Source organism: Sphingobacterium sp. UT-1RO-CII-1, assembly GCF_026711005.1.
Lineage (GTDB): Bacteria > Bacteroidota > Bacteroidia > Sphingobacteriales > Sphingobacteriaceae > Sphingobacterium.
The window spans coordinates 807,400-922,742 of record NZ_JAPPVJ010000001.1 but is presented as its reverse complement, the minus strand read 5'-3'; the positions used below and the strand labels follow the sequence as shown (position 1 = coordinate 922,742).

The 115,343-nt window shown below is 34.1% G+C and carries 99 protein-coding genes and 1 tRNA gene (1 of these 100 running past the window's edge); 54 read left to right on the top strand and 46 right to left on the bottom strand.

What is annotated here, in order from left to right; translation table 11 throughout:
• The first annotated feature begins 48 nt into the window (after positions 1-48).
• Entirely contained in the window at positions 49-2,478 is a 2,430-nt protein-coding gene (locus ORI89_RS03750) for a PIG-L family deacetylase (RefSeq protein WP_268229086.1), read from the top strand.
• A gap of 321 nt (positions 2,479-2,799) precedes the next feature.
• Positions 2,800-4,497, top strand: a complete 1,698-nt coding sequence (locus ORI89_RS03745) for a sodium:solute symporter (RefSeq protein WP_268229085.1) — start codon at positions 2,800-2,802, stop codon at positions 4,495-4,497.
• On the opposite strand, the gene ORI89_RS03740 is transcribed toward ORI89_RS03745, so the two are convergent.
• The 8 genes from ORI89_RS03740 to ORI89_RS03705 all read right to left on the bottom strand — a co-directional run bounded on the left by ORI89_RS03740 (position 4,477) and on the right by ORI89_RS03705 (position 10,743).
• Positions 4,477-5,373: an N-acetylmuramoyl-L-alanine amidase gene (locus ORI89_RS03740; protein WP_268229084.1), complete on the bottom strand. Its 897-nt coding sequence runs from the start codon at positions 5,371-5,373 to the stop codon at positions 4,477-4,479. The genes ORI89_RS03745 and ORI89_RS03740 overlap by 21 nt on opposite strands.
• 7 nt (positions 5,374-5,380) lie before the next feature.
• Positions 5,381-6,415 (bottom strand): DUF3078 domain-containing protein, encoded by a 1,035-nt coding sequence (locus ORI89_RS03735; protein ID WP_268229083.1) that lies wholly within the window; start codon positions 6,413-6,415, stop codon positions 5,381-5,383.
• A gap of 7 nt (positions 6,416-6,422) precedes the next feature.
• Positions 6,423-7,184, bottom strand: a complete 762-nt coding sequence (locus ORI89_RS03730; protein ID WP_268229082.1) for a hypothetical protein — start codon at positions 7,182-7,184, stop codon at positions 6,423-6,425.
• 62 nt (positions 7,185-7,246) lie between these two features.
• A complete protein-coding gene (locus ORI89_RS03725; RefSeq protein WP_268229081.1) occupies positions 7,247-8,095 on the bottom strand; it encodes a glucosaminidase domain-containing protein in 849 nt (282 codons plus the stop codon).
• Positions 8,096-8,836: a glucosaminidase domain and LysM peptidoglycan-binding domain-containing protein gene (locus tag ORI89_RS03720; RefSeq protein WP_268229080.1), complete on the bottom strand. Its 741-nt coding sequence runs from the start codon at positions 8,834-8,836 to the stop codon at positions 8,096-8,098.
• Positions 8,837-8,858: 22 nt separating this feature from the next.
• Entirely contained in the window at positions 8,859-9,494 is a 636-nt protein-coding gene (locus tag ORI89_RS03715) for an O-methyltransferase (RefSeq protein WP_268229079.1), read from the bottom strand.
• 131 nt (positions 9,495-9,625) lie between these two features.
• Entirely contained in the window at positions 9,626-10,258 is a 633-nt protein-coding gene (gene folE / locus ORI89_RS03710; protein ID WP_268229078.1) for a GTP cyclohydrolase I FolE, read from the bottom strand.
• A 71-nt stretch (positions 10,259-10,329) separates the two neighbouring features.
• Entirely contained in the window at positions 10,330-10,743 is a 414-nt protein-coding gene (locus tag ORI89_RS03705; RefSeq protein ID WP_268229077.1) for a 6-pyruvoyl trahydropterin synthase family protein, read from the bottom strand.
• Between the two features lie 302 nt (positions 10,744-11,045).
• Between ORI89_RS03705 and mqnB the strand changes: the two genes are divergently transcribed.
• From mqnB to ORI89_RS03690, 3 genes are all read left to right on the top strand, one after another.
• The gene (gene mqnB, locus ORI89_RS03700) at positions 11,046-11,663 is read left to right on the top strand and encodes a futalosine hydrolase (RefSeq protein ID WP_268229076.1); all 618 of its coding nucleotides are present in this window, start codon (positions 11,046-11,048) and stop codon (positions 11,661-11,663) included.
• 130 nt (positions 11,664-11,793) lie between these two features.
• Complete coding sequence (locus ORI89_RS03695; protein ID WP_268229075.1) at positions 11,794-12,780, top strand: pyruvate dehydrogenase complex E1 component subunit beta; 987 nt, start codon at positions 11,794-11,796, stop codon at positions 12,778-12,780.
• An 83-nt stretch (positions 12,781-12,863) separates the two neighbouring features.
• On the top strand, positions 12,864-13,625 hold the full coding sequence (locus ORI89_RS03690; protein WP_268229074.1) for a DUF6263 family protein: 762 nt from the start codon (positions 12,864-12,866) through the stop codon (positions 13,623-13,625).
• 82 nt (positions 13,626-13,707) lie between these two features.
• Here the strand turns inward: ORI89_RS03690 and gcvH are convergent, their stop codons facing one another.
• Positions 13,708-14,088: a glycine cleavage system protein GcvH gene (gcvH, locus tag ORI89_RS03685; RefSeq protein WP_268229073.1), complete on the bottom strand. Its 381-nt coding sequence runs from the start codon at positions 14,086-14,088 to the stop codon at positions 13,708-13,710.
• 124 nt (positions 14,089-14,212) lie between these two features.
• Here gcvH and ORI89_RS03680 point away from each other — a divergent pair, with 124 nt between their 5' ends.
• A complete protein-coding gene (locus ORI89_RS03680; RefSeq protein WP_268229072.1) occupies positions 14,213-15,409 on the top strand; it encodes an anhydro-N-acetylmuramic acid kinase in 1,197 nt (398 codons plus the stop codon).
• On the opposite strand, the gene ORI89_RS03675 is transcribed toward ORI89_RS03680, so the two are convergent.
• From ORI89_RS03675 to ORI89_RS03635, 9 genes are all read right to left on the bottom strand, one after another.
• Positions 15,406-16,065, bottom strand: coding sequence for a DUF2461 domain-containing protein (locus tag ORI89_RS03675; protein WP_268229071.1), 660 nt, complete (start codon positions 16,063-16,065; stop codon positions 15,406-15,408). The genes ORI89_RS03680 and ORI89_RS03675 overlap by 4 nt on opposite strands.
• A 33-nt stretch (positions 16,066-16,098) precedes the next feature.
• A complete protein-coding gene (locus tag ORI89_RS03670; protein ID WP_268229128.1) occupies positions 16,099-16,896 on the bottom strand; it encodes a phosphatidate cytidylyltransferase in 798 nt (265 codons plus the stop codon).
• Positions 16,886-17,104 (bottom strand): putative signal transducing protein, encoded by a 219-nt coding sequence (locus ORI89_RS03665; protein WP_268229070.1) that lies wholly within the window; start codon positions 17,102-17,104, stop codon positions 16,886-16,888. The genes ORI89_RS03670 and ORI89_RS03665 overlap by 11 nt, the downstream gene beginning before the upstream one ends.
• Positions 17,085-17,891: a CPBP family intramembrane glutamic endopeptidase gene (locus tag ORI89_RS03660; protein ID WP_268229069.1), complete on the bottom strand. Its 807-nt coding sequence runs from the start codon at positions 17,889-17,891 to the stop codon at positions 17,085-17,087. Before ORI89_RS03660 ends, ORI89_RS03665 begins: the two co-directional genes overlap by 20 nt.
• 254 nt (positions 17,892-18,145) lie before the next feature.
• Entirely contained in the window at positions 18,146-21,397 is a 3,252-nt protein-coding gene (locus ORI89_RS03655; RefSeq protein WP_268229068.1) for a S41 family peptidase, read from the bottom strand.
• Between the two features lie 127 nt (positions 21,398-21,524).
• Entirely contained in the window at positions 21,525-22,268 is a 744-nt protein-coding gene (locus ORI89_RS03650) for a zinc ribbon domain-containing protein (RefSeq protein ID WP_268229067.1), read from the bottom strand.
• On the bottom strand, positions 22,268-23,365 hold the full coding sequence (locus ORI89_RS03645) for a Nif3-like dinuclear metal center hexameric protein (RefSeq protein ID WP_268229066.1): 1,098 nt from the start codon (positions 23,363-23,365) through the stop codon (positions 22,268-22,270). Before ORI89_RS03645 ends, ORI89_RS03650 begins: the two co-directional genes overlap by 1 nt.
• On the bottom strand, positions 23,355-23,831 hold the full coding sequence (locus ORI89_RS03640; RefSeq protein WP_268229065.1) for a hypothetical protein: 477 nt from the start codon (positions 23,829-23,831) through the stop codon (positions 23,355-23,357). The genes ORI89_RS03645 and ORI89_RS03640 overlap by 11 nt, the downstream gene beginning before the upstream one ends.
• A gap of 13 nt (positions 23,832-23,844) precedes the next feature.
• Positions 23,845-24,558, bottom strand: coding sequence for an SAM-dependent methyltransferase (locus tag ORI89_RS03635; RefSeq protein WP_268229064.1), 714 nt, complete (start codon positions 24,556-24,558; stop codon positions 23,845-23,847).
• A gap of 163 nt (positions 24,559-24,721) precedes the next feature.
• Here ORI89_RS03635 and apaG point away from each other — a divergent pair, with 163 nt between their 5' ends.
• The 4 genes from apaG (at position 24,722) to ORI89_RS03615 (ending at position 30,846) form a co-directional block, all read left to right on the top strand.
• Positions 24,722-25,108: a Co2+/Mg2+ efflux protein ApaG gene (apaG, locus tag ORI89_RS03630; protein ID WP_268229063.1), complete on the top strand. Its 387-nt coding sequence runs from the start codon at positions 24,722-24,724 to the stop codon at positions 25,106-25,108.
• Positions 25,109-25,317: 209 nt separating this feature from the next.
• Positions 25,318-27,177 carry an ABC-F family ATP-binding cassette domain-containing protein gene (locus ORI89_RS03625; protein ID WP_268229062.1) on the top strand — a complete coding sequence of 620 codons (1,860 nt, stop codon included), beginning with the start codon at positions 25,318-25,320 and terminating at the stop codon, positions 27,175-27,177.
• A 66-nt stretch (positions 27,178-27,243) separates the two neighbouring features.
• Positions 27,244-29,103: a tRNA uridine-5-carboxymethylaminomethyl(34) synthesis enzyme MnmG gene (gene mnmG, locus ORI89_RS03620; RefSeq protein WP_268229061.1), complete on the top strand. Its 1,860-nt coding sequence runs from the start codon at positions 27,244-27,246 to the stop codon at positions 29,101-29,103.
• Between the two features lie 69 nt (positions 29,104-29,172).
• The gene (locus ORI89_RS03615; protein WP_268229060.1) at positions 29,173-30,846 is read left to right on the top strand and encodes an Ig-like domain-containing protein; all 1,674 of its coding nucleotides are present in this window, start codon (positions 29,173-29,175) and stop codon (positions 30,844-30,846) included.
• 22 nt (positions 30,847-30,868) lie between these two features.
• Here ORI89_RS03615 and ORI89_RS03610 read toward each other — a convergent pair whose 3' ends face one another.
• The gene (locus ORI89_RS03610; protein WP_268229059.1) at positions 30,869-31,384 is read right to left on the bottom strand and encodes a gamma carbonic anhydrase family protein; all 516 of its coding nucleotides are present in this window, start codon (positions 31,382-31,384) and stop codon (positions 30,869-30,871) included.
• Position 31,385: 1 nt separating this feature from the next.
• Positions 31,386-32,978 carry an L-aspartate oxidase gene (gene nadB, locus ORI89_RS03605; protein WP_268229058.1) on the bottom strand — a complete coding sequence of 531 codons (1,593 nt, stop codon included), beginning with the start codon at positions 32,976-32,978 and terminating at the stop codon, positions 31,386-31,388.
• Between the two features lie 493 nt (positions 32,979-33,471).
• On the opposite strand from nadB, the gene nadA reads away from it, so the two are divergent.
• From nadA to ORI89_RS03585, 4 genes are all read left to right on the top strand, one after another.
• Positions 33,472-34,470, top strand: coding sequence for a quinolinate synthase NadA (gene nadA, locus ORI89_RS03600; RefSeq protein ID WP_268229057.1), 999 nt, complete (start codon positions 33,472-33,474; stop codon positions 34,468-34,470).
• A gap of 51 nt (positions 34,471-34,521) precedes the next feature.
• Positions 34,522-35,568, top strand: coding sequence for a thiamine-phosphate kinase (thiL, locus tag ORI89_RS03595; protein WP_268229056.1), 1,047 nt, complete (start codon positions 34,522-34,524; stop codon positions 35,566-35,568).
• A 252-nt stretch (positions 35,569-35,820) separates the two neighbouring features.
• A complete protein-coding gene (locus tag ORI89_RS03590; RefSeq protein ID WP_268229055.1) occupies positions 35,821-37,740 on the top strand; it encodes an acetoacetate--CoA ligase in 1,920 nt (639 codons plus the stop codon).
• A gap of 71 nt (positions 37,741-37,811) precedes the next feature.
• Positions 37,812-38,582 carry a hypothetical protein gene (locus tag ORI89_RS03585; protein WP_268229054.1) on the top strand — a complete coding sequence of 257 codons (771 nt, stop codon included), beginning with the start codon at positions 37,812-37,814 and terminating at the stop codon, positions 38,580-38,582.
• 40 nt (positions 38,583-38,622) lie between these two features.
• Here ORI89_RS03585 and ORI89_RS03580 read toward each other — a convergent pair whose 3' ends face one another.
• A complete protein-coding gene (locus ORI89_RS03580) occupies positions 38,623-40,230 on the bottom strand; it encodes an acyl-CoA carboxylase subunit beta (RefSeq protein WP_268229053.1) in 1,608 nt (535 codons plus the stop codon).
• A gap of 122 nt (positions 40,231-40,352) precedes the next feature.
• Here ORI89_RS03580 and ORI89_RS03575 point away from each other — a divergent pair, with 122 nt between their 5' ends.
• From ORI89_RS03575 to ORI89_RS03560, 4 genes are all read left to right on the top strand, one after another.
• The gene (locus tag ORI89_RS03575) at positions 40,353-41,501 is read left to right on the top strand and encodes an acyl-CoA dehydrogenase family protein (RefSeq protein WP_268229052.1); all 1,149 of its coding nucleotides are present in this window, start codon (positions 40,353-40,355) and stop codon (positions 41,499-41,501) included.
• Positions 41,494-42,354, top strand: coding sequence for a hydroxymethylglutaryl-CoA lyase (locus ORI89_RS03570; protein WP_268229051.1), 861 nt, complete (start codon positions 41,494-41,496; stop codon positions 42,352-42,354). Before ORI89_RS03575 ends, ORI89_RS03570 begins: the two co-directional genes overlap by 8 nt.
• Positions 42,347-43,060 carry an enoyl-CoA hydratase/isomerase family protein gene (locus ORI89_RS03565; RefSeq protein WP_268229050.1) on the top strand — a complete coding sequence of 238 codons (714 nt, stop codon included), beginning with the start codon at positions 42,347-42,349 and terminating at the stop codon, positions 43,058-43,060. Before ORI89_RS03570 ends, ORI89_RS03565 begins: the two co-directional genes overlap by 8 nt.
• A gap of 155 nt (positions 43,061-43,215) precedes the next feature.
• A complete protein-coding gene (locus ORI89_RS03560) occupies positions 43,216-43,905 on the top strand; it encodes an outer membrane beta-barrel protein (protein ID WP_268229049.1) in 690 nt (229 codons plus the stop codon).
• Here the strand turns inward: ORI89_RS03560 and ORI89_RS03555 are convergent.
• Complete coding sequence (locus ORI89_RS03555) at positions 43,902-44,654, bottom strand: segregation and condensation protein A (RefSeq protein WP_268229048.1); 753 nt, start codon at positions 44,652-44,654, stop codon at positions 43,902-43,904. The two genes, ORI89_RS03560 and ORI89_RS03555, sit on opposite strands and share 4 nt — an antisense overlap.
• 198 nt (positions 44,655-44,852) lie before the next feature.
• Between ORI89_RS03555 and dxs the strand changes: the two genes are divergently transcribed.
• The gene (dxs, locus tag ORI89_RS03550) at positions 44,853-46,781 is read left to right on the top strand and encodes a 1-deoxy-D-xylulose-5-phosphate synthase (RefSeq protein ID WP_268229127.1); all 1,929 of its coding nucleotides are present in this window, start codon (positions 44,853-44,855) and stop codon (positions 46,779-46,781) included.
• Between the two features lie 373 nt (positions 46,782-47,154).
• A complete protein-coding gene (gene dnaA, locus ORI89_RS03545) occupies positions 47,155-48,582 on the top strand; it encodes a chromosomal replication initiator protein DnaA (RefSeq protein ID WP_268229047.1) in 1,428 nt (475 codons plus the stop codon).
• Between the two features lie 93 nt (positions 48,583-48,675).
• Here dnaA and lpxK read toward each other — a convergent pair whose 3' ends face one another.
• From lpxK to ORI89_RS03525, 4 genes are all read right to left on the bottom strand, one after another.
• Positions 48,676-49,707: a tetraacyldisaccharide 4'-kinase gene (gene lpxK, locus ORI89_RS03540; RefSeq protein ID WP_268229046.1), complete on the bottom strand. Its 1,032-nt coding sequence runs from the start codon at positions 49,705-49,707 to the stop codon at positions 48,676-48,678.
• Positions 49,707-50,171 (bottom strand): gliding motility lipoprotein GldH, encoded by a 465-nt coding sequence (locus ORI89_RS03535; RefSeq protein WP_268229045.1) that lies wholly within the window; start codon positions 50,169-50,171, stop codon positions 49,707-49,709. Before ORI89_RS03535 ends, lpxK begins: the two co-directional genes overlap by 1 nt.
• Before the next feature lie 24 nt (positions 50,172-50,195).
• Entirely contained in the window at positions 50,196-51,482 is a 1,287-nt protein-coding gene (locus ORI89_RS03530) for a PSP1 domain-containing protein (protein ID WP_442800863.1), read from the bottom strand.
• 100 nt (positions 51,483-51,582) lie between these two features.
• Positions 51,583-52,725 carry a DNA polymerase III subunit gene (locus ORI89_RS03525; RefSeq protein WP_268229043.1) on the bottom strand — a complete coding sequence of 381 codons (1,143 nt, stop codon included), beginning with the start codon at positions 52,723-52,725 and terminating at the stop codon, positions 51,583-51,585.
• Between the two features lie 121 nt (positions 52,726-52,846).
• Here ORI89_RS03525 and dnaN point away from each other — a divergent pair, with 121 nt between their 5' ends.
• The 17 genes from dnaN to ORI89_RS19230 all read left to right on the top strand — a co-directional run bounded on the left by dnaN (position 52,847) and on the right by ORI89_RS19230 (position 68,980).
• The gene (gene dnaN, locus ORI89_RS03520; protein WP_268229042.1) at positions 52,847-53,968 is read left to right on the top strand and encodes a DNA polymerase III subunit beta; all 1,122 of its coding nucleotides are present in this window, start codon (positions 52,847-52,849) and stop codon (positions 53,966-53,968) included.
• A 10-nt stretch (positions 53,969-53,978) separates the two neighbouring features.
• Positions 53,979-54,632: a DedA family protein gene (locus tag ORI89_RS03515; protein WP_268229041.1), complete on the top strand. Its 654-nt coding sequence runs from the start codon at positions 53,979-53,981 to the stop codon at positions 54,630-54,632.
• Positions 54,633-54,703: 71 nt separating this feature from the next.
• Positions 54,704-55,294, top strand: coding sequence for a CAP domain-containing protein (locus ORI89_RS03510; protein WP_268229040.1), 591 nt, complete (start codon positions 54,704-54,706; stop codon positions 55,292-55,294).
• Between the two features lie 38 nt (positions 55,295-55,332).
• Positions 55,333-56,208, top strand: coding sequence for a YicC/YloC family endoribonuclease (locus tag ORI89_RS03505; RefSeq protein ID WP_268229039.1), 876 nt, complete (start codon positions 55,333-55,335; stop codon positions 56,206-56,208).
• Between the two features lie 3 nt (positions 56,209-56,211).
• Positions 56,212-56,790, top strand: a complete 579-nt coding sequence (gmk, locus tag ORI89_RS03500) for a guanylate kinase (RefSeq protein ID WP_268229038.1) — start codon at positions 56,212-56,214, stop codon at positions 56,788-56,790.
• Complete coding sequence (nadD, locus tag ORI89_RS03495; RefSeq protein ID WP_268229037.1) at positions 56,778-57,356, top strand: nicotinate (nicotinamide) nucleotide adenylyltransferase; 579 nt, start codon at positions 56,778-56,780, stop codon at positions 57,354-57,356. The genes gmk and nadD overlap by 13 nt, the downstream gene beginning before the upstream one ends.
• A gap of 391 nt (positions 57,357-57,747) precedes the next feature.
• Positions 57,748-58,524, top strand: coding sequence for a 5'/3'-nucleotidase SurE (gene surE / locus ORI89_RS03490; protein WP_268229036.1), 777 nt, complete (start codon positions 57,748-57,750; stop codon positions 58,522-58,524).
• A 1-nt stretch (position 58,525) separates the two neighbouring features.
• Complete coding sequence (locus ORI89_RS03485) at positions 58,526-58,777, top strand: hypothetical protein (RefSeq protein ID WP_268229035.1); 252 nt, start codon at positions 58,526-58,528, stop codon at positions 58,775-58,777.
• Between the two features lie 88 nt (positions 58,778-58,865).
• Positions 58,866-59,747 (top strand): 1,4-dihydroxy-6-naphthoate synthase, encoded by an 882-nt coding sequence (locus ORI89_RS03480; protein WP_268229034.1) that lies wholly within the window; start codon positions 58,866-58,868, stop codon positions 59,745-59,747.
• 163 nt (positions 59,748-59,910) lie between these two features.
• A complete protein-coding gene (gene secA / locus ORI89_RS03475; protein WP_268229033.1) occupies positions 59,911-63,210 on the top strand; it encodes a preprotein translocase subunit SecA in 3,300 nt (1,099 codons plus the stop codon).
• Positions 63,211-63,335: 125 nt separating this feature from the next.
• Positions 63,336-63,788 (top strand): SPOR domain-containing protein, encoded by a 453-nt coding sequence (locus ORI89_RS03470; protein ID WP_268229032.1) that lies wholly within the window; start codon positions 63,336-63,338, stop codon positions 63,786-63,788.
• A gap of 12 nt (positions 63,789-63,800) precedes the next feature.
• Positions 63,801-64,988 (top strand): M20 metallopeptidase family protein, encoded by a 1,188-nt coding sequence (locus ORI89_RS03465; protein WP_268229031.1) that lies wholly within the window; start codon positions 63,801-63,803, stop codon positions 64,986-64,988.
• 82 nt (positions 64,989-65,070) lie between these two features.
• Positions 65,071-65,634, top strand: a complete 564-nt coding sequence (locus ORI89_RS03460) for a thiamine diphosphokinase (RefSeq protein WP_268229030.1) — start codon at positions 65,071-65,073, stop codon at positions 65,632-65,634.
• 8 nt (positions 65,635-65,642) lie between these two features.
• Entirely contained in the window at positions 65,643-66,125 is a 483-nt protein-coding gene (locus tag ORI89_RS03455) for a GNAT family N-acetyltransferase (protein ID WP_268229029.1), read from the top strand.
• A 332-nt stretch (positions 66,126-66,457) separates the two neighbouring features.
• The gene (locus ORI89_RS03450) at positions 66,458-66,772 is read left to right on the top strand and encodes a rhodanese-like domain-containing protein (RefSeq protein ID WP_268229028.1); all 315 of its coding nucleotides are present in this window, start codon (positions 66,458-66,460) and stop codon (positions 66,770-66,772) included.
• Positions 66,773-66,921: 149 nt separating this feature from the next.
• On the top strand, positions 66,922-68,346 hold the full coding sequence (locus tag ORI89_RS03445; RefSeq protein WP_268229027.1) for a Glu/Leu/Phe/Val family dehydrogenase: 1,425 nt from the start codon (positions 66,922-66,924) through the stop codon (positions 68,344-68,346).
• Positions 68,347-68,761: 415 nt separating this feature from the next.
• Positions 68,762-68,980, top strand: coding sequence for a DUF6358 family protein (locus ORI89_RS19230; protein WP_442800862.1), 219 nt, complete (start codon positions 68,762-68,764; stop codon positions 68,978-68,980).
• Positions 68,981-69,099: 119 nt separating this feature from the next.
• Here ORI89_RS19230 and gcvT read toward each other — a convergent pair whose 3' ends face one another.
• From gcvT to ORI89_RS03415, 6 genes are all read right to left on the bottom strand, one after another.
• Entirely contained in the window at positions 69,100-70,182 is a 1,083-nt protein-coding gene (gene gcvT / locus ORI89_RS03440; protein WP_442800867.1) for a glycine cleavage system aminomethyltransferase GcvT, read from the bottom strand.
• A gap of 79 nt (positions 70,183-70,261) precedes the next feature.
• Positions 70,262-71,086 (bottom strand): DUF6929 family protein, encoded by an 825-nt coding sequence (locus tag ORI89_RS03435; protein ID WP_268229026.1) that lies wholly within the window; start codon positions 71,084-71,086, stop codon positions 70,262-70,264.
• A complete protein-coding gene (locus ORI89_RS03430; protein WP_268229025.1) occupies positions 71,083-71,769 on the bottom strand; it encodes a pseudouridine synthase in 687 nt (228 codons plus the stop codon). Before ORI89_RS03430 ends, ORI89_RS03435 begins: the two co-directional genes overlap by 4 nt.
• Positions 71,766-72,134, bottom strand: coding sequence for a hypothetical protein (locus ORI89_RS03425; RefSeq protein ID WP_268229024.1), 369 nt, complete (start codon positions 72,132-72,134; stop codon positions 71,766-71,768). Before ORI89_RS03425 ends, ORI89_RS03430 begins: the two co-directional genes overlap by 4 nt.
• A gap of 33 nt (positions 72,135-72,167) precedes the next feature.
• Positions 72,168-72,644: a DUF4112 domain-containing protein gene (locus ORI89_RS03420; protein WP_268229023.1), complete on the bottom strand. Its 477-nt coding sequence runs from the start codon at positions 72,642-72,644 to the stop codon at positions 72,168-72,170.
• Between the two features lie 9 nt (positions 72,645-72,653).
• On the bottom strand, positions 72,654-73,388 hold the full coding sequence (locus tag ORI89_RS03415) for an SIMPL domain-containing protein (RefSeq protein WP_268229022.1): 735 nt from the start codon (positions 73,386-73,388) through the stop codon (positions 72,654-72,656).
• Positions 73,389-73,542: 154 nt separating this feature from the next.
• Here ORI89_RS03415 and ORI89_RS03410 point away from each other — a divergent pair, with 154 nt between their 5' ends.
• Positions 73,543-73,734 (top strand): cold-shock protein, encoded by a 192-nt coding sequence (locus tag ORI89_RS03410; RefSeq protein ID WP_268229021.1) that lies wholly within the window; start codon positions 73,543-73,545, stop codon positions 73,732-73,734.
• Between the two features lie 72 nt (positions 73,735-73,806).
• Here ORI89_RS03410 and recO read toward each other — a convergent pair whose 3' ends face one another.
• Positions 73,807-74,532, bottom strand: a complete 726-nt coding sequence (gene recO / locus ORI89_RS03405) for a DNA repair protein RecO (RefSeq protein ID WP_268229020.1) — start codon at positions 74,530-74,532, stop codon at positions 73,807-73,809.
• Between the two features lie 318 nt (positions 74,533-74,850).
• Here recO and rpmB point away from each other — a divergent pair, with 318 nt between their 5' ends.
• The 10 genes from rpmB to ORI89_RS03355 all read left to right on the top strand — a co-directional run bounded on the left by rpmB (position 74,851) and on the right by ORI89_RS03355 (position 85,589).
• Positions 74,851-75,084: a 50S ribosomal protein L28 gene (gene rpmB / locus ORI89_RS03400; protein ID WP_268229019.1), complete on the top strand. Its 234-nt coding sequence runs from the start codon at positions 74,851-74,853 to the stop codon at positions 75,082-75,084.
• 69 nt (positions 75,085-75,153) lie between these two features.
• Positions 75,154-75,336, top strand: a complete 183-nt coding sequence (gene rpmG / locus ORI89_RS03395; protein ID WP_085474106.1) for a 50S ribosomal protein L33 — start codon at positions 75,154-75,156, stop codon at positions 75,334-75,336.
• 39 nt (positions 75,337-75,375) lie between these two features.
• Positions 75,376-75,537 (top strand): DUF4295 domain-containing protein, encoded by a 162-nt coding sequence (locus tag ORI89_RS03390; RefSeq protein ID WP_268229018.1) that lies wholly within the window; start codon positions 75,376-75,378, stop codon positions 75,535-75,537.
• Positions 75,538-75,686: 149 nt separating this feature from the next.
• On the top strand, positions 75,687-76,649 hold the full coding sequence (gene ftsY, locus ORI89_RS03385; protein WP_268229017.1) for a signal recognition particle-docking protein FtsY: 963 nt from the start codon (positions 75,687-75,689) through the stop codon (positions 76,647-76,649).
• 234 nt (positions 76,650-76,883) lie between these two features.
• On the top strand, positions 76,884-78,218 hold the full coding sequence (gene rimO / locus ORI89_RS03380) for a 30S ribosomal protein S12 methylthiotransferase RimO (protein WP_268229016.1): 1,335 nt from the start codon (positions 76,884-76,886) through the stop codon (positions 78,216-78,218).
• A gap of 123 nt (positions 78,219-78,341) precedes the next feature.
• Positions 78,342-79,931, top strand: coding sequence for a bacillithiol biosynthesis cysteine-adding enzyme BshC (bshC, locus tag ORI89_RS03375; protein WP_268229015.1), 1,590 nt, complete (start codon positions 78,342-78,344; stop codon positions 79,929-79,931).
• A gap of 12 nt (positions 79,932-79,943) precedes the next feature.
• Positions 79,944-80,537 carry a Crp/Fnr family transcriptional regulator gene (locus ORI89_RS03370; RefSeq protein WP_268229014.1) on the top strand — a complete coding sequence of 198 codons (594 nt, stop codon included), beginning with the start codon at positions 79,944-79,946 and terminating at the stop codon, positions 80,535-80,537.
• Between the two features lie 293 nt (positions 80,538-80,830).
• Positions 80,831-83,704, top strand: coding sequence for an aminomethyl-transferring glycine dehydrogenase (gcvP, locus tag ORI89_RS03365; protein WP_268229013.1), 2,874 nt, complete (start codon positions 80,831-80,833; stop codon positions 83,702-83,704).
• A 133-nt stretch (positions 83,705-83,837) separates the two neighbouring features.
• On the top strand, positions 83,838-84,581 hold the full coding sequence (locus ORI89_RS03360) for a 3-keto-disaccharide hydrolase (RefSeq protein WP_268229012.1): 744 nt from the start codon (positions 83,838-83,840) through the stop codon (positions 84,579-84,581).
• A gap of 183 nt (positions 84,582-84,764) precedes the next feature.
• The gene (locus tag ORI89_RS03355; protein WP_268229011.1) at positions 84,765-85,589 is read left to right on the top strand and encodes an N-acetylmuramoyl-L-alanine amidase; all 825 of its coding nucleotides are present in this window, start codon (positions 84,765-84,767) and stop codon (positions 85,587-85,589) included.
• A gap of 19 nt (positions 85,590-85,608) precedes the next feature.
• Here ORI89_RS03355 and ORI89_RS03350 read toward each other — a convergent pair whose 3' ends face one another.
• The 7 genes from ORI89_RS03350 to ORI89_RS03320 form a co-directional block, all read right to left on the bottom strand.
• A complete protein-coding gene (locus tag ORI89_RS03350; RefSeq protein ID WP_268229010.1) occupies positions 85,609-86,922 on the bottom strand; it encodes a nicotinamide mononucleotide adenylyltransferase in 1,314 nt (437 codons plus the stop codon).
• Positions 86,923-86,982: 60 nt separating this feature from the next.
• Positions 86,983-87,525, bottom strand: coding sequence for an NUDIX hydrolase (locus ORI89_RS03345; protein ID WP_268229009.1), 543 nt, complete (start codon positions 87,523-87,525; stop codon positions 86,983-86,985).
• 54 nt (positions 87,526-87,579) lie between these two features.
• Positions 87,580-89,319, bottom strand: a complete 1,740-nt coding sequence (locus ORI89_RS03340; protein WP_268229008.1) for a phospho-sugar mutase — start codon at positions 89,317-89,319, stop codon at positions 87,580-87,582.
• 187 nt (positions 89,320-89,506) lie between these two features.
• On the bottom strand, positions 89,507-90,136 hold the full coding sequence (locus tag ORI89_RS03335) for a hypothetical protein (RefSeq protein WP_268229007.1): 630 nt from the start codon (positions 90,134-90,136) through the stop codon (positions 89,507-89,509).
• The gene (locus tag ORI89_RS03330; protein WP_268229006.1) at positions 90,133-91,002 is read right to left on the bottom strand and encodes an SDR family oxidoreductase; all 870 of its coding nucleotides are present in this window, start codon (positions 91,000-91,002) and stop codon (positions 90,133-90,135) included. The genes ORI89_RS03335 and ORI89_RS03330 overlap by 4 nt, the downstream gene beginning before the upstream one ends.
• A gap of 1 nt (position 91,003) precedes the next feature.
• Complete coding sequence (locus tag ORI89_RS03325; RefSeq protein WP_268229005.1) at positions 91,004-91,774, bottom strand: enoyl-CoA hydratase/isomerase family protein; 771 nt, start codon at positions 91,772-91,774, stop codon at positions 91,004-91,006.
• A gap of 60 nt (positions 91,775-91,834) precedes the next feature.
• Positions 91,835-94,462 (bottom strand): TonB-dependent receptor plug domain-containing protein, encoded by a 2,628-nt coding sequence (locus tag ORI89_RS03320; RefSeq protein ID WP_268229004.1) that lies wholly within the window; start codon positions 94,460-94,462, stop codon positions 91,835-91,837.
• Between the two features lie 103 nt (positions 94,463-94,565).
• Between ORI89_RS03320 and purD the strand changes: the two genes are divergently transcribed.
• Positions 94,566-95,840 carry a phosphoribosylamine--glycine ligase gene (gene purD, locus ORI89_RS03315; RefSeq protein ID WP_268229003.1) on the top strand — a complete coding sequence of 425 codons (1,275 nt, stop codon included), beginning with the start codon at positions 94,566-94,568 and terminating at the stop codon, positions 95,838-95,840.
• A 301-nt stretch (positions 95,841-96,141) separates the two neighbouring features.
• A tRNA-Glu gene (locus ORI89_RS03310) sits at positions 96,142-96,213 on the top strand.
• 246 nt (positions 96,214-96,459) lie between these two features.
• Here ORI89_RS03310 and ORI89_RS03305 read toward each other — a convergent pair.
• Positions 96,460-98,175 carry a M64 family metallopeptidase gene (locus ORI89_RS03305; RefSeq protein ID WP_268229002.1) on the bottom strand — a complete coding sequence of 572 codons (1,716 nt, stop codon included), beginning with the start codon at positions 98,173-98,175 and terminating at the stop codon, positions 96,460-96,462.
• A 620-nt stretch (positions 98,176-98,795) separates the two neighbouring features.
• Between ORI89_RS03305 and ORI89_RS03300 the strand changes: the two genes are divergently transcribed.
• On the top strand, positions 98,796-101,924 hold the full coding sequence (locus tag ORI89_RS03300; protein ID WP_268229001.1) for a SusC/RagA family TonB-linked outer membrane protein: 3,129 nt from the start codon (positions 98,796-98,798) through the stop codon (positions 101,922-101,924).
• A 10-nt stretch (positions 101,925-101,934) separates the two neighbouring features.
• Positions 101,935-103,440 carry a RagB/SusD family nutrient uptake outer membrane protein gene (locus tag ORI89_RS03295; protein ID WP_268229000.1) on the top strand — a complete coding sequence of 502 codons (1,506 nt, stop codon included), beginning with the start codon at positions 101,935-101,937 and terminating at the stop codon, positions 103,438-103,440.
• A gap of 67 nt (positions 103,441-103,507) precedes the next feature.
• Here ORI89_RS03295 and ORI89_RS03290 read toward each other — a convergent pair whose 3' ends face one another.
• The 5 genes from ORI89_RS03290 to ORI89_RS03270 all read right to left on the bottom strand — a co-directional run bounded on the left by ORI89_RS03290 (position 103,508) and on the right by ORI89_RS03270 (position 112,206).
• Positions 103,508-105,349 (bottom strand): RagB/SusD family nutrient uptake outer membrane protein, encoded by a 1,842-nt coding sequence (locus tag ORI89_RS03290; protein ID WP_268228999.1) that lies wholly within the window; start codon positions 105,347-105,349, stop codon positions 103,508-103,510.
• A gap of 16 nt (positions 105,350-105,365) precedes the next feature.
• Positions 105,366-108,809, bottom strand: coding sequence for a TonB-dependent receptor (locus ORI89_RS03285; protein WP_268228998.1), 3,444 nt, complete (start codon positions 108,807-108,809; stop codon positions 105,366-105,368).
• Between the two features lie 231 nt (positions 108,810-109,040).
• Entirely contained in the window at positions 109,041-110,573 is a 1,533-nt protein-coding gene (locus tag ORI89_RS03280; protein WP_268228997.1) for a sulfatase family protein, read from the bottom strand.
• Positions 110,570-111,577 carry a FecR family protein gene (locus tag ORI89_RS03275; protein WP_268228996.1) on the bottom strand — a complete coding sequence of 336 codons (1,008 nt, stop codon included), beginning with the start codon at positions 111,575-111,577 and terminating at the stop codon, positions 110,570-110,572. Before ORI89_RS03275 ends, ORI89_RS03280 begins: the two co-directional genes overlap by 4 nt.
• Positions 111,578-111,642: 65 nt before the next feature.
• Positions 111,643-112,206, bottom strand: a complete 564-nt coding sequence (locus ORI89_RS03270; protein WP_268228995.1) for an RNA polymerase sigma factor — start codon at positions 112,204-112,206, stop codon at positions 111,643-111,645.
• Positions 112,207-112,507: 301 nt separating this feature from the next.
• Between ORI89_RS03270 and ORI89_RS03265 the strand changes: the two genes are divergently transcribed.
• Positions 112,508-113,308 carry a DUF3575 domain-containing protein gene (locus tag ORI89_RS03265; protein ID WP_268228994.1) on the top strand — a complete coding sequence of 267 codons (801 nt, stop codon included), beginning with the start codon at positions 112,508-112,510 and terminating at the stop codon, positions 113,306-113,308.
• A 544-nt stretch (positions 113,309-113,852) separates the two neighbouring features.
• Positions 113,853-115,343: the 5' portion of an ABC transporter permease gene (locus ORI89_RS03260; RefSeq protein ID WP_268228993.1), read on the top strand. Its footprint extends 876 nt past the window's final position; the window shows 1,491 of its 2,367 coding nt (coding positions 1-1,491); it begins with the start codon at positions 113,853-113,855; the stop codon falls past the right edge of the window.

Genomic DNA, 115,343 nt, shown 5'->3' with positions numbered 1-115,343 from the left:
CGTTATTATCAAAAACGTCTCGTAAAATTATCTTAATACCTATTCATCATGAAAAAAAACTTGATACTGATTTTTTTTCTGCCTTGGTTTTTTCAGCATTCTCTTGCACAATCCATAAATTCTGCAGAAATCTTACTACGTATGCAACGTCTAAATGTGTTAGGAAGTGTTTTATACTTTGCCGCACATCCCGATGACGAAAACACCAAACTGATAGCTTATTTAGCTTCAGAAAAAAAAGTCCAAACATCTTACCTATCACTTACCCGAGGCGATGGGGGTCAAAATTTAATTGGCAATGAGCTAGGTGTAGACTTGGGTCTCATTCGTACGCATGAATTATTACAAGCTAGAAAAATAGATCGTGGGGAACAATATTTCACCTCTGCTATAGATTTTGGTTTTTCTAAAACACATGAAGAAACCTTTCAATTCTGGAACAAAAATAAAGTTTTACGCGAGTCTGTATACCTCATTAGAAAATTACGTCCTGACATAATTATCACTCGCTTTCCCCCTGATCAACGTGGTGGACATGGACATCACCAAGCCTCTGCAATATTAGCGCAAGAAGCTTATTTAGCCGCAGCAGACCCTCATATGTTTCCCGAACAATTAAATGAGCTAAAGCCCTGGAAAGCAAAACGATTGATCTGGAATACGTCTACTTTTTTTAATATGGAGGGGGAAGATAAAGATCAGCTAAAAATAAATATTGGTCAGTACAATCCCCTATTAGGAAAATCATATGGAGAGATATCAGCTTTAAGCCGATCGCAGCATAAAAGTCAAGGCTTTGGCGCTGCAGCTAGCAATGGTGATTTTATAGAAAATTTTCAGCATGTTTTAGGAGATAAAGCTAATACAACACTATTTGATGATATAGATATTTCTTGGTCACGGATAGATAAAAGTGAAAGTGTACAAGACGCAATCACCAAACTATTGAACGATTATAATGCAAACCAGCCTGAACAATCCATAAAACAGCTTTCAAAAATATGGCATGAAATACAAAATATAGAAGATAATTATTGGCGAGAAAGAAAATTAAAAGAGGTAGAAGAACTTATAATTGCATGTTCAGGTATCAAAATAGAATCCATTAGCCCGCAATTGAAATATGTGCAAGGCGACAGTATCCACCTAGAAACAGAAATAATTGTTCGCAACACATCTATTACAGCTGATTTAATTAAAATAAACAACGATCCTATCAATCAAATTCTTCCAAAAAACAACCTTTACAAACACAAACACACGCTCTTTCACAAATCAACGACACAACCATATTGGCTAAAACTTCCAAACGACACAGGAAACTACCAAGTTTCTCCAGAGTTTTTTGGACAAGCTTTAAACCCTGATTTACCGACGACCACAATTAATTTTCAAATAGAAAACGTTCCGCTACAGGTCATACAAAACATATATTACAGACACGTAGATCCTGTTCAAGGAGAAATCCACACACCCATTGAAATTGTTCCAGCACTTACTGCTACAGTTGATAAAAACAATCTTCTCTTAGAATCTAATCAAACAAATAATTTCGAGCTAAATTTTCAAAACCATAGAAATGAAACCCAAGAAATACATATTGATATAGCCTCTACAACTGAAGATTGGACAATTTCTCCAAAAAAAATCACTTTAAATTTTCAAAAAGGTCAACCTTATCAGAGCAAAATAATATCAATAACTAACAATGCCGCAAAAGAACCCACTCAATTAACTTTTTCATATAAGAACAAGCTTATTACTTCATTTCGTGAAATTGCATACGAACACATTAACAAACAAACCTGGTTTCCTCCTTTACAGATAAAAGCAGAGCCGATCGTTTTAAATAACCCTGTAAAACGTGTCGGATATATAATGGGAGCAGGCGATCTCGTCCCTGAGGCATTACGCCTACTTGGCATACAAGTTGACATCCTAGATGTAGGTAAAATAACATTAGAAACCTTAAATCAATATGATGCTATTGTATTTGGAATAAGAGTGATGAATACCAATAAACAAATACCACAAAAACTCCCCCTTATATACGATTATGTAAAAAAAGGTGGTGTTGTAGTCATGCAATACAACGTAAACTCAGGCTTAGTCGTGGAGCAATTTGCACCGATTCCTTTCGAAATAACTCGCAACCGAGTAACAGAAGAAGATGCTAAAGTTCAATTCTTAAATGCTGATGACCCTGTATTAAATTATCCCAATAAAATAACAGAAAAAGACTTTGAAAACTGGATTCAGGAACGGGGTCTATACTTTATTGAAACCCAAAATAAAAATTATCGAACCCCTATAGCAATGAATGATAAAAATGAAGCTCCACATAAAGGTGCTTTACTGGTCTGTAGAATGGGAGAGGGCAAGTTTGTTTATACCTCACTATCATTTTTCAGACAATTGCCGGCAGGAATTGCAGGAGCTAATAGATTATTTGTAAATTTGTTAACAAAGGAAAATTAAGTATTATAATATAAAATGGAAAATCAAGTAGAAAACACGGAAGAAACATTGAATGTTAAAGGTATTATCTTGTTACTAGGTGTCATATTTGGGGGGGTAATATCCATAGTTACTCATGGCGGTATTTTACCATTCATAATTGGAGGTTGTATTGGGCTAATAGTTGCTATTGTTTTCATTAGCGCTTGCCTTCCTCATAAAAGTCATGACAGATAACAGTCTTCCACCATTTGTTAAAAACTGGCGACATTTCTATATATTAGTTTGTATATGGCTTGTCGCCTGTATTTTGCTTATGTATGGATTCACTGAATACTACTCATGAGCATTATTGACTGGGTAGTACTATTTTTTACAATTTTGCTTATTATTGCTTTCGGGCTCTATAAAAGCAAAGGTATTAAAAACATTGACGATTATATTGTTGGTAATCGAGAGATGCCATGGTATAATGTTGGTTTTTCTGTCATGGCCACCCAAGCAAGTGCTATAACATTCCTTTCAGCCCCCGGACTGGCCTATTCCTCAGGTTTGAGTTTTGTTCAATTTTATTTTGGACTTCCTCTCGCCATGATTGTCCTCTGTATAACTTTTGTACCAATATTTCATCGACTTAAAGTATATACTGCTTATGAGTTTTTAGAAAAAAGATTCGACACCAATACAAGAGTATTAACAGCCATTCTTTTTCTTATTCAACGCGGCGTATCAACAGGTATAACTATTTTCGCACCCTCCATTATTTTATCCAGTATACTCCATCTTGACGTTACTTATACCACACTAATAATCGGGAGCCTGGTTATTTTATATACAACTTGGGGAGGCACAAAAGCTGTTTCTTATACTCAGCTTTTACAAATGAGTATTATAATTGGAGCACTCCTAATTGCAGGCATAATGGTAATAAAACTACTGCCTAATCAAATTGGTCTAAATGAAGCATTACATATTGCAGGCAAATCGGGAAAAACAAACGCTATAGACTGGAGTTTCGACCTCAACAACCAATACACTGTCTGGACAGGTTTAATCGGTGGTTTTTTCTTACAATTATCTTATTTTGGAACAGACCAAAGCCAAGTAGGTCGTTATTTGACAGGCTCATCAATAAGAGACTCGCGGATGGGATTATTAATGAACGGTCTCCTAAAGATCCCCATGCAATTTTCAATATTACTGATAGGTATTCTCGTTTTTGCCTATTATCAGTTTCACACTCCTCCTTTATTCTTCAATAATGTAGAGATCGATAAAATAGAGAATAGCATCTACAAAGAAGAATATAGCCAAATCATGGTTAAACATGAACTTATTAGCCAACAAAAAGCAGTATTAGCTCAGCAACTTACAAATGCATTAAAAGCAAATAATGAAAAACTAATTGAAAGCTCAACAATTGAATTACAACACAAAAATAAAGAAGATTCCCACCTAAGAAAAGAGCTAGAACTACTTTTAAAAAAGAACAATCCCAATGCTGAATTAAACGACAACAATTATGTTTTTCTATCATTCGTCACCAGCACTTTTCCCAAAGGGCTTATTGGTCTTTTGATAGCCGTTATATTTTTGGCTTCTATGGGGGCAACCGCAAGTGCCATAAACTCGTTATCATCTACCACAGTTATAGACATCTACAAACGTTTCGTAAACAAAGATGGATCCGATAAGGGCTATCTTAATGCTTCACGATTATTCACGTTTTTTTGGGGTATTATTAGTCTATTAGTGGCTATCTATGCAAGTCAATTAGGCAATTTACTGGAGGCTGTTAATATATTAGGTTCACTATTCTATGGAACAATTTTAGGAATATTCTTAGTTGCTTTTTACTTTAAAAGCATAGGGGGGAAGGCCGCGTTTTGGGCAGCTGTTATTTCAGAGATAATCGTATTCTCTATATGGAAGGCTGATATAATGGCATACTTGTGGTTAAACTTATTGGGCTGTATTTCCGTAATAACTATAGGCTTCTTATTACAACTATTTTCAAAATCAAAAATATCGGCGGTATAAGTTATAAAGAACACGCTTATCAAAATCACTCATAGTCTCACCAACATCCGTTACAATAAACTTTCGTTTGAAAGCAATTATTGCAGCTCGTAAATTACTAACATCATACCCTACAATCCGCAATGCATCGACATAATTAAAGCCCTCAGGAACTGGAACTAAATTATGCTCATCATACCATACTCCGAAACCATTTTCTGCCAATCTCTTCCAAGGGAAGTAAACACTGGGATCATTTTTTCGTGTGGGTGCAACATCAGCATGGCCGATAAAGTTAGTAAATGGAATCCTATACTTAGTTTTCAAGTCTCCTAATAACTTTAATAAAGACTCAATCTGCTCATTAGAAAATGGCTCCTGTCCGTTATTATCAAGCTCTATACCTAATGATACCGAGTTCATATCTGTAATGTTACCCCATTTTGATTTTCCCGCATGCCAGGATCGCAAATAATCATTCAGCATTTGTACTACGCGCCCGTCGCGACCTATAATATAATGCGCTGAAACCTTTGTGTGATCAAGCTGAAAAGTTCGAATAGTTTGCGCTATTCCATTTTGTGCCGTATGATGAATTATTACATAATGGGGTCTCCGTACGTCATAATGAACTGTTTCTGTCCAATCAGCTTCTTTATTAAATCCTTCGCGCATCATGGCTTCAACCCGTACCTTAGTATTCATTACAGTGGGAAGCTCTTTCGACTCCATAACGGGAATCGACTCCGACACTTTAGGAATCTTTACTACATCATTATTTATCTTTGTATGAGAATCACCTATAACAGGAGTGTTTGGAGCTTTTAAAACCGTTTTTTTAGACGATCCGCACCCAACAAACAATAAAACGAAAAATATTAGAATATATTTCTTCAACTTCAAATTATCTCGGCAAAGCAAAAGTCAAGCCCATAGCTAATGCTTGATTATACTGTACTTTTTTAGACTGATCAGACTTATATACAATAGTTCCTGAAAGAGACACATTTACCAAATTCGTAACCTTCGCTGTCAATGTTGCATCCAATCTTTGATCAGGATCTGTAACATCCTTATAGTCAGCAAAAAGAACATAATCTGCTTTCAAGTGCAAGCGTTCGGATAGATTTCTATTTAATTGAGCTTGAATCTGAAAAGCTAGGTCATTACGGAATTTTTCACCAGGTTTTAAACCGAACTTCTCAAGGTCGTCTTTTCTTTGCTGATTATCCGGATAACGCTCATTATATTCCTCCGCAGTTAAGGGTTTAACCCGATTATCTAAAACAAACGTTTGCTTTGCGGCCCCAGTACCGAAGCGTAGCGAAAAAGTATTATCTGGTTTATATTCCAAACCAAAAGATTCTGTCAAATAACCAGGTCCCATAAAGCTAGAAAAGTATTCATAAATCCGCTCTTTACCGTCCTCAGTTCTATAGGTATAACCTATGTCAAACTGTGATTCGAAACTTACAGCAAAGAACAGTCCCCAATGCTTTGTTATTTTATAGGCTATTTTATTATCCCAATAGATACGGTCATTATTCTTCTTCGCTAGCTGATCTTTATTCTTAACCTTTCCATATTTAAGATCTAATTCGGAAATAAACTGGAAATCGCCTCTATTTAATTCTGATTTATGCCAAATTAAGCCACCTAAAGCCAAAGAGTTTACCCCTCCAGTACTCCAGTTGTCACTAAAGGAAGCTTGATTTGCATTAATCCCAAATTTCGTCCAATGTTTCCAATAGTTAACCGACAGGTCTAGTTTAGGAATAGGAACATTAATTTCATTAAGGTTTGCTATCGGAGATTTCGTTGATTCAACCACATTCGTATCGGGCAATGCTCTCAATTCCTTCAGATTCACCTGTGCAAAACTATATGAAGAACCAATAAGTTGAGCAATAAAAAAGAATAAGCCTATTTTTTTAAACATTTTGTTTCTAATTATTAACTTCTAATTCGATTTGAGGCAATTTCGGTAAAAAGCGCAAGTTAGGATTTAATTTAAATATTTCATACTTGGTCTTTATATAAGAAGAAAGCTCATAGGGCGATGCTAATGACACAAAGTAATATGTCGGTCTATAATTGACCATAAAAACTCGTAACTCCTCTCCAGATAACCCAGTAAGCCCACTAACCAAGTCTGGCGTAAACCTATAGTCGATCATATTTTCTTCATACTCTCTCTGTATAGTTTTAGTCAACCTTTTAGCATTTTTAACTTCTTTACTAAACAATCCATATATCGAATTTATACTAAGACCAGCCCCCGTAGGTCCTACACTAAAAACGCTACCAGGATCAGCAAGCTTATATGCTTTATTAAAATCTTCCTGCCTTCGCTTCAAAATCTCTTCTGGCGAACGCCTTGCAACCACGTTTACTTCAGGAATATAAATAGCCTCACGTTCCAAATAAAAAAGCATTATTTTTTGTTCCGTATAATTTAAAGTATCAACAAAAAAGCCTTCTTTTTCTGCAATTACTAAATCGCCAGGCTCCACATTAAGAACAAATTCACCTCTAGAGTTATTATAAGTATTCTCCATCGTACGTTCATTCTTTAAAAAAACCTTTCCTACACGTTGACCAGTATGCTTATCAAAAACAATCCCTTGAATAGGTTTTATTTGAGCATTGCACAAAAAGCAATATAGCAAACCTATGAAAGTAAGAAAGTATCCCTTTGTCGTTTTCACTAATGTAAAACTAAGTTAAAGAAAATTATCTTGCTAATTTTTAACAACTTTAATACAATACGTTACTTCGTTATCAATAACAGTTGCCCTATAGAGATAATATCAGATGTTATCCCATTCATTTGCTTAAGTTCATCTACTGTTATATTAAACTCCCTACTTATACTATAAAGCGTATCAGATGACCTAACTTCATAAATAACCATAGCAACAGGACTTTTAACGTCTTCAATCTTGACTTCCTCCTTTTGGATGACTGTCTCTTTCAGAACTATAGCTTCTTCAACCTTATCTGTTCGTATTTCTTTTGCTAAATAAGAAGTCTCTGGCTTATCATAACGGTAAAGCTCATAACGTTCTATCAAGTCTATTAATAACTGGGGGTATCTTGGGTTTGTAGCATATCCTGCATCTTTAAGCCCGCGCGCCCAACCTCTGTAATCATTCTTGGAAAGCCGAAACAGTTTTTCATATCGTTTCCTTAATAAAAACTCACTATGATCTCTAAAAGATTGTTCAGGACTACTATACACACGAAAACAATCATTCGGATTATCGTCCGAACGCACCACAGATCTGCCCTTCCAGACACCACCACATTTAATGCCAAAATGATTGTTTGCCTCTCTTGCTAAATAGCTGTTCCCATTTCCAGACTCCAACAAAGCTTGAGCAAGCTTTATACTTGCAGGAATACCATAAGTATTCATTTCTGCAATTGCGATGTCACGGTATCGCTCAATATAATCATGACCAGAAAGGGTAGTACCTTGACTTCCAACAGAGGACGTTCTATTTCCAGTTTTACTGTTACTTGTTATATTTCCTGGGGGTTTTAAAACCGTACGCCTTGAAGCACAAGACCCTAAAATTAGTGTAACAAGAAAAAAAAACAAGAAATACTTTTTCATTTATAATAACAAACGTTGACCAATTGAAAGCTTAGACGAAGATAATTTATTTTTTCTTTTCAATTCCTCAACACTCATTTTATTACGTTGAGCTATTGCCGAAAGCGTATCGCCACGCTTCACAGTATGTGATTTTGATACATCTACCACAACATTAGACACACTAGAACGATTTTCCAAACTACTCAATAAAACATCTTCGCCTTTGTGCTCTAAACGGGCCAGCTCCATTCCTTCTTCTTGAGAATTATGATCATACAGATCTAGATTATATCGGTTTATAGTAGCTAAAACTTTCCTTGACCAGTCTCCTGTAGTAGAATAACCAGATTTAGCAACACCTAATACCCAACTTTTATAATCATTATTCGATAGCTTATCAAATAAAACGTTCGTCGCTTTTCTACGTTGTAATAAACCTACAAAATCCATGTACGAATCTTTAACAGAACCATACCCTTTATAAGCCGAACGTATTTTAGTACTATTATTCTTACCTTTAATACCAAAGTGGTTATTTAAATGAGTCGCTACCCGACTATTACCATACGCACTTTCATGTATCGCTATTCCTAATATAACAGAAGCTGGCACTCCTGTTTCTTTACTTAATTGCTGTGCTATAATCTTATGCTCAGCGATATAACTGCTAGGTGAGAATTTTTGTGCACTACCTTTATGAGTAATGAACAAAAAAAGTGTTAATACATAAATGTATTTTCCGATGCTTATCTTTTGCATTCGTTTTTTTCTAGTTCAACCATCACTTTTTGCGTAATACAAAAAGCCCATCTCTAATTGGCAGAATGAGTTTTTCAACCCTTTTATCTTCTGCCAGCGTTTTATTAAGATCTATAACCTGCTGCGTCTGCTTATCAACACTGCCAGATACAACTTTTCCCTTCCACAAAACATTGTCTATCAATATCAACCCTCCGCTAGGAACACGATTAATCAATGTTTCAAAATAATATAAGTTTCTCTTCTTATCCGCATCAATAAATACCATATCAAAATCGCCTTCGATCATTTCAATTACATCTATGGCATCACCAATTAGGTATTTTATTTTATTTGAAAAAACAGAATCATTAAAATATCCTCTTACTCTTTCTTCCTGCTCTTCATTAATGTCTATGGTATAAATAATTCCATCACTAACTAAACCTTCTGCCAAACACAACGTTGCATAGCCAGTAAACGTACCTATTTCTAAAATACGTTTTGGTGATATTAGCTTGGACAACATAGCTAATACCCGTCCTTGAAAATGACCAGACAACATATGGGGCATAGTCTCCCTCAAGTATGTTTCTCTATTAATGCGCTTAAGCAACTCATTTTCAGGGCCACAAACTTGCTCTAAATAAGCTTCCATTGCTTTTTCATTTTCAAGCATAACAACAAATGTAATAAGTTGAACGGTACTAAGAAAAAGTTTAACATAAATTAAACGATCTAATTTTCCTTGTTATAAATAAAAAATGCTCTGTTTGCTGTAAACAGAGCATTTAAACGATAAAAATAAGCTTAAGCTAACGAAGCTGTAATCAGCCTCAAAAACTCTGATCGTGTAACATCATTTTCAAAAGCACCGGTAAATGCAGATGTTGTTGTAACCGAGTTTTGTTTCTGAACCCCTCTCATTGCCATACACATATGCTTACATTCCATCACAATAGCTACGCCAGCGGGGTTCAATGTCTCTTGAATACAATCTCTAATTTGATTAGTTAACCGTTCTTGTACCTGTAATCGTCTTGCAAACGCATCCACTACACGCGGAATCTTACTAAGCCCGACAATACGCCCATCAGGGATATAAGCAATATGAGCTTTTCCAAAAAAAGGTAACATATGGTGTTCACATAAAGAATATACTTCTATATCCTTTACTACAACCATCTGACTATATTCTTCTTCAAACATAGCACTTCGTAATACATTTGCAGCATCAATATCGTAGCCATGTGTTAAAAAATGCAAAGCTTTTGCAACACGTTCTGGTGTTTTTATTAATCCTTCACGCTCTGGATCTTCACCCAAAGACTTAAGTATTGCAGGGTAATAACTAGCGACCTGCTTTACACTTTGTTCGTTATATTGATCAATTTTAATATAACCATCCTGTTCTTCGTTATCGAAAGATGTAAGATTACTCATATTTAAAAGGGGAAATTAATAGTATAAAAAAATGTATGTAATTCTCTGTATTTAAGCTAATGTCAAGACCGCTATTCTCCAAAATATTCCACAAAATTATTTTCTGTTTCATAGAGTTTAACGGAATGCAATAAAACATTTTCTTTTATAAATAAAGGTCTTAGCACATTAAAAATCTCAACAGCAATAACTTCTGTAGAAGCTTTCTTATTTTGCATAAAGTCCACATCAAGGTTTACATTCTTATGGTCAAGTTTATCTATTACTGCTGCTCGAATAATTTGCTTCATTTTTTTTAGATCAATCACAAATCCTGTCTCAGGGTTAATATCTCCTTTAACAGTAACAAACAACTCATAATTATGGCCGTGCCAATTCGGATTGGAGCAATTTCCAAAAACAGCTTCATTCTGCTCTTGTGACCAATCTTCTCGATATAGTCGATGAGCTGCGCTGAATCTCTCTCTTCTAGTAATATAAAGCATACAACAAATATAATGCATAATAATTACAATATGCTCGAAACTTATTTCAAACAACTGCACATACCCCCGCTATCTGTACACTCTGTTTCATCTTACATGTTAATCAAATAGACTAAAAACAACGAATCTACGAGACCAAAATAAATTCATTGCAAGCTCTTTACTTAATAGATTCCAATGAATTTATTTAAGTTTGTCACAACCAATACAAGAAATTATTATATCTAAGTAAACTATGATAGTTTAGTACTATATAAAAGAAGAACAGTAATACACAAATTGGAAAAATAAATTAAATACATATGAAGCTATTGGTTGTCGCTGCTACAATAGAAGAAATAGAACAATCCATTGATTTTTTAAATAATAAAAAAATTGATTTTTTAGTTACAGGTGTAGGCATGTTAGCAACAGCGCATAAACTGACAAAGTATTTAACAAATAAAAAGATTGATTTAATTATTAATGTCGGGGTTGGTGGAATATTAAATACCACGGATAATCTAGGTGAGGTTTATCAGGTAGCAGAGGATTATATTTATGATTTTGGGGCAGAAGACAATGATTCTTTTATTCCGATTGAGAGTTTAGGGTTTGGAAATTCTTTGTTTAAGGAAAAAATACCGAATACGTTTTTAAATAATCAAACAGTTAAAAAAGTAACAGGGATAACAAGCAATAAGGTACACGGTAATAAAAAAACAATTATTGAACTACAAAAAAGACATACAGGTACAATTATAGAATCTATGGAAGGAGCAGCTGTTTTTTATATTGCAGAACAAGAACAAACAAACTGCTTACAGTTTCGCTCTTCCTCCAATTATATTGAACCCAGGAACAGAAATACCTGGAAAATAAAAGAGGCTATAACTAACTTAAACCTATTTTTACAAGCAGAAATAGATCGCATTATTTAAGGTTTTACATTTTAACAATTTTCTTACAAAGCCTCCTCTTTTTAGCGGTTTTTGAGAAGAATTCCATTACGTAATATCAATTAATAATAGTATTTTTGGCATATTCTTTTAAGACACAATTTTACTACTGATGAGAGAAATACAATTCAGAGAAGCGCTTCGCGAAGCAATGAGCGAAGAAATGCGTAAAGATGAAAACATATTTTTAATGGGCGAGGAAGTCGCTGAGTATAACGGCGCTTACAAAGTAAGCCAAGGCATGTTAGATGAATTTGGAGAAAAACGTGTTATTGACACGCCTATTTCCGAATTAGGCTTTTCAGGTATTGCTATCGGTGCAGCAATGAATGGCTTGAAACCCGTAGTTGAATTTATGACATTCAACTTTTCATTAGTTGCAATAGATCAAATTATTAACTCTGCCGCTAAGATTAGACAAATGAGTGGTGGTCAATTTGCTTGTCCTATAGTTTTTCGTGGAGCAACCGGTAATGCTGGTCAACTAGGAGCACAACACTCACAAAACTTCGAAAGCTGGTATGCGAATACTCCAGGACTAAAAGTTGTTGTTCCTTCTAATCCTTATGATGCAAAAGGTCTATTAAAATCAGCAATAATTGATCCTGACCCTGTTATTTTTATGGAATCTGAGGTGATGTATGGTGATAAAGGTCATGTTCCTGAAGAAGAATATTATCTACCGATTGGTAAAGCAAATGTTATAGAAAAAGGAACAGACGTTACAATTGTCTCTTTTGGAAAAATGATCCCGCGAGTTGTAATTCCTGCTGTAGAAGAGTTGAAAAAAGAAGGAATTAGTGTTGAACTAATTGATCTTCGTTCAGTTCGCCCAATTGACTATGCTACAGTAATTGAATCTGTTAAGAAAACTAACAGGTTAGTGCTTGTAGAAGAAGCATGGCCATTGGCATCTATTGCATCCGAAATCACTTTCAAAGTACAAAAAGATGCTTTTGACTACCTAGATGCTCCTATTATTCGTGTTACTTCTGCTGATGTACCTTTAGGATATGCTCCGACTTTAGTTGAGGCTTCATTGCCTAGTATAGCAAAAGTTGTAAAAGCTGTAAAAGAAGTTTCCTATTTAAGAAAGTAAAATTAAGGGCGATAAAAAAAAGTCTCCACCTAAAATGGAGACTTTTTTATTTATTTTATACCTTCATTGCCAAATTAAACCACATGAAAAATTTTCTTTTGATTCTTATTTCACTTACATCATATTTTGTAAGTAATGCTCAAGATGCTATCAGTTTAAAACTAAACCCCGTAATAGGAGTGCCACTAAACTATAATCTTGCTATAAAAACCGATATAGACGGACCAGCTCCGGCAATCATCAATCTTAATATGAAATTAGAAATCACTCCCACAAAAAAAGAAGATCATATTTTCACTATTAATAATTTAACAAAATCGATTCAAGCAGATGTTGACGCAGGTCTAATAACAATGTTCTACGATTCAGAGGAAGGCACAGAAGATGAATTGTCCAGAACATTAGGTGATCAATTTTCAAAAATAATCAATAAAAATGTTACCCTACAAGTAAACGAACTTGGCCAGTTTATTAATATAACTATGCCTGATGAGTTCAACGAAGAGGAGTTTGATCAATCTTCTTTTTCAAATATAACGACTGTTCTTCCAGATCATCCTATCAATATAGGAAGTTCTTGGAACAGTAGCTACGAAATGGATGATAACCCTATTATAGGAAAAGTAACATCTACATCAACTCTACAAGAAGCTAATGACAACAGTTATACAATTGACCTTATAGGTACTGTTGCAAACAAAGAACTGGATGAAATAGGAGACGTTAACGGTTTCTATGTGATAGATAAAGAAACTGGTCTAAACAAAAATAGTAAAATTACAACCACGATTAAAACAAAGGGCATAGTATTAACAAGTGAAATAACGATGGCTTTAGAAGAATAAATCAACTTCTATCATTAAAAAAACAAAAGCGGATGTATGAAAATCATACATCCGCTTTCTACTTTATAAGACAATATTTCTATTAAATATTCACTTCTGACTTATAACCATCTGCAGACAGTAAAGCATCAACATCAGCTGGGTTATTCAACTTTACACGTATAATCCAACCTTCTCCATATGGATCCGTATTAACCAATTCTGGAGCAGAATCTATAGCTTCGTTAACCGATAAAACGGTACATGTAACTGGCATAAACAAATCAGAAACTGTTTTTACAGCTTCTACTGTTCCAAACACCTCATTTGCTGCAACTTCTTCGCCTACAGTATTTACATCGACGAAAACAATATCTCCCAATTCGCGCTGTGCGAAGTCTGTGATACCAATAACGGCTTCATCACCCTCTACACGAACCCACTCGTGATCTTTTGTGTACTTTAATTCTGCTGGAAAATTCATATTTTTTAAATTTACTCAAAAATAGAATTATCCTTTGATATAACCAACATTAAGCAATATTTATACTATTTTTAATCAAAACACATACAAAGATATCTCGAAACACTAAACTAATTACAAATAAATGAATCCACAAATTCAAAAGTTGCACGCCATCGCTAACAAAGAAACTCGTTACATTATAGGCCTGATGTCCGGAACCTCATTGGATGGTCTTGACATTGCTTTATGTAAAATTAAAAATAGTGGTTCACAAACAAATTTAAGTTTAGAAGAGTTTACAACAAAACCCTATGACAAATCTTTTCAAGAAGAAATAAAAAAAGTTTTTTCAAAAGATATTATACATCAGAAATCACTTGTTTCCCTCAACAGTAAAATAGGTTTACTTCATGCCGATCTTATAAATAAAACACTACATGATTGGGGAATACCTAATTCTTCGATTGACCTAATCGCAAGCCATGGTCAGACAATTTATCACTACCCAAAAGCTTATAGCTATAACAACTCCATACACCACAGCACTTTTCAAATTGGAGATGGCGATCATATCGCAGTCAATACGAGTATAATAACTATCTCTGATTTTAGACAAAAACACACAGCAAAGGGTGGAGAAGGAGCTCCACTAGCCGCATATGGAGACTTTCTTTTATTTACAAACAAAACTGAAGAAAGAATATTATTGAACATAGGCGGTATTGCTAACTATACTTACCTACCTCATTTACAATCTATAAAAAAAGCATATGCTACGGATGTCGGTCCAGGAAATACTATAATGAACCAATATATGCACAAACACTACCAAATAGAAATGGATTTAAATGCGGAGGTTGCTAAACAGGGGAGACTACATCAAGGTCTGTTAGATGAATTATTAAAAACTCCTTTCCTATTTCAAAACATACCGAAAACAACTGGTCCTGAAATTTTCAATCTAGATTTACTATTTCGTGCACAAAAACAATCAAAAACACAGAATTTATCACATCAAGACATCATGGCTACTTTAAATATGTTTTCAGCATCTTGCATAAGTAATACAATAAAATCCGAATTTTCTAATTACAAAAATATAGCTATTTACATGAGTGGGGGAGGGCTACATAACCCCTTATTAGTAGAAAATATCAAGAATATTCTTCAACATAATAAAATCTACTCATTTGAAAAAATAGGTATAAATCCTGATGCTAAAGAAGCATGTTTATTTGCCCTCTTAGCAAATGAAACTATCGCTGGAAACCCTAATAATGTAAATAAAATACACAATTCGCCAAGTGTATGTATGGGTAAAATAAGTCTACCCCATTAAACTAGAGCTTGATGAATAAATTGTTTAAACGGATTCATACGAGTTGCTATATCAGTTAGTTTTGAAATTAGATCTACTCCTGTAACTTCTTCATCAGATAATTTGCCATAAATAATAAAGCTCTTTAATTTTAATAATTCTATATCAGAGTGATCTAGATTGTATCCAACTGGGGGTCTTTTCAGTTTATCTTCTGTTGATAAATCTGCCGGTGACCAGCCCCCTTTTTCTAAGGCTAAATGAAGCTCATGACTACTATAATCTATCTCTTGTCTTATCGCTTCTAAATGGTCTTTACCCGGTCGCCAATAACCTGCTGCTAAAAAACTTTTATTTGGTTCTAAATGTATATAATACTCTGGTCCATCTAATTTACGACCATCTATTGAAATTCCTGCTGAAAACCATGTTTTATAAGGGGTTTTATCTTTTGAAAACCTAATATCTCGATAAATTCTAAATAAACACTTGGACGCTTGTATATCTCGATTGATATGGGGATCAAAATCAGAAACTTTGTCAATAAATTCTTCAACAATATTCTTAAAGTTACCGATAGCTAATTCATATCGTTCTTTATTATCTTGAAACCACTCTCTGGAATTGTTTTCTTGTAACTCTCGTAAAAAAAATAATGTACTTTTATCTATATGCATATTTTTCTGTTTTACAATTCTCCTTGAGGTATACTAAAGACAACTTAAAAAGATATAAACAAGAGGAGCGGAAATTAATAAACCATCAAATCGATCTAAAACGCCACCATGTCCAGGCAAAATATTACCGGAATCTTTAATATTATAGTTTCTTTTCAACATAGACTCCACTAGATCTCCTAAAGTGCCGAAAAGGCTAATAATAATGCCAACAACTACCCACTCCCAGGTATTCAAAGATTCAAAATAACGAGCTAAATTTAAAGAAACTATAACGGCAAGTACTACTCCTCCAATAAAACCTTCCCATGTTTTATTGGGAGAAATACGTTCAAATAATTTTCTTTTACCAAAACTTTTACCTGACAAATAAGCCCCTGTATCATTTGTCCAGAGTAAAATTAAAAAACCTAAAGGTATTTCGAAATTATAGTTTCCTTGAATAAAACCTAAATAAATAAAACAGGTAAAAGGAAAAATAGTATATATGAATCCCGTAAGCGTAAAAGCTATGTTTTGTATCGGGTTTTTAGATTTTTCATATAGAGAAATTATATAAACACAAAAAACACCTAGTAAAGGAATCAATAAAAACTTCTCTGATAGAAAGCCTAACAAATAAAGCCCAGTAAAAGCAAACTGTAAAATACCTGTTCCTAAACCAATAATGGTTAAAGGATAAACATCCCGCTTTCTAACAATCTTATAAAACTCAGATAAAGCTAATAACCCTATTAAGGAAAAGAAAGGAATAAAGGCATATCTACCCAATAGCACTGTTCCCACAAGGACTATTATAAAGAAGAACCCTGTAATCGCTCTAGTTTTCATCAACTATATCAAAATTATTTGCTAACAACAATACTGCTTCATTAAAGTTAACATCACTTACGTAAAGCTCTATTTTTCCAAATTTAAATGCTGAGTCTTGTTTATTCAATACCACGGCAGGTATACCATTTTCTTCTAAAAACTGCTTATACAATTCCGTACGAATAGCATCCGTAAGTGTATAAACTTTAACCCAATTTGTTTCCATCTGTTTCTTTAAATTTGGAATAATTATGAAATAGTATCACAATAAGACCACTAAAAATTAAGCTACCAATATACACAATTATTGGATAAGAACTCACAGCCATAAAGTCTTCATATGTTTTACCCTGTCTTGCATAGTAAAAAGCATACATAGTTACAGTCGCATTATTTATAAAATGAGCCAAAATAGGAACCCAAATATTTCTGGTCCAAAAAAACAAATAGCCAAAAGCAACACCTAAAAATAGACGCGGTAAAAAACCATAAAATTGAAAATGTATAGCACTAAATATTACACCTACAATCCATATTGCTATAATTTCATTTTTAACAATGCGTGAAAAAATATGCTGCAATGCCCCTCTAAAAAAAAGTTCTTCTCCAATTGCCGGAAGAATCGCAGTAACAAGAATATTTAAGAATAACAAATCGAAACGATTTACCATAATTGTTTTAGCTGTTATTTCAGCCATTAAATCTTCCTGTACACGCATCCATTCTTCCAATCCACCTAAAAAATCTGGCAATACGAGCTGTTGATTATAACTACTTAACAAATTCATTATAGGCCCTAAGACAAATAATAAAATTGTCCCTAAAAGATAATACTTCCATTCCCGCACATTTTTCACTAAAAAGACATCATTATATTTACGGAAGTAATTATATAACAACGCCGGAATAATGAAGGTTCCAATAGTTCCTGTTATAAACAGAATGTAAGTATTATAATTAGATGTAGTAGTTATCATTGTAGACATTAATCCAACGCCTTGTACAACAATCATACTAACAAACGTTAATAATAAAAGAAATATAAGGTCTGACCATGGATTCCTAATTACCATTCCATTTTCATGCATATCGATGTAGTAAACTAATTTATTGACAGCAGTTTTATGCTACTTAAAAGTAAGATAAAATTTTAATAGTCTTTATTATTATAAATAATATCATCCATTTAACATAGAACAACTCTATTACTAAAAAAGCAGAGAACTGTTATAGAGCTCTCTGCTTTTTTTAAAATATTTCATAAAAACTATCGTACACGAATAGGATCTTTAGGATCTTTCAATTCCTTATATGGATAAGTTTTCATTTCTTCTAATAATAGATTAATTGTCCTTTCTAATTGTGGATCTCTACCTTCCAATAGATCTTTCGGAAGTTGTTCTATAAATATATCCGGAGCAACTCCCTCATTTTCTATAATATAATTACTGTTTAAATCAAAAATACCGAAATTAGGCGAAGTGATGCGGCCACCATCTAATAAGGGTGGATAACCAGAGATACCAACCAATATTCCCATCGTTGTCCTCCCTACAAGTTTCCCAAGACCTTTAAACCTAAACATATAAGGCATCATATCTCCTCCTGAACCTGCATTTTCATTAATAATCATAGCTTTAGGCCCATAAATACCATTCCCCGGAGTTGTGAAACTTTTCCCATCTCTTATTTTCCACCCGGCAATTAACTCTCTTGACAATAAATCAATAACATAATCAGCAACTGAGCCTCCGCCATTATTACGCTCGTCAAGTAATAAGGCTTTCTTATCCATCTGGGAAAAATAGTATCTATTAAAAGAAATGTACCCCTCCTGTCCTGTATTTGGCATATATACATACGCAATCTTACCACCACTCAGCTCATCAGTTCTTTTTCGATTGCTTTCTACCCAATCCATTTGGCGTAGTTCTATTTCTTTACCAAAGCTTACTGGACGAACAATAATTTCTCTCGAACCATCCTTACTTTCCGTACTATTAACAGTTAATCTTACCTGCTTATCCACCTTATTTTCCAACAGTGCATAAATATTATCAGCTCCTGTAAGCTTTACACCATCTACGGCTAATATATAATCTCCTTCATTTATATTTAAACCTGGTTCAGCTAATGGAGCTTTAAAAGAAGGGTTCCAATCCAATCGACTATATATTTTTACTATTCGGTATGATCCGTTCTCTATCTTAAAATCAGCACCTAATGTTCCGGTACTTACCGAAGGACTTGTTGGTTGATCGCCTGGATAAATATAATTATGACCAACAACCATTTCTCCCATCATTTCGTTTAAAAGATAACCTAAATCTGAGCGGTGATTAACATAAGGTAAAAATTTCTCATATTTTGTTTTCATAGACTCCCAATTCACACCATGCATATTTTCTACATAAAAAAATTCTTTTTGCATTGCCCACACTTCATTAAAAACCTGTTTCCATTCAGCTGCTGGATCTACTAGTAACTTCACATCTTTTGGTTCTAATTTTCCATTTCCTTGAGCAGGTTTTTGTCCTGCATTCACGATAAAGAAATCACGACCTACTGAATAGATCATCTTCTTACCATCGGCACTAATTTCAAACCCATTAGCATTATCAACCAGAATCTTATCTTCCAATTTCACTAAATCATATACACCAATAGACCGTCCTCTCTGGTAGGTTAACATATTCTCTGTAGCACCATTTAAGCGATAATAACCTGAAGGCAGTGGTAAGGCTATAATCCTGTTATTAATATAATCTAGATTTGCCACTAGTTTATCATCTTTCTTAGTTTCATTCTTCTTAATATCTTCTTCCTTCTTCGAATCTGTTTTTTCTTCGACTATCTTTTCTTCGTCGCTTTCATTTTTAAACAAAGTTGGTGTTTCTTTAGAAAGAATAAACGCATAGACATTATAGCTTACATTTTTTTCATAAGCAGTCATATGTAAACCAGAGTTTGTCAAACCAGTATTTGTACTTGCAGTAAAAAACAAATATTTATTATCTCTACTAAACGTTGGTTGGCTAACTGCACTCATCCCATCAGTAATTTGTGTACTTTTATGGGTTTCCAAATTATACATAAAAAGCGTACGAACACCATTATTTAGACTTTTAACATAGGCTATCCAATTCGAATCATAAGACCAAGAGGGTTGAAAGTGATTAGATGTCCTACCTGTAGTAGAACTAAGCTTATCATCATCTACTAGAGTTATCTTCTTTGAATCTATATCTACATAATATAAATTCAAATGTGCATCATTATAAAAAAGCTTCTTACTATCTGGAGACCACGTTGGTTGATAATAAAACGCAGTTTTTCCCAATGAAATATAGATTGGTTCTGTCTTTGCTTCTTGATCCCGCAATACCAATTCATATTTACCATTTTTATCAGAAATAAAAGATATCCATTTCCCATCAGGTGACCATCCCGGATAACGCTCATGTGAACTAGGGGAATTGGAAATATTACGAGCATCACCTTTTTCTTTCGGAACAGTAAATATTTCACCTCGGCTTTCAAAAAGTGCTCTTTGACCGGTAGGTGAAATTCCAAAACCTCTTATCTGACTTAACATATCCACATAATGAGGTCTTTTATACATGGCATCAGCTTTCAGAGCAATTGATAAAGTATTCGTTTTTTTATTAACTGTATTTAGAATATGTATTCTACCATTTTGCTCAAAAGTTAACTCCATACCTTGGCCAGTCAAAGTACGAACATCATAATCTTTAAAATTTGTCAGTTTTTCAATTTTTTTAGTTTTTATATCGTAACTAAAGACATTCACTATTTGTTCTCTATCTGATAGAAAATAAACCTTATCTCCAAGCCAAACAGGTTTTACATCATTACTTTTCTCTCCTGGAATTATCTCAATATCTTTTGTTTGTGTATCAAAAATCCAAATAGAGGGCATTCCTCCACCTCTATATCTCTTAAAAGCCACACGATCTCTTTCCGTAGGATCATTGTTTTTAATATAAGCCCAATAACGACCATCAGAAGACGGGCTACCTTGATAAGCTTCGGGCATTAGCAAAGCCTCTGGTAACCCTGATTCGAGTGTAGACCTATATAGTCGAGAACCTAAAGAATAAGTAAACTCGCGAGTTGATGTAAAATATACTTCATTATTATTTAGCCAGCCTCTTAAAACATCAGCCGTAGGGTGATAAGTAACTCTCTTAGGGGCTCCACCATAAATAGAAACAACATATACGTCCGTATTTCCATCATAGTTCCCTGTAAAAGCTATCTGTTGTCCATCTGGCGAAAAAATAGGATTTTGTTCAACTCCTGGATTCACAGTTAATCTTCGAGGGTTACTACCATCTTTATCCGCAATCCAAATATCTCCTCCATAGACAAATGAAAGGTGAGTATTACTTAAACTAGGGCTTCGAAGTAACTGCGTTTCTTCTTGCGCATAAACAGCACCTAGGAATGTAGTAGAAAGAAACAATCCACTAAAAAATTTTAAAAGTGATCTATTCATAAAATACGAAACAATTGTTTACCGCTATAAACTTAGATCAAATATTCTTCTAATTATCTATTATAGCGAATATGTTGCAAAAAAAAAGCGTCTTTTCAGACGCCTTTCAATAAAAACAAATACTCTATTAACCGTGTTCTTCTTCAAACACAATACCTTCATCGACAATTACTCGTCCGCAATGTTCACAGATTATAATCTTTTTACGCTGACGAATTTCTGATTGAAGCTGTGGTGGTATTTTATTAAAACACCCAGAACAACTATCTCTTTCAATCGAGACAACAGCTAAACCATTTCTAAAAGAATTACGTAATTTATTATAGACTTTTAATAACCGGTCTTCAATCTTTTTCTCTGATTTTTCGGTTACAGCTAACAAAGCGTCTTCTTCCTTCTGTGTTTCTCCTGTTATAGTTTCTAGCTCTTGCTTCTTAAGTTCTAATTCACTTTTGCTGAATTCTAAGTTTTTTAAAGTTTTGTCATAAACTTCCGTTTTATTTTTGATTTCAAATTCAGCTTCACGAATACGTTTTTCACATACCTGAATTTCAAGACCTTGAATTTCTATCTCTTTTGAAATCGCATCATATTCACGGTTATTCTTCACTTCACCAAGCTGACCTTCGTACTTTTTGATAGCTGTTTGCGCATCTTTAATCATATTTTTGCGCTTAACGATAGAATCTTCTAAATCATCAAGCTCAGTTCTGATTTTTTCAATACGTGTATCCAGACCAGCAATGTCATCTTCAAGATCAGCAACTTCAATAGGAAGTTCGCCTCTAACTTGGCGAATCTTATCTATTTTTGTGTGGACTGTTTGTAAAGCCCACAATGCTTTTAACTTTTGTTCTACCGTTTGTTCCATTAACTGTAGTAATTTATAGGATTTGTGTCTATTTCTGTCAATAGGACAGCAAAGTTAACAAATTTTTTCTTAATTATTTCCATTAATAATTCTTGTGTAAATTGTTCACTTTCAAAATGTCCAATATCTATAATAACAATTTCATTTTCTGCATCGAAAAATTCATGATACTTAAAATCTGAAGTAATAAAAACATCTGCTCCAGATCGTTTTGCATCACTTAGCAAAAAGCCACCTGCACCCCCACAAACAGCAACCCTTCTAATTTCCCTATCATGAAAATGCGTATGTCGAATAACTTTCAAATGCAGTTTTTCCTTTAAATAAGCTAAAAATTCCATTCCTGAAATAGGTTCAGATAAATTTCCAATAGTACCTGAACCAACTTTATGAAAAGAATTTTCTATGGTGTAAATATCGTGTGCTACTTCTTCATATGGGTGTGTAGCATACATTGCTAACAAGATATCACGCTCTCTATTAACGGGGTATACGACTTCTATTTTAGTTTCTTCAACTCGTTCTTGTATTCCTACTTTACCAACAGTAGGATTAGCTCCATCCTGCCCTCTAAAAGTACCATAACCAATAGTATTATAACTACATTCATCATAGTTTCCTATTGCACCTGCACCTGCCACAAATAAAGCTTTTCGTACCTCCTCAACATGGGTACGAGGCACATAAACACTTAATTTACGTAGCAACCCCCTTTTAGGTTGTAAAATTGCTTGAGCTACTAAACCTATCTTATCTGCTATTTTACTGCTAACACCTCCAACGATATTATCAAGATTTGTATGTATAGCATATAGCGCAATATTATTCTTAATAGCTTTTATGACTGCACGTTCGATATAGTTATTACCATTAAATCGTTTTAATCCTTTAAAAACGATAGGGTGATGAGAAATAATTATATTACATCCTTTACGAATAGCATCATCGATAACCTCTTCAGTACAATCCAAAGAAATCATTGCCTTACTAATTTCATTATCTGGATGTCCAACAATCAAGCCCGAATTATCATAAGACTCTTGATAGGTTAGAGGAGCTACCTCTTCCAAATATTTTATAAGTTCACTAATCTTCATCTCCTATATAATTTTCACCATAATGATCAATATGTAATTTCAGTAATGATTGATGCTGATAGATTTTTATCCAATACGTACCAAAATAAATCAAATTCAACAAACCTAAAGAAACAAGTATAGTAACTGGAAAAGGAATGTTACTTAACAAGAAGGTCCATGCATATAATAATCCCCATTTTCTAGTAGGATTATCTTCTACTTCAACCTTACGATCGTAAAATTCATTATTTAAAGAATCTGACAATCGTTTTGCTATTTCGAAATTCCAAAAAATATTAAATAAAGGAACAGCAACAAACCATACCTGATTAGGAAGTATACATTGATTTTCTTTTTTAACTAATTTCAGTGTTCTCCTAATTGTAAATGCGAATAGTAACCAAAAAAAAACACGGATTGCAGCACCTATTACTGCATATTTATACAATTCCTCTATTTTGCCATCTTGCAGTAATTCAAACATGCGTTATCTAATTTTATTTAACATATAATAAAAAAATAGTTGGTTTTTTATGAAGGTCAACCTTTTCTTTCTTCCACTCTAGTACAGTTTTAGAAGAAATATATTCATCTTTTCCAGTAAGATTACAAGCAACACATATTTTTGTTTGCGGTTTACAGCTTTGTAACAATTGATCTAGCAATTGATTATTTCGAAATGGTGTTTCTATAAAAATCTGAGTTTGATCCTCCTTTAAAGATTGTATTTCTAACTCTTTGATTTTTTTCACTCGTGTAGATTTGTCAATAGGAAGATAACCATGGAAAGTAAATTTCTGTCCACTAAATCCTGAGGCCATCAATGCAAGCAGTATAGAGCTCGGTCCTACTAAAGGCACCACTTTAATATTTCTTTTATGTGCTTCTTCAACAAGATCCATCCCGGGATCCGCAACACCAGGGCAACCTGCATCAGACATTAACCCTATATCTTGACCATTAAAGATTGATTTAAACAAACTATTGTAATCAATACTTTCTCGTTTATGTTTTCCGTAATCATGAAAAATTAAATCATTTTGCACAATGCCAATATTTGCATCTTTCAGAAACTTTCGAGAGATTTTCTCATTTTCAACCACGTACTCTTTTATTTCACCTAATAATTCTAAATGAAATGCCGTATATGATTTTTTTTCTACATCAGTAGATAAGGGGACTGGTATTAAATATAAAGTTCCGAAAGACATAAAACAAAAATACTAAAATAAATGCAGCTCATACATCGTTAAAAATTCATAAAGTAAACGAAATAACAATTACCTATTTATTTAACATATCTTAGCAAAACACTGTCGATTATATAAAGATAATTTGATATTTTGCAAAATGATCACTTAAGTTTATTTTCAAATGACTACAAAAATTACTTTAGGCATAAAAATATCAGTATTTGTTTATTACCAATCAGAATATTCAAATCCAGAGCGCGAGCATTTTATGTTTTCGTATAAAGTTAGAATTGAAAATTTAAGTGACCAACCTGTTCAATTGCTAGAGCGCCATTGGGATATTTTTGACTCTATAGGGGAAACAACTACTGTTGATGGGGCAGGAGTAGTAGGTGAACAACCTCTTTTGAATCCTGGAGATATACACGAATATGTATCTGGCTGCAATCTCAAAAGCGACTTAGGTTATATGCAGGGGTATTATAAAATGCAACGTACTTTAGATAATAGTCAATTTAATGTCATTATCCCTCGATTTAACTTAATTTCAACTTACAAGCTGAACTAAGTAGCCCTTCAACTAATTTATAATACAGCTTTAAGTGCTATTATAAATATAACCACAAATATTTATTTATTTTTGCACTGAATATCTATTCATAATAGATATGATTTTTTATATTACTTCTTCTATAATTAGTTTATAGAATGACGAAGTATTACATTATTCAATACAAATTACAAGTATTTAATTATCAATAACTTATATTTATAAAATTGAGTATTTTAGCAACGGAACAAGTTGGTCATTCTTATAATGACCGTTGGTTATTCAATAACTTACATTTTGCCTTACAAAAAGGGGAACGGGTTGCCTTAGTTGGTATAAATGGAACTGGAAAATCTACATTATTAAAAATATTATCAGAAATCGTTATTCCTACCGAAGGGAAAGTAGTAAAAGAACGTGGTATCAGAGTTGGTTTTTTATCACAAGAACCAAATTTTTCAGGATTAAAAACTGTAAATGATTTTATATATAGCGCAGATAATGAACAGCAACAACTCATAAAAGAATACGAAGAATTAGTTAGTAGCGAGTATATAGATCAAGAAAAACTAGCGCATCTCACAGATAAAATGTCTGTATTAGAAGCTTGGGAATATGAACACGATATCAAAACAATTTTAAACAGGCTACAAATATCTGATTTCAATCAAGAAATAGATCAATTATCTGGAGGGCAAAAAAAACGTTTATCTCTAGCTAAGCTATTAATTGACGACCCCGATGTATATATATTAGATGAACCAACCAACCATTTAGATATAGAAACAATAGAATGGTTGGAAAAACTTCTTACAACCGGAAATAAAACAGTTTTATTAGTAACACACGATCGCTATTTTCTAGACAATGTATGTACCGAAATACGCGAATTAGATAAAGGAGAACTTTATATCTATAAAGGGAATTACACATATTTCTTAGAGAAAAAAGCTGAGCGAGAAAACATAGATATTGCCATAGCCGATAAAGCTAGAAATCTTCTTCGAAAAGAATTAGAATGGATGAGAAGACAACCAAAGGCAAGAGGTACAAAATCAAAATCACGTATTGAGGCTTTTTATGATTTAGAAGATAAAGCTAAAGCTCCTCAAAAAAATGAGTCGGTAAAACTTTCAGTTAAAGTCAGTAGACAAGGAGGGAAGATTTTAGAAATAAACAACATTTATAAATCTTTTCAAAACAAAACTATACTAAACAATTTCTCTTACACCTTTAAAAAGGGTGATCGTATAGGTTTATCGGGAAAAAACGGAACTGGGAAATCCACCTTTTTAAATTTAATAACAGATAATATCAAACCAGATACAGGCACTATTACCATTGGAGAAACTACAAAGTTCGGCTATTATAAACAAGGAGGTTTAGAATTCAACAATGAAGATCGGGTTCTAGATGTTGTTAAAAACATAGCTGAATATATTGAAATGGCAAATGGAGATATCATAACGGCCTCTCAATTATTAACTCTTTTTCTTTTTCCTCCAGAAAAACAATACAATCAAGTTCTAAAATTAAGCGGAGGAGAAAAGAAACGACTTCAATTAATGAGAGTTTTAATGAGTAACCCTAACTTTTTAATTCTCGACGAACCTTCTAACGATTTAGATATAGACACCCTTAATGTTTTAGAAGAATTTTTAGAAAATTACCCTGGTATTTTAATTTTAGTATCACACGACCGCTATCTTGTAGATAAACTAACTGATCAATTATTTATTTTTGAAGGAAACGGAACCCTTCGCATATACAACGGAAACTATGCGGACTACAAAACAGAATTAGAAGAAAAACTAAAAGAAGAAAAAAACAAACCTACCCCTACAGAAACCAGAAACAAAGAACAGAAAGATTTAAAAAAGAAATTATCTTACAAAGAGGTTTTAGAATATGAAAACCTAGAAAAAGAAATAGAGAAAATAGAATTGGAAATAAAAGAAAAAACAGAAGAGATTAACAAACTAACTAATCATATTCAATTAATAAAAAAAGGAGAAGAGTTAGAACTCCTTAAAAAAGACTTAAGTAACAAATCCGATCGTTGGTTAACTTTATCAGAATACATTTAATAAAGTTCCACGTGAAACAATTAGTAGTTTGATAAAGTTCCACGTGAAACAAAAGTAAATAAATATATGTTTAAAAAATATAATGTAATAGTAGTAGGTGCAGGTCACGCAGGATGTGAAGCTGCAACCGCTGCAAGTAAAATGGGTTCCTCTGTTTTGCTTATTACTATGAATATGGGTGTAATCGCCCAAATGAGCTGTAATCCTGCAATAGGAGGGGTTGCAAAAGGACAAATTGTACGAGAAATAGATGCATTAGGTGGTTATACAGGTATCATTGCAGATAAGTCAACTGTTCAATTTAGAATGCTAAATAAGTCTAAAGGCCCAGCTATGTGGAGCCCACGTACGCAAAATGATAGAATGCGCTTTGCTGAGGAATGGAGATTAACTTTAGAATCATTGCCAAATGTAGATATGTGGCAAGATATGGTGAAAGAAATAATAATAGATAAAGGTCAAGCTAAAGGTGTAGTCACTTCAATGGGCTTACGCATAGAATCTGATGCAGTTATCTTAACCAATGGTACATTTCTAAATGGTGTTATCCATATAGGAGATAAAAAATTTGGTGGAGGTAGAAGTGGAGAAAAATCAGCAACAGGTATAACAGAACAATTGGTTAGTTTGGGTTTCGAATCAGGACGTATGAAAACAGGTACACCTCCTAGAGTAGATGGCCGTTCTTTAAACTATTCTTTAATGGAAGAACAATGGGGTGATGAAAAGAAAGGGAAATTTTCATATTCAGATATTGACTTACCAACAGAACAACGTTGCTGCTGGATAACTTATACTAATGATAAAGTTCATGATATCCTAAGAACAGGCTTTGATAAATCTCCAATGTTCACTGGTCGAATAAAAGGATTAGGCCCACGATATTGCCCTTCCATAGAAGATAAAATAAACAGATTTGCAGAAAGAGACCGCCACCAAATTTTTGTTGAACCAGAAGGTTTTAAAACCGTGGAAATATATGTCAATGGTTTTTCTACTTCTTTACCAGAAGACATTCAACACAAAGCCATGCAATTAATTCCAGGTTTCGAAAATGCTAAAATGTATCGTCCTGGATATGCAATAGAATATGATTACTTTCCACCAATGCAATTAGATTTAACGCTAGAAACCTTACGTATAAAAAATATGTTCTTTGCTGGACAAATTAATGGTACTACAGGCTATGAAGAAGCAGGTGCCCAAGGTTACATAGCTGGTATTAATGCTCATCAAAGAATAAACGATCAACATGAACTAATATTAAAAAGATCTGAATCATATATAGGTGTATTAATCGATGATCTGGTAACTAAAGGAACTGAAGAGCCTTATCGTATGTTTACTTCAAGAGCTGAGCATAGATTGTTATTACGCCAAGATAATGCGGACATCAGGTTAACGCCTATAGCATATAAACTTGGTTTAGTTAGTGATGAACGTCTAGAAAAAGTAAATAAAAAAATAAATCAATCTGAAGAACTTATCAATTATATGAAAAACACCAGTATTTCTCCAGAAATAATTAACCCTCTACTTACTAAAGTAGGATCTAGCTCAGTAAACCAAAAAATTAGATTATTCAATATCCTTAGTCGCCCACAAATAAATATTCATGATATAGCTACAGTAGAACATATTTTTTCACAGAAACTTAAACAACTAGATGAAGAAACAATTGAACAAACAGAAATAAAAATTAAATACGAGAGCTATTTTGAAAAGGAAATGGATATAGTTAATAAAATGAAAAAAATGGAAGATAAAGATATTAATCCTGATTTTGATTATGCATCTTTACCGTCATTATCTATAGAAGCTCGCGAAAAACTTCTAAAAATTAAACCACGAACGTTAGGCCAAGCTTCACGTATATCAGGAGTGACGCCGTCAGATATTAGTGTTTTAATGGTACATATGAACTAAACACCTGTTTATCAAAGCTTTAAACAAATATCGTTTAAAGCTATTTAAGACGTTATTTTTAATTTTATAATGATACAATTCAAAATAGACATAAGTGGCTTAAAAAGCTTAAAAACAGCATATAAACAGATTACCATTTATATTAGTATATTAATTTTAATAATATCGATATTTTTTAGTTGTGCAAATATTCAGAGACCAGGAGGAGGACCTAAAGATACCATACCTCCCGTTATCTTAAATGAATCGCCATTAAATTATTCTAAAAATTTTAAATCAAAAGAAATTATACTCACTTTTGATGAATTTATAAAACTTACAAATCAATTTAAAGAATTCAATATAAGTCCAGATACAGAAACTCCCGTTCAATATAAAGTAAAAAAGAAAAATTTAGTCATCACATTACCAGATTCATTAGATATTAATACTACTTATACAATTAATTTTGGTAAAGGTCTAACGGACTACAATGAAGGAAATCCTATTATAAATTATAATTACGTTTTTGCTACTGGAGCGGAACTCGATTCACTTTCAATTAGCGGTTCTGTTCTTAATGCTTTTACAAAAGAGTTTGATCAAAAAAAAGATGAAAACATTAAAGTATTATTAATCCCTATCGCACAAGATTCTATATTTGGTAAAAGAAAAGCAAATATATATACAAATGTAGATACTGCAGGTAGGTTCCAATTTAATAATCTAAAAGAGGATACCTACCGAATTTATGCATTAAAGGAACAAAACAATGATAGAATTTATAATGGTACCGACGAATGGATTGGTTTTTTAAAAGATAGTTTAGTTCTTGCAAAAAATATAGAAAACATACATTTAGAAATATCAAAAGGCTATCCTAAAGATTATCGGACTTTAGAAAAAAAATTAGATGCCGATGGATCAATATTACTTACGTTCAATAAATCGCTTCATAATCCATCTACGAAAATAATTTTTCCGGAAGAACTAAATGACGATAAAATAGAAAAGTATAATTATGCAAACGACAGTTTACGTATATATATTCAAAATACCCCACTAGACTCTATAAAAATAGAAATTGCAGATAATCTCAAAATAATTGATACAACAATAATTCGTATTAATAAGAATGCAAAATTTGACCGCAATATCAAACCGATACTTAATATTACAAATAAAGTTGATCGCATTAAACATATTACATTAACTGCTTTAATTCCAATAGATAATGTCGATAAAGCTAAAATACTTCTAAATGAAGATAGTGTTTCACGTCGCAATTTTCAATTACAGAGAGATACTATAAATGATCAAATATATCATATTCGTTTTAATTGGCGCCCAAATAAAAATTATGAATTAATAATTCAAGAAAATGCAATTACTTCTCATTTCCAGGATTTTAATAAAGAATTTAAAAGTAATTTCACCCTAGATCAATCTGATAATTACGGAAATATACAGTTTACGGTTAACGGATTAGATAGTGCTCAACAGTACATTGCTGAATTAATAAATGAACAAAAAGATAAAGTATTTGACCGCCAGATCTTAAACATTGATAATAATAAAATAATATATAAAAATTTCCAAGGAGGTAAATATACTTTGAGGATAATATACGATACAAATAAAAATAAAAGATGGGACCCAGCTGATGTATACAAAGGTACACAAGCCGAACATATATGGTATCTAAATAAAATATTCACCATCAGAGCTAATTGGGAACAAGAAGATATAATTAATCTAGAATAAAAGGTAATAATTACCTTTTATTCTAGATTTCTTTAAACCAAGAACTATAAAAAACATAGTTTTCAGGTAATTGCCTAAGCATCAATAATTGTTCATCCGATAGCGGTTTTATTTTTCTTGCAGGAACTCCCGCATAAAGAAAACCCTCCTCACAAATAGTATCCTCTAACACAACAGCTCCCGCAGCAATAATAACATTCGATTCTACTACAGCTCTATCCATAATGATAGCTCCCATACCAATTAATACATAGTCAGCTACTCTACAACCATGTACTATTGCATTATGCCCAATATTTACATAATTACCTATATCTGTACCATTTTTATTAAAAGTACAATGGATTACTACACCATCTTGTATGTTTGTATAATCTCCTATCCTAATATAATTAACATCAGCTCTAACAACTGCATTAAACCATACCGAACAATTACTTCCAAACTTTACATTACCAACAATAGTAGCATTCGTAGCTATAAAAACTTCTTCCCCAAAAACAGGATACATATCCTTAACAGGTAATATTACTGCCATACTATAAAACTGTATCTTCTAAATAAATGGACTTTTCTGGATAATCTGTTGTATAATGAAGGCCTCTGCTTTCTTTACGATGCATAGCCGATTTTACAATCAAATAAGCTACCTGTATTACATTACGCAATTCACACATTTTTATGGAAAGCTTAGTATTCCGATAAAAATCTTCTGTTTCTTCATATAAAAAACCTAACCGTCGCATAGCTCGATCTAATCGGAAATCAGATCGCACTATTCCTACATAATCACTCATCAGATTCTGTGTTTCCTTCAAATTATGTGCAACCAAAATTTCTTCATTCAGAAGACTAACTTTTGACTCATCCCATTTTGGAATATTTTTTGCAAATGTAACGTTCTCAAAAGAAGATCTAACCTCTTCAAAAATTCGATGAGCATATACAACAGCCTCAAGTAAAGAATTAGAAGCTAACCTATTAGCACCATGTAAACCTGTTGAAGAACATTCACCACAAGCATATAAATTATTTAAACTTGTACGACCGTGCGCATTTACAACGATTCCCCCACATAAATAATGAGCTGCAGGAGTTACGGGAATGTAGTCTTTAGTCATATCTAAACCAATAGATAAACATTTCTCATAAATATTTGGGAAATGAGATATAATCTCAGCTCGTTTTCGATGCGTAATATCTAAATATACAAAATCTAAACCCGACTTCTTCATTTCACTATCAATAGCACGTGCAACAATATCTCTAGGTGCTAAGGAGCCTCTTTCGTCATATTCCTCCATAAAAGAATCACCATTCACACGTCTTAGTATACCACCAAAACCTCGTACAGCTTCAGAGATAAGATATGCAGGGGATTCTTTTGGATTATATAGAGCTGTAGGATGAAATTGAAAAAATTCCATATTTCTTACTTTTCCTTTAGCCCTATATACCATTGCAATCCCATCACCTGTAGCTATCGTAGGGTTTGTTGTACTAGCATAAACATGTCCTGCTCCTCCAGATGCCATTAAAGTAACTTTACTAAGAATAGTCTCAATTTCTTGATTTCTAGTATTTAAAGCATAAATTCCAAAACATTCAATATTCTTAGTCCCTTTATCAACATGTTTTCCTTGATGATGTTGTGTTATTAAATCTACTGCAAAGTAGTGCGTTAAAACTTCAATATTAGGATTTGATTTAACCTGTTCTAATAAGGCCCGTTCTATTTCATAACCTGTAATATCTTTGTAATGTAAAATTCTATTGTTAGAATGCCCCCCCTCCTTAGCTAGATCATAATGATCCTCATCAATCTTATCGAAATTCGTTCCATAATCTATAAGCTCTTTAATCCTTTGCGGAGCTTCACTCACAACGTTTTCCACAATATCGATATGGCATAATCCATCGCCAGCTATCTGAGTATCAATAATGTGCTTATCAAAGCTATCGGACTTATCCACAACAGCTGCTACACCACCTTGTGCATACTTCGTATTTGACTCATCTTCATTAGATTTAGTGACTATCAACACCTTACCTAAACTAGCTGCCTTCAAAGCAAAACTAAGACCTGCAATACCAGACCCTATAATCAAAAAATCTACCTTCCTATTAGCCATAACAACTTATAAAAGCCCAAATACTTCATCAATTAATAAACAAATTAACAAATAATGTGGATAACATGTATATAAACGGTGGAGTAAATTGTAAAACTTTAATTCTTTACACAATTTAACGTATTAAGACTAAAAAGTGTGCAAAGAATTACCATAACATCACTAGTATATTAACAAATTGTAAACACTAAACATTCAACAAAAAAATATGGAAACAAAAAATGTAAAAATAATTTATATCTGTAAATCAGTACTTAAATAGAAACCATCTGTTAATAACATGTTGATAACTCTATAATAACCAAATTTCAAAAAATAATTTCATACAATTATCCCCATTATCCACACACTAATAAACAATAGTTCCTTTTTTATATAAAAAGATTATTATTTATTGAAAAAAAGGAATGTGGAAATCGTTTCATTTTCTTTGATTACTTTTGTAATGTTGTTCAATCAAATATTGATGGAAACTAAATTGAGAAGAAGATAAATGAATACGACGTTTGAAAGAGATTTAGAATCAAAAGGTTTTATTGATACACCTATTGATCCGACTATTGATATCGTCACTGAAATACAGCGACTTAAGAAAGAAAAAAATGCAGTTATACTAGCACATTACTATCAAGAACCTGAAATACAAGATATTGCAGACTATATAGGTGATAGTTTAGGATTATCTCAACAAGCGGCATTAACTGATGCTGATGTGATCGTTTTTGCCGGTGTACATTTTATGGCTGAAACTGCTAAAATACTTTCTCCATCAAAAAAAGTTTTATTACCAGATTTAAAAGCGGGATGCTCATTATCAGATAGTTGCCCTCCTCATTTGTTTGCTAAATTCAAAAAACAATATCCTGATCATTTGGTGATTACCTATGTAAATTGTACTGCTGAATTAAAAGCTCTTTCTGATATTGTATGTACTTCCAGTAATGCTGTACAAATAGTACAAAGTTTACCATCTAATCAAAAAATAATTTTTGGACCTGATAAAAATTTAGGTGAATATGTCAAGAAAAAAACAGGCAGAGATATGGTTCTATGGAATGGAGCTTGCATGGTTCATGAAATATTCTCTCAAGATAAAATTATCGATTTACGTAAGCAATTTCCTGATGCTAAGTTTATTGCACATCCGGAATGTGAAGATCATATTTTAAATCAAGCTGATTATATTGGTTCTACTTCCGGAATGTTGAAATATACTATTGAAAATAGTGCACAACAATTTATTGTAGCTACTGAATCTGGAATATTACATCAGATGCAGAAAGCCAGCCCCATGAAAACTTTTATACCTGCACCGCCTAATAATACCTGTGCATGTAATGATTGTCCGCATATGAAACTTAATACCTTAGAAAAATTATACAATTGTCTGTATTTTGAATTGCCTGAAGTAACTTTAACGGAAGGTATTGTAGAACGTGCAAGGCAACCTATTGAGCGTATGTTAGAAATATCAGCTCGATTTGGTTTATAAACATTATAGACAATAATATAGCCTTTTAATCATTACAATTAATATAAGACGATGTTCGATAATAAAGAAACTACCGATATCAATCAACTGGGGGAATTTGGTTTAATAGATTATTTGACTAAAGCAGTAGAGATCACTGAACCATCGACAGTAATGGGAATAGGGGATGATGCTGCAGTACTTGATTTTAAAAATAAAAAAACATTAATATCTACCGATCTTCTTTTAGAAGGAATACATTTTGATTTACGTTATGTTCCTTTAAAACATTTAGGTTATAAAGCTGTACAAGTAAACCTCAGTGATATTTATGCGATGAATGGTCGTGCTTCACAAATTACTTTTTCTATTGGTCTTTCTTCAAAATTTCCTTTGGAAGCGGTGGAGGAAATATATGAGGGAGCTTTAATTGCCTGTAAAAAATATAACGTTGATCTTGTAGGTGGCGATACTTCTGCTTCTGCTCAAGGATTAATAATATCTGTTACAAGTATAGGTTTTGCAGAAAATGAAAAAATAGCGTATCGTTCAACTGCAAAAGAAGGCGATTTATTGTGTGTGACAGGTGATCTGGGAGGTGCTTATGTTGGTTTACAGCTTTTAGAGCGTGAAAAACAGATTTTTTTAGAAAATCCAAGTATACAGCCTGATTTGGAAGGTAAAGATTATATTATTGAACGTCAACTAAAACCTGAATCAAGAAAAGATATTGTTGAACTTTTTGAAGCTTATAATATTATCCCTAATGCTATGATCGATGTTTCTGATGGTTTAGCATCAGAAATATTACATATTTGTAAGGCATCTAAAGTAGGATGTAAGCTATATGAAGAAAAACTTCCTATAGATCCAATGACTTATGAAACAGCTAGAGAATTTGGGCTTGATCCAACTGTATGTGCTTTAAGTGGGGGGGAAGATTATGAATTATTATTCACTGTTCCACAAGATCAATATGACAAGATTAAGAACCAATTAGATATAACAATTATCGGTTATATAACTGAAGAAAATGCAGGTTGTGAAATGATATCCAAATCAGGACATGTACATCCTATTACAGCTCAGGGATGGAATGCCTTTAAAAACAATCAATAAGAACGAATAAAAAAAAAAATTCTAAAAAAAGCCATCTATTAAAAATAAAATGGCTTTTTTTAGAATATTAATTTTGAATTATCTTTACACTAAATTATCTTATAATAGAGATAAGACATTATAAACACTCTAGAAATCCAAATTAAACTCAGTATGTAAATATAGTAATAGACAAAGGGTTTTGTTAAGCTAAATTTAGAAGAAGCTTTGATTTTTGTTATCTTGCTTTTTAGATAACCTTTTGTTTATATTATGGTAAAACCTATTTGGACTCCTTCAGATGATTATATTAAAGAATCACCACTTTATGATTATCAACAGTTTGTAGAATATAATTATAGACGTACTTTTTTAGATTATAATGCTTTATATGAGTGGTCTATTCATAATTTGAGTAGTTTTTGGAAAAGTATTTTTGAATATTTTAAAATCGATTATTCCGGTAAATTAGAAGAAGTATTAAAATATGATATAAATGCTTCTGATTTTATAGATACGAAGTGGTTTGAAGGAGTTTATTTAAGTTATAGCGAACATATTTTTAGAAATAAATTGAATGAAAATATAGCTCTTAAATTTGCTGATGAAAAAAATACATATGCAGAAATTACTTGGTCACAGCTTAAAGAAAAAGTATCTAAATTACAGCAATATCTAAAAGATAAGGGAGTTACTAAAGGGGATAGGGTAGTTGGAGTTTTAAATAATACAGCTGATACTATCGCTATTTTTTTAGCTGTTAATTCGATCGGAGCTATATGGTCTTGTTGCTCTCCAGATTTTGGAGATGTTAGTATTACGGAACGTTTTGAACAGATAAAACCTAAATTGCTATTTATTGAAACTACTTATCAATACAATGGTAAAAAATTTTCTAAAGTTTCTACTTTGAATCATTTAAAGGAATATATTACATCTTTTGAAGCTTATGTAGAAGTATATAGTTCGGAATGGAACAATATTTTAGAAAAATATAAAGAAAAATCTATACTTTTTGAGCGTGTGGCTTTTGATCATCCCATATGGATATTGTATTCTTCTGGTACAACAGGAAAACCTAAAGCTATTACACATAGTACCGGCGGAAATTTATTAGAACATTACAAAGCACTAGTTTTGCATCAAAATGTAATTTCTGGTGATAATTATCTCTGGTATAGTACAACCGGTTGGATGATGTGGAATTATGCTTTGTCGAGTTTGTTATGTGGAGCGACTTTATGTCTTTTTAATGGAGCTATACACCATAATAATCACCATAGTTTTTGGAATTTTGTGAAGAGATCTCATGTGGATCACCTTGGCGCTGGTGCATCTTATTTTTCTGCAATACATGATTTAAGTATAGAAAATTATTCACCTCGGGTAATTGGTTCAACAGGTTCTCCTTTACCAAGTGTTACTTTTAAGAATTTACAAGAAAAGTTTCCTGAGGTTCATATTATTTCTTTAAGCGGGGGTACAGATGTATGTAGTGCTTTTTTATCGGGTTGCTCTTTTTTACCCGTATATGCTGGAAAAATTCAGTGTCGGACATTAGGAGCTGATATCGTCGCGCTAGATGATAAGAATAGGGAAGTATATAATCAGGTTGGTGAACTAATTATAAAGCAACCTATGCCTTCTATGCCTATACACTTTTGGAATGATGAAGATAATAAAGCTTACAAAGAGAGTTATTTTAGTAATGTTCGACCAGGTGTATGGAGTCACGGTGATTGGATTAGTATATCTAATAAAGGTATTGAAATGTTTGGTAGATCTGATGCTACTTTGAATAGAGGAGGAGTAAGGATTGGTACAGCGGAAATTTATAATGCTGTAGAAAGTTTATCAATTGTTCAAGATAGTTTGGTTATTTCTATAGAAGATAAAAAAGGAGTTTCTTATATGTTCTTATTCATTCAGTTTAAAAATGAATTTTCTATAAATAGGGAAATGGAAGATCGAATAAAAAAAGTTCTTCGTAATTACTATAGTCCGAGACATGTACCTGATTATATTTTTCAAGTAGCAGAAATTCCGTATACATTAAGTGGAAAAAAATTAGAAATACCTATTAAAAAGATATTTATGGGTCATTCTAGTGAAGAGTCTATATCAAAAGATATTATGCGAAATCCAGAATGTTTACAAGAATATTTAAATATAAAAAATCAATATATTATATAAAATAATAAGTTTTTGTAGCAATTATCATTATACTATCGTATAAAATAAACTATTTTTAAATTTTAAAAACCATGAAAAAACCTATATCACCCTTTTATTTTTGTTTATTTTGCTCATTTATAATTTATTGTTTTAATAAAGCTCAGGCACAGGATAATAGTTTACAACATAAAAATTATGTTAAGGTAGAATTTATACCTATAGGCATTAGTGCTGATTTATCGAATAAAGGATCTCGTACAGATCGTTATCTTTTAGGTGGTAGACAGGATTTAGCTTATTCGGGAGCTTTACGAATCACACATTTATTTTCAAAAAAAATAGGTTGGTATGCAGGTTTGAAAATGGATTTTATAAAAGAAGAAAAATCACCTTATTATAATGCTTCTTTTGAAAATGAGGTTGGCGAATTCATTTCTAAGTTATTTTTTGGCGGTTATTTACCGGCTACAATAATAGATCTTGGGGCAGTTTATAGGATAGAAAAAAATAAATGGGATATACATCCTAGAATAGGATTTGGATATGGATTTTTTATACAAGATTTGGAATCAGATAAACAAAATAAATTAGAAGATGGTTCTACTATAAGAAATGTATATGAACAGAAGTCAGGGTCTGCTGTAGTGAATGTTGGATTAACAGCTAATTATTTTTTCACAAAGAAGAGTTTTGTATCATTAAATACAGGATTTAGACAGCCATTGAATAAATCGTACGGCCAGTATTCTACATTTGTTGATGATGTTTTAATAGACGATCGAATGTATAAAAGTTCTAGTTTAGGACGTGACTTTAGCTTATCGGTTGGTTATGGGTTCATAATAGGAAAACGTATATAATCTATTTAATAGATTATATACGTTATTATTAATAAGTTAGTTAAACCTGTATTACACCTACATTGTATTTAGGAATGCTTTCATTATGATTTGCTGCTTCTATCCCCATACTTATTATTTTCCTGGTTTCAGCAGGATCAATTACCCCATCTACCCATAAGCGACCGGCTGCATAATAAGGGCTTAATTGTTCATTATATTGTTGTTCTATTTTATCTAGTAGATTTTGCTTTTCTTCGTCTGATAAGTTAATATTTTTTGTTTTTAGAGCTCCTTCCTGGATTTGTAATAAAGTTTTACCTGCAGATGCACCACTCATCACAGCTATTTGTGCTGTAGGCCACGCATATATTAATCTGGGGTCGTAGGCTTTTCCACACATTGCATAATTTCCTGCTCCGTAGCTATTTCCTATTATAAATGTAAATTTAGGTACTACAGAATTAGCCATAGCGTTAACCATTTTAGCACCGTCTTTTATTATTCCACCATGCTCTGATCTGGAGCCTACCATGAAACCTGTAACATCTTGTAAAAAAACTAAAGGTATTTTTTGTTGATTGCAATTCATAATAAATCGAGCAGCTTTATCGGCTGAATCTGAATATATGACACCTCCCATTTGCATTTCTGTAATATTTCCTGGTTTTTTAGCTTTTACAATTTCTCGTTGATTGGCCACTATACCTACAGCCCAGCCGTCTACTCGTGCCAGCGCACAAATAATTGTTTTTCCGTAATCTTTTTTATATTCTTCAATGGATCCCTTATCGACTATAGCCTTAATGATTTCAAGCATATTATAAGGCTTGAGGCGATCTTGAGGAAGGTAGTTATATATAAAGGTAGGATCGTATTCGGGTAGGGTAGGAATTTTTCTGGAGAAAAGATTTTGTTTTGTTTTACCAAATTTATCTATAATATTACGTATAGCGTCTAAACAACTTTCATCATCCGGGTATTTATTATCCGTAACCCCTGATATTTCACTGTGCGTAACAGCACCGCCTAACGTTTCATTATCTACAATTTCACCTACAGAAGATTTAACAAGGTAAGAACCAGCTAAAAATACAGAACCAGTTTTTTCGACAATTAAAGCATAATCAGACATAATAGGTAAATATGCTCCTCCAGCTACACATGATCCCATAATAGCTGATATTTGAGGAATACCCATAGCTGATATTTTAGCATTATTTCTAAATACTCGTCCAAAATGTTCTTTGTCGGGAAAAATCTCATCTTGCATTGGAAGATAAACACCGGCCGAATCTACTAAATAAATTATCGGAATATTGTTTTCCATGGCTATCTCCTGAGCTCTTATATTTTTTTTAGCAGAGATAGGAAACCATGCGCCAGCTTTTACTGTAGCGTCATTAGAAACTATTATACATAATCTAGTTTGTATATAACCTAATACTATAACTACGCCAGCATTTGGACATCCACCGTGCTCTTCATATAGACCATCTCCAGCAAATTTACCAATTTCAAAATATGTTGTGTTTGGATCTAAAAGATACTGTATGCGTTCCCATGCAGTTAGTTTACCTTTATCTTTTTGTTTATCTAGTTTTTCAATTCCACCTCCTAGATAGAGTTTTTCTGTTTTTGACTTAAGTTGAGTCAGCAATTCTTGCATTTTCACTTTATTTAAAAACTTTGTAATTTATAAATGGTTATCGAAATGTAAATTGATAATATTTTAATATATGAATTGTTTTTTATATTTTTCACAAATCCATTGTAAACTTACAAAATAATATGTTACAAACACATCAAAATGAACAATTAGCTTTGGTACGTGAAAGTGCTAAACAATTTGCCCAAGAATTTATAAAACCTTATTTAATGGACTGGGACGAAAGGCAATATTTTCCTGTAGAATTATTTAAAAAAATGGGAGAATATGGTTTTATGGGGATTATTGTACCAGAACAATATAATGGTGCAGGACTTAGTTATCAAGAGTATATTACAATTTTAGATGAAATTTCTCAAGTATGTGGTTCTATTGGTTTATCAGTAGCTGCACATAATTCATTGTGTACAAATCATATTTTATCATTTGCTAATGAGGAACAGAAAAAAAAGTACTTGCCAAAATTAGCTACGGCGGAATGGATAGGTGCTTGGGGACTTACAGAGACAGGATCAGGATCAGATGCTGGAGGGCTTGCTACTACAGCTGTAAGAGATGGAGACTACTATATTATTAATGGTTCTAAAACTTTTATTACACATGCAATAAGCGGTGATGTTGCAGTTGTTATGGTTAGAACAGGAAAGAAAGGAGATAAAAGGGCTGTAACTGCATTTATAATAGAAAAGGATACACCAGGATTTACTGCAGGGGAAAAAATTAATAAATTGGGTATGCGAGCATCCGAAACTGCAAGTTTATTTTTTGATAATTGTAGAGTACATAAAGATCAGGTAATAGGTGTTGAAGGAGAAGGATTTATACAAGCGTTAAAGCTATTAGACGGAGGACGTATATCTATTGCAGCTTTATCCTTAGGTATAGCAAGAGGGGCTTATAATTGTGCATTACGCTATGCTAACGAAAGAGAACAGTTTGAAGAAAAAATATTTAATTTTCAGGATGTGGGTTTTAAACTAGCAGATTTAGCTACTAAAATTGATGCTTCTGAATTATTAATTAGACGCGCAGGAGAATTAAAAGATCATAATAAAAAAGTAACCAAAGAAGGGGCAATGGCAAAATTATATGCTTCTGAGGTAGCAGTTGAAGTTGCTAATGAAAGTGTACAAATACATGGAGGTTATGGTTTTACAAAAGATTTTCCAGCAGAAAAATTCTTTAGAGATGCTAAACTATGCACTATAGGTGAGGGGACTAGTGCTATACAGAAAATGGTTATAGCTAGAGAAATACAGAAAGATGCATAACAAAGAAAAAATAAGATTAGTTGATTGTCCAAGGGATGCGATTCAAGGAATACATACCTTTATTCCTACTTATAAAAAGATAGAACATATTAATAATTTAATAAATAGTGATTTATTTGATTATGTTGATTTTGGAAGTTTTGTGTCGCCTAAGGTCGTTCCCCAATTGAGGGATACAGAAGAAGTATTAGAAAGTATAATTGATAAGAGAAATACTGAATTAATTGCCATTATTGCAAACGAAAAAGGAGTTGAAATAGGAAGTAAGTACGCTAAAATAGATTATTTGGGTTATCCTTTTTCTATATCAGATACTTTTCAGAAACGTAATACAAATAGAAGTATTGATGGTGCATTTGAAACAGTTCGTAATTGTCAAGATATTTTATCAGGAAAAACACATACTAAGTTAATGATTTATATTTCTATGGCATTTGGTAATCCTTACGGCGATGATTGGCATCCCGATATGGTAACATCATGGATTGAAAAATTAATTGGTGAAGGTGTATCTAAATTTTCTCTTGCAGATACGACTTCAGAGGCAACTGTAAAACAAATAGAGCTTGTCTTTAATAGTGTTAAAAAAAGCTTTCCAACTATCGAATTAAGTATACATTTACACAGTAGAATAGATAATGCAGCTAATAAAATAGAGGCGGCTTATATGTCAGGTTGTCGAATATTTGAGGGAGCCCTTATGGGATACGGAGGATGTCCTTTTGCTAAGGATGATCTAGTGGGTAATATTCCTACTGAATTATTGTTGGAGAGGTATAAACAGCCAGAAGAATTGTCTATAGTACCTGATTTATTGAAATCCTTTCAGAAATTGATTAGTAATGATGTATAATTTTATAAAAACAAGTGTTGAAAATGCTATTTTCACGATCATCTTGAATAGACCGGAAAAAAGAAATGCTTTTACACCTACCATGGTCAATGAAATAGCTCATGCTGTATCAATTGCTAATGCTAACGAGTCGGTAAAGCTGATTGTTTTTAAAGCTGAAGGACCTGTTTTTTGTGCGGGAATGGATTTAAATGTTTTTAAAAACCATAGTTTAGATACTTTTAATCCGGCTATTAAACAAGAAAATATTTCGTTAGGTAAAGTGATGGAAAAACTTCAAAAACCATCTATTGCTTTGTTAGAAGGAGATGTTATAGCAGGAGGTTTTTTATTGATTGCAAATTGCACATATGTTTTTAGTAGCAAAAATGTTCGCTTTAGGCTTCCTGAACTAGAAATAGGTATTTTTCCTTTTCAAGTAATGGCGAGTTTACTAAATATTATGCCTAAAAAACAAATGATTCAGCTTTGCTTAGAAACAGATTATTTTTCAGTGGATAAAGCTATTGAAGTTGGTTTAGTTGATGGTTATTTGGAAGATATAGATCTTAATACTATATATAAACGTTTTATGAATTTTGATAGTAAAGCTCTAATGGCTGGACTTTTTGCGGCAAAAGAACTTGCTCATATAAAGAAGGAAGATCATTATGACTTTTTGTTAAAAAGTCTTCATAAATTAAAGAAACAAACAAATTTTAAGTAGGAATTTAGTCTATTGTAAAAAATAGAACGAAATTAGGTACCTTTATGCTAATAATTATGTTGACCAGCTATTAATTTGTGAAATTCTCATGTTTCTTAAAAGTAAAATATGGATGAGAATTCTATATGATAAAAAAAGATCGACTACAAAATCATATGAAAAATCTAAGTACATTAACTTTATTTTTTTTATTTTTCACATTTAAAAGTGCTTTTTCTCAAGTTTTCTGGAAAGGAGAAGTTGGTTTTAATTATTCAAATATTAGGGTGAAGGATGAACTAGGTAAAGCTATTGATTCTGAGTTTGTAGCGGGAATACATTTAGGCGTTGGTATTCGTTTGCCTTTATGGAAGCAAATAAGCTTAGAATCTGGTATTATTTATAGTGAACGCGGATTTAAAGAAAACGGTAAATCAAAAATAGGTTGGGGCGAGAACTTTAGAGCACAAGTGTCTTATTTGTTTCTTCCTGTAGATTTAGTTTATTCCATACCTGTTCATTCGAGTTCGATACAAATCGGTGTCGGTCCATATCTAGGTATGGGGCTTAGTGGGCGATGGAAAACTTCAGATACAGTATTGCTCGGGAATGGAATAGTAGTTGATAGGGGAAATGTATCTTTCAAGAAAAATAAAGGTACATCAGAGGATGGGGAAAATATATATGCAAAACCTTTTGATTATGGTTTGACTTTTAAACTAGGTTATGCTTTACATAACAAATATGCTTTTTCTCTTGCTACACAGCGAGGTTTAGCAAATTTAGAACCGGAAAGAGGGGGAAATAAGCGTGAAAATAATATTAAAAATCAGTCTTTTACTTTGATTTTTGGGTATATATTTTAATTTAAATCTGTTTTCTTTTCAACCCAAAAACTATTATAACCCGTTCCAATTTGAATTTCGAGCAATCGTTGTTGAAGCATTTCCAAAATAGCTAAAAAGTTAAAAACAAATTGAACTTTGTTTTCGGAGTTTTTTACAATCTGTTGGAAATCCAATTTATTATTTATAGCAATTAATTCAGATATAATCTTTTTTTGTTGTTCTATTGTATATGGAAATTTAACAACAGTATGTGTTACTTCTTTTATACGGTGTGTAAAACTAAACATCAATTTTTCATACACAAGCAGCAATTTATATAGATCAAAAGACGCAAGATGTTCTTCTGTTCTATCTTTATTGCGTGCTAATTGATTATCATAATTTAAATTTCCCCGGGTATGCAAATAACTTCTATTTTTTTCTAAAATACGTAGATCTTCACAGATATCCCTATATTGCTTGTATAAAATAAGTTTTTGTGTTAGTTCTTTTTTAAGATCTATTTCGTTTTCTTCTTCATCTAAATTATGTCTAGGTAAGAGCATCTTGGCCTTAATCCGCATTAAGGTCGAAGCAACAAATATAAATTCACTGGCTAATTCAATGTTTAAGGATTGCATTTTTTGGATATAATCCAAAAAATCGTCTGTTATTTTTGAAATAGGAATATCGTGAATGTTTAGTTCATCTCTTTCTATAAAGAACAATAACAAGTCAAAAGGACCTTCAAATTGTTCGAGTTTTATTTCGTAAGCTTCAGTCTGCATAGATTATTACAAAAATAAGAAAATAACTAAGTCTTACATTAAACTTTTATTTAGATATATTGTTCTGTACTTTAGTGAATAAGTCGTTAATTTGTATCTCATTTATATACTATATAAAATATGGAGTACTCATGTGTGCTTAAATTTTAAACACACATGAGTATTCCATATGATCATAGAAAAACAAATAATACATATATGAAAATAGAGGCTGGTCCGCTGTTACAAAACATAAATTTTCCTGCTGATCTTAGAAAATTAAAAACTAATGAGTTGGAAGAGGTGTGTAATGAACTTCGGCAATATATAATTGATATTGTTTCTGTTAATGGGGGACATTTTGCAGCAAGTTTGGGAGTTGTTGAATTGACAGTTGCATTACATTATGTTTTGAATACACCTTATGATCAATTAATTTTTGATGTCGGACATCAGGCTTATGGACATAAAATTTTGACAGGTCGTCGTGATAAATTTCATACTAATAGAATTTTAGGTGGTATTTCTGGTTTTCCAAAAAGAGAAGAAAGTGAATATGATGCTTTTGGTGTGGGGCATTCATCTACTTCTATATCTGCAGCATTAGGAATGGCTGTAGCATCCGAATATAAAGGAGAAAAAGATAAACAACATGTAGCTATTATAGGGGATGGTGCATTAACTGGGGGAATGGCATTCGAAGCATTAAATCACGCAGGTATTGAAAAATCTAATTTATTAGTGATTTTGAATGATAACTGTATGTCTATAGATCCTAATGTCGGAGCCATGAAGGAATATTTAACAAGCATCACTACTTCGAAAAGTTATAATAAATTTAGAGATGAATTAATTTCTGTTTTAGCAAAAATATCTAAAAATGGACCTGATGCTTATGGTTGGGCTAAAAAATTAGAACAAAGTATAAAGGGAACTCTATTAAAAAATGCTAATTTATTTGAATCTCTTAATTTTAGATATTTTGGACCTGTAGATGGACATGATGTTGTAAAACTAGCTAAAACATTAGAAGATTTAAAACATATACCAGGACCAAAATTATTACACGTAGTAACTGTTAAAGGGAAAGGTTATGCTTTAGCCGAAAAAGATCAAACCACTTGGCATGCTCCGGGTCTTTTTGATAAAATAACAGGAGAAATTAAAAAGTCTAGTTCCGATAAGCCTAAACCTCCAAAGTATCAAGACGTTTTTGGACATACTTTAGTTGAATTAGCAGAGGCTAATGATAAGATTATGGGAATAACGCCAGCTATGCCTTCGGGATCATCATTAAATATTATGATGAAGGCTATGCCTGATCGTGCTTTTGATGTGGGAATAGCAGAGCAACATGCTGTTACTTTTAGTGCCGGATTAGCCACCCAGGGTTTGGTTCCATTTTGTACTATTTATTCAACTTTTATGCAAAGGGCTTATGATCAGGTTATACATGATGTAGCTTTGCAAAACCTCAATGTTGTTTTTTGTTTAGATCGTGCAGGTGTAGTTGGGGCTGATGGTCCGACGCACCATGGAGCATATGATATTTCGTATATGCGTTGTATTCCTAATCTGGTTGTTTCGGCTCCTATGAATGAGGAAGAGTTAAGAAATCTAATGTTTACTGCTCAGAAACCTAATAAAGGGCCCTTTGTTATACGCTATCCGAGAGGAAATGGTGTTATGGTAGATTGGCGTAGACCTTTTAAGGAAATTGAAATTGGTAAAGGTAGAAAATTAGTTGAAGGAGAAGAATTGGCTATTTTAAGTTTTGGAGCAATAGGTAATGAAGCTACTAAGGCTATACAAAAGCTAAACCAAGAGGGTATTCACCCAGCACATTATGATTTACGTTTTGCAAAACCACTAGATCAAGAATTGTTACATGAGGTATTTAAAAAATATAAAAAGATAATTACTTTGGAAGATGGCAGTATTATTGGAGGTATAGGTTCAGCTGTTTTAGAATTTATGTCCGATCATAATTATACTGCAGAGATTATAAGATTGGGTATTCCTGATAAAGTAATTGATCATGGTGAACAATCTGAATTATGGAATATAGCTGGTTATGATGAAAAATCTATAATTTCGACTGTCGAAAAATTAGTGAAGGGAATCAAAACTAATTCAATGGTCTCTTAGTACTCTTTTTTACTTAAAGATACTAAAGGGGAATTTTTTCATATTTTCCCCTTTTTTATGCTTCTTGAATTCCGTATATTTAAAGACAGAAAAATAGAAATAATTTTCCACATCAATTCTAAAAAAGAATAAATTAAGCCGAAAAACGAAGTTAAATATTAGAGAAAAGTATAAGTGTTGATAAATATAAAACAATCGATATTTTTAACTTTTTATTTAAAATAAATAACGTAAATGGTTGATATTGAGTTGTTTTTATGTTATTTCATATTTTAGTTTTTTAGCTCAATTATTTTTATCATCTTCGTCTTGAGAGAAAGTTATAAACAATTTTTTGTCAAATATTGGTTTTCAAGTTATTAACAATTTAAGAATGGAAAAAACGTGTGTAAGTGTTTGGAATAGCTGTCTGCAGATAATAAAAGACAATATACCTGCGCAAAGTTTTAAGACCTGGTTTGAGCCAGTGAAAGCGATAGGTCTAAATGGGAACGTTTTAACTATTCAGGTACCGTCTGTCTTTTTTTACGAGTGGTTGGAAGAGCACTACGTTGGAATTTTACGTAAAACAATTAAGAAATTTTTAGGCGAACAGGGTCGTTTAGAATATAATATTATTGTTGATAAATCATCAACTAATATTCCATATACGACAAATATTCCATCAAACGGAAATGGAGCTGAAGGAAAAAAACAATCTATACCCGTACCGGTTGCATTAAATAAAAATATTAAGAATCCTTTTGTAATTCCAGGATTAAAAAAGCTAGAAGTAGATCCTCAGCTTAATCATAGTTATACATTTGATAACTTTATAGAAGGAGAGTGTAATCGTTTAGCACGTTCAGCTGGTTTTGCTGTAGCTAATAAGCCGGGAGGTACTTCTTTTAACCCATTGATGATATATGGGGATGTAGGCTTGGGTAAAACGCATTTGGCGCAAGCTATTGGTAATGAGGTAAAGAAAAATTTACCTGATAAATTGGTGATTTATGTTTCTTGTGAGAAATTTTGTCAACAGTTTGTTGATTCTTTGAAGAATAATACAATTAATGATTTTGTTAATTTTTACCAAGCAATGGATGTAATCATTATGGATGACGTTCATAACTTTGCTGGAAAAGAAAAAACGCAAGATATATTTTTCCATATATTTAATCATTTACATCAATCTAGTAAACAAGTTATTTTGACTTCTGATAAAGCCCCTAAAGATTTATCAGGATTAGAAGAAAGATTACTTAGCCGATTTAAATGGGGGTTGTCAGCCGATATCCAAGCCCCTGATTTGGAAACGCGGATGGCTATTCTTAAGAAAAAGATGTATTCAGATGGTATAGAATTACCTGAGAATGTAGTGGAATATGTAGCCACTCAAATAGATAATAGTGTGCGTGAATTGGAAGGAGCTATGGTATCTTTATTGGCGCAGTCTACTCTTAACAAGAAAGAAATAGATCTTAATCTGGCTAAATCTATGTTGAAGAATTTTGTTAAGAATACGCATAAAGAGATATCAATGGAATATATACAGAAATTAGTCTGTGAATATTTTGAGGTTCCTATTGAAATGGTAAAATCTAAAGTACGTAAACGTGAGATTGTACAGGCACGTCAGATATCTATGTATCTAGCAAAAAACTATACTAAATCATCACTCAAGACTATAGGTAACTTTTTTGGAGGTAGAGACCACTCTACTGTAATTTATGCATGCCAGACTGTAGAGGATTTGATTGAAACAGATAAAAAATTTAAAACCTATGTACAGGATATACAAAAGAAATTAAAAACTACATAGATTTAAAACGTTTGATTTTGAATGTTAGAAGAGCGAAACTTACTTAGATTTCGCTCTTTTTATTTAGAAAAACACATTGAATAAGAGAATTATCTATTGGTCTAAGAAAGCTTTTTTTATCAGGCTGTTAAATTCTTCTGATTGATTAAAAAGTATATTTTGTTGTATAGGAATATAGTATGTAGGAAGTTTTAATACAAAATCTTGTGGTAGGCGTTGGATATCTTTTTCGGTTGTTATGATAATTTTTTTGGATGGTAAGTTATCAAATAAGTGTTCGATTTTTAAAAGGTCTTTTTCTGAAAAAACATGATGATCAGGGAACTTTATAGTTGTGATACTTTTTACTTTTTCTACTAAATACTCATAAAGTGGTGCAGGATTAGCAATTCCTGTTAGTAATATAGCATGATACTCCAAAAAAAAGCGAATATCTGTTTCTTGTTTTGAAGAAGTTAAAAGAGTTTGATAAGTTATCTCTGAAAAAAAAATAGGGGCATCGCTATGTTTTTTTAAACGATTGACTATGTTTTTTTTTGTAACTTCATTTATTTCTGAAGGACTCTTTGTAACAACAATAATATCGGCTCTTTTACTTTCGAGAAGTGTATCTCTAAAATTCCCTGTTGGTAAGGTAATAATAGGTTTGTTTAAAGAATAATAATCGAAAAGAAGAATTGAAAAAGTGGGTTTTAATTTTCTATGCTGATAGGCATCATCTAATAATACAGCATCGGTTTTATTCTTTATTTTCTCTATTGCATGTACTCTATTTTCACATACGACAACCGTATTTTCTTTAAATTTTCGTTTTATTTGTAAGGGTTCGTCCCCAACATTAATAGCTTCGTCCGTTTCATGTACATAGCGAAATCCTTTTGTTTTTCTACCATAACCTCTGCTTAAGACAGTGACTTTGATCAAGGGATTAACTATATGTAGTATATGTTCAACCATTGGACTCTTTCCGGTTCCACCAAGAGCTAGATTTCCTATAACAACAATTGGTAAATCAAATGATTTACTTTTTAATAGGTTTAAATCATATAATTTATTTCTAGACCACGTTATTATTGAATAGATAATAGAAAATGGGATTAATAGATAACGGATAAGTCTTAACATTATTTTTTTATAATCTTTAAGCCAACATCGCTAATGTTTTTTAAAGGATTATCACGCATGTTCTGTTCTATAGTAAAAGTATATGTACCTGTATCAGGGAAAATAAAATTCTCTATAGCTTTGAATTCAGTATTTAAAAGGCTTCCAGCACTAGTACCTAACCAACGACCGTCTAATTCGGCGAGTTTGATCTCATGTCTATGGGTTGTATCTTTTACTTTATTACCTGATTGGTGTAGTAAAATAAATAAATTAGAGTAATTATATTCAGGTGTGTGGCGTATACTTACATAAACATCATATTTAGTTTTTGAATCACGAATATCAACATTGAATTTAACCGGAGTAGAATAACTCCATGTTCTATTATTGATAGGCTTATTTACATCGTAAAAACTAGTCTGATCACATGATGTGAAAAGAATAAAAGTAAAAAGTAAATTATGTATATGTTTTTTTTTCACTTTAAGACCCTACGGATTTATTAATTAAGATTCACCTTTATTACCTTCTGATGTTCTATTTTTATTCCGATTCCTATTATTATACCTTCTTTTTGGTTTGTTTTCATTAACTGTCTTTAGTTCTTCTTTATTGACAGTTTTTGTAATATTATGATCTTTATTATTATTTGTTGTTTTTGTGTTTTTTCTATTTACTTGTTTCGGAGTTGCTTCGTTTTTTATTGATTTAACTTCTAAAATACCTTCTGCTTTTGGTTTTGATTTTCTTCTTTTTTTTCTTTTATTTTTATCGTCTAATCTTGTTAAAGAATCCTGACCAACTACATTTTCATAATCATAAGAAATTGGTTTTATAACCTCAGGAGGTGTATAAGCGCTTGCTAAATCTTGTATTTTTCTTCCTTCTTTATTGGTTTCAGCATATTCTTTTACTTTATCTATTTCTACAGGAATCCAATTTTCTACACCTTGGTATGAATACCACATTACCTTTTTGAAAATATCGGTTTTCTGTAAAAATGCTGTTCCAGCTTCTGTATCTAGACGCTCAACATTGGTAGGTATGTATTTTAGTGCATCCATATAACTATCTAATTCATAGTTTAGACAACACTTTAGTTTACCACACTGACCTGCAAGTTTTAATGTATTTAAAGAAAGATTTTGATAACGAGCAGCTGAAGTTGATACCGTTTTAAAATCTGTTAACCAAGTAGAACAACAAAGTTCTCGGCCACAGGAACCAATTCCGCCAAGGCGACTTGCTTCTTGACGCATACCAATTTGACGCATTTCTATTCGAATACGAAAACTTTCAGCCATACGCTTAATAAGTTCTCTAAAATCGACACGACCTTCAGCTGTATAATAAAATGTTGCTTTAGTTTTATCTCCTTGGTAATCTACATCTGAAATTTTCATAGATAAACCTAAGTCCAAAGCAAGTTTTCTTGCTTTGTGCATCGTTTCCCACTCTAGTTCTTTGGCAGCATCAAATTTTTGTACATCCGTTTCGGTTGCTTTGCGATATATTTTTTTTTCTACCGATTCTAGTTTTATGTTATTTTTCTTTAACTGAAGGCGTACTAATTCACCTGTTAAAGATACATGTCCGATATCATATCCGCCTGTAGAAGGCTCGACTGCAACCATCTCTCCCATTTCGAGATAAAGGTTGTCTGTATTAATATAAAAATCCTTTCGTGATCCTTTGAATCTTACTTCTACAATATTGAAAGGTTTATAATTAGAAGGCAAATCCATGTCAGATAGCCAATCGTATACGTCTAATTTATTACATCCGCTGGTCATGCATGAGCCATTATTTTGGCAACCTGCAGGGGTACTTCCAGTAGTATTACTACCGCACCCACCTCCGGATGAGCAACTGCCACATCCCATATTTTTTCTTTTATATATATTGTGTCCCTTGAGGGATCGTTTGATACTTAAAAATTAAAACTAATTGTAAAGATAAATCTAAAAATAAAATTTTTGGATTCGCATTGCGTTCTATTTTGTAATGAGTTTTTTCTAATAGTTCTATTGCAGATTCTATTTGTTCTAAACTAAAGATTTCACTAAACCTGTTTACAAAATTTAATTCTTCACCTTGTAAAAGTACTAAATTTTGTAATTGTTGTTGCACCAGAATAATTTGACGCAACATATTTACGCTGTAAATTATAAAATTTTTTTGGTTTTCTCGGCCTAATTTAGGAAAGTCTTCTTCCGTGTATTTTATAATGTTTAATCCGGAGTCAGTTACAATGATGCGTAACCAATTTATTAATAAATCAAAATATGGATTTGCGTTTTCATGTGTTAGTTTTATTGCTTTCTGCATATTGCCATCTGCTATAAAAGCTATTTCTTCAGAACGCTCAGGAGACATGTTTTTATGTTGTTCTAAATATTCTTTTATTTCATCTGGGGACAACTTGTCTATTTTGACTAGTTGTGTTCTAGAAATAATAGTATTTAGTATTTTGTCTGCATTCTCAGCAACTAGTATAAAAAGTGTTTTTGCTGGTGGTTCTTCGATAAGTTTTAATAAAGCATTGCCTTGAATGTCTAGATATTCAGGTAGCCACATAATTAAAACTTTATATTCTGCTTCAAAAGCTTTATAGCTTAATTTCTTGATAATATTGTGTGCTTCGGCAATATTTATATTTGCTTGTTTATTTTCTGCGTCTAAATTTTGTCGCCAAAAATCCAGGTCCATATATGGATTAGACAGAAAAGCTTTTCGCCAATCTTCTAAATAGTTTGTTGCTAAATCATCTTTTCCATTTGCAAAAAAAGGGTAGGAGAAGTGAAGATCTGGATGTATTAATTTTTGATATTTATTACAGGAGTTGCAAACACCACAACTATCGTCATTTTTTTTGTTTTCGCAGTTAATATATTGTGCATACGCAACAGCCAGAGCTAAACTACCTGAGCTTTCTGGTCCAAGGAACAATTGGGCATGGCTAACACGATTGCTTTTGACTGTTTGAAGCAAGTGTTTTTTTATATTTTGATTGCCTATAATATCTTTGAACTGCATATTTAATTTATACAAATGTACAAATTAAATAAGTTGTGGTAGGAATTAAAGAAGGTTAGAGTTTATTAAATGTAGAATCTTTTCTGTAATATTGCATATAAAAATCTATAAAATTCAGGAAATGAGATTTATTGTATCCACGTCAATTTTATTAAAGCAATTACAGGCTATAAGCGGAGCATCTAGTAGTAGTACAGTACTACCTATCCTTGAGAACTTTTTATTTGAGATCAAAGATAACTTGTTAACTATATCAGCTACTGACTTGCAAACTAGCATGGTTACTTCTTTACAGATAGAAGCTAAAGAAGAGGGAAAAGTAGCTATGCCTTCAAAAATTTTGATTGAAACATTGAAAACACTTCCTGACCAACCGGTAGCGTTTTCCGTAGATACAACTACGTTAGCTATTGAAATCAGTGCAGGTGATGGAAAGTATAAATTGAGTGGCGAGAACGCTGATGATTTTCCCAAGATACCAACTGTTGAAAATGTTTCTACTGTAAATTTGGATGCGTCTATTTTATCAGAAGCTATTAATAAGACAATTTTTGCAGTTAGCAATGATGAGTTAAGGCCGGCGATGTCTGGTGTGTTAGTTCAATTGGCCGAACAAAGTGTGACTTTTGTATCAACAGATGCTCATAAATTGGTGCGTTACCGCCGTACAGATATAAGTTGTGACAAACCTACATCACTTATCTTACCCAAGAAAGCATTAACTTTATTAAAATCGTCTCTTCCTTCTGATGATAGCGTTGTATCTATTGAGTATAATAATACAAATGCTTTCTTTCAGTTTGGAACAATTCATTTGATATGCCGGTTGATTGATGAACGTTATCCAGATTATGAGGCTGTTATTCCGCCTGTTAATCCGAATAAATTGACAGTTGATCGTTTATTGTTCTTAAATACCTTGCGTCGTGTTGTTATTTTTGCTAATAAAACTACACATCAAGTAAGATTAAAAATATCAGGAAGTGAATTAAATATTTCTGCAGAGGATTTAGATTTTTCTAATGAAGCGCATGAACGGCTTAGCTGTCAGTTTGAGGGGCAAGATATGGAAATTGGGTTTAACGCTAAGTTTTTGGTAGAGATGCTGAATAATTTAAACTGTTCAGAAGTTGTTATTGAAATGAGTACCCCGAATAGGGCAGGGCTGTTGATTCCAGCTGTTAAAGAAGATAATGAAGACATCCTTATGTTGGTTATGCCTGTGATGTTGAACAATAGCTAGTATCTTTGTTTTGGAATTAATATATTCTTTGGTGGACTTTGTCTTACATATAGACAAACACCTTGTAGAAATAGTAAATGATTATCAAACGTGGACATATTTGATTCTATTTTTGATTGTTTTTGCTGAAACGGGTTTAGTTGTTACTCCTTTTTTACCAGGAGATTCTTTGCTTTTTGCGACAGGCGCTATTATAGCAAAACCGGAAACTGATTTAAACATTTTCGTAATGTGGGGTTTATTGCTGATAGCGGGAATAATCGGTGATATGGTTAATTATCACATCGGTCAATATATAGGGCCTAAAGCATTTAGCGGAAAGTATAAGTTTTTGAAGAAGGAATATCTTGATAAAACGGAGCGTTTTTATGATAAGTACGGAGGTAAAACTATTATATATGCACGTTTCGTACCAATAATAAGGACTTTTGCTCCTTTTGTAGCAGGTGTGGGTACTATGTCCTACAAAAGTTTTGCTTTTTATAATGTAATCGGTGCAATTTTGTGGGTGACATCATTTTTATTTATTGGTTATTATTTTGGAGGATTACCAATTATAAAAGAAAATTTCACACTCGTTATATTTGCTATTATAGTGCTTTCCATGTTGCCACCTATTATTGAAATCATTAAAGAAAAATACAGTAAAAAAAAGGAAGCTTAAGGCTTCCTTTTTCTTTTTTATACCTATCCTTAATTTTATAGGGTTATTTTTAAAATAATAGATTTCATTATATGCGTTTCGTTTATTTGTTTTTATTAGTCTTGCTTAGTCAAGTGGTTTTTGCTCAGAAAAAACAGGTGTCTATTGATAAAAAAGAAGCAAAGGAGGCTTATTCTTACATTAATTCTTTTCGAAAAAAACCAGAATACTTTAGTAAAGAGTTAAATGTGAATTTCGATGTATCCAAAGTTAGTGTCACACAATTAAAATGGAATGATAACTTAGCTAAAGTTGCTGAATTCAGGGCTAAAGATATGGCTAATAGGGATTATTTTGAACATATTACGCCAGAAGGGATAGGACCAAACTATTATATTAATAAGGCAGGATATTCCTTAAACGTTGATTGGCTGAAAGATATAAAGGCTAATAATTTCGAATCTATAGCTGCAAATCATGCCACTGCAGTTGATGCTATAAAAGCATTTATAATAGGGAATAACTCACCAGGTTTTATGCATAGAAAGCATATTTTAGGAATGGACAGTTGGTATGGGTCGTTATATGATATAGGAATCGGGTTTGCTAAAATACAGGAAGGGTCTGCCTATAAAACTTATTTGTGTGTGCTAATAGCAAAGCATGATTGGGAGAGTAAATAAAGGTTTAACTATTGTAGTTAGATTTTATACATTTGCATATGATAAAATCAATGACAGGCTATGGTATTGCTTCCCAAGAGAATGGGAAGGTTAAATATACCGTGGAGTTGAAATCTCTAAATTCAAAATTTCTAGAACTTAATCTTCGTTTACCAAAAACTGTTTCTGATAAAGAGTTTGCCATTAGATCCGAGTCAAGTAAATTATTAGAAAGGGGTAAAGTCATTATTACCGTTAGTGTTGAACATGTAGACTTAACAGCTAATGCTTCTGATATTAATGGTGAATTGTTAAAAAAGTATTACCAACAACTTAAGAGTATAGCTACGCAATTAGGAGAAGATAAAGCACCTCTATTCGAATTGTCGTTGAATATGCCAGAAGTGGTTACTTCGAATGATGATGCTATTGATGATGAAGAAGGTAAAATAGTTATGGAGGCTTTTTATAAAGCTGTGGAGCTTTTTAATAATTTTAGAGTAGATGAAGGTCAGGTTCTAAAAGCAGATCTAGAAAGGAGAGTCGAGCTTATTTTATCTTATTTATCAGAAGTGGAAGAAAAAGAAGGAAGTCGTATTCCTTTGATTCGCGAAAGGTTAAATACTTATTTAGATAATGCGATCGGCAAAGAAAATGTCGATATGAATAGATTTGAACAAGAAATAGTGTTTTATATAGATAAGTTAGACATTACTGAAGAAAAAGTTAGGCTAAGCAGTCATTGTAATTATTTTATTCAGGCATTAAATGCCACAGATTCTAACGGTAAAAAATTAGGGTTTATTTCTCAAGAGATGGGAAGAGAAATAAATACATTGGGATCCAAAGCTAATGATGCAACTATACAGCAAATAGTTGTACGCATGAAAGAAGAATTGGAAAAAATAAAAGAACAATTATTAAATGTATTGTAAAGTATGAAAGGTAAGCTTATTATATTTTCCGCACCTTCAGGAGCAGGTAAGACAACTATAGTAAACCGATTATTAGCTTCACATAATGATAAATTGGCATTTTCCATATCTGCTAGTACTCGTGAACCAAGATTGGGTGAAGTGGATGGAAGAGATTATTATTTTATTGGTAAAGAGGACTTCTTACATAAAATAGCCAATCAGGAATTTATTGAGTTTGAAGAGGTTTATTCCGGTACTTTTTATGGTACTTTAAAAAGCGAGGTAGACCGTATATGGGCATCGGGTAAATCAGTTATATTTGATATTGATGTGGTAGGAGGACAGCGACTAAAATCAAAATTTCCGGAGGAAGCACTTTCTATATTTGTGAACCCGCCATCTTTGGAAGTACTGAAAGAGCGTTTGATAGGACGTGGGACTGACTCGGAAGAAAAATTGAAAGAGCGTTTTGCAAAAGCTGAAATAGAACTTAAAGAGGCTGATAAGTTTGATGTCATTATTAATAATATTGATTTAGAAGAAGCTTGTCAAGAAGCTGAACAAATTGTTTTAGATTTTCTAAATAAATGCAAAAAATAATAGGTTTATTTTTTGGTTCTTTTAACCCGGTTCATGTGGGGCATTTGATTATTGCAAACTACATGGTGAACTATACCGATTTAGATGAGGTATGGTTTGTTGTATCCCCTCAGAACCCTTTTAAAGAAAAGAAAAGTTTAGGTAATATGTACGATCGCTTAGAAATGGTGAATCTAGCAATAGAAGGAGAAGATAAATTGCGCGTATCCGATATTGAATTTGGTTTGCCTAAGCCGTCTTATACCATTGATACATTAATACATTTAAAAGAACGTTTCCCAAAATATAGCTTTGTACTTATAATGGGTGAAGATAATTTGATGAATTTTCATAAATGGAAAAATTCAGAAGTTATTTTAAGAGATTATCGTATTATTGTTTATCCGCGGCCAGGTTATAAAGGGGGGAAACTTGTAAAACACCCATCAGTCACTTTAACAGATACGCCGAATATGGAATTATCTTCTACATTTTTACGAAAAGCAATAAGAGAGAAAAAAAACATTCGATATTTTACACCTGACAAGGTAATTGATTTTATTGATAAAAAGGGTTTATATCTGTAGATATAAACCCTTTTTACTTGAAAGATCTCATTTGAAAGATTTTTGAGCGTATTTTTTGATTAGGATTTATTCAAAGTGTGCTTGTTTATTAAATCTTTATTTTAAGAAACTTTTTAGATAAATATGTTTGATACAAGTAGGTTTTTATTATTTTTTTCAAGTGATGTGAATCAAAACAATTTTCTTTTTGTTGTGTTTTATAGGTAAAAGTAAATATAAGGAGAGAGTTGTGGATAAGTTGGCAATGAAGGGTAAATGGATCGAGTGGAAGATTAGAATAAAGCAAGAGAAGAAGTAGTAGATTGGTTAAAAAGTTTAGGGTAGTTAATATTCTAAACGAATACGGAGGCGTTAGATTTTTCTAACGCCTTCTTTTTTTATAAATTCGCATATGACAAAAGATAAGCCAACGATTCTAGTTGTTAACGATGATGGCATTACAGCTCCAGGTATTAAGGTTTTACTAGAAGAAATGCAGAAAATCGGACGTGTAGTCGTTGTTGCACCAGATAGTCCGCAGTCAGGCATGGGGCACGCTATAACTATAGGAAGACCTTTGCGTTTAGATAAGATTGATATATATGAAGATGTAGAAATGTATAAGTGTTCTGGAACGCCTGTGGATTGCGTTAAGTTGGCTGTTCATAAAATATTTAAAGGAAAGAAACCAGATCTTTGTGTTTCAGGGGTTAACCATGGTTTAAACTATTCGATTAATATTTTATACTCAGGAACTATGTCTGCTGCAGTAGAGGGGGCTATTGAAGATATCCCTTCTATTGGTTTTTCATTGGATGATTTTTCTCATCAAGCAGATTTTTCACACTGTCGACCTTATATACGAGCTATTGCAAGTCAGGTTCTAGAGAATGGGTTACAGAAAGGAACATTGTTAAATGTTAATTTTCCTCATATTAACAAAGAAATAAAAGGTATTAAAATTTGTCGGCAAGCAACTGCTAAATGGTTTGAAGAATTTGATGAAAGAGAGGATCCATATAAACGTGAATATTTTTGGATGACTGGTAAGTTTAAATTATTGGATCGCGGGGAAGATACCGATGTGTATGCTTTAACACATGGTTATGTTTCGGTTGTGCCCACTCAATTTGATATGACAGCTCATTATGCGATAACAGAATTAAACTCCTGGTCTTTTGATATATAGTATGAAGAATGATCTTTTTATAGGTGCTATATTAGGCTTTTTTTTCCCACTGATCTCTTACTTATTGCAAGAAAAGTTGGGACTTATTTTTTTGGATGAAAAACCTTTTGCACTTTATTGGATAGCTATTGCAATAAATTTGGTCTTTCTTCGTGTTACGTATAAAAAAAGTGTTAACAGACCAATTTTAGGAAATGGAGTTTTGTTAGCTACTTTTCTGTCTATGTTAATGTTGTTATATAAAATTATTTAGCGTTGTCAGTGTTTTTAAATGAACAGTTGTTCAGGTTAGCTAGTAGAATTATATAATGGATTTATTAAACGATTAAAACAATCATTTGATGAAAATATCACTAGGTTTTTCACCTTGTCCAAACGATACCTTTATTTTTGATGCTCTGATTCATAATAAAATAGATACGCAAGGTTTAGAGTTTGTAGTAGCGTATCACGATGTAGAAACATTAAACTCTAAGGCTTTTCAGGCTGACTTAGATGTCACAAAATTAAGCTACCATGCTTTTGCATACGCTGTAAATAATTATGAGTTATTAGATGCTGGATCAGCATTAGGTTTTGGGGTTGGGCCGATTCTTATTAGTAAGAATAAAGAATTAGCTGAACGCATCCAAGGTTTTTTGAGGGGTGAAACTGTTTTGAGCAATGAGGATAGAAATTTAAAAATAGCTATTCCGGGAAAATTTACAACAGCAAATTTCTTATTAAGTCTAGCTTTACCACAGTTAACGCACCGTGAACCTGTTGTATTTTCAGAAATAGAGCAAGTGTTGCTTGATGATGAGGTTGATTTAGGGCTAATTATACACGAAAATCGGTTTACTTACGAGTCTAAAGGTTTATATAAGGTTGTTGACTTAGGGAATTATTGGGAGAGAAAAACAGGTTATCCAATTCCCTTAGGGGGAATTGTCGTAAAGCGATCCATGTCAGATGAATTGAAAAATAAAATTAATAGACTTGTCGGCGACAGTGTTCGTTATGCTTTTTCAAATCCAAAGTCAGGATTAGATTATATTCGTTCTCATGCACAGGAAATGAGTGAAGAAGTAATGTATAAACATATTGAGCTATATGTAAATAAGTATAGTGAGTGTTTGGGGGATGAAGGGAAAGAGGCTGTTCAATTTATGTTTGATGAAGCAAAACGTTTGAAAATTATTCCTGATCGGAGGGTATGTCTATTTTTAACGACAACAAATTAATATTCACTTTTGATATTAAAAGGTCTCGTGGAGTAAAAAAATAACCTGCAATCCTGTAAGTTATCATATGTAATAAGTAAATTTGCCCGATTAGTGTCAAAATGTCAATAAAGTTATTTTTGGAGATATTCTTGCACTGCGGTAAACTGATATAAAAAATATTATGTTAAAATTTTTAAGTAAATTATTTGGTAGTAAGTCTGAACGAGATATTAAATCTGTCCAATCTATCGTAGAAAAAATAAAGCAAGAATACGAAAAATTATCAACTCTTAGTCATGATGAATTAAGGGGAAAAACACTGGCTTTTAAAGATAGAATCAAAGAATATTTATTAGAAATTGATACAGAAATTGCCACATTAAAGGCCGAAGCTGATATGGATGAGGTTGATATGGGCAAAAAGACAGAAATCTATGAAAAGATAGATAAGCTGACTAAAGACCGAGACAAAAAGTTAGAAGAAGTGCTGATGGAAATTCTTCCAGAGGGTTTTGCGGTTGTAAAAGAGACAGCTCGTCGTTTTACGGAGAATAAAGAGATAAGAGTTACCGCTACAGATTTTGATAAAGAGTTAGCTGCTTTCAAGCCTAACGTAAGAATTGAGGGAGAGGATGCTATTTGGCAGAATTCTTGGCTTGCTGCTGGAACTGAGGTCATATGGAATATGGTGCATTACGACGTACAATTGATTGGAGGTATTGTTTTGCATCAGGGTAAGATTGCGGAGATGTCAACTGGAGAGGGAAAAACCTTAGTGGGAACATTGCCGACATATTTAAATGCACTTACAGGGCAGGGTGTTCATATTGTAACTGTAAACGATTATTTAGCACGTCGTGACTCGGAGTGGAATGGGCCTATTTTTGAATTTCATGGGATGAGCGTAGATTGTATTGATAAGCATCAGCCTAATTCACCACAACGTAGAAAAGCTTATTTGTCAGATATTGTATATGGTACGAATAACGAATTTGGCTTTGATTATTTGCGTGACAATATGACGCAAACACCAGATGCTATGGTTCAGCGTAAACTTCATTATGCGATGATTGATGAGGTTGATTCAGTTTTAATCGACGATGCTCGTACACCATTAATTATATCAGGTCCAATACCACGTGGTGATGAACATGAATTTTATCAGCTGAAGCCTAGAATTGAACGTTTAGTTAATGCGCAGAAAGCATACATTAATACTGTTTTTAATGAAGCTAAAAAAGCTATTGCTAGTGGAGATACAGAGGTAGAAGGTGGTGGAAAAGCATTGTTAAGAGCATATAGAGGTTTGCCAAAAAATAAAGCATTAATAAAGTTTCTTTCTGAAAGTAATCATCGTCAAGTTCTTCAAAAGGCAGAAAACTACTATATGGCAGAGCAGAACCGAAATATGCCTAAAGTAGATGAAGAACTGTTTTTTGTTATTGACGAGAAAAATAACCAGGTTGAACTAACAGATAAAGGTATAGAGCTTATAACAGCATCTGGGGAAGACCCGACTTTCTTTATATTACCTGATGTGGGTTCTGAAATAGCTGAGATTGAAAACTCTGCTATTCCTTTAGAAGAAAAGGCGGAACGTAAGGAGGTGTTATTGCGTGATTATTCTGTTAAGTCTGAGCGTATTCACTCTATTAACCAGTTGTTGAAGGCATATACTTTATTTGAAATTGACGATCAATATATTGTTGATGAGGGGAAAGTTAAGATTGTCGATGAGCAGACTGGACGTATTATGGACGGACGTCGTTATTCGGATGGGTTACATCAAGCAATAGAAGCAAAAGAAAATGTTAAAGTAGAAGATGCGACTCAAACGTATGCTACAATAACTTTGCAAAACTATTTTCGAATGTACCATAAGCTAGCGGGGATGACGGGTACGGCTTCGACAGAAGCTGGTGAGCTTTGGGAAATTTACAAGCTAGATGTTGTCGAGATTCCGACTAACAGACCTATTCAAAGGGATGATCGTCAGGATTTTATATATCGTACAGCTCGTGAAAAGTATAATGCTGTAGCGCAAGAGATACAAACCTTAACAGAGTCAGGACGACCGGTGTTAGTGGGTACTACTTCGGTAGAAATATCAGAATTATTGAGCCGGATGCTTAAGTTAAGAGGTATTAAACATAATGTTTTGAATGCTAAGCTTCACCAAAAAGAGGCGGATATTGTAGCGGAAGCAGGAAGACCTGGACAAGTGACAATTGCTACAAATATGGCAGGACGAGGTACGGATATTAAATTGTCTACAGAAGTTATTAATGCAGGCGGTTTAGCTATTATTGGTACCGAACGACATGAGTCGAGGCGTGTAGACCGTCAATTACGTGGCCGTGCGGGACGGCAAGGAGACCCAGGCTCATCACAGTTTTTTGTTTCTTTAGAGGATAATCTTATGCGGCTATTCGCGTCAGAGCGTATCTCTAACATTATGGTTAAGATGGGTGTTGAAGAGGGAGAAGTGATGCAACACAGTATGTTAACAAAGTCTATCGAACGTGCGCAACGCAAAGTAGAGGAAAATAACTTTGGTATCCGTAAACGTTTGTTAGAGTATGATGATGTGATGAATTCGCAACGTACAGTTATTTATAGCAAACGTAAAAATGCACTTTTTGGTGAGCGTTTAGATGTAGATTTGAACAATACTATTTTTGATGTTGTAGAAGATGTTGTCGTAAATGCTAAAGAAGGGGCAGCATATGAGGAGTTCCAAATAGAAGTTATTCGCTTGTTTGCTGTTAATCCAGCAATAACAGAGGAAGAGTTTGGGCAAAGTAGTATTGAGACTTTAACGGATAGTCTGTTTCAGCAGATTATTACACATTATCAGGCCAAAGAGAAAGCTATCGCTGAGCAGACATTACCAGTTTTGACAAATGTTTTGGCTGAGCGTGGAGCGATGATTGAAAATGTTGTTGTTCCATTTACAGATGGAATAAGAGGAATTCAGGTTGCAACAAATTTGCAAAAGGCCGTTGAGACAGAAGGTAGAGAAGTATTTCGTTCTTTTGAAAAGGGAATTGTTTTAGCATTAATAGATGATGCTTGGAAAGAACATTTACGTGAGATGGATGATTTGAAACAGTCTGTTCAGAATGCTGTTTATGAACAAAAAGACCCGATCATTATTTATAAAATGGAAGCCTATAATTTGTTTAAAGAAATGTTGGCTTCTATGAATAAAGATATCGTTAGTTTTTTGTTTAAAGGAAATATTCCAGGGCAGGAACAACAGCCTGAGAATGTAAAAGAGGCTGTTCAGAAACCTGTTCAACAAACACAACTTAAAGCTACAAAAGCAGAACTTTCATCACCTACTGGCGTTTCGGAAGAAGATAGAGATACGCGGGATCAACAAATTACTCAACCGATTCGTAAAGAAACGACAGTGGGAAGAAATGATGAGTGTCCTTGTGGATCTGGATTAAAGTATAAAAACTGCCACGGAAAATAAAAAAGTGACACTTAAAGTTTTTTTTAAAACTTTAAGTGTCGTTTAATTGTATTACCAATAGTGCTCTGATTATTTTCGTTTTTTGAGAAAAGTTTAGGGAGTTTCGGTTTGAATAAGATTACAATATGTTGTACAAAGTATTTATTTTAGGCTTTATTTTCACAGGAGCTATATCATTCTGTCATGCTCAATCAGGTGAGGTTGAGGTAGAAAAGGACGCTTTGATAACATTGTTGCAAGAATATAGGGCCGCCTATAATATTCATCCTGCAGCTCCTAAAATAGTCAGCTTGGGGACAAGAACTATTGAAAAGAAGACAGGTGCACGGGTCAAAACCCGGGGTTTTAGGGTGCAAATCTATTCTGGTGCTAGCCGAAGTGAAGCCAATAGCGTACAAGCTCGTTTTCAGAATTCCTATAGTGATATTTCCGCATATTTAACATATGATGAACCTAATTATAGGGTAAAGGTCGGAGACTTTAGAAGTCGAGGAGAAGCTACGAATTTAATGCGTGAATTACGTTCGGCATACAACAATGTTTTTGTGTTTACAGAGGATATTTGGGTTTACGAATAAATATTAGAGAAGATGTCTATTCTTAAAGATCAGGTTGGAAATTTAGCTTCATCTTTTTTTTCAGAGATAGTTGAGCATAGAAGAGTTTTACATAGTAATCCTGAATTGTCTTTTGAAGAATATGAAACTTCGAAATATGTAAAAAAAACACTTGACACACTCGGTATAAGCTATGAAGAAATGGCTAACACGGGTGTTGTTGCTTTGATTAAAGGTGAAAAAAAATCAAATAAAGTATTAGCCTTAAGAGCAGATATGGATGCTCTTCCTATTCAAGAAGTTCCGGGTCGTAGTTATGGGTCTAAAATACAAGGGGTTATGCATGCCTGTGGGCATGATGTGCACACAGCTTCATTGTTAGGAGTAGCCAAAATACTTCAAGTATTAAAGTCTGACTTTGGAGGGACAGTGAAATTAATTTTTCAACCCGCAGAAGAAAAGATACCCGGCGGGGCTTCTATTATGATTAAAGAGGGAGTTTTAGAAAGTCCTAAACCAGAGGTAATTATAGCTCAACATGTCATGCCTTTTATAGAAGTAGGAAAGGTCGGGTTTAGATTGGGGAAATATATGGCTTCTTCAGATGAGTTATATATGTCTATCAAGGGGAAAGGTGGGCATGGGGCACATCCACATCAAAATATTGATCCTATTTCCATTAGTGCACAGATTATTACAGCATTGCAACAAATTGTGAGCCGGACCGCTGATCCGAGAATACCAACTGTTCTTTCTTGGGGTAAAATTATTGGGCTTGGAGCTACCAATGTGGTGCCCGATGTCGTTAGTTTAGAAGGAACCTTTAGAACATTTGATGAAGAATGGAGAAATAAAGCTCATCAAAAAATGAAGAAAATGGCAGAAGGTATTGCGGAGAGTATGGGGGCTGTTTGTGATTTTGAGATTAGAAAAGGTTATCCGTTTCTAATTAATGAACCGGTTTTGACAGATCGAGTTAGGCGGTTTGCTATAGAATATCTCGGTAATGAAAATGTGGTGGATTTAGATTTATGGCCAGCGGCAGAAGATTTTGCATATTATTCACAAGAGATAGATGCTTGTTTTTACCGTTTAGGAACAGGTAATAAAGACAAAGGGATATGTTCAGCCGTGCATACATCAACGTTTGATATTGATGAAGATGCGTTGGAATTAAGTATTGGTTTAATGGCTTATATTACACTGCGCCAATTAGATTAATTGGTTCTTATTCTACAAAGCGGTATTGTAAAGTGTTGATCAGCTTTCATTAGGGCTGTATTATTATATTCGTTTTTTCATTATGTCTTCACATCATATTATAAGAGAAAACCAAGAGCCGGCATTATTATTTAATTCCATAGACTCACTTGGTTCAGAATATTTAGGACAGCTATTAGAGTGGAGTCCTTCGGTATTGACTAATGACTATTTCGTTGATTTTTTATTGGTAGAACGTATAAAGGTAGATGTAGTTTTTGGTGGTGAGCGCACTTTGTATGAACAGGACAGTATTAAGAAGGTAGGCGTAAGCCAGTCTTTCTTACAAGACGCATTATTGTATTTAGTATCTAATAATTATAAAGCAGTTAATATTATTAGCGATAAGGTTGAGGAAGTTTTTTTTGAATTTTCTAGACTTATTAATATTGTTGTTTTTGTAGAAGGGATAAGATATGTTTTTGTAAAAGGGCACTATAAAAAATGGAAGCCGAAGGGCGAGGTGATTATGGTGAAAGAAAAGTATTTAAAGTCATTAGTTGGTTTACATCGTATTAAAGCAGATGAATTTGTGTCGGTTTCTGATGGTTTTGTTCACCTGGAGTTTAATAGCGAAGGATTTGTAAGTATAGGAGAAGTATTGTAATGTTTTTTTTGAAGGCAACAACTGATGATTGGAAAGAAATTTCGGAGATTGCTTACGAGAGTTGGGCTGTTGCATATGCAAATATATTATCGCAGAATCAGATTGATTTTATGTTAAAAAGCTCTTATTCTGAGAAAGGTATTTTTGATGCTATATATTCTGGTCAAGAGTTTTACTTTATTCGTTTTAAGGAAAATTCGGTGTCGTTAGGGTTTATTGCGCTTATGCCAGGGGAAAATATTATGCGTATTGAAAAATTATATTTAAGACCTGATTCGCAAGGTTTGGGCTTAGGCAAGAAATTTATTGATTTTGCAGAAAGTATCGCCTGCACCAATAGATTAAATATTTTAGAACTTAATGTGAATAGAAATAATAAAGCTTATTTTTTTTATTTGCGGCAAGGTTTTGAGGTTTTTAAATCCATAGACATTCCTTACCATGAGTTTGTTTTAAATGATTTTATAATGAGAAAAAAAATCAGTTTATAATAAAGCAGATGGAAACCTGGTTCATTTTTCTTGGCATTTTTGAATTTTGAAAGAGGTAAAGCTTTAAAATTGGTTTATTTTATAATAGTTTTCAGGTATTATTATTACTTGTGCAATATCCATGTAGTAGAGGTTATAGAAACAAGAATGAGAACGAAGAGCAGACATATTTATTCACCATAAAGTTTCTTGATAACAATAATCAGATTATTCCATGTGACCATTTAAAGTTAAAGTCCAGACGTAGAAAATTATTGTTTTTATGTATATAGCATTTATTTGTAAGTTTTGTTGAAAAAAAAATAGTATATTTGATAAATTAATAGAAAATTATGAAAGAAGTGACTGTTCAAGAATTGAAAAACATGATTGAGAATAAAGATGATTTTCAATTAATTGATGTTCGTGAATCTTTTGAATATGAGGTATCTCATCTTAATGGTCTAAATATTCCTTTAGGCGGTCTTCTTATCGAAGTTGATAAAGTAGCAAAGGATAAGCCAGTAATTGTGCAGTGCCGTAGTGGAAAAAGAAGTGCCCAAGCTATTTTATTGTTAGAACAGCAAGGGTTTAGCAACTTAGCTAATCTTAAAGGTGGTATTGTAGCATGGAAAGAAGAGATAGACCCAAGTATAGACGTCTATTAGTAGTAAAGGTTAATCAACCTATTTTCTTTTTGTAGACAACAATTAAACTGGAGCCTAACGAATAGGGTCTCCTGTAGCCGTGTGCCGTAAAAAATAATTTAAATATTTGTATATAGTATAATCAACCTAAAAAAAGCAAGTACCTGTATATGGAAGACCCAAGTAAAAAGAATTTAAGCTTTTTTGAAAGCGTCCAAAGTAATTTTGATAAGGCAGCAAAGTTGACACGTTTTGACGATGGAATTTTGGAACAGATCAAAACCTGTGATTCTATTTTGAAGATCAAGTTTCCCGTGAAAATAGCAGGAAAGCTTGAAGTGATAGAGGCATATAGAGTTCAGCATTCGCATCATCAATCACCTTGTAAAGGTGGTATTAGGTTTAGTATGGAGGTTGATCAAGAGGAGGTAATGGCTTTGGCGGCTTTAATGACCTATAAATGTGCAATTGTTAACGTACCATTTGGAGGCGGTAAGGGGGGGGTAAAAATAGACTCTAAAAAATACGCAGTTGAAGATCTTGAAAAAATAACTAGAAGATATACCGCTGAGCTGTGTAAGAAGAACTTTATTGGACCAGGCATTGATGTTCCTGCTCCGGACTATGGAACAAGTTCAAGAGAAATGAGTTGGATCATGGATACTTATGCATCCTTAAATCCTAATGATATTGATGCTCAAGCTTGTGTTACAGGGAAGCCAATATCGCAAGGAGGTGTTAATGGTAGAACGGAGGCAACGGGGTTAGGTGTTTTTTTTGGTGTACGTGAAGCTTGCTCTTTCAAAGAGGATATGGATAAGCTTGGTTTAACTACGGGGATAGAAGGAAAGAGGGTTATTGTTCAGGGCCTTGGGAATGTTGGATACCATACGGCTAAATATTTTGAGGAAGCAGGAGCTATATTAGTCGGTTTGATAGAGTATGATGGGGCTATTTATAATGAACAAGGTCTTGATTTAAATGCAGTTCAAGCCCATAGGCAAATAACAGGAGGTATTTTGAATTTTCCTGAGGCTGTTAATTACGTAAACCCAGCTGAAGGATTAGAACTACCTTGTGATATTTTAATTCCTGCGGCATTGGAAAGTGTCGTGCATAAAGAAAATGCGGATAAAATTCAGGCAAAAATCATTGGTGAGGCAGCTAATGGTCCTTTAACTGCAGAGGCGGATGTAATTTTAAATAGGAAAGGTGTGCTGGTTATTCCAGATATATATTTGAATGCTGGAGGTGTAACTGTTTCTTATTTTGAATGGCTTAAAAACCTGAGTCATGTTAAGTATGGTCGTCTTGAAAAAAGATTTAGTGAAAACATGTACCAAGAATTAATTGGTATTATTGAAACGACGACTGGAAGAAAAGTATCTGAGCTTGAGCGTAAAACGGTGTTGAGAGGGCCTGAAGAAGTTGACTTGGTGCATTCAGGCTTGGAAGATACAATGATTGATTCGTATAATGAATTGCGAGAAATTTATAATACAGTTGAAGGTGTTGAAGATTTGCGCACTGCTGCATTTTATTGTGCAATTAATAAAGTGGGCATAACCTATGAACAAAGAGGTATATTTCCATAGCGGTTAATATTAATATGACTATTTAATAGCCGTGTTTTTCTGTAAGAATTCACGGCTATTTTCTTAAAGGCATAAGAGCAGGTGTAAATCAAAAATATTCGTATTTTTATAGCATGAAAGATCTTACACATCAAACTAGACAAGCTTTTTTCTTTAGTTTGGGGTTCTATATATTTGCAATTTTCTTTAAGATCTTGAAAGTAGGCTTTGCTGATATGTTAATCAGTATAGCGTTGTTAATCTCTTTGATTTGGGTTGTTTTGGTATTTAGGGAAGTTATGCTATCTACGAAACTGACAAATTTAGAACGGATTTTATTGATTGTTTTCATCATATTTGGTAATATAATAGCAGGTGTAATTTACTTTTTTTTAATAAGAGATAAGGTAATAGTACTTGTAGATAAAAGTAAAAAATGACAAAATATTTTATTTTAAATGTTGTATTAAATTTTGCTATTGCATTTATTGTATATAGTGCAATTATGTCTTTTCAGGCAGGTAACCAAGTTTATTTATTTATCTCTATAGCCTTATTGGTTGTAATGGTATACTTTAAGGTGGTTTTGCTTAAGGTTGTCAAGAGCAACTCTAATAAGTCTAAAATATCGAGTAATAAAAAAGGAGTTAAGTAGAAAACTTAACTCCTTTTTTTCATCTGTTTATTCTTTTATGAAGCAATTTGATTTATTCATGGCGGATATGTTTCAATAGTATTGCGTGAAACGTTTTAAAGAAGCCATGAAATACTTTCTTATTTAACAAAAGGTGGCTTTTTTACTACCGCTTTTACAGCATTATTTCTAATGGAAATAAATATCTCAGTGCCATCTTTGGAGTAATCAAGATCAACATAGCCTAATCCGATTGATTTCTTTAAGGTTGGCGATTGTGTACCAGATGTGACACGGCCAATTTTTACTCCTCCAGCATTAACAATATCGTAGCCATGACGAGGAATACCTCTATCGATCATTTCAAAACCAACTAATTTTTTAGATAAACCTTTTTCTTTTTCGGCTTTTAGATTCTCACTATTTATGAAATCTTTGTTGAATTTTGTAACCCAACCTAGGCCAGCTTCGAAAGGGGATGTGTTATCATCAATATCATTTCCATATAAGCAGAACCCCATTTCTAATCGTAGGGTATCTCGTGCTCCTAAACCAATTGGTTTAATACCATAAGAGGCTCCGGCCTCAAAAATAGCATCCCATACCTTTTTAGCGTCTTCATTAGCGACGTAAACTTCAAAGCCTCCAGCACCAGTATAACCTGTAGCTGAGATTAATACATTTTCTACACCTGCAAAAGTACCTTTTTCGAAAGTATAGTATCCCATTGATGCTAATTCGATGTCGGTTAAGGATTGCAATGCTTCCGCGGCTTTTGGTCCTTGAACAGCAAATAATGAAGTTTTATTAGAAATGTCAATCATTTCGACATTGTCAGTGTTGTGTTTACTGATCCAATTCCAATCTTTTTCAATATTTGATGCGTTAACGACCAAAAAATAGGTTGTAGCATCGATACGATAAATTAAGAAATCATCTACAATACCGCCATTTTCGTTTGGTATATAGGCATATTGTACTTTTCCATCAAGAAGTTTGGAAGCATCATTCGAGGAGATACGTTGGATCAGGTCCAAGGCATTTTCTCCTTTTAAGATAAACTCACCCATGTGGCTGACATCGAATACACCTACGGCATTGCGGACCGTTTCATGTTCATCATTTATGCCAGAATACTGAACAGGCATATTAAAGCCAGCAAAAGGAACCATTTTGGCGCCTAATGCAATATGTTGTTCGGATAGTACAGTGTTTTTAATCATAACAGTTGATAAATCAAATTTTTCCAAAAATAACAAAAATAAGACCATTTACAGCCTGTATTTTATGATACTTATAATCTTATAAAGTAAGCTTTAATTTATAAAGGTTGGCGTTTTTATTGTCATCGTCATTATCTTCACAAAGTATAAAGGTGGTTTCGGAATGTGCTTTTTTAAAGACAGCTATTCCTTCGAACTTATGTTTCTTGGAGAGAAGCTTTGTAAAATCTAAACTCAATGTGTATGTGTTTAAACAGCCTATTATTGATCCCTTAACTTCTCCGTCTAGATATGTAGATGCTATATCCTCTGCGGCCGCAATGAAATATATTTTATCATCGGTATATACAGCGTCTGTGAACCCTGTTGGAACGCCGTCTATACAAGGTAACTCAACGGGAGTAAAAGAATAGGGGTGTAAGGTCTTACTGTCTAGCTTGAAAATTCCATTTTTTTGTGCAGGTCCATTTCCTCTATTGAATAGTAAAATATCGTTAGCAATCGAAACTGCACCTTCTATATTAAAGTCAGGTTGGGCGATGTCAAATTTATCTTTCATCTCTTTATAAATAGATGAAAGATCAACCTCTTCAAGCATTTCCTTGTTAGGATTATATTTAATTAGCTGATTTCGATCTGTAGAAGAACCCGAACCAAATATGTATAGCGTATCATTTATTTCGACAATAGATTCGAAATCAGGTTTATCATTTTTAGGAATATATTCATTTATACCACTGTTTCTTAATAAAGTTTTTTGGATATCTTTTTTATCTAAGTGATAGCTATATAAGAAATTACTATCATCAGCTATGATTTTTAGCTCATTATTATAATTTATAATACCGGAAGCAGCTCCTATTCCATGTATAGTGAGGAATAGCTCTAAAAAGACTTCTTTCATAGTTTTATCTTTAATATATCTATAACTTTTTGAAACTCATTTTGAATGGGCGCCTGTATATCTATTATTTCTCCTGATGTGGGATGATTGAATTTTAATGATTTAGCATGCAACATCATGGTGTCCATGTCGAATCTATCTTTCCAGAGTTTGTTTTGTTTATTACAACCGTGCGGTCTGTCCGCAAGAATGGGGTGAAAAATATGAGCGAAATGTTTTCGTATCTGATGCATTCTTCCTGTTGTAGGTTTTACTTCTACAAGCGAGTAGCGTGATGTTTCATATTTGCCTAAAGGAATGTTTATTTCGAAACGTTGTAATGTTCTGTAGTAAGTGATAGCCTCTTGTAAAGTTCCGTTGTCCTTACGTAACGGATAATCTATCTTACCAGCGTCTTCGGTGTAACCACGTACTATTGCCCAGTACGTTTTTTCAACTTTTTGTTCGGCAAATAGCTGCTGTATTCTAGGGTCTATTTCTTTGTTTAAGGAAAAGAGTAAGATGCCGGCTGTTTTCCGGTCTAGTCGATGTGCAGGATATACTGGTTGTTGAAGCTGATCTCTTAATAATTGAAGTGCAAATATAGAAGCATCTGATGCAATTGGTGAGCGGTGTACCAATAACCCATGAGGTTTATTAATAGCTACAAGCTCTTTGTCTTTATAAAGAATACTTAAGTTCATCTCCCTCTTACAATTGTTAAAAGCTCCTGTGCCTTTTCATCTATTTTGGGACTTAGCCATACTTTTCCAAAGATGCCTAAGCCTATAATAACATTTTGATCTTCCCACCTGATTTTGGTTAAAGAAAACACGTAGTAATTTTTAATGTGCAGATGTTCTTCAACGAACTGGTCGACTAATGTATTGCCTATAAGCTGTATCCCAAAATCAATTAATTCTTTATTTTTAGATCCTGGTTCGGTTTTTAGTAGCGAAATTATTTTATCTTTTACAACTTTTTCGTGAAGTTCTTTTGGGGGATTAGATAAAAAACTAAGTAATAAAATAGTTATTCCTAAAATGGAAAAAAGTCTTGTTTTACTCATAGTTTGTAAAAATAAACAATTTTACGAATGAAGCTAGAATAGTTCAATTACCCAGTTGCCTATTAACCAAAGAAAATAGAAGATAGCGGAGCATAGTAAAATTAGTATAAAAAAGATAATAGAAAGTATGCCTTGCGCACTTCCCTGGTGTTTATCCTCGTAATAATATTCTTTTAATAGTTTTATATTTCTATGGTTTGCCTTAAATATAAAATCAATTACATTACCTAAGAGGGGAATGGAACCCAGAATGGCATCCGTTATGACATTTAGCATCATTTTTACTGCAGCTTTCGAGCTGATGCCATTTCTAAACATCATGATTACTAGTAGGATGGATATAGAAAATGTTAAAAGTTGGCCTAAAATGGGAATGAAATTTAAAAGAGGGTCTAATCCGAAACGAAACCCAAAGGCATGATATTTATTATCTAAAAGGGTGGAAATTCGTTCCACCCAATCAAAGTCTTTTTTTATTTTATTTAAATGTTTTTCAGATCTGATAGTCATACCGATAGTTTACTGTAACTCGTAAACAGCGTCTATATTGCACGTCAATTTGATGGGACGAACATTTAGGTTTAGTTTTTCTTGTTCGCTAAAGTTTTCTCCGGACGCTAAATCAGCTTTTGCCATAGTTGCGTACAGACGTGGTGTTGGCATAACATCATTCCAGTTGAATGAACTGTTGTCATTAATGATAAGTACTCGACCTATTTTGTCACCTGCTGCGATAGCTACTATTTCTGCGTTTGTGCGTGCATCTTGTACTGCAGCGATTTTTAGCTCTTTTTCAATTTGACGCTTTTGTGAATGGTCATAACCGTTTATTGAAGTGCTTTGTATGCCTTTTGCATCAACTAGGTCTAACATAGTATTTAAGCCATTTAAGTTTTCAATTTTTAAACGGTATTGTTTCGCTTGTAGTAATTCATTGTTACTTTTCTTTTTATCGTTATCGTAGTTGTAGCTGTAAACGTTTTGGATAGTAAAGTTTTCTTTTTTAACTCCTATATCCATTGCAGCATTGTAAAGTTGCTTTTCTAAAGTTTCTATTGTTACTTTCTTTTTGGTATTTCCATCTATAAAGTATTCTTTTAATGATACGGACAAGTACACGATATCGGGGGTTACTTCAAGCTCGGCATACCCTCGAGTGGATACTTTTCTTCCAAATTCTACGTTAGTTTGTTGAGCATGACCTGCTTTTGTCATTGCTATAATAATTAAGATTAAGCCTGTGATTTTTTTCATTTTCGTTTTTTTTGTTTTAGAACATAAGCAAAAATGCTTCCATAGTATTTGACAGCAAAAGTCTAATTCGGTTTAAAAAAAAATAAAAGAAATAAAAGACATTAGAAAATAATTTATACCTTTAGGAATAATACTTATTAATACACAATTCAAAATGCAAGAAGGCGTAGTAAAATTCTTTAATGAGACCAAAGGTTTCGGTTTCATCATCCCTAACTCTGGAGAGAGCGAAATTTTCGTTCATGTTTCAGGATTAGTTGACAAAGTTCGTGAGAACGATCATGTTTCTTACGAAATTGAACAAGGCCGTAAAGGTCTTAATGCGGTAAATGTAAAACTTATCTAATACCTAGATTTAAAATATATTTATTGTGAAAAAGCCAACTTAATTATTAAGTTGGCTTTTTTATTTATGTAGTTAACGGAATAACTCTTCCAATATATATAGGGAATTAACTTGTTTAAAATTTTCTGTATGGAGCTTATAAAATTCTAATAGTTTTTCTAATAGATGTTTTCTATCTTCTTTAGCCATTTTTATTAGAGCTGCATTTTCAAAGTCAGACTCTAATAGCTGGTTAAGTAAAGATGTGTGCGGTTCTTGTAGTGTATGTTTGTGGGCCGGTAAATTGTTTGTAAATATACCATTGAGCAAGTCAAAATAAGCTTTCGATCCTTCTGATTGGCGTAGTGGCAAAAAGCCTAGATAACGGCTTAATTTTGTTAAAAAGACAAGATGAAAATTTGCCAACGCACAGGTTGACTCATCTAACCACAGTATGGATTGTTCTATAAAGGAAAATAAAAAAGGGTCTGGAGACTGTTCCTTTAATGTTTTGTAAAGGATTTCGTTGATAAATAGTGATAATGAGCTTTTTGTTATATTAATGGGTATATGTTTTAGTACGGGAGTTTGTCTTGCTTCTTTAATGCGTTGTAAAGTGTTGTTCTCTTTATAATAAACAATCAGATCGAGCGTGTGTAAGGGCTGAAATAGATTAGCTGATATTTTTGCTTTTTGCTTTTTTGCCCCATTGATTAAGTAAGATTGCATGCCAAATGCTTCCGTAAAAATATGAACAACTAGACTGCTCTCTGAATAGTTTGTTGTTTTTAAAGCAATACCCTTTGTTTTATGTAACATCTTTACTTCTTAGGAACAAAGATAAAGAATGCTTCTTGAAAAAATAGCTATTAATTTATATCGAAAGTTTTAATTTCCTATTGTTGTCTTTTTGTTAGAAAAACAATGAGAATGTGGATTGTTGAAAACTATTTTGAAGACCTTAAAGGCTTTATTTATACTAAAATCTGTAAGTTTGCGTGCTTAAAACATCTCTTTGTCCAAAAAAGTGTAAAATTATTCACTTCATTGCTTGGAATTAACAAATCTAATATAGATATTTGCAAACTCTTTGTGAAAAGAGTTAAGAAGAACAGACAATATTAAAAATCAAATATCATGTCAAGAATTTGTGATTTAACAGGCAAGGCAGCATTAGTAGGGAATAAGGTTTCGCACTCAAACGTTAAGACTAAACGTAGATTTTACCCTAATTTACAGACAAAACGTTTTTATCTTCCAGAAGAAGATCGTTGGATTACTTTGAAGGTTTCAACATCGGCAATCAAGACTATTAATAAAAACGGTATTACAGCAGTTATTAATAAATTTATCCAAAAAGGATCAATTTAGTCGAACTGCCTGTTATTCGGAAAATATTCATGAAATCTAATCTTTTGAGATTATAATTAAAGTAAAACAATGGCTAAAAAGGGAAATAGAGTACAAGTAATCTTAGAGTGTACTGAGCACAAAGAAAGTGGTCTTCCGGGTATGTCTCGTTATATCACAACCAAGAACAAAAAGAATACTACAGAACGTTTAGAAATGAAGAAATTCAATCCCGTTCTGAGAAAAGTAACTGTTCATAAAGAAATTAAGTAATTAACCTTTAGAGTTTTTCTCTAATAAAGATATAGAATAATGGCAAAAAAATCAGTTGCATCCTTACAAAAAGGTACTGGTAAAGAGTTTACGAAAGTAATCATTACTACTAAGTCGCCTAAGACAGGTGCTTATACTTTTAAAGAATCAATGGTTCACAACGATAAAGTGAAAGAAGCTATAGCCTCTGCTAGTAAATAAGAAGTTCAAGGATTTTTCCTTTTTTAAAGTTTTCTTTAAAATAAAAGAAGCCGTTTTGGTAATGCCGAAAGGGCTTTTTTTAGTCTAGCTTATTTTTAACTATATTTGGTGCTAAATAGTAACTAGGGGTCTCGACATATATTTAGAATATGGGATTATTCGATTTTTTTAAAAAGAAACAAGATACACCACAAGCGCAAGAAGCTTTGGATAAGGGTTTGGAAAAAACCAAAGAAGGCTTTTTTGCGAAGATGACAAAAGCAGTCGTTGGTAAATCAACGATTGATGATGAGGTCCTCGATAATCTAGAAGAAGTTCTGGTTATGTCGGATGTGGGTGTTACTACGACTTTGAAAATTGTAGACCGTATACAGCAACGTGTTGCTCGTGATAAATATTTAGGGACAGATGATTTAAATCGGCTCTTAAGCGAAGAAATCCAATATTTGTTGGCGGAGAATAATAGCGACGATTTCGAAAGTTTTGAATATGGGAATCATAGGCCCTATGTCATTATGGTTGTGGGGGTAAATGGTGTAGGGAAAACCACAACTATTGGTAAACTGGCTCATCAACTTAAAGAAGCTGGTAATAAAGTAGTGTTGGGTGCTGCTGACACCTTTAGAGCTGCCGCAGTTGATCAGATTAAGCTTTGGGGTGAGCGCGTAGGGGTGAGAGTTGTGGCGCAGCCTATGGGGTCGGATCCGGCTTCTGTTGCTTACGATACATTGAAGTCGGCAATAGCTAATGAGGATGATGTTGCCATCATTGACACGGCGGGAAGGTTGCATAATAAAGTTGGTTTGATGAACGAATTGACTAAGATAAAAAATGTGATGAAAAAACTGATGCCAGAAGCTCCTCATGAAATTCTGCTTGTATTAGATGCTTCTACCGGTCAAAATGCTATAGAGCAAGCTACGCAGTTTACGCAAGCCACAGATGTAAATGCTTTAGCTCTTACGAAGCTCGATGGAACAGCTAAAGGGGGGGTAGTTATTGGTATTTCTGACCAGTTTAAGATACCGGTTAAATATATTGGTGTGGGAGAAAAAATGGAGGACTTACAACTGTTCAATAAAAGAGATTTTGTAGATTCTTTGTTTAAATAGTAGCTAAAGGTTTTTATTTTAACTAGTACCATTTGCTAGTTTGTAACACATTTGTAAGTAATGTGTTTTAGACTTAAAATAAAGGTGCAAGTGATAACTTGTTTGAAGGCGGAAATATTTTCACATTTGAAGTATGCTTAATAAGTTGATGCATATTTTTATTTTAATAACCTGTTTGAGTACCGCAGGGTGGATAAGACGCTTGTCATACTTCCATAGTTCAAAAAATACATAATGAAAACAAAATATATAAAGGCCGCTCCTATAGGGAGTAAGCCGCGGGTAAACGTTGTTACTTTGGGCTGTTCAAAAAACATTCACGATAGCGAAGTTTTAATGGGGCAGTTGAAGGGAAACAATATGGAAGTTGTGCATGAGGCTTCTAACTTGAAGGATAATGATATTATAGTTATAAATACCTGTGGGTTTATTGATAATGCTAAACAGGAATCTATTGATACTATATTGCAGTTTGCAGAATTAAAGGATCAAGGAAAGGTAAATAAAGTCATTGTTACCGGATGTTTATCAGAGCGGTATAAACCAGAACTAGAGCGCGAGATTGAAAATGTAGATGCTTTTTTTGGAACAAACGATTTACCTGAATTATTATCTACTATTGGTGCTGATTATAGGCATGAACTTTTAGGTGAGCGTTTGTTAACCACACCATCGCATTTTTCTTATTTTAAAATAGCGGAGGGTTGTAATCGTCCCTGTTCTTTTTGTGCAATTCCTTTGATGCGCGGAAAACATGTATCAAAATCTATTGATGATTTGGTAGAAGAGGCTAAGTTTTTAGCGTCGAATGGAACAAAAGAGTTGATTTTAATAGCGCAAGATTTAACTTATTATGGTCTTGATATTTATGGAAAGCGTAATCTTTCAGATTTATTACGACATCTTTCTGATGTAGATGGTATCGAGTGGATACGCTTACAATATGCCTATCCGTCGGGTTTTCCTATGGATATTTTAGATGCTATGAATGAGCGTTCAAACATATGTAACTATTTAGATATGCCTTTGCAGCATATTAGTGATAATATGTTGACTTCAATGAGGCGAGGAACAACGAAGCAAAAGCAGATTGATTTAGTTAATAAGATAAGGGATAAAGTGCCTAATATAGCATTGCGAACAACTTTAATATGTGGATACCCAAATGAAACTGAAAGAGATTTTCAAGAAATGCTGGCTTGGGTTGAAGAAACAAGATTTGATCGTTTAGGGTGCTTTACCTATTCACATGAAGAAAAAACACATGCACATACGTTGGAAGATACCGTTCCTGAAGAAATAAAGCATGAACGTGTTGATCAGATAATGGAAGTACAGCAGGGGATATCTTATGATATTAATCAATCCAAAGTTGGGATGAAGTTTAGGGTTTTGGTTGATCGTGTAGACGGAGATTACTTTATAGGTCGGACAGAGTTCGATTCACCAGAGGTGGATAATGAAGTTGTTATCGATGCGCGAACTAATTATGCGCGTATTGGTGACTTTGTGGAAGTGAGTATAGACCGTGCAGAAGATTTTGATTTATACGGTACGATTGTTAGGTAAAAGTAAATTTAGTGGATTCAGCCTATTGTTCTATTGGAAAGGCTGTATCTTGAATTTATATTTATTGTGATGCAACACGGTATTTATTTGGCTTTTAATAGCATCAATTAATAAAGGAAGTAGATGAAAGCAACGTATATTGATTACAAGGACACGGGAAGTTTTTCAAAAACGTTATTAGCATATTTAGATGATGTTGAATCGCTTTCTTCTTTCTATGGTAATAGACCTACTGTAGAAGGGATCAAAGCTCAAATAGAACAGAAGAAGATTTTTGAAAACCGTAAGTTGCTTGTTGCTCAATTAAAAGAACAGTATGGTGCTTTATTAAGCAGTTCTCCCGAAGTTGTTGCCAAAATTGATGAATTACAAAGAGAAAATACTTTTACTGTTACAACGGGACATCAGCTCAATATTTTTACAGGTCCTCTTTATTTCATTTTTAAAATAGTCACTGTTATTCGCTTGGCTAAGGATCTTAAAGAGGCTTATCCGGCGTATAATTTTGTTCCTGTATACTGGATGGCTACTGAGGATCACGATTTTGAAGAGATTAATCATACACGGGTTTTTGGAAAAAAAATTGTGTGGGATACACCGAAGATTTCAGCGACAGGGCGCATGTCTACTATTGATATTGTAGATGCCGTTAAGCAATATTGTAATACATTTGGGCTATCTGCTAACGCAACTAAACTTAAGGAAATTGTAGAAGAGGCTTATCTGCGTGGTCGGACATTGGCTGATGCGACACGAATGATGGTTAATGAATTGTTCAAAACCTATGGTCTGGTTATTATTGATGCTGACAGAAGAGGCTTTAAGCAAATATTTTCGTCTTATATGCTTGAAGATATAGAACAAGAAAAAAGTTTTCAAGCAATAAAAGAAACATCTGCTAAGCTTGAGGTACTTGGTTATCAAGCTCAGGTTAATGCGAGGGAAATAAATTTTTTTTATTTGAAGGATGGATTCCGTGAACGTATTATTCGAAATGATGAAGGTCTTTTTGAGGTAATAAATCAGGGGATTACTTTTACAAAGCAAGAGCTAAGGAAGGAAATTACAGAATATCCAGAAAGATTTAGCCCGAATGTTGTTATGCGACCTATGTATCAGGAGGTTATTTTGCCTAATTTAGCCTATATAGGTGGGGGAGCAGAAATTGTTTATTGGTTACAATTAAAAGCAAACTTTGATCAATACAAAGTGCCTTTTCCTGTTTTGGTTCCTCGTAATTCAGCTTTGATAACAGATGACGCTACGGCTAGTAAATTGTTTCGTATGGATTTGACCTTTAGAAGTATCTTTCGGTCTGCAGAGAGTTTGAAAAATGAATATGTCAGAAGGCAAACTAAACATCGTTTAAATCTTAAAGATGAATGGATGGAACTGAATGCGATTTTTGGAAAAATTAAGCTTCGAGCTCATAAAATAGATCCAACATTGGGGCCAAGTACAGATGCAGTTAAGGCAAGGTTGAAAAAAGCAATAAATAGCCTAGAGAAAAAGCTTTTAAGAGCAGATAAAAAAAATCATAAGGAAGCACTAATTCAGATTGATCGATTAAAAGAATTACTTTTTCCGTTGGGAGGTTTGCAGGAAAGATCTGAAAACTTTGCTCCTTTATTTATTCGTCATGGAGAAGATTTAATAAAGGAATTGGAAAGGCACTTTAATCCTTTAGATTTTAAGTTCACAATACTTTATTAATAAACAGCGGTTATGGTGAATTTTAAAGAAAGCAATTTTTATAAGTACTATAGTGAAAATGGTGGATTAACCGATGAGCAGTTTGAGCAGCTCGGAGATTATTTTAGTTTTAAAGAAGTGGAACATAATAGGTTTTTACTTCGTGCGGGAGAATTGAGTAAGTATGCTTTTTTTGTTGAATCAGGATTATTACAGTCATTTGCGTTGGATGAAAAGGGTGGGGAGCACATTATTCTATTTGCGCCTGAAAACTGGATTGTGTCTGATAGATCTAGCCAATATTTTAATGAACCCTCCGATTATTATATAAAAGCAATCGAACCCTCTATTATTGTGTTTTTACAACCTGAGTTTATTTTGAAAGCATCGTCATTGAGTAGTACATTTAGTTGTTTTGTGGAAAGCTCACTGCAGCGAAATGTGCATATTCAACAAAAAAGAATTACATCACTTTTAGCAATGACGGCTAAAGAGCGTTACTTGTCGTTTGTAGAAATGTATCCCAGTTTGTTGTTACGTGTGCCCCAGTGGATGATAGCCTCTTATTTAGGCATCACACCAGAAAGCTTAAGTAGGGTGAGAAGAGAGCTCATTACGGCGAAGTAACTGCGTTTATTTTTTTATCTGACACTACCTTCTTTTTTTACCACTAGGAGATTTTCCTGAGTTTTAAAGCATTGAATTTTAGAATTTGAACGATTATCCAGGTGAGTGTTTGTTAGAAGTGTAAAATACTCGAATAATTGTCAATATAAGTTGGTTATCAAGCATTTTTATACATAATTAATTCTCTTTAAAATCGTATCTTTGCAGTCTCAATAGTATATGATGAGGCGTGCTTTTAAAGACGTATTGTAACGGGTTTAGAAGGATGCTGATCTAAAATGTTAAGTGCAAATATGAGCAACGTATTTTATCAAGAAAAATTTCAAGATCGCCACAACGGACCAAGGGCTGAGGAAGCACAGGGCATGTTGGATTATTTAGGTTTTTCTTCAATAGAGCAACTTATTGAAGAAACAGTTCCTGAGCAAATCAGATTAAAAAAGCCTTTAGCTCTGCCAAAAGCATGGAGTGAAAAAGGGTACCTACAAAAAGTTACACAAATAGCAGAGAAGAATAAGGTTTTTAAATCTTACATCGGACAGGGTTATTATGATGTAACTGTGCCTGCAGTTATTCAACGTAATGTGTTGGAAAATCCGGGATGGTATACACAGTATACACCTTATCAAGCTGAAATTGCACAAGGAAGACTACAGGCATTATTAAACTTCCAGACAGTTGTATCTGATTTAACAGGTTTAGAGATTGCTAATGCTTCTTTGCTGGATGAGGCTACTGCGGCAGCTGAAGGAATGTTTATGCTATTTAATGGGCGTAAGAATAAAGCGGCAAATGTTTTTCTTGTTTCTTCAAACATCTATCCGCAAACGTTAGATGTATTACAAACCAGAGCTCAACCATTTGGTATAGAAATCCGTTTAGCGGATCTTCATGTAGATAACCTTTCGGATGAGGTATTTGCTACTTTTATACAGTATCCTGCCGCTGATGGTACGGTAGATGATTATAGCACATTTACTGCGGAAGCACAATCAAGAGGAATAACTACTTGTGTTGCGGCAGACTTAATGTCGCTGACAGTTTTAACGCCTCCAGGCGAGTGGGGTGCAGATGTTGTCGTTGGTAATACACAGCGTTTTGGAGTGCCTATGGGTTTTGGTGGGCCTCATGCAGCATTTTTCGCAACAAAAGACGCTTATAAAAGAAATATCCCTGGACGTATTATCGGTGTAACTTCGGATTCAAGTGGGCAATATGCATTGCGTATGGCTTTGCAAACGAGAGAGCAACATATACGTCGTGATAAGGCTTCTTCTAATATTTGTACGGCCCAAGCTTTGCTAGCAATAATGGCTTCCTTTTATGCTGTTTATCATGGGCCTCAAGGAGTTAAGAATATTGCGGATCGTATTAACGATTTGACTAAGCTATTGGATCAAGCTCTTCAAACTTTAGGTTATGAGCAGCTTAATACGTCTTATTTTGACACTCTGCGTGTTAAAGCGGGAGCAGAAATAGCAGGGCTTAAGTCTGAAGCATTGAATAATGAGTTGAATTTTTACTATAACGAGGATGTTGTTGGTATTTCTATTGATGAAACGACCTCCTTTGAAGATATAGAAGTTATTGTAAAAGTTTTTGCAAAAGTTAAAGGTAAATCATTGAGTGATGTAGATTTATTAACTTTGAGTAAGAAGTTGAGCCCATCTATTCCAGAGGAATTAAAACGTCAATCAAGTTATTTAACTCATCCTATTTTCAATAGCTACCATTCTGAAAGTGAGATGTTGCGTTACATTAAATCTTTGGAGGCAAAAGATTTGTCTTTATGTCATTCCATGATTCCTTTGGGTTCATGTACGATGAAGTTAAACGCAACAACAGAAATGCTCCCATTAACTTGGGCACAATTTGGTGGCCTACATCCATTTGCCCCTATTGATCAAACTGCAGGCTATATGCAACTGGTGAATGAACTGAATGATTGGTTATCTGAAATCACAGGTTTTGCTAAAATGTCTTTTCAACCAAACTCGGGAGCACAAGGTGAATATGCAGGGTTAATGGTGATCAGAGCTTATCATGCAAGTCGTGGCGAGGAGCACCGTAATGTTTGTCTAATACCTGCGTCTGCACATGGTACTAACCCTGCTTCTGCTTCAATGGCAGGCTTAAAAGTTGTGGTGGTAAAGTGCGATGATCATGGAAATATAGATGTTGCTGACCTTAGAGCGAAAGCTGAAGAACATGCTGCCAACTTAAATTCTTTCATGGTAACATACCCGTCTACTCACGGTGTGTTCGAAGAGTCTATTATAGAAGTTTGTTCTATTATTCATGAGAACGGTGGTCAGGTGTATATGGATGGGGCTAATATGAATGCTCAAGTAGGTTTGACTAGCCCGGGTTTCATAGGTGCGGATGTATGTCATTTAAACTTGCATAAAACTTTCTGTATTCCTCACGGTGGTGGTGGGCCAGGTATGGGTCCTATTGGTGTGGCAGAGCATCTTGTTCCTTTTTTACCAAACCACAGTGTTGTAGCTGTGTCGGGGAATGAAGGTATATCTGCAGTTTCTGCGGCGCCATTTGGATCGGCTTCGATTCTTACAATATCTTATGCATATATTGCTATGATGGGTGCTGAAGGGTTGACTGCTGCGACTCAAACGGCTATCTTGAATGCAAACTATATAAAAGCACGTCTGGAGAATCATTATCCAGTTCTTTATACAGGTGCAAAAGATCGTTGTGGACACGAGATGATTTTAGATTGTCGTGGTTTTAAGAATGTTGGTATTGAAGTTGCTGATATAGCTAAGCGTTTAATGGATTATGGTTTTCATGCACCGACTGTTTCTTTTCCTGTTGCAGGCACTTTGATGGTTGAACCTACGGAGTCAGAGTCTAAGGCAGAGATCGATCGTTTTTGTGACGCATTAATTTCGATACGTGGCGAGATAGCTGAAATTGAAGAGGGACACGCTGATCAGAAAGAAAACGTATTGAAGGGTGCTCCGCATACAGCAGAGGCCGTTACTGCAGATGAGTGGGATAGAGCATATAGTCGTCAGACGGCTGCTTATCCGCTGTCATATGTTAAGGAGCGTAAATTTTGGCCTTCTGTTGGGCGTGTGAATGAATCTCAAGGTGATAGAACGTTAATTTGTTCTTGTCCGTCTATTGAAGAATATGTTGATGCATAATCTCTTTGTATAGAGATTAATTAATACTGTCGCTTTTTATAGCGAACGAATTATAAATTAAATAGAGCTCCTGACATGGATATGTGCAGGAGCTTTTCTATTTTAGTAAATGCGAACTATTTAATTATAAACGATGTTAAAAAATTTAGGATTTTTATTATTGACGTTATTATGTATTCATCAAACTTGTGCACAGGAAGTTCTCTTTGAATTCGGTGAGCGGAAGGATTTTGATGATTTGATAGCTAATACGGACAGGCCTGAAGCATTAAGATGGATAGATGTGAATACTTCGGATTCTACTTGGCGTCTGGACGATAATGTATTGGTTAGTACTGGGCTACCTATTGGTGTTGTTCGATCGGAAAAAATGTATCAAAACTTTATTCTTCATGTGGAGTGGCGACATATGGAAAAAGGAGGGAACTCCGGTATATTTGCGTGGTGTGATGCTGTTCCTGAAAGTCATAATAGGTTGCCAAGTGGGGTGGAGATTCAGATGTTAGAGTTGGATTGGGTTAATCAAAATATCCGAAATGGAGAGACTCCGCCAATAGCTTATGTGCACGGCGAACTGTTTGGAGCAGGGCAAACAAAGACTACACCTGATAATCCTAGAGGAGAAAGAAGCAAGTCTATAGAAAACCGGTGTTTAGGGGTTGGTGAGTGGAATAAATATACTGTAGTGTGTGTGGATGGCACAATTAAGTTATCTGTTAATGGAAAGTTTGTTAATGGGGTAAGTAAGTCAACAAAAAGAAAGGGATATTTATGTTTGGAAGCTGAGGGAGCTGAGATACAGTTTCGGAATTTGCAAATTATTGAATTAGATGACGGATATATTCTTCCTGAACATATAGTAGGAGAGTTACGCTAGTGTGATATTGATGACTTATTTTCTTCTATAATGAATAGCACGGTATTTGCTGTTTTTATTATAAAAAAGTATAAGTTTTATATAACACAGATTAAAAATCTTAGTATGTTATAGAGCTCATGAAATAAATATAAAGCATTTATGAGTTTGATCAGTAGAATAGATGTTAATAATTATGAACATATGAAAAGAACGATTTTTTTTTTATTAAGCGGATGTGCTTTGTTCCTGGGCTCTTGCGGAGGTTCTAAATATGCTGGAACAGAAAAGGTTTATAAAAATAAGGCAAGAGACTTTTCTATTTTATATAAAGATATTCCTATCGAAAATCAGCTGAGTAAAATCGCAGTTATTAACAAAGAGTGGATTGGGACTGTTAATTTTGGTGTTCGAAAACCTAATTATGTAATGATACATCATACTGCTCAGGACTCTTTGGGGCAAACTATAAAAACCTTTCATAATGCTAAAGCTGGTGTAAGTTCGCACTATATAATAGGCCGAGATGGTAAGGTTGTGCAAATGCTTAATGACCTTTATCGGGGGCATCATGCGGGCGCAGGTAGATGGGGCAACGACACTGATTTGAACTCTTCGTCTATTGGTATAGAGTTGGACAATAATGGAACAACAGATCCTTGGCCAGATAAGCAGATAGAAGCTTTAATTGTTCTGTTAGCTTATTTGAAGGATACCTATAAAATTCCTCAAGCAAATTTTATAGGACATATGGATTATGCGCCGACGCGTAAGGTTGATCCTTCTCGGTTTCCATGGAAGCGCTTAGCTGATAAGGGGTTTGGGTTTTGGTATGACGATACATTAGAAGAAGCGCCTGTTGATTTTGATCCTAGACTAGCACTTCGTGTAATCGGTTATGATGTAACTCGGCTCGACGCTGCCATTAAAGCTTTTAAGGTGCATTATATACAAGATGGAACATCTACTGCAGATCTAAGCCCAAAAGATCTGCGAATATTATATGCAATTTTTAAAAAGTTTATTTAACGCTTATTAGAGAAACTCTTTATACTGTTTTAACAAACTTTTCATCGTAGTGTTCAATATCTACTATGTAATTATTTTGTACTAAGAAATCGAACAAATGCTTAGCTTCATCAGCAACAGGCATATTTTTCGTTGTTACAATTTTATTATTCTTTTTATCTAAATAAGGATAAGCATAGAGTTTGACATCTTTACTAAACATACCTGATATGTAAGATAGAAGTTCATTTGTATATTGTTCTTTGTTGTAATTATGGGTATTGAAGATGTTTTTTAGATTGGACACGTTGGTCGCTATACCCACATGTTTTGGTTTAAAGCTTTGTATAAATTCAGCTAAATGGTTATTTCTCCTAAAGTTAGATACTATAACATTATTGCCTGTTGAGCATAGATATTCGGCCCGTTCTGCAAAGTATGCTAAATCTTCATCGGTAATATAGCTATCTTCGTCGAGCACATTTCCCATTAAAACTTCGATCAGTACAACTGTATCTTCTGCTGTCGCACCTGTGTTTTTTCTAAATTGTTCTACAGAGAGGTTGAAAAGGTCAAAGTTGGGGTTTGATTTTTGTCGATATTTGGTGCGAAGAATAATGATGTTCTTTTTATAGAGATAATCTTTGATTTGTGCAGCTTTAGCGTCAGGTTTAAATACTGCGGCTTTCGCAAAGCCTTTAGCAATTAGGTATAGGTTGAGCAAACGTTCATTAGCATTTTCAAATACTGGTCCTGATACTTTTACTAGATCTATTTCTACTGATCCGATGGATAGGTTATCCACCAGGGATTCAATCATTGTCTGTGGGTGACCTGCGTAATAATAAGCAGCAAAGATCAAGTTTACGCCTAATATGCCGAGCACTTTAGATTGTAAACGGGAGTCACTATCTAGCAAACGGACATGTATGATGATGTCGTTTGTAGGACCACCTACTTCATGTTGAAAGCGTATACCTATCCAGCCGTGAGGATCGTTTGTTTTGGTGAAATTTAATGTCGTTACTGTATCTGCAAAAGCGAAAAATTTTTTATTCTCATACTTTTCACTTTGTAATCGCTTGGTTAATAGCTCAAATTCGTGGTCCAGCATTTTCAGTAGTCTGGTGCGGCTCACATAGCGTCCAGACTCTTCGACACCATAAATAGCATCACTAAAAGTCATATCATAAGCAGATATTGTTTTAGCAATGGTGCCTGATGCGGCTCCGGCTTCAAAGAAATTACGAGCTACTTCTTGCCCGGCACCAATCTCGGCAAAAGTGCCATAGATATCTGCGTTTAAATTAATGCGTAACGCTTTACGTTTGGTTTCAAAAATTTCTCTAGCCATACTGCAAAGGTACGAAATTAACAGGTATTATTCGGTGTGGACGTGCTTTCCGTGAACTAATTAGATTATATCCATTTTTGCAAAACAATAAAATAAAGCCGCACTGTGCAATGCTTGACCTATATTATTTCCCAATAGATATTCTTTTGCCTCAGGTATACTCATTTTAATAACTTCAATGTCCTCCGAGTCGTCTAAATTTTGTTCTTGTACTTTCCGCCCCCCTTTTAATAAGTAGGTATAAGTTATGTTTCCGCTAGTCGCTGGGTTGCCATAGAGTTCGCAAACCTGCTCAATAGAGTCAAAGGCATAGCCGGTTTCTTCTAGGAGTTCGCGACGTGCTGCATCTTCAGGTTTTTCTCCGTCATCTACAACGCCAGCTGGAAGCTCTATGAGTATGCGTTCTGCACCATGTCTATATTGTTTTACAAATAAGATTTCTTGATTCTCTGTAATTCCAACCATATTTACCCACGTGGGGTATTCCATAACATAGTATTCATCTTTCACTATACCGTTGGGGAGTTGAAGCTTATCAACGCGCAGTGTTGCCCAGGGTCGTTGTATGATATACTTTGAATCAAGTAAAGTCCATTTTTTCATTTGTAAATTATTTTATAAATACTTATTTATGTTAACAAACATATTTTATCAATTTTATTCATTGATAATGTCTGCCATCATATTTTTAACTTTTAGATCGAGTTTCTTTTTTATGTTTTCAAAATCTGCTTTACTGCGCAATGTTTCTTTTACAGAACAGTAGAATTTTATTTTAGGTTCTGTACCCGATGGTCTGGCTGATATGACATCACCTTCGACTGTAATAAACTGTAAGACATCTGATTTAGGTAAATCTATAATTGTTTTTGTTTTGTTTGACAGGTCATAAATTTCGCCCTTTTTATAGTCTCGGATTTCCTTTACGGCCACACCGCCCAAAGTATATGGGGCACTTTGACGTAAACGAATCATCATGTTTTCGATTTCTGTAGCTCCCGCCTTTCCCTTTTTAGTTAAAGAAATCAGTTTTTCGAGGTAAAACCCATGTTTCACGTAAATGTCTAAAAGAACGTCAAATAAAGATTTGTTTTGACTTTTAAAATAGGCTGTCATCTCTGCAATAAAAGCACATGAGTTAATAGCATCTTTGTCCCTGACTAGATCCCCGACTAAATAGCCATAACTTTCTTCTCCACCTACCAAATAGTTTTCTTTCCCGTCTAGTTTTGTAATCAGCTCTCCAATAAATTTAAAACCTGTTAGGGTGTCATAATGTTTTACAGCAAACGATTTGCTGATGTCAGAAAGTAAGTTGGATGTAACAATAGTTTTGACAATAAAGTCATTGGGTTTTAATGCATTTTTATCTTTTTTAGAAGACAGTAAATAATAAACCAGTAGGCTTGCTATCTGATTGCCGTTTAAAAGTTGTATTTCTCCGTTATTATTTTTTACAGCTAAACCGACACGATCTGAATCAGGGTCTGTCGCCATTACAATGTCGGCATCTATTTCTTTGCCTTTTTTTATAGCCATACTCATGGCTTCTTCTTCTTCTGGATTAGGGTATATTACGGTTGGAAAATTTCCGTTCGGAGTGTCTTGTTGTTCGACGGTTTGTATGTTTTTAAAGCCCCAAGCTTTTAAAATTTTAGGAACAAGTGTTATTCCTGTTCCGTGAATAGACGAAAAAACTATTTTTAGATCCTCCTGTTGTTTAACAAGCTCAGGATGTATGCTTAGGTTTTTATTTGCACAGATATAGATTTCGTCAAAACTTTCATCAATGATCTTGATAAGCTTTTCGTTACGATTAAATTTTACTTTGTTTATCGACTCGATAGCGTTCACTTCTGTTATAACATTGTGATCATGAGGAGCAACAAGTTGACCTCCATCATTCCAATAGGCTTTATAACCATTATATTCTTTAGGATTATGTGATGCAGTTAGCATAACGCCTGCCTGGCAGTTAAAGTGTCGAACAGCAAAGGACAATAAGGGGGTAGGTCGTAGTTTTTCAAATAGGTAAACAATTATTCCGTTTGCTGAAAATACATCCGCAACAAGTTTTCCGAAGGAGTCCGAATTATTCCGGCTGTCGTAGGCTATAGCGACCTTTATTTCTTGATCAGGAAGCTGCTTGATAAGATAGTTTGCAAGGCCCTGTGTAGCTTTCCCTACTGTATATTTATTGATGCGGTTTGATCCCACTCCCATAATACCTCTGAGACCACCTGTCCCAAACTCCAGTTCTTTATAAAAAGCGTCTATGAGTTCTGTTTGATCTTCATTATTTATGAGTTCTTTTACGCTGTTAATTGTTTGTTGATCGTAGCCATCTCCTAGCCATTGCTTTATACGAGCTTGTGTTGCTCCATCAATATTGTTCATATATGTATTTATACTATTTCAGCCCAAGAGCTCTTTTTATTATAGTGTTTTAGTAGCTTACTTATTAAGCTTAAATCATAAAAGTGATTGGGAATAACTTTTGATTATTTTTTTAGTTACTCCTTTTATCATCACAAAAATAATGAAAAAGGATAATTAAATTTGATTGCAGGAGTAGTTGTTGAGATTAAGCATCGCACCAACCATATGCTCGATCAAGTACCACAACATACCAGTTCCCTTTGTATTTTTTGATATGAAAGATGAGGTTTTCGTTTTTTGTTAAAATTACCCTATATGTTTCTTCCTCAAACTGTTCTATTTTCTCTAATTCAGTTAGGTTGATTTCTTCGAATTCATATTGAAAGTTTGCAATCTGACTTAGTTGATCTGCCTGCCGAGTTGTATCACAGAAAAATCCTAATTTGTCCCAACGATCATACCCACAGTCATATTCTGGGAGTTTCTCAAAGGCTAGTTGATACGTATTTTCAAATGTTGTATAGGGGAAGTGGGGTGGAAACGGAGTAGAAAAGTTTAAGCTATCTACTTTTTCATAGGTATCCGCTGCGCCGGGCCTATATATCACATAGAGACCTAGTTCAGGGTGTATCAATTCGTTTACCCGCTTATTGTCTTTTTCTATATAGGCTTGTACAAAGCTTTCAATAACGTTGTTAGGGGCTATATCTATTAGTGTTGTTTCTACAGGTATGCTTACAGAATCTTTCTTTTCTGTATTAGTCTTATTTCCCGAGGTGCAAGATGCTAGAGTAGCCAATAATATGAATAGGCTGAACTGTATATGTTTTATCATTTATTACTTTTTCTAATCGTGTTTTCTATACTGTCCCACATCTCTGCGGGTAATACATCTAAGTTGTTAAATTCACCTGCTCCCTGTAGCCATTCGCCGCCATCAATTGTAACGACTTCTCCATTAATGAAACCGGCAAAATCTGATATTAAAAATGCAGCTAGATTAGCTAATTCGTGGTGCTCGCCGACTCTTTTTAAGGGAACTCGTTTTTTAAAATCAAATTCTTCAGCAAGTTCCCCTGGTAAAAGCCGTTCCCAGGCTCCTTTTGTTGGGAAAGGGCCTGGCGCAATTGCATTTTGACGTATACTATATTTGCCCCATTCTACTGCTAAAGATCTTGTCATCGCTAATACACCTGCTTTTGATACTGCTGAGGGAACAACATAGCCAGAGCCGGTGGTTGCGTAAGTAGTCACAATGTTGAGTATAACTGCGGGCTGTTTACGGGCAATCCAATTTTTGCCGAAAGCTAGGGTACAGTTGACTGTTCCTTTTAATACAATGTCAATTATTGTAGAGAATGCATTTGCAGATAGACGTTCTGTGGGGGATATAAAGTTACCTGCTGCATTATTTACTAAAACATCTATTTGCCCGAATCTTGCCTCACCTTCTTTGATCAATTGTTCAATAGCTACGGGGTCTCTAACGTCACATGCAATAGGTAGAACGGGGTTACCCGTTAACTGTGATAGTTCTTTTGCTGTAGCTTGCAATACTTCTATTTTCCTGCTGGAAATAATTAAGTTAGCCCCCAGTGTGGAGAAGTAATGTGACATCGCTTTTCCCAGCCCGGTCCCTCCACCAGTAACTACTATTGTTTTGCCACGAAAGGCATCTGGTCTTAAAGCTCCTTTTTCCATGTTATGCTTTCTTTTGGGTGAGGTTTTCGATAATTGTTTTTAATATACTTCTTGTCGAGGGCTTCCACCATTGTTCTAACAATTGGTTGACAGATTCTGTTTTATTTAATTTAATAGTTTCAAGCAAGTTTTTACGAATATTTGCTTTTGTGCTACTCCAAGAGTTTTTGTCATATTGCATTACTGATTTGGCTTTACGTGCAGCTACTGTATTGATGCGGTCGAATGGAGCTGTTTCGTCAATTAATCCGATATTTAGTGCTTCGGTTGGCTTGTGCAAAGTGCCCGCTAGCAGGAAGCGGTAGGCTTGAGCCTTACCTATCCAGAAGCTGTACAGTTCAAATATACTTGATGGGACTATAAGTCCTACCGGGACTTCGTTCAGACCGATTATATAATCACCCTCTACCATAACTCTATAGTCGCAGCATATGGCTAAGACACAGCCTCCTGCGGGACTATGTCCTGTTATAGATGCTACAGAGGGTTTAGTAAACGATGCTAGTGTATAGGTAAGGTCAAAAAATTGCTCCCAAAAAGTCCGAATAGTGTTTTCATCATAGTCGTAGAGCGTGATCAAATCTAAACCTGATGAAAAAAAACCTTCCTTGCCGTGGAGTATAATTGCTTCTATTGCAGGGTCTGCTTCTGCTGTCTTAATCTCTTTTGATAGTTCTTGTATCATTTCTAGGTGCATAGCATTTGACCGACCTCTATCTAAACCTATATAAGCAATATGGTCTGTTATCTTCGTCTTAATAAATTCTGCCATAATCAATGTTTTAAGTCGCTATCGAAAATTACAGAAAATAATCATCGTATACAATCTTTATTATTTGACTTCAAACTCTACAACTTTCCTACCGATCCTACCTTCTAGATCTATGCCTTCAATAACGACACTATATTGGCCGGGCTCATCAGCTGTGTAGAAGCTAAAACTAGCACGCCCTTCATTGTCTGTTACAATATTAGGTTCCCAATGTATAGTTGTTCGTAAATCTTTTTCGAAATTGTGTTTTTGTTGGGTTTCATACTCCGGCTTGTAAAACTCTCTATTAATATGGATACCTCTTGGTTGTATGGTCAGGATGCCTTTGGGCGTATAATTGAGGTTGCGTGTTGTTCCTCTTTTTGTCGTAATAACAATAACCCCATTTCCACCATAACTACCATATATAGCGGTATAATTTACGTTTCTCAAAACCTCTATACTCTCTACATCCATGGGGGAGATCATTGATAGTTGATCGCCTTCAATATACATCCCGTCGAGAATAACTTGCATTTCACCTCCTCCTCTTGTACTGTGTGGTTTGCCGTTTTGGAACATTACTCCCATTAGTCGTCCATTTAAACAAGCGTCTAAGGAAGTACATGTTGCCAAATCCTCGGCATTGATTATCTGGTCTGCATTGCCCGAACCGTTTAGATTGGAAGAGTGTTCTGAAGCCTTTTTTATAACTCTTCGACTTACAGTTATTTCTTCTATCATCACCGCTTTTTCCATAAGACCTTGACTTTCTAAGTGTGAAAAATAGTCTTTTCCAGCATCTATTTCTTTTTTTAACTGTGTGTTTATGTTGTTCAATTCAGCACTACTGTTTCTGTTTTTCTTTATGAGCGGCTTCTCGTAGTCTGTGAATAAGATGTCAATATTGTTTTTTCCTTTATGGTCTTTTGCAGTGATGAGAAACTTCACTGTATCGGGATAAATAAGTGGACCGAAATCAAATTGACCTTCTTGATTGGCAATCGTATCTATATAATTCATGAAATCATTTGTCGATATTAAGGTCATCTTTGCGTTAGGAAACGCAGCTTTTCTTCCTAGTTTTCGAGCTTGGCCTTTAATTGAAAGTCCTTTTTCTGCTGTAAATGTAGGTTCATGTATTTTAGGAATAGAATCGAAAGTTATTTTTCTCCACCCCTGGCTTAACATGAGATCATCCAGTTCTAACTGTTTTATTTCTTTATCAAAATAGAATGTTGGTTCTTCTATAAAACCATGCAAGTCATTGCTCAATAATAGTTGCGTCAAGATGTTGTATTCATTTTTTTGTGGTTCTTGTGTTTTGGAGCGGTTAACAATGCTTGCGGATAAAGTTGCGTTTTGTAAGCTATCTTGTGGGTTTCCTGATCGTATATTTATTTCTTGCTGCGTGCGTGTCCCCATGCTGTTGTGTAACATTGAAACTTTTAAAGGCATGTTATTTTTTTCATTAAACATGAAGAAAGGACGCTCTATAATAGGGGTTAGATTTCCATCAAGGATTGTGACAGTTAATACACCATTTGGTAGTTGTTCTTTTGCTGCGGAGAATATTAGTTCGTTTTTTGTAGCATTTTGTTTTGTAGCATGAAATACACGCCCCATGTTGTGTAGTATAAAATATAGTGGCTGTCCATCTTGTTTATCTTCGCTTATATTTACTTGCGCATATAACCTATTGGGATTTGTTCCGTTTACTTGGATACTATACCCACTATCTATTGTTTTAGGTAATTGTGATTCCACTATACTGCCGTCTTCGAATTTGGTAAATGCGGTGTATGTGAAATTTTTTTCTACGGAAAATAAAGAAGACCCCATACCCAATCTATTTGTCTGTATTTGGGCAATTGTATCAGTTCCTTTTAATATATATACGGTTGCAGATATGCCAAGTCCATTCGGTTTTAATGTTTTAACGGCTATTTTATTAAAGGTGTTGGTTAATAAATTGCCGCCCTCAGGAAAGAATTGTATACTATTCTGTGCTTCTCCAGGTAGTTTAAAAACCTTAGATATTGTTTTTTTATCTTTTTCTTTAATAGTAACGTATAGTTTTGCGTCATGGTATTTTTCGGCAAAGGGAATATTTATGTTACCGTTTTCATCAGTGCTTAACTTTCCTTTTTTTATTTCCTTACCCTCTTTTTCTATGTGGTAGCTTGTGGATGCTTTTTGTAAAGGTTTTCCAGAAAGATCTTGTAAGGAGATTGTATAGTTGTCATCTTGTAATTTGCTTTCTGTAAGGATGTAGTCTCCTCTTCCATTGCTAATAGGGACGTTTTGTTCGAAAAAATAGGCTGTACTGTCGTTGCGCATCCAATTGGTGTATGCTCTTAATCGGTATGTTCCTTCTGTTAATGTGTCTGTGAGTGTGATGTCAGAAAAACCTAAACCGTTTATTACGGGGACTATATTATAGTTTACAACTTCATTTTTAGGATCTATCAGCTCTACATGTGCGATATTACTTACGTTGGAAAGTAAGTTTTCCAAGCCAATGACCTCATAAATTTTAAACCATATCGTTTCACCTGCTGTATAGCTTTTTCTATCAGTATGTAAGTGAAGCTTTTCAATAGGGTTGTTTTCGCTATATTCATTCGCTTTTGTGATTAGGGACTGAATATCTTGCGAATAGCTTGTGAGGCTATAGCTGATGAGTAAGATTATTAATTTAATTCTCATATCTAAGTAAGGTGTCGTTAGTTGTCTAAATTAAAGTAAACTTATGTAAAAATAAGCTCTTTTTATGTGTTTAATCTTAAAATACATAGGTATATTTGTCGCTATGAACATCTTAATTATCGGCTCTGGAGGAAGAGAATCTGCATTTGCGTATAAATTAGCTCAAAGCTCAAAATTAAATCAATTGTTTATTGCTCCTGGCAACGCCGGAACTGAACAATATGGTAAAAATGTTGACTTGAAGGTTACGGACTTTCAGGGAATAGCAGACTTTGCTAAAGCAAATAACGTCAATATGGTTGTTGTAGGTCCTGAAGAGCCTTTAGTCAAAGGAATCCATGATTACTTTTTGGCTGATGATAAGGTGAAACATATTCCTGTAATTGGTCCACAGCAGGAGGGAGCTCAATTGGAAGGGTCTAAAGATTTTTCTAAGGAGTTTATGGTGCGTCATAATATTCCGACTGCAGCATATAAATCTTTTGATAAATCAAATTTAGAGGAAGGAATTGCCTATCTCGAAACTCAGAAATTACCCATTGTTTTGAAAGCAGATGGTTTAGCTGCTGGTAAAGGTGTTTTGATATGTGAAACACTGGATGATGCAAAGACAGAGCTTAAAGCGATGATCGCAGATGCTAAGTTTGGTGATGCCAGTTCTGTTGTTGTTATTGAAGAGTTTTTAAAAGGGATAGAGCTTTCTGTTTTTGTACTTACTGATGGTACTTCCTATAAAGTACTACCATCTGCAAAAGACTATAAACGTATCGGTGAGGGGGATACAGGGCTTAATACAGGAGGTATGGGAGCTATTTCACCAGTACCATTTGCTGATGACACTTTTTTAGCGAAAGTAGAAGAGCGTATTATTAAACCTACTGTAGAGGGGCTTAAAAAAGATGGTATACCTTATAAAGGGTTTATATTTATTGGTCTAATGAATGTGGATGGCGACCCTTTTGTTATCGAGTATAATGTTCGTATGGGTGATCCGGAAACCGAATCTGTTTTAACCCGCATAGATTCTGATTTAATTGATTTATTGGAAGGTGTTGCCGAGGGGAATTTAGATACGCGTTCATATTCTGTTAATCCTAAAACAGCTGTAACAGTTGTATTAGTTTCAGGTGGTTATCCTGGAGATTATGAGACTGGAAAAGAGATACAGAATACAGAAAATTTGGAGGACTCTATTGTATTTCATGCAGGAACAAAATTGGTAGATGGAAAAGTTGTGACTGCTGGAGGGCGGGTGCTAGCTATAACGAGCTTGCAAGATAACTTATTTGATGCTTTGCAGCAGGCTACTGCCGATGCAGGACGTGTTTTTTATGAACGGAAATATTTTAGGAAAGATATTGGTTTCGATTTAATCTAGGCGTTAGCTTTATAGTAGATAAGATATATAGTTTCAAATATTATAAAGATAAAAAAAGGTCTGTGTTTTTTAACACAGACCTTTTTTTATTCCTTAAGCTGAACCAGCAATGGTTGCACCGCTTTCTTGAATTAAATAGAGGCTCTAAGGACCTTGAGTAAGGAAAAAGATTGTATTATTTTCTGTTTAAAAATTATGTTTAATAATAATTCTTTCAGCTACAGGTGGTTACTGAATACTTCTTAAAAATGTTTTGCGGATATGAAAAATGATCTTATATTTGCATCACCAACAACAAAATGGCCCGTTCGTCTAGGGGTTAGGACGCAAGATTTTCATTCTTGAAACAGGGGTTCGATTCCCCTACGGGCTACGAAAAAGCAACTCAAACGAGTTGCTTTTTTTATTTGATCTTCTTTTGAATTGAATTTTGAGCTCAACCATATTTATATTTAATTATTAGAGCGGGTATATTTTTTTAATACGTACTATTATAAACTATTTAACAGTATGTAAAAGCTACTATTTGCCTATTTAAAAAAAACGAAAGGGGCAATTTTGCAATGGCCCCTTATTATTTTATATTTAAAGATATTCCTTGAAAGGGAGATATTGTAGCTTAGTGTATCTTTACTTCTTGTTTTTCACTTACACATGTTGTTTCTTTATTTACTTTTTGTAAATATACTTTGGTGATTTCCATATCCGCACCTATTATCAGTTCTCCATTCGTATTATCTGTTCTTAAGTAATTAGACTGTTCTACACCCTTATTGAATATTTGTTTATCATTCGCATCAAACCATAAATAGTTATATCGTTCATCTAAAGGATCGGTGATTTTTAGTATAACCTCATTTTTAGTTTTGGTAACTTTAATTTTATAATCCATTTTTATTTCAGGCAATACTTTTACTAGGATTGCCGTGCGTTTTGAGTGTTTATTTCCAAAAGCGGCTTCGACAAAATACTTTTTATCTGCTTTTAATTTTGGCGTTACCCAATTGTTCGTTGTGGCGATGGTATTTTCAGAGTTGGCCGAATCATACCATGTATATTGAACACCTGCTTGTGGGTTTTTAATTGACAAAGCTTGATAGCCATTGTAACATGTCTCTAGTGTGTCGCCCCAAGTAGATATAGGGGCAGTTAGTTCCTGTTCATTGGGTGAATTAATCGTCCAGTTATTTTCATACAAGCGCTTTAAATATTCCGGATTTCTTATTAGGTCGGTTGTGTCCCGTACAACTGCTTTTAATGAATTGATCCCCTCCATATAGCTCCCTTTATTTATATAAACAGAGTCTAGATTTTGGGCTATAAGTTCATCGTTTAAAAACCATTCTATTTTGTAACTGTTTGGTGTTGGTTTCGCAAGCTTTAAAACAAATTTATCATTTAATTTATTTAGGGTTAGGGTGTCCGTGTTAGGCAGGCTGTTTAATATGGGGTTTGTTTTGCTATGAATAGTTTCTACAATTGCTTCTTGGCATACACTACAGAAAGGTGCTACTAGATATTGCATTTTACAAAACTCATGTGGTCTGAACCAATTTGCTTTCGACCCCTTGCCACCGTAGGCATATACGCCTATACCGTTTGTGCCAACCCAATGCTTCCATGAAACTTTTTCGGGATCAGCTTCTTGCGTTCTGTTGGGACCTTCTACCGCATACATGTTTCCAGCCCAATATTCATCGGCAAGGTTAGTGAAGGAGTGCCCAATTTCGTGTATAGCAATATCATTACTGGCAATATTGACGGTTGCTGTTGCAAATTCACCTCCTGATCCTCCATAGTAAGGCGAGTTGACTAGGACAACTACTTGAGAGTAATTGGGGGTGTGACTTTTTAATACTTCTCTAATTTTTTCTTGGTGTTGAGGTACAACAAGTCTGTGTATACCATAATGGTCAAAACTACTACCAAAAATAGTGTTTGGATTTGTTTTTGGTACAATAATAGGTTTCGGAAATTCATTAAAACGAGGAGAAAGAGCTGTCTGCTCATACTCTGTTTCCGGACAATCATCCCCTGTAGAGTTATGTATAGCACCAGATTCTTCAGATATTGTTTTTATAGCGAATACATTAAAAAGATTAGCATACTGCGCAAAAGGTTCTGTTTTAAAAAAATAATGAGTAAATCTTTTAGTGTCCTCTGTGAAGTATTCGAGCTCATCTTTAGTATAGCCATCACCTAAAATCACTAAGTTAATAACATTTTTATCTGTTCCCTGATATTGTAAGGTGTCGACTTGAAATTGTTTCTCTTGTGCAAATCCATTACTAAAGAGCAAGATGATTAGTCCTATTATATTTATTATTGACTTCATATATGTGTGATTATTCTTATGTGTTTTATATAAATTAAGCTCATGAAAACATTGTACTTATTTCATAAGTGCATAATTTCGGTTCGGTTCGTTTTTTTAAGTGTTTATATAGTATCTAAATTTAACTATATACTTCTTTCACTGAATTTTTCCATTTTTCTATGTTTTTATTCCTGTTGGGGTATTTTATCCTGCTAGATGGTATACCAAACAGTCATATTTAAGACAGAAGACTTATTTATTTTACGGCAATTCAAATATATTAGAGTACTTAAGTAAAAAACAAACATATTATGCCGCAAATTAAACTTTTTTTGTTCTTTTGTATAGCGCGCATAACGAGATAAGGTTGTTTGTTAAACTGATTTTGTTTAATGTTTAGCAAATATTGCTCTTTGTGTGGTAGCATTATTATAAACTATATTTTAGTTCGATAATAACTGCGTTTTTTCGTTAACGTTTTTGTGAATTGCCAAAAGTATTTAGACTTTTTGTTGAAATTATTAGGGGTAAGATAAACCTACCTAAATTATTTATCAACGGTGGACGCTTATGACGTCTAAAACTTACGTGAAATATATTTTAAAAAGTAAAATTTAAATTAACTAACATAAGTCATTATGAATAAAAGACTACTAACATGCGTAGTTTTATCCTTGTGGGCTGGAAGTCAAGTTTTCGGACAGTCGAAAACTCTTACCGGACAGATTACAGATAAGACAAATGATGCGCCTATCAGTGGTGTAACAATTAAAAATAGTTCGCAAAACTTGTCTACTCAAACAGATAGTAACGGATATTTTAGTATTGCTGCAAATTTAGGCGATCAGATTGAGACTTCATTTGTAGGGTATACCTACCAATTTGTAAAATGGGACGGAATATCGAAGCTTACTTTGGCTTTGGAAAAGGCCGACGAGCAGCTTGATGAGGTTATTGTTACGGGGTATGGAAATACCAATAAAAAAGCTTTTATAGGTTCGGCGGCGGTAATCGACCGGGATAAGATAAAAGATCTGCAGGCCACAAGCGTTTCCGATGTGCTGCAAGGGAATGCCAGTGGTGTTTTAGCAATCGGAAACACAGGACAGCCTGGCGAGAATTCGACGATCAGAATACGTGGAATAGGGTCTTATAATGCGAGCAGCGACCCGTTAATACTTTTGGACGGAGCTCCCTATGATGGGAGTTTGAACAGCATCAATCCAGCAGATATTGAATCTATGACGGTTTTAAAAGATGCTTCTTCTACTTCTATTTATGGATCTAGAGCTGCAAACGGTATTATTAATATTGTGAGCCGAAAGGGAAAAGGAAAGCCACGCGTAGATTTTAATATGCTTACGGGCGTTTCGTCACGGGCGGTAAAGGAATACAAAACTGTAGATGAACGTCAATATTATGAGTTGACCTGGCTGGCTTTTCGTAACGATGCGATAGCTAATAATATGTTGTTACAATCTCATCAGGTTAATAGTGTAGAAGAGTATGCGACTCAAAAAACTATGTCAAGTTTAGTATACAATCCTTTCGATATTGCACAACCCTTTGATGATAACGGGAATATTCTTCCTGAAGCAAAGTTGCGATGGAAAGAAAGTTGGATGGATGAGATGGTGCGAAATGGTATCAGGCAGGACATTAATGTAAGTATTTCGGGCTCTGATAGTGAAGGTAAAACAAATTATTTTATTGGCGGCGGCTATTTGAAGGACGAAGGCATTATTAAGGAATCTAATTTTGTCCGTTATACGGGTAGGGTTAACCTTAATTCGCATATCACAGACTGGTTTGAAGTTGGTGTGAATTCGAATTTTACCCGATCTGATCAAAACTTTCCATCACAAGGGACTGCGTATGCCTCTGACGCAATGTATTTTGCGCGTGGTATAGCTCCTATTTATCCAGTTCATTTGGTTGATTTTTCGACAGGTGAATTTATAAAAGACGTTAACGGCAATTTGATATATGATTTTGGAAATAATACTGCCGTAACTGGTGAACTGCGGGATACAAGGTTTAGAAGAACTTTTGGTGAAGGACAGAACGTTGCAGCAACAAGTACCCTAAACCCGATTACAAATGCAAAAACCACAGCAGGCGGACTTGTATTTGCAAATCTTAAGTTACATAGAACTTTACAGTTTAGAACGTTATATAATATGACGTATAATTCCGCACATGCAGACCAGTTTTGGAACCCCTTTTATGGGGACGGAACAACAAGCAACGGGTACTCATATCGTGGTATAACCAATTTATTGACACAGACTTTTACAAATACCTTCACTTATGACAATACATTTGCTGATATTCATCATTTGAATGTTGTTGCAGGGATGGAGTCTTATAAAACAAAGTCTCAATTCTTGTCTGGTGAACGGACTGGCTACACATTTAGTTTTCCAACTGAACTTGACTACGGTACCACGCAGTCTTCTAGAGGTAATACAAATGAAAACCGCTTAGAAAGCTATTTTGCACGCTTGAGCTATGATTTTGGTGAGAAATATCACTTTACAGGATCTCTACGTAGAGACGGTTCGTCTCGTTTCCATAAAGATCACCGCTGGGGGACATTCTATGCAGTAGGTGCGTCGTGGAATTTAGATAAAGAAGACTTTTTAGGAGACGTGACTTATTTGTCCATGTTGAAGCCAAAAATTAGTTATGGTACTTCCGGAAATCAGGCATTATCAGGTAGCTTCCCATATTTAGGCACCTATTCTGCAGGTTCTAATATAGGAGGAGAAAGCGGTGTTATTATTAATACACTTGCGAATGACCTACTATCATGGGAAAAAACAAGTCAAATAGATGTTGGGATTGACTATGGCTTTTTAAACGATCGCATAACCGGTTCATTAACGTATTTTGACAGGCGGTCTAATAATCTTTTATTTGATCGTCCTATGCCTCCATCTTCAGGAATAGGTTTTATAGCAGATAATATCGGTGGTGTGAAAAATTACGGTATTGAGTTTGATGTCACTACGGTTAATATTCGTCGACCAAACTTGACTTGGACGACAAGTTTTAATATTACGAAGCTGAATAATAAAATTACTGAAGTTGCTTTAGGTACGAATCAAGTTCTTGGTAAAAGTTGGTACAGCTATTATATAAAAGACTATGCGGGGATGGACGTAACGGATGGAAGTCCGATGTGGTATAAGGATGACGAGGATGGTAATAGAGTAACTACAAAAGATTATAGTGATGCTAAACTTTATTTTCTTGGTAATAGGTTGCAGGATTATACAGGTGGTGTAAGTTCATCTTTAAAGTATAAAAACTTTGATTTTTCCATTTTGGCATCTTTTGGTATAGGAGGGGATTTCTACGACGGTAATTACCAGTCTTTAATGGGCGGTATAAGTGGAAAGGGAAATAATGCTTCAGTAGACCTTTTAAAGAGTTGGATGGATACTGACAACAGAGGAGATGGGGAGAAACCGCTTTTAAAGACAGAAGAAAGTTATGCAAATAGTTCATCAACACGTTTTTTATACGATCATACTTTTGTTCGTGTAAGAAATATTACCGTTGGTTACAATTTTAGTCCGGACTTATTGTCCAGAATTAAAATGAGAGCCGCTCGGGTTTATTTCAGCGCTCAAAATCCGTTTACTTTTTTCCCCAATGCACCTCGGGGGGCAGATCCTGATTCTGGACTAAATGCCCAGGCATTAAACCATAACACTACAGCTAATAAGTTTATTTCTTTTGGTATTAACCTTGGAATTTAAATCAATAAACATGAATAGACTACATTTATTAAAGTATATAGCATTTAGTATTGTCTTGTTTTCGAGCTCTTGTAGCAAGGACTTTTTAGACTCACCAACTCCGAAAAATGGTGATTTAACAGATAATATTATTTTTTCTACAAAATCAGGAGCACGGAGTGCGTTAACGGGGATTTATTGGATTCTTCGTAGTGAGAACATGAATGGCTACGGAAGTAAAGGTGCAGGGGCACTGACAAATAGAGGTTTACAAACCACAATGTTTCATTTTGAAATGAAAGGGAACGATCTTCTGGACGTTCATGGAGGTACGTATTGGTTTGGAAATGAGTCCACTTGGATTGAAGGATATTATAATCGGGATGCCGATGGTTCGCGTACTCCGCAGATTTGGGATATGTTTTATGCTGTAATTAATAATGCAAACGCAATTATTAAATATACACCAGCAATAAGTGATGCGAGTGAAGAAGAGAAAAATCAATTTATTGCGGAGGCTAAGGCTTTGCGGGCCTATAGTTATTTTTGGTTAGCACGGGTTTATCAGAAATCTTATAGTGTTAATCCAGAACTTCCCGCTGTACCTATTTATCTGGAGCCAACAAATAAGGAAACAGTTGGTAACCCACGCGCTTCATTAAAAGATGTATATGCGCAGATTCGGGAGGATATTGATTTTGCTGTAGCTAATTTAACAGCTAGTAGGTCTGAAAAGTATGAGATTAATAAGAATGTAGCTCAAGCTATGGCCGCTATGATTTATCAAGAGCTGGCTATGCAAGATAAGACATTATGGGATAAAGTTATTGAACATGCTCAAGCTGCTGTAAATGGCTACCCATTGATGAATAATGCGCAATATAAACAGGGGTTCAATACCATTAGCAACACGGAATGGATATGGGGATTGCCGGTTCCTAACGATCAGTCGTTGACTTTTTATTCAATATATTCATATATAGATCAGGCGAACGGATATTATAAGAATATATATGCTACATCTGAGCTATACAATTTGTATTCAGCAACAGATGAACGGAGGACCCTATTAGTTGACCCTGGCTATGGGCCATCTCTGCCTTTATATCAGAATTATACGAATAAGTTTAAGTCAAGAACGGCTGGGTTAATGGAAGGCGATATAATTCTTATACGTTCGGCGCAACTACTGCTTATAGAAGCTGAGGCTTATGTGCATAAAAATGAGATCCAGAAAGCTGTTGATAAGCTTTATGAACTTCAAAAACTGAGAGATCCTGGAGCTGTTAAATTGTCAAATACGCTATCAAAAGATGAGCTACTTAATGTGATCATCAAAGAAAGAAGAAAGGAGCTTTACGGTGAGAATGGCGGTGTTTATTTTGATTATAAGCGTTTGCAGAAAACATTTAAAAGAACAGGTAATCATTCGCATTTAGTAACCATTGAACCAGATGATAGACGTTGGTTAATGCGTGTACCTCAAAAAGAGTTGGATGCTAATCCGATGATCAATGATGCGGATCAAAACCCGTAGTATCAGGTTGTAACTGATAAAACCCCCTTGTAATTTTTATGTAAGGGGGTTTTAGTATTTTAATAAATCACCATCCTGGATTTTGTACTAATGCTTTAGATTTTTGCATTTCGGAAAAAGGAATGGGATAGAGATATTGTTTTGTTTCAAAGACTCTTGTTTCGAATTTTTCTCTGCTGAAAAAATTACTATAATCTCCCGCCATATTCATTCCGTGAAAATCTCCACCTTGTCGACCAGTATTCTCTTCGGCTATCATCCATCTTCGTACGTCAAAATAACGTTGTCCTTCTGTTGCTAGTTCAATTCGACTTTCACGACGTATAGCATTTCTTTGTAGTTCTTGATTTCCCACAATACTAGGATTAAGGCTTTCTAAGGTTGGTAAACCAGCCCTCTCTCTAATCAGATTAAGGTACTTTAATACATGATGGTGCGTTGGATCTGTTTCATTTAAGGCTTCTGCATAAAGTAAATAAAACTCTCCTAGTCTAAAGATAATAGACGGTCTAAAAACGTTTGATACTCCTGGATTTGTTTTGTGAACTCTTCTATTAAATCGTTTATATAGTAAATATCCATTTGGCGTATGCTGTCCAGATCTATCATTTGAAGAACCCATATGGAATTGAATTTCTCTATTTGATATATGCCATTTGCGGCCTGCGAAAAACACAGTATTATAGAATCTGGGTTCTCTATTTATCCACATATTAAATATTGATGAGCCTTCATATTCTGTAAAGCCAGCCTCTTTATATAGTGGCGAGCTGGGAAGGAAATCTTCTTTTTTAATAGGTAGGCCGTCATTCATGTAAAAATCGTCCACAAGTTCTTGTACTACAGCTGTACTACCTAGCCCGTTTGGTTCGCTTCTAGGTGTTGCTCTTCGTTCAAACCTGTCCCCATCCATTCCCGACCAGCCTTGTTGAGCTGTTGTCCATATGAGCTCTTCATTATATTTTTGAAAAAGCTCATAAATCGATGTCTCAGCATCAATTTGCCCATTTTTGTACACCTTATATAAATTATATCTTCCTTCGGCGTAATCGATCAGCTCTTTAAGTGATTGCACTGCTTTTTCCCATTTGTTAAGGTCTTCCTGTGGGAATAGTTTTTTACCATCATGATTTACGAGGGCGAGAGCATCTTTAAATTTGCCATTAAATAGCGGCGATGCGGCATACATCCATAATTTTGAACGTACCGCTAAGGCGACGCCTTTATAGGGTAAAGCTTTATAATTATCATCGGCATAGGGTTCCGGCTCTAGATTATTAATTGATTTTTCTAGCTCTGTGTCAATGTATTCTACAACTTCATCGATACTACTTCTGGGGATGTCTATATCTTCTGTATCATTATATGAACGATTCATGATAATGATGGGACCATATTGTTCAAATAGTAAATAATGGTAGTAAGCCCTCATAAATGTTACGTTGGCAACCATTTTATCCAGTTCTTCTTGGTTTAGTTGTTCTGCATCGGTTCCGGATGGGGGGATGACTTTTGCATTTTCTAAAAATAGGTTTGACTGACGGATTAATGTATATAAAGTTGTCCATCTATGGAAGCCCATATTACTTGAGTTTTTGGGAGAAATTGTATATCTCGCATTATCGCCATATTGTGTGCTTATTTCATCTGTCATGCCTGTCCAAGGGTTGTGCAGTCCTGTTTGTCCTCCGCCATCCCAATCTGCACGTACCATGTTAGAATAATCAGGTATTCCGGTGAAGATATTGCCATAAAATCTTTTGGTGTAACTTGGGCTCTCAAATATTTGAGATATTGAAGTTAAGCCTCCTGCTAGTTCATCGGATACATCTAAATAATTTTTCTGGCAGGAAGTTATTCCCGTTATCACTAGTGATAGCACAATGTATTTATAAATTTTGTATTTCATTTTTGTAAGTTCAGTATTAAAAGCTAAGTTCTAGGCCAAATGTAAATGATCGAGAAAGAGGATAATTTGCTCCAGAGTTTCCATTACCTGTTTCAGGGTCCCAAAACTTAATGGAATCCCAAACAGCTAAGTTATGCCCCATTAGGTATATTCTACTTGTGCCGATACCGTGTTTTTCTAAAAATGTTTTTGGTATATTATATCCTATTTCAAAATTTTTAAATCTTAAGAAGTTTCCACTTCTTGTCCACCATGTGCTTTGTACATTGTTGTTGGCCGCATTGACATTTGATGAGTGGATTCTGGGCATGAATACATTTTGAGAAGGGTTTTCCTCTGTCCACCTGTCTAATGCAAAAGATCTAAAGTTTGATTGGTCAACACCCCATGCAAAAGGGAACCATCCTGCTGGTAGATCACCTCCTAGTACTACTGTCGAGTTAGCTACTCCTTGGAAGAAAGCACTGATGTATACTCCTTTGTATTCTAAATTTACTCCAAATCCGTATACTATTTCTGGGTTGTAAGGATGTCCTACTCCTCTTTTTCGGTCGAAAGCATCGATAACTCCATCGCCGTTTAAATCTTTGTATTTAATGTCTCCTGGACCAATTATGCCGCCAAGTGTGGGTGTAGGTATTCCTTCTTTTAAGGTATAAGATTTAGCCCCGTTAGTATTGGTTATTTGGTAAAAGTCTTCTTCTGTATATAATCTTTCTGCAATATAGAGTGTGTTTTCATTTACTCTTGTACCTGTTACAGACATCCAAGGATGTGGCTGCGGCAATTCATCATATTCTAATATTTTATTTTTCGCCAGTGTAAAAGTTCCTCTAGTTCCTATTGCGATTTGACCAATTTTATGGTGAGAACTAATACTTCCATCAACGCCCCAGTTTTTTACTCTACCATAATTTTGCCATGGGGATTGTCTAAAACCGCCACTTGCTAGAACGGTACGTCTTTGTAAAAGTATACCTGATCTTTCTGTATTAAAATAATCCACATTGATATCGATGGTATTATTGAATAGAGAAAGGTCGACGCCATAGTTAAATTTATCTTCTATTTCCCAGCCGATATGAGGAGCTTCAAATCTTGCCTCTGTAATTCCATTTCCTAATCCATTACTTGATCCACCACTAGTTATGCCTTGGCTGAAGCCTGGAGCATCCATCTTGAAAGTAGGGCGGTAAAGAAATCTGTCACCTCCTGTATTATCATTTCCGGTTCTCCCAGCAGAAAATCTGAGTTTTAATGTACTTACATATTTTTTCAAGGATTCGGGATAAAAGTTTTCATTTGAAACCTGATAACCTATGCCAACAGCGGGAAATAAACCAAAGCGATGGCCTTTAGCGAAAGTTTCACTACCTGTATAACCAAAATTTCCTTCCATAAAATATTTGTTGTCGAACCCGTAGGTTACTCTACCGACAACTCCTTGTTTTCTTGAAGGTAATGTTTGATTAAAAGCATGTCCCTCTTTCTGCATATATAGTGCCATCGCTCCGAAAGTGTGGTTACCAATGATTCTGCTATAGTTTAAAGAGCTTTCTATATATATTTTTTTATCGGACGATGAGCTTTGTGTGGGATCACTTAAATCTGGACTTCCTGAAAAAGTTCTATCAAATATTAGATTTCCATTTTCATCTCTTCCAGTTGCATAATATCTACTAGGGTTATAATTTCTACGTTGATTATAGTTTCCGTAATAATCGTAGCTTAAATTCCCTCTAAAGAATAACCCTTCTGTTATAAAATCTAATCTTTGATTTAGTTTCACATTTGATTGTATGGATGATCTCCATTCTTTTGCATAACCCGAATGCATAAGCATATTGTACGGGTTCTTCATGTTAGAATCTCTTTCTTTAGGGAAGGTCGAGATTGTTCCGTCACTATATGTTGGTGGAAAAACATAAGGAGGGGTTAAAAGCATTTGTCTGAAGATGGTGCCTGTACCTGTGCCAGGATAATTAGTCATTAGATACTGACCGCTCAGATCTACGCCGACGATTGTAGTTGGTGATACTTCAAGATCAACATTTGAGCGTAAGTTAAAACGTTTTACGCCAATATTAGTGTCATATCTTTTGTCTGGATCATCTTTGAAAATCCCACTTTCGGAGAAGTAAGCCCCAGATACAAAATACTTTGCTTTTTCTGTTCCCCCTCGAACATTTAATGTATATCTGTGATTATCTGTTGTAGAACGCAGTAGTGCATCCATCCAATTGGTATTAGGATATAGGTCATTATCAGCACCGAGGCTATAGTTGTTTATGAGTTCGTCTGAATAAATCGGAGCTTCGCCGTCATTTATTAATGCTTCGTTAAAAAGTGTCAAGTAATCAGCAGATCCAACAAACTTAGGTAGTCTTGTTGGTTTTAAAATACTATGTTCTGTTCGGAATGCTATAACCGGTTTTTGAATTTGTCCTCTTTTAGAAGTAATAATTACTACACCATTGGCTCCTTCAGCCCCATATACTGCTGTGGCTGCTGCATCTTTTAGAACTGTGAAAGATTCAATTTCATCGGGTTCAATGTCATTGATAGTCCTGGGGACACCATCTACTAAGACTAGCGGAGAGTTTCCTCCTGCAAAACTACTAATTCCTCTAATCCAAAACTCCGAATTATCATAACCAGGTTCTCCTGATCGTTGTACGGCAATTAGTCCTGCTACTTGGCCGGCTATGTTATTACTTAGGTTCCTTGTTGGGAATCGTAATGATTCCCCTTTGACGGAGCTAACAGAGCTTACAATACTTTGTTTTTTTTGCTCTCCATAGCCCACGACCACCACTTCGTCGATTTCGGTATCATCAATTGATAGTACAATGCGCATTTCGCGACTGACAGGTCTGTTTAATAGGTCTATGTAACCGATAAATGAAAAGTCTAGTTGTGCTTTATCATTGGCTACTTTTAAACCAAATTCTCCTCTGTCATTTGAGGTTGTGGCATTTGTTGTTCCAGATTCTTTAATAGAAACACCAGGTAAAACATTGCCTATGCTATCAAGGATCACTCCGGCTGCAATAAATTGCTGTTGTTGACTCTTAAGAATAACTGGATAAGGATTATGTTTTTCTTTTATTATAATTATATCGTTTTCTATTGAGTAATCTAATCCATTTTCAGCTAGTAATTTAGTTAATACTTTCTCTATAGAAGTGCTGTTGACATCAATATTTACAGCTTTTACTTTTTTTACTAGGTCTGCGTTGTAAATAATTTGCATTTTAGCTTGTCTTCTTATTTCTTTAATGACACTTTCTAAGGATGCGTTTTTTACGTTAATTGTGATCTGTTGCGCAAAGCTTGCTGAGTAGCCTTGAAAGGCTATGAGACTTAGGATAAGACTCGTTTTTAACTTTTTAGTTGACCATTTTCTTAGCTTATCCCGTAAGTTTAGCCAACTTTTCTTTTTAAAGTAGTGTTCTTTCATGTTGAAAATTTAGGTTGTTGTAAAATGTGTGCATAATTTTTGAAATAGATGTTAGTAATTCAATTTCATTATACATGAGTTAAAAAAGCAGGCTTACCCTAAATAATATTTTAATTTTTTATAAATATGTGTTTGGTTATTTTTTATTTATGATGTATAGTTATAAGAATATCAAAAAAAAGGACCTTTCTAGTATGTGAAAGGCCCTTTTCTTGATAATGTATTTTGTGTTTATCTTATATTTTGAAGTATATTGGCTGCATCTTCATCTTGTAAGTTTTGAACTTCCTTTCTCAATATTTTTTCCATTCTATTTTGGATGTTGCGGTATTTTGCTTTTCCATATACGTTGTTTAATTCGTTAGGGTCAGCTTCTAAGTCGAAAAGTTCCCAACCTTCTACCCGTTTATAAAAACGTATGAGTTTATATCTTCCATCACTAACTCCAAAATGTGGAGAAACAGCATGTTCACCATTTTCATAGTAGTGATAAAACATGCCCTTACGTGTTTTTTTATTATTGTTTTTTAATGTAGGTAAGAATGAAACACCTTGCATATCTTTTGGCTTTTCCACGTTGGCCAATTCTAGTAATGTTGGTGCTATATCTACATTCATTACCATAGCGTTTGTTATTGTATTAGGCTTTATAACTCCAGGAAGCCTAGCTAACATGGGGGTTCTAAAAGATTCTTCATACATAAAGCGTTTATCAAACCAGCCATGTTCGCCCATGTAAAATCCTTGATCTGATAGATAAATCACTATAGTATTGTCTGTGAGGTCATTTTCGTCTAAATAGTTCAACACAGTACCAATATTTCGATCCATGGATTCAGCAGTGTTTAGATAGTCGATCATATATCTTCTATATTTCCATTCAGCTAAAGCTTTGTCGGAAAGATTTGCCATTTCGAGCTTTTCATGGATAGGTTTATAGTAAGCTAAGTATTTATTAAATTGTTGTTCCGTCATTCGTGCGAAATTTCCATCTTTTCTTAGTTCGATAGGATTTTTATACATTTTCAAGTCATAGCCCATTTGCATATCTTTTGCTATGCTCATTTCTTGTTCTTTTGCAGCCTGTCGGCCTTCGTAGGTGTCATAGAATGTCTCAGGCAAACTGATAATAGCATCATCATACTTGCCAAAATCTTTAGGGTCAGGCATCCAGGTTCTATGCGTAGCTTTATGGCCAATTATTAAACAGAAAGGAGCAGTTTTATCTAATGTGTCTAGCCAGCTCGTTGCTTTCTGTGTTACAATGTCGGAAACATAACCTTCTACTCGTTCCCTTGTTCCGTCGGTGTTAATAAAGTCTGGATTAAAGTAATGCCCCTGACCTATTAAAATACTAGAATAGTCAAAACCTTGAGGATTGTTACCTAGATGCTGCTTGCCAATCCATGCTGTTTTATAGCCTGCATTGCGTAGTCTTTTAACAAATAGGTCTTGACTGTGGTCGAAGTTAGAAGTTTCATTATCTTTAAAACCATTTTTATGACTATATTTTCCCGTCAATAAAGTAGCTCTACTCGGCCCGCATATTGAATTTGTGACGTAAGCTTTATTAAAAACCGTTCCTTCCTTTGCTAGCCTATCTATATTTGGAGTTTTTGCAATATGCGAACCATAAGCTCCTATGGTTTGGTATGCATGGTCATCTGAGATTATGATTACGATGTTTTTTTTTGATGTTTGGCCGTACGTAGAGTGCGTGATACTTAGTAATAAGATAAGTGTTAGATTTTTTAAATAATTCATTTGTTTCTCGTAGTGAATTTTAATGATTTGTCTTCAAAATTTATTACGATATTACTTGATTTTTCAATCCAAGCTATTATTTCAGAAAAGGGAACTTTTCTTTGTAAATATAGAGTATATCGTATGTCTGGAACGTTATGTTTTATAAAGTTTATATTGTAATAACGATTTAAATCTTCTAATATATCTTTTAATGGTGCACTGTCATAATAAAAGTAACCTTCTTTCCAGGCAGTGTAGAGTTCGGTGTCTACTTTAGATAATTGTGTATCACCGTTTTTACTGACGGTTGCCTTCATTTCAGGAACTAAGTTTATTGTTCTTGACGTTCCTTTAGGATGAAGTTTTATTTTTCCCTCTATAAGCGTGGTTTCTTCTTTTAAATCGTCATAGGTACGGACATTGAAAGCTGTACCGAGTACTTCTATTTTTTGACTTTTTGTGTGGACTGTGAATGCTTGAGGTTTCCCATGCTTTTCAAGTTTAGCGATTTCAAAATACGCTTCTCCTTCAATATGTACGGTTCTGTTATTCAAAAAATCACCAGTATACGCTATTTTTGTATTAGAATTTAAATAGACAGATGAGCTGTCTTCTAATATTATTTTGTAAAAACCACCTTTATGAACGTTTATGCGTATGCTATCTGTTATTGTAAATTGGTTATCTATTGCTCGGATGATCATCATCCCATCTGACTCTGTAACCTGTATAGGGTAAGCGGACGAGTTGTTGCTAATTTCTGATATTTTTATTGATTTTCCTCCATCTAAATGGAGGTGACCTGCTCTAAAGTCTGCCGTAAGGTGCTTGCCTTTGTCAATTTCTGAGTTATTATTTGCACTTTTGAAATAAAGGTAGTATGGCACTGCTGAAAAAACACATAGTAAGATAGCAGCTTTAATAATCCTGTGAAAAAGTTTAGTTTTTTGTTGACGTTGTATACTTTTTCTCAGTCTTGTATGAATCCGTAAGCCTATTTTTTCTTTTTGAAGTTCATTCATATATTATAGTGTACTTTGTGCACTACTATCCTTTTCTTTACAATTAAAGAGATAAAAAGTGTCTATTACCCTAAAAAAAATGTTAATAATATATATATAGCACTTTTTAATGCTTTTAATACTTTAGAAATGTGATATTCCACAGCTTTTACTGTTAGTCCTAGCTTTTGGGCTATTTCGCTATAGGTCAGATCTTTTTCTCGACTTAAAAAAAATATTTTTTGAGATTTTGAAGGCATCCGGTTAAGTACATGATCTATTTTCGCTGACAACTCTACTGAGTCTAAATGGTCGGTAATGAAATTTGCGCCTATTTCTTTTGGCTCTTCGTCTATGTATGTATATTTTTTTTTGTTTTTTATAATCTTATAACATTCATAACGTATACTTTGTGTTAAGTAAGCTTTTAATGATGTGTGGACTTCAATTTTATTTCTTGAGTTCCAAAAAGTAAGAAAAACGTCATGTACAGTATCTTCTGCTTGATAGTTGTCTTTTAATATAAATAAAGCAGTATCATATAAGCTTTCCCAATATAAAAAGTAAATCTCAGATAATGCTTCCTTGTTTCCTGACTTTAGTTTATTCAGTAATCTTTCTTCTTTTGATTTGTCATATTGAGTGTTCATATAAACTTTGTCTGTAAAACAATAACATAATTTTATCAATGTTATTGAAGGTTTTTTTAAGTCAGTTATAATTACGGTGCTCAAATATACAGTAACGAAGCTATATGTACAATAATTATATCCTATAGCTATTTTATAAATGCATTTTTCGTGTAAAATATTAGTTCTATTTTCTTATAAATTTGAATTGAGTGGGAGATAAGAATACCTAGTATTAGGTATTGTTAACATCGCTTTACGAAATTATTTTTGTATTGGATGTAACATTAAAAAAAATACCTAATATTAAAAACACCTAAATATGAACAAACAATTAATAATCCTCTTTCCGTTGACGTGCTTATTGTTTTTTGCACTAAACAGTGCAGCACAAAGTATTAGTTCTTTACAGGACAACGAGCGTAATATGGTGAAGTTTAATGCGCTTACTTTGCTAGGGGGGAAATTTTCTTTTGAATACGAACGTATGCTTACAGATCGTATTAGCGTGGGAACAGCAATAAGTATACGGCCAAAGAAAGGTTTGCCTTTTAGATCTACTGTTAAAAGTTTGGTTAATGATGAAGAGCTTGAAAGTCTAATAGACGGATTTAAATCGTCTAATTTTTCGATCACTCCGGAGGTTCGTTTTTATACGAGGAATAAAGGGTTTTTTAGGGGCTTTTATGTAGCACCATATATTAAGTATGCCAGCTATACAGCCAATTTACCTTTAGATTTTGATGTTGAATTTGAATATGACGAAGAGAGATATGACTATAAGACAGAGACTATTCCGCTTGAAGGAAATATAACTTCTTTTACGGCAGGAGTTTCTTTTGGTGTTAATTATAAACTGTCTAAAAAAGTGCATTTAGACTGGCGAATTATTGGTCCGGGCTATGGTTTTGCAAAAGGTGATATAACAGGTGAAATGGCTTTGGATAATGACGAGGTGTTGGCTCTGAACGAAGAGCTAGATAGTTTAAAAGAAGATTTGGGAGATTTGCCCTTGGGTATAAAAATTGATTATAAAGTGTCTTCTGAAGGAGCGGAGGTGAAAATAAACCGCAGTCCTTGGGCATCAATTCGCACAGGCTTATCCATAGCTTATAGATTTTAAAATCTATAAGCTAATTGTTTAGCAGCATATTCATTTGGTTTTCTTGTATATATAACGGGGCAAGGAAGTCTTCGGTAGTACCAGCGCTATAGTATAGATAGGGTATAGATAGGGTGATGGAAGTAACTGTGTGGGTAGTGTCTTGGAGGTTCCCGTGATTTGAATCTAAGAAAGGGACGAAGTCAACTCGGTGAGAACACGGACTCAACACGGACTCACTAGCTTTCAGGCGCACTTTGACCGGATAAGGACTCTGTATTATCCCTAGTGCTATAGGTTAGAACTCTCAGACTAAAGATAAGGTTTTTTCTTTAATATTTAAATAACGAAAGAAAAGCTAGTTTCATGTACGCTTATGAACGGGAACTGTCCGTATATGAACACTTTATGCATTGTTGTTTTGTGTAATAATCTCTTTTTTAGGTTCTTGTGGTTTTGGTAGGTTTTTTGAAAAAAGTTATTTAATCTGTTTTTGGATAAATGTTAGAAAACGGGAAAAGAATCAGTGGAGTGAGGTGTTATTAACAAGATTAATGAAATTATCATGGTAAAGCAGTATTTTAAAATTGCTAAACGCAACCTTCTTAAAAATAAACAATATATCATTTTGAACATCGGAGGGTTGGCAATTGGTATGGCAGCGGCGATGCTTATTTTTTTGTGGGTACAAAATGAGAGAAGTTACGATATGTTTCACGTTAAACGTGATCGATTATATATGGCGGGGCTTAATCTGAATTCGAATGGAGAAATTAACACCATGTTAATAACACCAAAACCCATGGCAGCCGCATTGGAAGCAGAGTTTCCTGAAATTGCTAATTCGAGTCGATACTCTGATATGGGGGATGTATTGATGGAGGTGGGAGATAAGTCGATGAAGGGGCAAGGTGCATTTGTTGACTCTGCTTTTTTACAGATGTTTGATCTTTCACTTAAATATGGCGACAAAAATCAAGCGCTACATAAGCCATTAGATATTGTTGTGACGAGATCGTTTGCCAAAAGGTTGTTCGATACGGATGAAGTACTGGGTAAAACTATTCGACTCGACACAAGCCAATTGGCTAATATAACCGGGGTAATGGAAGATATTCCAAATAACTCTAGATTCAAGGAGATGGACTTTTTTATGCCCTGGACTTATATGGAGAAACTTGGGCAGTCGGATGAACACTGGGGAAACAATACAATAACGACTTATATAGAGTTGGCGGAAGGAGCTTCTGCTGATGCTGTAAATGCCAAGATAAAAGACTTTGTTACAAAGCGGAAAAATGGTGATGGAGACACCGAAGTGTTTTTGCATGCATTGCCAGACTGGTGGCTTTATTCAAAATTTGAAAATGGGGTAGCTGTTGGCGGACGAGTTGAAATAGTACAGGCATTTACTTTTATAGCTTGTTTCATTCTGATTATTTCTTGTATTAATTTCATTAATCTAAGTACTGCACGTAGTGAAAAAAGAGCTAAGGAAGTTGGGGTGCGAAAAGTGGCAGGCGCAGCTCGTAGCTCTCTTATAGGGCAGTTTTTATATGAGGCAATTCTGATAGCTTTTCTGAGCGCGGTGTTAGCGCTTATTATTGTTTGGTTTTGTCTGCCACTATTTGGTGAGCTGTTGGATCGTAATATAGTGATTGATTTTGCCTCACCTGTTTTTTGGTTTTCGTTTATTGTTTTTGTATTGATAATAGGCGTGTTGGCTGGAAGTTATCCAGCGTTTTTCTTGTCATCGTTTCAACCGGCGAAAGTGTTAAAAGGAACGTTTAGAAAAGTGAACTCTCTGTATGGTTCAAGGAGAGTATTGGTTATGATTCAATTTACAGTAGCTATTATTTTGATCATATGTACACTTATTGTTCAAAAACAGTTGGAGTATGGCAGGGAGCGTGAGAATGGTTATAACCAGAATAATCTGATTTACGTATTTGAAGAGGGGACTATTGTTAAAAATAAAACATTGATTAAAAATGAGCTGCTAAGTAGTGGGGCTGTCGAGTCAATTACCCGGACGAGTTCCCCCTTGACAGAGAGT

Excerpts from the sequence above, each read along its gene's own strand:
- ORI89_RS03265 (WP_268228994.1), top strand. The coding sequence starts at position 112,508 with ATGAACAAACAATTAATAATCCTCTTTCCGTTGACGTGCTTATTGTTT.
- dnaN (WP_268229042.1), top strand. The coding sequence starts at position 52,847 with ATGAGATTTATTGTATCCACGTCAATTTTATTAAAGCAATTACAGGCT.
- ORI89_RS03750 (WP_268229086.1), top strand. The coding sequence starts at position 49 with ATGAAAAAAAACTTGATACTGATTTTTTTTCTGCCTTGGTTTTTTCAG.
- gcvP (WP_268229013.1), top strand. The coding sequence starts at position 80,831 with ATGAGCAACGTATTTTATCAAGAAAAATTTCAAGATCGCCACAACGGA.
- mnmG (WP_268229061.1), top strand. The coding sequence starts at position 27,244 with ATGTTTAAAAAATATAATGTAATAGTAGTAGGTGCAGGTCACGCAGGA.
- gcvT (WP_442800867.1), bottom strand. The coding sequence starts at position 70,182 with ATGATTAAAAACACTGTACTATCCGAACAACATATTGCATTAGGCGCC.
- ORI89_RS03660 (WP_268229069.1), bottom strand. The coding sequence starts at position 17,891 with ATGATTGTTGTACAAGGCGTTGGATTAATGTCTACAATGATAACTACT.
- ORI89_RS03720 (WP_268229080.1), bottom strand. The coding sequence starts at position 8,836 with ATGCAAAAGATAAGCATCGGAAAATACATTTATGTATTAACACTTTTT.
- ORI89_RS03505 (WP_268229039.1), top strand. The coding sequence starts at position 55,333 with ATGATAAAATCAATGACAGGCTATGGTATTGCTTCCCAAGAGAATGGG.
- ORI89_RS03615 (WP_268229060.1), top strand. The coding sequence starts at position 29,173 with ATGATACAATTCAAAATAGACATAAGTGGCTTAAAAAGCTTAAAAACA.
- apaG (WP_268229063.1), top strand. The coding sequence starts at position 24,722 with ATGACTACAAAAATTACTTTAGGCATAAAAATATCAGTATTTGTTTAT.
- ORI89_RS03285 (WP_268228998.1), bottom strand. The coding sequence starts at position 108,809 with ATGAAAGAACACTACTTTAAAAAGAAAAGTTGGCTAAACTTACGGGAT.
- ORI89_RS03460 (WP_268229030.1), top strand. The coding sequence starts at position 65,071 with ATGTCTTCACATCATATTATAAGAGAAAACCAAGAGCCGGCATTATTA.
- mqnB (WP_268229076.1), top strand. The coding sequence starts at position 11,046 with ATGAAGCTATTGGTTGTCGCTGCTACAATAGAAGAAATAGAACAATCC.
- surE (WP_268229036.1), top strand. The coding sequence starts at position 57,748 with ATGACAAAAGATAAGCCAACGATTCTAGTTGTTAACGATGATGGCATT.
- ORI89_RS03350 (WP_268229010.1), bottom strand. The coding sequence starts at position 86,922 with ATGGCTAGAGAAATTTTTGAAACCAAACGTAAAGCGTTACGCATTAAT.
- thiL (WP_268229056.1), top strand. The coding sequence starts at position 34,522 with ATGTTCGATAATAAAGAAACTACCGATATCAATCAACTGGGGGAATTT.
- ORI89_RS03670 (WP_268229128.1), bottom strand. The coding sequence starts at position 16,896 with ATGAAAACTAGAGCGATTACAGGGTTCTTCTTTATAATAGTCCTTGTG.
- ORI89_RS03655 (WP_268229068.1), bottom strand. The coding sequence starts at position 21,397 with ATGAATAGATCACTTTTAAAATTTTTTAGTGGATTGTTTCTTTCTACT.
- ORI89_RS03420 (WP_268229023.1), bottom strand. The coding sequence starts at position 72,644 with ATGACTATCAGATCTGAAAAACATTTAAATAAAATAAAAAAAGACTTT.
- ORI89_RS03610 (WP_268229059.1), bottom strand. The coding sequence starts at position 31,384 with ATGGCAGTAATATTACCTGTTAAGGATATGTATCCTGTTTTTGGGGAA.
- ORI89_RS03300 (WP_268229001.1), top strand. The coding sequence starts at position 98,796 with ATGAATAAAAGACTACTAACATGCGTAGTTTTATCCTTGTGGGCTGGA.
- ORI89_RS03275 (WP_268228996.1), bottom strand. The coding sequence starts at position 111,577 with ATGAATGAACTTCAAAAAGAAAAAATAGGCTTACGGATTCATACAAGA.
- ORI89_RS03290 (WP_268228999.1), bottom strand. The coding sequence starts at position 105,349 with ATGAAATACAAAATTTATAAATACATTGTGCTATCACTAGTGATAACG.
- ORI89_RS03555 (WP_268229048.1), bottom strand. The coding sequence starts at position 44,654 with ATGCAGACTGAAGCTTACGAAATAAAACTCGAACAATTTGAAGGTCCT.
- ORI89_RS03745 (WP_268229085.1), top strand. The coding sequence starts at position 2,800 with ATGAGCATTATTGACTGGGTAGTACTATTTTTTACAATTTTGCTTATT.
- ORI89_RS03565 (WP_268229050.1), top strand. The coding sequence starts at position 42,347 with ATGTATAATTTTATAAAAACAAGTGTTGAAAATGCTATTTTCACGATC.
- ORI89_RS03695 (WP_268229075.1), top strand. The coding sequence starts at position 11,794 with ATGAGAGAAATACAATTCAGAGAAGCGCTTCGCGAAGCAATGAGCGAA.
- ORI89_RS03280 (WP_268228997.1), bottom strand. The coding sequence starts at position 110,573 with ATGAATTATTTAAAAAATCTAACACTTATCTTATTACTAAGTATCACG.
- ORI89_RS03345 (WP_268229009.1), bottom strand. The coding sequence starts at position 87,525 with ATGAAAAAATGGACTTTACTTGATTCAAAGTATATCATACAACGACCC.
- ORI89_RS03665 (WP_268229070.1), bottom strand. The coding sequence starts at position 17,104 with ATGGAAACAAATTGGGTTAAAGTTTATACACTTACGGATGCTATTCGT.
- lpxK (WP_268229046.1), bottom strand. The coding sequence starts at position 49,707 with ATGTTAAGACTTATCCGTTATCTATTAATCCCATTTTCTATTATCTAT.
- ORI89_RS03445 (WP_268229027.1), top strand. The coding sequence starts at position 66,922 with ATGGAAGACCCAAGTAAAAAGAATTTAAGCTTTTTTGAAAGCGTCCAA.
- ORI89_RS03570 (WP_268229051.1), top strand. The coding sequence starts at position 41,494 with ATGCATAACAAAGAAAAAATAAGATTAGTTGATTGTCCAAGGGATGCG.
- ORI89_RS03735 (WP_268229083.1), bottom strand. The coding sequence starts at position 6,415 with ATGTTTAAAAAAATAGGCTTATTCTTTTTTATTGCTCAACTTATTGGT.
- ORI89_RS03330 (WP_268229006.1), bottom strand. The coding sequence starts at position 91,002 with ATGGAAAAAGGAGCTTTAAGACCAGATGCCTTTCGTGGCAAAACAATA.
- ORI89_RS03305 (WP_268229002.1), bottom strand. The coding sequence starts at position 98,175 with ATGAAGTCAATAATAAATATAATAGGACTAATCATCTTGCTCTTTAGT.
- ORI89_RS03510 (WP_268229040.1), top strand. The coding sequence starts at position 54,704 with ATGCGTTTCGTTTATTTGTTTTTATTAGTCTTGCTTAGTCAAGTGGTT.
- ORI89_RS03725 (WP_268229081.1), bottom strand. The coding sequence starts at position 8,095 with ATGAAAAAGTATTTCTTGTTTTTTTTTCTTGTTACACTAATTTTAGGG.
- ORI89_RS03560 (WP_268229049.1), top strand. The coding sequence starts at position 43,216 with ATGAAAAATCTAAGTACATTAACTTTATTTTTTTTATTTTTCACATTT.
- rimO (WP_268229016.1), top strand. The coding sequence starts at position 76,884 with ATGAAAACAAAATATATAAAGGCCGCTCCTATAGGGAGTAAGCCGCGG.
- ORI89_RS19230 (WP_442800862.1), top strand. The coding sequence starts at position 68,762 with ATGACAAAATATTTTATTTTAAATGTTGTATTAAATTTTGCTATTGCA.
- ORI89_RS03295 (WP_268229000.1), top strand. The coding sequence starts at position 101,935 with ATGAATAGACTACATTTATTAAAGTATATAGCATTTAGTATTGTCTTG.
- ORI89_RS03425 (WP_268229024.1), bottom strand. The coding sequence starts at position 72,134 with ATGAGTAAAACAAGACTTTTTTCCATTTTAGGAATAACTATTTTATTA.
- ORI89_RS03360 (WP_268229012.1), top strand. The coding sequence starts at position 83,838 with ATGTTAAAAAATTTAGGATTTTTATTATTGACGTTATTATGTATTCAT.
- ORI89_RS03435 (WP_268229026.1), bottom strand. The coding sequence starts at position 71,086 with ATGAAAGAAGTCTTTTTAGAGCTATTCCTCACTATACATGGAATAGGA.
- ORI89_RS03430 (WP_268229025.1), bottom strand. The coding sequence starts at position 71,769 with ATGAACTTAAGTATTCTTTATAAAGACAAAGAGCTTGTAGCTATTAAT.
- ORI89_RS03335 (WP_268229007.1), bottom strand. The coding sequence starts at position 90,136 with ATGATAAAACATATACAGTTCAGCCTATTCATATTATTGGCTACTCTA.
- ORI89_RS03480 (WP_268229034.1), top strand. The coding sequence starts at position 58,866 with ATGAAAATATCACTAGGTTTTTCACCTTGTCCAAACGATACCTTTATT.
- ORI89_RS03585 (WP_268229054.1), top strand. The coding sequence starts at position 37,812 with ATGAAAAAACCTATATCACCCTTTTATTTTTGTTTATTTTGCTCATTT.
- purD (WP_268229003.1), top strand. The coding sequence starts at position 94,566 with ATGAACATCTTAATTATCGGCTCTGGAGGAAGAGAATCTGCATTTGCG.
- ORI89_RS03635 (WP_268229064.1), bottom strand. The coding sequence starts at position 24,558 with ATGTCTTTCGGAACTTTATATTTAATACCAGTCCCCTTATCTACTGAT.
- ORI89_RS03525 (WP_268229043.1), bottom strand. The coding sequence starts at position 52,725 with ATGCAGTTCAAAGATATTATAGGCAATCAAAATATAAAAAAACACTTG.
- ORI89_RS03485 (WP_268229035.1), top strand. The coding sequence starts at position 58,526 with ATGAAGAATGATCTTTTTATAGGTGCTATATTAGGCTTTTTTTTCCCA.
- secA (WP_268229033.1), top strand. The coding sequence starts at position 59,911 with ATGTTAAAATTTTTAAGTAAATTATTTGGTAGTAAGTCTGAACGAGAT.
- ORI89_RS03650 (WP_268229067.1), bottom strand. The coding sequence starts at position 22,268 with ATGGAACAAACGGTAGAACAAAAGTTAAAAGCATTGTGGGCTTTACAA.
- gcvH (WP_268229073.1), bottom strand. The coding sequence starts at position 14,088 with ATGAATTTTCCAGCAGAATTAAAGTACACAAAAGATCACGAGTGGGTT.
- ORI89_RS03410 (WP_268229021.1), top strand. The coding sequence starts at position 73,543 with ATGCAAGAAGGCGTAGTAAAATTCTTTAATGAGACCAAAGGTTTCGGT.
- ORI89_RS03580 (WP_268229053.1), bottom strand. The coding sequence starts at position 40,230 with ATGCAAGAATTGCTGACTCAACTTAAGTCAAAAACAGAAAAACTCTAT.
- ORI89_RS03530 (WP_442800863.1), bottom strand. The coding sequence starts at position 51,482 with ATGACCAGCGGATGTAATAAATTAGACGTATACGATTGGCTATCTGAC.
- ORI89_RS03645 (WP_268229066.1), bottom strand. The coding sequence starts at position 23,365 with ATGAAGATTAGTGAACTTATAAAATATTTGGAAGAGGTAGCTCCTCTA.
- gmk (WP_268229038.1), top strand. The coding sequence starts at position 56,212 with ATGAAAGGTAAGCTTATTATATTTTCCGCACCTTCAGGAGCAGGTAAG.
- ORI89_RS03340 (WP_268229008.1), bottom strand. The coding sequence starts at position 89,319 with ATGAACAATATTGATGGAGCAACACAAGCTCGTATAAAGCAATGGCTA.
- ORI89_RS03590 (WP_268229055.1), top strand. The coding sequence starts at position 35,821 with ATGGTAAAACCTATTTGGACTCCTTCAGATGATTATATTAAAGAATCA.
- ORI89_RS03320 (WP_268229004.1), bottom strand. The coding sequence starts at position 94,462 with ATGAGAATTAAATTAATAATCTTACTCATCAGCTATAGCCTCACAAGC.
- rpmG (WP_085474106.1), top strand. The coding sequence starts at position 75,154 with ATGGCTAAAAAGGGAAATAGAGTACAAGTAATCTTAGAGTGTACTGAG.
- nadA (WP_268229057.1), top strand. The coding sequence starts at position 33,472 with ATGAATACGACGTTTGAAAGAGATTTAGAATCAAAAGGTTTTATTGAT.
- ORI89_RS03370 (WP_268229014.1), top strand. The coding sequence starts at position 79,944 with ATGGTGAATTTTAAAGAAAGCAATTTTTATAAGTACTATAGTGAAAAT.
- ORI89_RS03680 (WP_268229072.1), top strand. The coding sequence starts at position 14,213 with ATGAATCCACAAATTCAAAAGTTGCACGCCATCGCTAACAAAGAAACT.
- dnaA (WP_268229047.1), top strand. The coding sequence starts at position 47,155 with ATGGAAAAAACGTGTGTAAGTGTTTGGAATAGCTGTCTGCAGATAATA.
- ORI89_RS03355 (WP_268229011.1), top strand. The coding sequence starts at position 84,765 with ATGAAAAGAACGATTTTTTTTTTATTAAGCGGATGTGCTTTGTTCCTG.
- ORI89_RS03470 (WP_268229032.1), top strand. The coding sequence starts at position 63,336 with ATGTTGTACAAAGTATTTATTTTAGGCTTTATTTTCACAGGAGCTATA.
- ORI89_RS03640 (WP_268229065.1), bottom strand. The coding sequence starts at position 23,831 with ATGTTTGAATTACTGCAAGATGGCAAAATAGAGGAATTGTATAAATAT.
- nadB (WP_268229058.1), bottom strand. The coding sequence starts at position 32,978 with ATGGCTAATAGGAAGGTAGATTTTTTGATTATAGGGTCTGGTATTGCA.
- dxs (WP_268229127.1), top strand. The coding sequence starts at position 44,853 with ATGAAAATAGAGGCTGGTCCGCTGTTACAAAACATAAATTTTCCTGCT.
- ftsY (WP_268229017.1), top strand. The coding sequence starts at position 75,687 with ATGGGATTATTCGATTTTTTTAAAAAGAAACAAGATACACCACAAGCG.
- ORI89_RS03465 (WP_268229031.1), top strand. The coding sequence starts at position 63,801 with ATGTCTATTCTTAAAGATCAGGTTGGAAATTTAGCTTCATCTTTTTTT.
- rpmB (WP_268229019.1), top strand. The coding sequence starts at position 74,851 with ATGTCAAGAATTTGTGATTTAACAGGCAAGGCAGCATTAGTAGGGAAT.
- nadD (WP_268229037.1), top strand. The coding sequence starts at position 56,778 with ATGCAAAAAATAATAGGTTTATTTTTTGGTTCTTTTAACCCGGTTCAT.
- recO (WP_268229020.1), bottom strand. The coding sequence starts at position 74,532 with ATGTTACATAAAACAAAGGGTATTGCTTTAAAAACAACAAACTATTCA.
- ORI89_RS03325 (WP_268229005.1), bottom strand. The coding sequence starts at position 91,774 with ATGGCAGAATTTATTAAGACGAAGATAACAGACCATATTGCTTATATA.
- ORI89_RS03715 (WP_268229079.1), bottom strand. The coding sequence starts at position 9,494 with ATGCTTGAAAATGAAAAAGCAATGGAAGCTTATTTAGAGCAAGTTTGT.
- folE (WP_268229078.1), bottom strand. The coding sequence starts at position 10,258 with ATGAGTAATCTTACATCTTTCGATAACGAAGAACAGGATGGTTATATT.
- ORI89_RS03705 (WP_268229077.1), bottom strand. The coding sequence starts at position 10,743 with ATGCTTTATATTACTAGAAGAGAGAGATTCAGCGCAGCTCATCGACTA.
- ORI89_RS03415 (WP_268229022.1), bottom strand. The coding sequence starts at position 73,388 with ATGAAAAAAATCACAGGCTTAATCTTAATTATTATAGCAATGACAAAA.
- ORI89_RS03675 (WP_268229071.1), bottom strand. The coding sequence starts at position 16,065 with ATGCATATAGATAAAAGTACATTATTTTTTTTACGAGAGTTACAAGAA.
- ORI89_RS03575 (WP_268229052.1), top strand. The coding sequence starts at position 40,353 with ATGTTACAAACACATCAAAATGAACAATTAGCTTTGGTACGTGAAAGT.
- ORI89_RS03450 (WP_268229028.1), top strand. The coding sequence starts at position 66,458 with ATGAAAGAAGTGACTGTTCAAGAATTGAAAAACATGATTGAGAATAAA.
- ORI89_RS03270 (WP_268228995.1), bottom strand. The coding sequence starts at position 112,206 with ATGAACACTCAATATGACAAATCAAAAGAAGAAAGATTACTGAATAAA.
- ORI89_RS03690 (WP_268229074.1), top strand. The coding sequence starts at position 12,864 with ATGAAAAATTTTCTTTTGATTCTTATTTCACTTACATCATATTTTGTA.
- bshC (WP_268229015.1), top strand. The coding sequence starts at position 78,342 with ATGAAAGCAACGTATATTGATTACAAGGACACGGGAAGTTTTTCAAAA.
- ORI89_RS03390 (WP_268229018.1), top strand. The coding sequence starts at position 75,376 with ATGGCAAAAAAATCAGTTGCATCCTTACAAAAAGGTACTGGTAAAGAG.